We start from the raw sequence: 115,343 nt of genomic DNA on the forward strand, positions 1-115,343 counted from the left end.
TATTAAAATCATTACGTTCCATCAGTGATCTTCAAGTACATGATCACACAATACGTGCCCAATATGTGGGAAATGTGATTAATGGCCAGAACATATCGGGTTATCTGGATGAAGAAGGAGCACAGCGAGGCTCCACTACAGAAACATTTGTTGCAATTAAAGCGTATATTGATAATTGGCGTTGGTCTGGTGTCCCTTTTTATTTACTGACGGGTAAAAGATTATCCAAAAAGCAAAGTGAAGTAGTTATTTATTTTAAGCCGCAACCTTATAATATTTTTAAACAATTAAAACAAAATTTATCGCCTAATCAGCTTATTATTCGTTTGCAACCTGATGAAGGAGTCGAGTTGCGCATGATGAATAAAATTCCAGGTTTGAGTGACTGCATGCAATTACGTGACAGTAAATTGAATTTAAATTTTAATCATTTGTCTAACTCTCAAAGAATTGCGGATGCTTATGAGCGATTATTGCTTGAAGTTATGTTGGGCAATCAATACTTATTTGTTAGTCGCGAAGAAGTAGAGCAGGCTTGGAAATGGATTGACAACATTAAACTGGCTTGGGAAAAACAAGATACCCCACTTTATACTTATCCTTCAGGAACTTGGGGTCCTTTGGAAGTAATTCGTTTATACAATGGTAAAGCACATGTATGGGGTGAGCAAAATGCAGTTACATAGTTTTAGCGAAGCGCATTTATTAACTGAGGATTTGGCGGAACAATTAAAACAGATTCTTTGCAATGCTATTGCCCAGCGTGGCCATGCCTATATGGTGGTTTCAGGAGGAAAAACACCTATTGATTTATTCAAAACTCTGGCAAAGATGGATCTTCCCTGGAGTAAGGTTACTTTAACTTTAGCTGATGAACGTTGTGTCCCTCTGAATAACTCGGATCGAAATGAACGTTTAGTTCGTCATTATTTGCTGCAACATGAAGCGGCGGCTGCCTGTTTTTTAAGTTTATATAATGAAGGGTGCTCTGTAGAAGAAACAGCAAATATTATTGCATCTTTACCTACTTTTGATGCAGTAGTTTTAGGTATGGGTGAAGATGGTCATACCGCATCATTGTTTCCTTGCGCTAATGAGCTTGCTTTGGGGTTAGATGATAATGCTGCAGCAGTAGTGCAAATTACTCCTAAAAAAGCGCCTCATCATCGAGTGAGTTTATCGAAAAGAAGATTATTAAATAGTCGTATGATTTTTTTCCATTTAGTTGGCCATAAAAAACTAGCAGTATTACATCAAGCAATGGCGCAGCATGATCCAACGGTTATGCCTGTTAGCGCTTTTTTAAATAATCTTGATGCACATGTTCAGGTGATGTATGCACCTTAAGGAAAGAGAATGCATCCTGTTGTAGCTGAAGTTACAGAACGTATTCGCAAACGAAGTATGCGAAGCAGAGCCTCCTATTTAAGCCATACGGAGCGAGCACGAAGCAAAGGACCTCAACGTAGTTTACTTCATTGTGGAAATTTAGCCCATGGGTTTGCGGCCTGCCCAAAGCAGGATAAGACTAACCTAAGTGGCATGACAAAAGCGAATATAGCCATTGTTTCCGCATATAACGATATGCTTTCTGCTCATCAGCCATATCATACTTATCCTTCTTTAATTAAAGAAGCTGTTTCTGCTGCGGGTGGTATAGCCCAATTTGCAGCAGGTGTCCCAGCAATGTGCGATGGAATTACTCAAGGTCAACCAGGAATGGAGTTGAGTTTATTAAGCCGCGACGTTATCGCTCTGTCTGCATCAGTTGGTTTATCGCATAATATGTTTGATGGCGGCTTAATGTTAGGAATCTGCGATAAAATTGTTCCTGGTTTATTGATGGCTGCTTTAAGTTTTGGACATTTGCCCTTTATTTTTGTTCCAGCCGGTCCTATGCCTTCAGGAATATCAAATCAGAAAAAAGCACATATTCGTCAGTTGTATGCTGAAGGAAAGGTTGATAAAAGTGCTTTACTGGAAGTTGAGGCTGCTTCGTATCATTCTGCTGGTACTTGTACTTTTTATGGCACAGCCAATTCCAACCAATTAATTATAGAGGTTATGGGATTGCAACTTCCGGGTTCATCATTTATTCATCCAGGTACATTGTTACGTGATGCATTGACCAAGTTTGCAGCACAACAGGTATTGTCTTTAACAGATTTAGGCAAACATTATATGCCCATAGGCCATATGATGGATGTAAAAAACATTGTTAATGGCATTGTAGCCTTGTTGGCCTCTGGTGGCTCCACGAATCACACCATGCATCTCATAGCCATTGCTTCAATGGCGGGTTATTTAGTAAATTGGGATGACTTCGCTCAGTTATCTGCTGTGACCCCTTTGATTGTCAAAATTTATCCTAATGGTTATGCTGATATCAATCATTTTCAACAAGCTGGTGGTATGGCTTATTTTATTCATACTCTTTTAGAAGCCCAGTTATTGCATGAGGATGTTCATACAGTTATGGGTTATGGCTTGCACCAATATACCAAACAGCCTTTGTTGGATAATGAGCAATTAGTATGGGTGGCTGGTTCTCCTATTTCCAATAATGAGCAAGTACTCACTTCAACCAAAACTCCCTTTAAGGCCCAAGGCGGCTTACAAGTATTAAGTGGAAATATAGGGCGTGCGATTATTAAAACTTCGGGGCTTACTGTTGAGAGAACTAGGATTAAAGCGCCCGCAATAGTGTGTTCGAGTCAGGAGGAGTTCAATCAACTTTTCGAAAAAGGAGTATTAGAACAGGATTGTATTGTTGTGGTACGTTATCAAGGTCCAAAAGCATGTGGTATGCCCGAACTCCATCAGTTAACACCTAAACTTGGGGTGCTTATGGATAAAGGATATCAAGTTGCATTGGTGACTGATGGGCGTATGTCGGGTGCTTCCGGTAAAGTTCCTGCAGCAATTCATGTTACTCCTGAGGCACTAGACAATGAAGTTCTTTCACGCATTGAAACTGGAGATATCATTTTGATTGATTCAGAACAAGGTATATTGCAATTACTGGTTAATGAAAGTGAGTTGCAGGAAAGAACCAGAACTGTATTTGATGAGCATGGGCTTTATCAGGGTAGTGGTCGCGAACTATTTGCTAGTTTAAGGTCTCAATTTTCAGGAGCTGAGCAGGGAGCTTGTAGTTTATTTCAGGGAAAAGAGTCTTGTTATGAGTTTTAATTATTCTACTAAGTCATATGCCATTGTTGCGGATATAGGTGGGACTTTTGCGCGCTTTGCTTGTGTCCGTTTAGAAAACTTAGCAATAGATAAAGTCGAAATTTATACATGTGCTGCATTCAGCAGCTTGGAAGCAGTATTGTTAACTTATCAAGAGCAATATAAGTTACAAGAAATAAAGCAAGTAGTCATTGCTATTGCTTGTCCAGTATTTGACGATATGATTTGTATGACCAATACTCATTGGCGTTTCTCTATTAGTGCATTAAAACAAAAACTTAATCTAACCGAGCTCAAGGTTTTAAATGATTTTAATGCTATAGCAATGAGCTTACCTGCTTTATCTGCGCAACAAGTTTTTCAAATAGGAAGAGGTACTGCGAACAAAGACAGTGTTAGGGCAGTATTAGGCGCAGGAACAGGATTAGGGGTAGCCTATTTGATATCCAATGAATTGGGTTACTCTGCTTATGCTGGAGAAGGAGGGCATGTAAGTTGGGGAGCAAAAACGGATCAAGAATGGTTTATTTATTGTTATCTGAAGAAACAGTATGCTCATATATCTTATGAACGTTTATTATCTGGTCATGGCTTGGAAAATTTATACCAAGCATTAGCTGCTTTAAATCAAAAAGACAATGCTCCTATGCCTGCTGCTCAAATCATTGCTATGGCATTAGCAAAGCAATGTGCTATTGCAGAAGCTGCCGTAGCACAATTTTTTGCGATTTTGGGTTCTTATGCAGGAGATTTAGCATTAACATTTGCAGCTTTTGGTGGCATTTATATAGCGGGCGGTATCGTACCACGGTTAATTTCATTGCTTCATCATAGTGACTTTAGAGTTCGTTTTGAAGAAAAGGGTCGTTTTAGCGAATTTAATATACAAATTCCAACCTTTATTATTACTGCCGAACAGCCAGGGATTCTAGGGGCCGCGGTTTACTTAAAACAATCGTTGGCTAGGAGTAGGGAAGCTGAAAGTGGAATGATATAAACCTAAGTTTCGCTTCATTTTGGCTACAGTAGGCTACAAGGAGAAGTTCATGACATTTCCTAATTGGATAGTGCAACCGGAAGCAGTATTTTGTACATCACCTGTAATGCCGGTTGTTATCATTAAAGAATTAGAACATGCAGTGCCTTTGGCAACTGCATTATTTGCAGGCGGCATCCATGTACTTGAAATAGCATTAAGAACATCAGTAGCTTTAGATGCGGTTGAACTACTTACAAAAACGTTTCCAGAAGCATTAATCGGTGTAGGAACCGTAACTATCCCCGAACAATTAAAACAGGCTACTGAGGTAGGAGCTAAGTTTGCGCTAAGCCCAGGAAAAACTCAAACTTTATTAGAGGCTGGACGTTATTCTCATATTCCTTTAATTCCAGGTGTCTCTAGTGTTTCAGAGTTAATGGAAGGATTAACTTTAGGATATACGCATTTTAAGTTTTTCCCCGCAGCTCCAGCTGGAGGAATCAATATGCTTAAGGCAATTCATGGACCTTTCCCACAAGCAAGATTTTGTCCAACAGGGGGTATTAACGAAACAAATTTTGCTGATTATTTGATGCTTCCTAATGTTTCTTGTGTAGGAGGTTCTTGGATTGTCCCGGAGGAAGCAATTAAAAAGGAAAATTGGTCACTTATTACTGATTTATGTTTTTCTGTACGTCAGAGTATAAGGGGATGGGATTAGATGACATAGAGCGTCATCCACTAAGTTTTAGATAAGACGCAAGTGAATGAGGTTAAGGAGTGTACATAAAGTACATTAGCGAACCAAGTGGGCTTGCAACACTGTATAAAACTTAGGGGGTGGCAGTATAGAATTAAAGGAGTTCAAGATGACATGGGTTGTTGCAATTATTGGTTCAATAGCAGGTTTTTTATTTGGATATGATGAAGGAATTATTGCCGGCTCTTTGGAGCTGGTCAAAAATCATTTTGACTTGACGGCAATGAATATTGGCATAATGGCTTCTGCACTGCCTTTTGGTGCCTTATTGGGGGCGATGTTGATTGGGGCAATTACTGCCTCAAAGGCAATAAAGCGTTTTGGTCGTCGCACGTTACTGTCTTTTGCGGGCATTTTGTTCTTTTTTGGTGCAATGGGAGCAGGGTTTGCTGATTCCATTGCGGTACTTATTCTTTCTCGACTGATTCTTGGTTTGGCGATTGGTGTCGCCTCAGTCATGACGCCCTTGTATCTTGCAGAAACAGCAACTTATGAAACAAGAGGTGCTGTTGTTGCTATTTATCAGTTAGCGATGACTGTGGGTATTGTATGTGCTTATGCGGTGAATTATTTGTTTCTTGAAAATCATGATTGGCGTGCTATGTTTGCTTCGAGCGCAATCCCTGCTTTGGTTTTGAGTTTAGGCATTTTATTTATGCCAGAATCACCAAGATGGTTGTGTAGTGTAGGCCGACGTGATGCAGCATCCAAAGCGTTAAGGAGGTTACGCAAAAGTCACTCTATTGAGCATGAATTACTTGATATTGAAGCGACTTTAGCGAATGAACCCAGACGGGGAAGTTGGTTGTTATTATTTAAAAATCCTTTGTTACCAGTATTGTTGTTAGGTACGATTTTATTTTGTTTACAGCAGCTAAGTGGTATTAATGTCATTATTTATTTTGCCCCTGAAATTTTTAAAAACTTAGGTTTAAATAGCACTACAGGACAAATATTAGCGACAATCGGTATTGGTATGGTTAACTTACTGGTTACGATTATTGCAATGCTTAGCGTGGATAAAATAGGTCGTCGCAAGTTGCTGTTATTTGGTTTTTCAGGAATGTTCGTTAGTCTGTTGGCTTTGGGCGTATTTTCATTAAATCAAGTTGTATGGCTTCCCTATTTGTCTGTTGCTTGTTTAATTCTCTATATTTTTTCCTTTGCAGTGAGTGTAGGACCAATACCGCATATCGCTATGGCAGAAATTTTTCCTTTGCATGTGCGGGGTGCTGGAATGGGTTTGTCAGCTATGAGCAACTGGACTTTTAACACAGTAGTTATTTTTAGTTTTCCACTTTTAGAAAAGATGATGGGCATTGAGTATACTTTTGCTTTATATGCAGTGATTTGTCTTTTAGGATTAATCTATTCTTATTTTTACATGCCGGAAACAAAAAATATCAGCTTGGAACAAATTGAAAATTATATAGTATCAGGGAAACCACTACGCTTACTGGGACGTGAAAAAGTGCATACTGTTGAAACGATTAGCAAAACAAAATCTACTTATATTCCTTCGACCTAGGATGGTTGGGGATAATCATCCCCAACGAAACACAGTGGTTTATCAAAATTTTAACTGCTGGTTATGCGACAAGTTTTTTAACTTCACCCGAAATATCAAGAAACCGCTTAAAGAAACCTTTATCGACATACTCAGAAACATTATCTTCTTGCGATATTTTTTTTACTAAACTCTCGGTTTCAGAAAAGATGTCCAATAAAGAATCAACCTCCAATTCATGATGAGATGATTCTGAATGTTCTCGTTTTAGTTCTTTATACTTTTTAATTTTCATCAGCACGAAGGACAGTTCTCCTCGGTTACTCGGAATAGATTTTGATGAAAGAAGAGTTTGATTGATTTCATCAACTATGGAATCAAGTTTTTTTAATAGCACTTGAAGCGGTTCATTATTTTGGTTCATAATTGAATCCTTAATCTGTTTATTTATTTTGGTTAGTCATTGTATAGGTAACACCAGCGACCAGAGCAATGGTGGCAATACCCATAACGAACTTACCTAGTGTGGAGTTAAGACTGCTAAGTAACGATCTATTTCGTTCTGGCTCTCTGACTTCTTCTCTAATAGGCTCTCTAACTTCTTCTCTAACCTCTTCAACCTCTTCAACCTCTTCTCGTCTTTCGTTTTGTCTCTGTAGTAATGCTCCTTGCATGGCTGTCTTTAATAGCGAATCTCCTTGTGTAATATCTATACGCAGATCATCGTCACCTGATTCCGGTAGCGCGGGCCTCTCTGGCCGATTTTGTTGTAGCTCCTCAAGTTCATTTTGCTGTTCGACAATTCTATTTTGAAATTTAAGTACATCTCTTTGCAAGGACTCTATACCTGCACGATTATTTCTGTGAGGGAATTCATCAAGGTGGTCCAGCATATATTGGGTCTCTTGGAGTGCTCTTCTGCTCGAGTTTATTTCGCCTCGCTTTGCCTCAATGACTGAGTTAATGACATTTTCAGGTCGAATATAATTAGTTAGGATATCTACTTGGCCTTTCGTGTAACCAGTTATTGGTACTCTAACAATATTATGAGCATCAACGTCCTCTGCTTCACATCCCGGTTGAAAATCTTCACCATCAACACCAACTCTATCCACCACCACAACTGAATCTCGATTGATAAAGGTATCGATGGTAATACCATGAGTTCGATCTTCTATCCAATAATGGCTTGGAACAATATCGTCATCATTCATAAAGGCGCCACATAAATACATTTCGCCAACTTCGTATTCTGTAGGATCTCTAAGCTCACTGATTCGTCTCATGGCCTCTTGCCTTTGCTCTTGTAGGTTATTTCCTAGATCATTCCTATCCATGCGAATAATTTCCTGAGTTAATTCAGAGAACTCTTCGTGGAGATTTGTAGCTCTAGATTCATCGCCACTTAAAGCCCACGTAGAACAGGCTTGTTCTTCTATAGGATATGGCATAATTTCACTCCTTATAGTTAGATGTTATATAGATGTTACTATTATCCTTGAACAGCAGTTAAACCTAAATTTGGCAGTTGAATCTACCGAGTGCCCACTGCACTGATTTTTATGTCTGTTTTTCTGATTTTCATCATCTCACCGTATGGTTGATATGCTTTCGATAAAAAATGAGAAAAAAGCCATGAAAATCAGCACATTAGCCCCTATTGATGCGACTCAGCTACCAAATTTAGGTTAAAAAATTTAATAAAATCAGGCTGACTCGTTGTCATAGCTTGCGCAATAGGACTCAACTGCTCTTTCTCGAATTATAGCAACAATTAGATTTATTGCTTCACGTAACACTGTTAAGAGATTGATGGTTGTAGGGCTATGGAGATGATGAAGCATCCTTGCTCAAAATTAGTCTAGCCTACCTTTTCGATGGAAAAATCATTCCATAGATAGAGGGGAATGTGATGTAGTTTCTTTCAGTATCTTACTCTTTTACCTATAGTTCTCGATTGTTGGTTAAAGTCGGACATGAACCAACTCGCTAGACTATGCGTGCCGCACGATTTGGTAAAATCGCAGTCTATCGTGATTTCTCGTTTCGGCTTTCCATGATTCGCATATTCATGCCATTAAATAGTATTATTGGGTGTATTTTCATGGCGTTCACTATTTTTTTCTCTGTGCTCTTTATCTCCTGAGAAGAAGCTGGATTTAGACTTTAATAAAGAGGGGTATAGCGCTGCTACTTGCCCGGCTGTATAGCCACTAACTTTTACTCTAAATATCTCATCACCCTCAAAAGGACTTGATTCACATCCAGTTTGAAACGGCTCTCCATCAACACCAACTGCATTAACTTTCACTATAGAACGGTGGATCATCGTATCATAAGTACAATTGTTAGTACGATCTTCTATCCACATGTGTTCAGGTGACACTTGACCTTCTCTAAATCCACCGCACAGATAGAGATCGTCAACTTTTAAATAGGTATCATCACGAAGCGTAGCGATACGTTGCATGGTTTCCTGTCTAACACGGAAAAGTTGTTGCGCATTTAGCCCCTCACCAAAGTTGTATCTATAGCCGATTCGATTGGTGAGATCTTCGAAAAGCTTATTGATATCTCTTTTTCCAGTCACATCGCCACTTAAAGCGAAGGTATGGCAACATTGATCTTTTAAACTTATAGGATTTGGCATAAATAGTCATCACTTTGTTGTTAAATTGGTCTTTCATTATATCACGTTTCCCAATTATTGGAAGCCAGATTGAATGATTGATTTCATGAGCTGGGGGGCGTGGTAAAACCAATTAAACCGATGGTTGCCCTTGGCTTTACCACTCTTTATAGTACCTTTTAGATACAATGTATCTCTGTGGAAGTTTTTACCTCTGACTTACATCTCCCCTTATATAGTGTATTTATTTTTTTCTTCTTGCTTGTCAATAAAGTTGTTAACTTTGTTAAGCATAGTCTCCACAATTTTCGCCAAATTGGGTGTCTCAAGGTCTATCTTCGGTGCATTATCCTTTGCAGAGATTAAGGTCTGTACAGCCTCCAATGTAGCTTGATCCCCCCCATTTGGAAAGTTTGCTCGTTGTTCTAGTGTCAGCTCTTGCATCTTGGTCTCAAGATTTTTGGCCCAAGTAGTGACCTCCTTCGGGAGCTTATCAATTCCTTCAATGCGTTTTGTAAGTGCCAGCACATCAGCATAGGGACCAGCTGCTAGTTGATTTTTTTTAGTAGTCAGGTCCAGAGACAATTCCCCAAGCTTTCCGTCATTATTTGCATAAGAAGCGATCAGTACTTTCACCTGTTGGGCAAGAGTTTTTTGGGCCGGATCTTTATCACTAAACACAGAGTTCTCGATGGCTGTTACTCCATCGTTAACCCCCTTAGCGAGAACTGTTATATTCTCATTTGACATGCTCTTGTTGAACGCGTTTAAAGCAACTGTAGGGTTGGGTGCCGCTAAGATGTTTTCTATTTTCTTTTCCAGCACTTTTTTTATGTAATTCTTAACGTTTTCGTCATGCACCATTGCCAGTGTAGCTTCGATGCGCTTGTTAGCTGTTTCAGTTAATTGTTGTATCTTTATCTGTTCTAAAAAAAATTCGGGACCACGGCCTACTATTTCCCGGGCGACTCTTCTTTGCTCCTTTCCAACCGTTTCTAATTTTTCCCGCCCGCTGTCATAGAGTTGTTTGTCTTTCTCATCTAAATGGTTTACTACATCGTCTATTTCTTTCTGTGTTGTCTTTAGTTCTTGTTCGTTATACACTCGGGTTATCACTTCTTTTTCTTCATGTGTCAGAGCTGCCCTTGGAATTTTTGATAACGCAATTTGTACCTCGTTAACTGCCATTTGTGCCGCTAACACTTGCGGTGCATTCTTTATCCCTGGGGGGAAACCGATACTCTCAGCACCAGAAGCTATAGCAAGAAGTTGCCCCCAAGTGTACCCATCCACTTTAACCCGATTGATTTCGTTGCCTTCAAAATTACTTCCTTCACATCCAGGCATAAACGGCAATCCTTCATCACCAACCCCATCCACAACAGCAATCCCACCCCGGTTAATGAATGTATCATAAGTTATATTGTTTGTGTGGTCCTCAATCCACATATGTTCAGGAGTCACTTTTCCTTCTCTGAAACCTCCGCAAAGGTACATATCATCGACAGGTAATACGACTTCTTGTTCTTTACTTAGAGTTTGAATTTCTTGCATGTTTTGCAAGCGTTCCTGTAGGATTTCCTCTTCTGATGGTTCAGGATACGGTTGAATTTCATAATCTTCACCCTCTAATGCTTTTTGTTCTTTTTTTTCCTCCTCATTGAATTCATGATTAAATCTAGCCTGCAAACGCTCGATCTCTTTTTGAGTGCCTATATCAGAATATTTTGAATTCACTTCATTGGCTTTTTCCCATGAGATTGGACTGGCAATGGCAAATACGTGGCAAGATATACCTTTGTCATATACTGGAGAATTAGTCTCATCTCTCCCAGTTATTGCTCTACCAGGATGAGAGTATTCTTGAAACAGTGAGTTGTATACTGGTTTAGCGTTTGGTTGTTTCATACTTACCCCCTCAAATTATATTACCCATAGAATATTGTTAATTATAATACAAAAAGTAATAGTCACACGGACTTTGTGTTTAATTGTGGAGCAATGACAAAGAATTTCTCATTCACAGAATGATAGAGTGTACGATTGTGTTCTATAATTTTTTTATAAGGAACAAACTATTAGAGAACACAAATGAATCTTGATGATGGAAGTACCATGATCAAAAAATTGGAAATTGTAACACAAGAAATAATGGACAATATCTGCTTTGCAATGGAAGAAGAAATATTGCCTAAAATCGACGCTCATGCATTAAAGGATGGGGACTTAGATATAATTGATTCTAACTTATATAGGGGTAACAACTTCGAGGTGGTAAAACGAAGAATTTCCGCAGCGGTTTGGCCCATCTTATCTTTATTACTCAATAACTCCAATCCGCAACAAGGAAAAGACGCATTTTTTAGAGCGCTTAAAAAAGATCTAACACAAATCATTATCGAGATTAAAAATAATAAAATCAGTCCATCATCATTTGATGAAACAGTGTCCACATCATCCTCAACAACTGCCTCATTATTCTGATCTGGCAGGATCTAAACCTAGCAGTTGAGTCGGTAGCGAGGGAGTGACGGACTCAACTGATTTTTCTAGGTGCACTGCTCTCGCTGTAGCGAGTTTTCGAAGAAGTCTCATATATGGCGCTTAAAATTGTCGTGTCACATGAGGGATCTCAGGTTAAACAGACTTTAATTTATTTCTTAATTTATCTCTATAATCGATAGCGTGTAAAACCGCTACATAACTCCAGGTAAGTGATGAGGCTCCTTGCTGGGTTCCAGTATGTAAGTTAATTTGTTCACTTAATTTCATATCGGGTGCATATTTTTTTATGAGTTTTAAATAATTATCACCTGCTTGAATGTATTCCACTATCTGGGATTGATTTTCTTCAGTCATGGATAAATTATTGGCCAGTGTGTAATAATATTCGGCCATTGTTGCGGTTAAAATGAACCAGGGATTGCCTATACTGTTCGTTTGATATCCATCATAGGTATCTCCTGGATAGCGGCCAAATAAAATAGCGCCAGGATTATTCTTGTTAATAGGGAACATTAAATTGAATTGTTCATGTAAGGCTTGAACTGTATTCTGAACATAGAGGCTGTTAGGTGAGAAGGCCCCACTTTTTTGCGGATTAAATAAAATGCCAAGAATCACAGCAGAATCAAGTTCTAACGTTTTTTGAGGACCAGGATGAGGCAAAAGAGTGGCTTGAATGATTTGATGATCGTGATCTAAGTGGTGACGAAGACGAGTATCTATTTGTTGCGCTTGATATTCATAATAGACTGCTGCACCATTGTCATTAAGACGTCGAGCAAGACCAGCTCCTTCAAGCAACGCTTTTTCTTGTGCCATTGCAGTAAAAAAATGATCTCCATAGACCTCTTCCCAAAGATCATAATTGGGATCTGACCAATGATGAGCGATATATTCCAAATCCATTTTAATAGTGCCCATTGAATGGGGATCCATACTGTTATTATATAAACGAGTCTTAACGTATTCTATCTCATGATTATCTAATAGTTGTTGCGCAAAATGAATCAATACTGAGGCTCTTAAAGCAGGGCCATCATTTTGAGGTCTTCCCCAAGGCTCGTCAAAAGGATGACCATTAATATAAAATTTTGGCTCTCCTAATATATCATGTCCTGAATTGGGGTTATTTTGATGTTGCAGTATTTGGGTCCAATCTACATAGCGAAGTAAACGCTCTTTATACCCATATGCATGAGTTGATTCGTACCATGTTTCAATTAAATTCATAGCAATTGCAGAATCTCTTATCCAATCATAATAATAATTAGGATTTTGTTTTGAAGGAGAGGCTACGATTGCACCATTAGTTTGAATGTTAGAAAAAAAATATTGTTTTAATTTTTGTACTTCTTCTAGACTAAATACAGAGCTCATTGCTTGAGAAACAAAAAAAAATAACATTAAAAAACAGATCCTTTTCAACATAATCTCCTATATTAAAGATAAACTTTTTTCATAGTACATTAAATTAATAGAGGAAAGTAGGCAATTTTAAATTAGCTCATGGTTTAGGAAAGGGATCTATTATCCTAGAAAAAGCAGTGGAGTCCGTAACGAGCAAGTTCAGTACCCTTAGCTTGTGCAGTAGGACTCAACTGCTTTTTCTAGGATTATTGTTATTTTAATTTGGAAAATACTTTGATAGCCCATTGCGAAATCATAAAATAAACAGTAGGAAGAACAAATAGAGTAAATAATGTACCAATGCATAAACCGCCGATGAGTACGATACCTATCGCATGTCTTGCTTCTGCTCCTGCATCATGTGAAAGCACTAAGGGAATGGCTCCAAATACCATAGCGCCAGTGGTCATAAGAATAGGACGCAGTCTTAACGCACACGATTTTTTAATTGCATCCGCTAAGGAAAAACCTTCCTTTTGTAATTGATTCGCGAATTCTACGATCAAAATGCCATGTTTACTGATTAAACCTACTAAAGTGACTAAACCAACTTGAGTATAAATATTTAGGGATTGTCCTGAAAGGTATGCAAATAATAAAGCACCGAAACAGGCTAGAGGTACTGTGAACAGGATAATGAACGGATATATAAAGTTTTCAAATTGAGCAGCTAGAATGGCATAAATAAAAAGTAATGATAAAGTGAACAACACGATCATAGTCTGTGATGATTCATTATATGCTTTTGCGGCGCCTGCCCAACTTAATTTATATGGGCTGGGAAGATTCTCCTTTGCTAATTTTAAAAGTTGATCCATCCCTTTTTTGAAGGATTGCTTTTCAGGTAATTGGACATACAAGGTTGTGGAGCGCATTTGATTCACATGTTCTAATGCAGTAGGTTGGGCACGTCTTTTCATTTGAGCTACAGAGCCTAATGAAATACGTTTTCCCGAAGGAGTAGTCAGATACAGCTCATCTAAAGTCCAAGGCTTAGACATGCCTTGCAATGAGAGATTATAAGAGATGCCATCTTTCTGAAAAGATAAGGACTTATCACCACTGAAAAAAACTTCTATGGTTTTAGCAACTTGAGTGGGGGTTAAGCCTAATTGAGCCAAGGCATTTTTATCTATATTTATAGAATATCCCATGGAGTCGAGTCGTAAATCATAACGAATCGAGGTAAATTTTTTATTTTGATCCAGCACCTTTTTAAAATGCTCTGTGGCTTCAAATAATTGCCGAAAATTTTCAGTAGTAGAAATGACTAGCTCGAGTTCAGAATTATTGCGAGCATCATCGACTCCAGGTAAACCTGAATCCCAGCTCCAAACTGTGGCATCTATAGAAGGCAATTGTTCTACCTTGGGTTTTAATGTATGAACAATTTGATCTGCAGAGCGGTTTCTTTGTTGATGAGATTTTAAAGGCATAACAATACTACTGCCCCAATCACCCAAAAAGGTTAATGTATTTTGAGCTTCAGATAGTGTACCTATGGATTGTTGCACACGTTTAGCATTTGCTTCCATGGTATCTAAGTTATCTCCTGATATAGGTGGGGTATAGACTCCTATTAAACTTCGATCTTCCTTCGGAGCTGTTTCGCCAGGCATTATTTTATAAAGTAATAAGCTTGAGCCAAGTGAAAGCATTAGTACAAAGAAAATAGTTTTCTTTCGATAAATAATTAAATTGAGTAACTTGTAATAAAGTTGCGCTAAATGGGCAAGAGCACTATCGATTATTGGCCATAGCTGTTTTGTATTTTTATGGAGAAACGTTGCACACATTAAGGGGGATAGAGTCAATGCGACTATTCCTGAAATAAAAACACTTCCTGCTAAGGCAACTGCAAATTCAATAAACAATTGACCCAGCATGCCCTCAATAAAGCCAATAGGAGCATAAACACTAGTTAATGTGAGTGTCATTGCAATAATGGCAAAACCTATTTGCTTTGCTCCTTGTAATGCCGCATCCATTGGTGAGAAACCATCTTCGATATAACGCCAAATATTTTCAAGAACAATAATCGCATCATCAACAACCAATCCTACAGCTAATACCATGGCAAGAAGGGTCATTTGATTAATACTAAACCCCGCAATTTTCAGAAATAATAAAGAGCCGAACAGTGAAATTGGGATAGCAATCAACGGAATGATGGTAGCACGTACATTCCTTAGAAAAATGAAAATGATTGCTAAAACCAAAAAAATAGACTCCACAATTGTCGATTGAATGTTTTTAAGAGAAGCCTGGATAAATTCAGATTGATCAATAATGATATTGACTTTTAGATCGTCAGGTAAATTTTTTTGCAAAGTCTCCAATTCTTTGCGTACACTTTGCGAAACATCAATGGGATTTGCATCATTGGAGCGATTAATGGCGAGCACTAAGCCAGAATGACCATTAACTTTAACGCGAAATTGATTGTTGTCCGTTGCTAATTGAACTTGAGCGAGTGATTTAAGAAAAACAGGATGATGATTTTGTGTTTTAATGACTAGATTTTCATAATCTTCTGGAGTTTTCAACTCAAAATCAAGTGTGGTAGGAATTTTATTTTGATAATTTCCCGCAGGTAAAGACAGACGATTAGTGGCAATTGCATGAGCTATCTCATCGACATTAATGCCAAATGCATGCAATTTTTTCTGATCCAGTTTAATAGCATAAGTAAAGGGTTGTCCCCACACTTCCACCGATGAGACGCCTTTAAGACTGCGAAAAGAATTTTTTAAATTCAGGTTTGCATAATGAGTGAGTTCGCCAAAATTTAAAGAAGAAGATTCTAGAGCTATCCCTATGAATGGTAAGCCATCGGATTGTTTTTGGCGTTCAATTACTGGTGCTTTTACAGTTGTGGGAAGCTGGGCTTGGGCTAATCGTGCTGCTTCATGGGTAGCATTAAGTGCTTTTTCCATAGCAGTTCCTGGACGAAACCGTAGTGTAATATAAGAATTGCCTATATTAGAACGCGAGGTTATTGACTCCAGTCCCTCAACACCAGCAAGCTGCTCCTCTAATGGATTGGTTACCACAGACTCAACTAATTCAGGGCTAGCATTAGGATAGTTCGTGCTGATGGTAATTACTGGAAAGCTGATATTAGGATATTCTCTGAGGGGTAAGGAGTGAAAGCAAAGTATTCCTAGAAGAAGAATCATGCAATTAAGAATGATTGCAATAACCGGATGTTTTAGGAAATAACTTGTAAATTTCATAATAGAGTGTTTTAGCCTTTGTAAATTAAGACATCCATTCCGGGATATAATCGCTCTGGACTTTTACTTACTATTTGGTCTCCAGGTCGTAAACCTGAAATAATTTCTACGTTCTCTTTTTCTTGTAAGCCTGTTTTGACCGCAACAAGTTCTATTTTATTATTAATCACTTTATAAATATGTGTTTTACCTTTCTTTAAAAATAGAGCTTGTGTAGGAATAACTAATGTATCTATTTTTTTATTTACCACAAGCTGTCCAGTCACATTGGTTCCTACTAAACAATGAGTGCATTGTATTTCTACATCTGCAGGGCACATGTGCGTTTCATCATCGATCATTTTTTGTACGTGGCTTAAATGATAAAGTTGATTAAATATATAAATGGGTTGATTTTCTTCAATTGAATTATTATTAGTACAAGGGACATCTATTTCGACGATTAAAGAATTAGGGTCATAAATGGTTACTACTGGCGCACCTTCAGTCACTTGAGCTCCTTCTTTGATTTTAAACGCCCCAATCACGCCATTAAATGGAGCATAAAACCGCATATTTTTTAGCTCAATTTTAGTTTTAGCTTTTTCTCTTTGTGCATCAATCCAGATTCTTTTTTTCTCCTCTACTTCTCGTGCACTAACAAAGCCCGTTTTTTGTAAGCTTTTGAGACGTTGATATTGAATATTTTCTAATTGTTCTGTTTCCTTGGAAAGTTGATAACTTTTTTCAATATCTGGATTGGTAATTTTTGCAATTAAGTCACCTTTTCGAACAGTTTGACCTGAAGTCATGAGTGTATCAAGCATTCCAGATCCTTTAGCAATAAGAATAGTTGCATGTCTGGGACGAATAGTTCCTATAAGTTTTATTGTTTTTTCAATAGTAGTTGGAGTCACCGTGGTAACTTCAACTATTTTAGGGGAAGAGGAGTTAAGTTTTGGTCTAGGGTAATAAATGAGAAGGTAAACGCCTAAGAGGATAAGCACCGTGCCTAATAATCCAATAATTATAAATTTTGAAGAGAGAATGTTACGAATTAATCGTGGATTCACAAGGTGCTCCTATGTTGGAATTAGGTTGCATGTGCGTTATTTCAACAATAGCGTTTACCCACATTGGATCAGTATTCATGGATGGTGTAACAATTAACTCTTCACCGCCCAGTGCCATCCATTGTTGTTTCGCTCTGACTCCTATTTCTTCTAAAGTTTCCAAGCAATCAGCCACAAAAGATGGACAAACTATCATGAGTTTTTTAATACCTTTAGCAATTAGTTCAGCTAGAGTTTCATCAGTATAGGGTTTTATCCAAGGAGTTTTTCCTAACCTTGATTGGAATGCTGTACTGTAACGATTGGTCGATAATGCCAATTCTTTGGCCAATAATTGACTGCTCTGATAACAATGCGCTCTATAACATTCTTGAATGTTTTTCCTTGATGTAGGACATGGTTTGCTACAAATTGATTTACAGTTGTTTTTAGTGATTTGTCGTTCAGGAATCCCATGATAGCTAAAAAGAACATGAGTTTGCTCATTAAAATGTGCTTTAATGATTCTCGCTTGAGCTTTGATGTAGGCTGGATGTTGAAAAAAATCACGAATAATTGTAATTGAGGGAATTAGATCCCAGGAGCTGATAATTCGAAAGACTTCCGCAATTGCTGAACCACTAGCTGCTGAGGAGTACTGCGGGTACAAAGGCAAAATTGTAATGGATCCGCAGTCTTTTAATTGGTCTAATGCAACCTTGATAGAGGGCTCTCCGTAGCGCATTCCTAGTACAATTTTACAGTCTGCTCCAACCGCATTTTGTACTTGTGTCATTAAATTTTGACTATGGAATAATAAAGGCGAGCCTTGTTCCGTCCAAATTGATTGATAAGCACGGGCAGATCGTTTTGAGCGAAGTGGTAAGATAAAAGCGTAAACTAACACGTAACGAAGCAAAGGAGGTAGATCGATAACACGCTTATCAGTGAGAAACTCGCATAAATAGCTCCAGACAGATAGAATATCTGTGCTTTTAGGGGTCCCAAGGTTAATAAGTAACAAACCACGCTTCACAATATATCTAGCTTTCAAATAAATTAAGCAATCATACAGGAAGACAGATTTTAATGCATTAATTGTCTAATATTTAACTAAGTTGCGATTTATGGACGCAGCACCATAGGATACTGCGTTAACTTAATCAAGCTATTTCAGCATCAGCGGTTTCATTAAGCACAAGAACATTAGTCGCATGTAAACCTTTATCACCTTGCTCTACATCATAGTTGACCATTTGTCCTGGAGCTAATGTTTTATAACCTATACCATGAATTGATGAAAAATGGACAAAAATATCATCACCACCATTTTCTGGGATAATAAAGCCCCAGCCCTTAGCATTATTAAACCACTTCACTTCACCTCTAGCCATATTTCCTCCTTAACTAGAGCTCTATTTCATAGAGACTCTATGGTTTCTCAATCGCTTCAATTTTTAAATTAGAGCTTTTGCATCAGCTGTATCTTTGCTTGATTACTGCGAAATCTCTGTTTCAGTGTGCGTATTTATCGTGTAAATTCTCTTTATCCTTGAAACAGAGATATCGTGTTCTAAAGCAAAATCTACGGGCTAGGCAAGGGCTCTATTGTTAGTTGAGCAATGCATTCGTCCATAAATGACAATTGAACCTATTTTCTATAGGTTGTTTTAACATAACGAAAATACACAGACTACTCAATAGTATTTTTTATAAATATTTAATTGTCTTAATAATTCCTTAAGTTGTTTATGCTAATTTATAGTTATCAGTGTGATAAGAGGAGTTCAGATGAGTAAAAACAGCACTTCTACAATGTTAGGAAAACTTGCTGTTGGACAAAATGAGCCTCGTTCCGAGGAGGTTTTGGAACAGAAATCAGGAGAGCCAGGAGAAGGTTTTGCTGTACCTCAATTAAAACCATCTAAGAAACCTAAAATGGATGAAGTTCTTACTAATATTTTAGGAGCAACTTTTTCTAAAGGATATTCGCCGATGGATAAGAGCTGAATTCTTAATCATATTATTACGCAGTCATCCATTAAGCAGTCATCATCCGTAAGTAATTCTACCTATCAAAGCCCTTTCTAAAACATTGGAAAGGGCCATAATCTTGATATCAAGTTATCTACAAATAGTACTAAAATAAAGGTGCTAATCCTTTTTTTTGGGTATATACTTTTTCTAAAGGATAACAATTTTTTTGAGGCATTGAGTATGGCAGGGGGCTTTGCTGAGACAGCACATTGGAGAGATTCTGCACGAAGCGCACGTTTTTTTATAGTTGATGCGCGTGCGGCGTTCCCGCTCTTTTTATTTCTAATGCATATTAGAGTATGGACAGGTATATTTGTTTTGGTTTCCGCGGTGTTGTTTGGTATTATTGAACACTACGGCTTCACTGTACCTGTTTTTTTACGATGGATAAGAAGTTTCTTAGCAGGCTCTCTAAAATCTTCACAACCTTGGTGGCGATAATTAGTTATGGAAAAGGATATTAGTAAATGTATGGTTATAATTGCTAAAGGTTTAAATGCTAAATTTTATCTTAATGATCGATTTGTAAGTTTTGAAGAGGTTTTTGCGGATACCGGGCTGTTACCAGCAATTGCGAAGCGGGCTGATCAATTATGTTCTTTATGCTTAGGTTATGGCTTAGGAGCTTCATTTGATGAAGCAGAGGGCGCTTTATTAGGATTGAGAGTTGTTTTTGATGAAGTTACACCGAATGTTTTGCGTTTGTTGTGTATGACTGATGTAGTGAATGAGTTAATTCAAGGTGGGCCGAGTCGTGATTATACCCCGTTAGATGAGTTAATGTATGATTAGGCGTTTTTAGATTTATTGTAAAGAAATCGAAAGAAATTGGAGTATTAAATTTATTTAGATATTTCTTCTGTTAGTCTTAAATAAATTAAGATTTATGTGTTGGGGGGGTAGTACGATGGCATATTCGAAGGGTTTTTTTAGTCCGTCTTCAAATACAGGACATGCGACTGATAATGAAAAGGCGACTACCGAAGATGCCGCATATTTAGCAGGTACTCTTGAAGCGTTGGAGAAAAGAGTTACTCAAATAATGAAAGTGAAAATGCAAAGTCAAAATACTGCAGAAGTTGCTGATTGTGAAAACGCAATTCAACAGTTAGAAAAGTGTCGTCAAGAAGTACTAACCAATGCTCAATTAAGTCAATCTCCACGCCCAATGTAATTTTTGAGTAGCGTTCATCGTTTCCTTTTTTCGTAATAGAAATTTATAAATTTATTACGATTTTCTCTTTTTAAAACAATAAATAATAATTTGCTGTTATAATTTTACAATGATTATAGTTTATAGGGTTACGTTTGATGTATGAAAGATCTACTCAATGATGAGCAAAATAAAGCCATTCTTGAAGCTTTGGATGAGGCCATTAAAAATGGACCTTGGGAGAAGTCTAATTTTTTACGGGCTATTGGTAAGAATTTGAATGAAATTCGGGATAATTTTGCAAAAAAAGCCAGTGCGCGTAGTAGAGAACAAGTCATAACAGATGCTTTTTTAGCACATCGACTCGCTTTAAGAAGTAATCAAAAAGAGATCTTTATTTCTTTATATTCAGCAGATGGTTCCAATATTCAATCTTGGGAAAGAATTATCGTTAATTTACCCCGCCAAATGATTTCTAGGCCAATATATGCAGAAGAAGAACAAGTGCAAGCATTATTAAAAACTAAAGAAAATAAGCAAAATGAAGCTTATGTAGCTATTTATATTAATTCTACGGATATTATTCCCCTCCATCCCGATAAAGCAATTGTTGATAAGCTTGGTAATACTCTATTAACCCTCAAAGACAAAACGTTGCACTTAGAAAATATTAGCCGCTTTGTTCATATAAGTGGTGTTTACCAATACAGCCGTGGTCGTTTGATTAAAGAACATTAATCTTATTTTAATGGTTCAATTCGTAGTTAGAAGAAGCAAATAATCCTCTGCCATCTCTCGCAAAATTAGCCTAGAGCAGTATATACTTAAAATAAGTGAACTTTTAAAATAATTATTAATGGCACAACAAGGTGGTCAACAACAAGGTTCTGATAATTCCATGGCTCCAATTTGGATCATGGTCCTTGTGTTTATAACTGGATATCTAATTTGGAAAACGGGGCATCAGTATATTGTAATTTTTGTTTTCCAAGTGAATATCTGGCAAGCAAAATTGGTTAATCTGTTTGTTCATAACGAGCAGTTGTCTGAGTTGATTTATCTGATGCAAACAGTCGATCCTAATGCTGTGGATTGGGGGCAGTTAGTGGCTACGACGCAGGAAGTTGGTAATTTTATGCGTTATCCTGTAGTTGTTGTGCTTCTTTCTTTAGCTGTTATTCTTTACCGCTCAAATATTACTTTAAAATTCCGAAAAACTTATAATATGAAAAAACTGTGTGAGCAAGAGCAGTTCAATTGGCCTGCAATTATGCCTATTGTTAAAGAGGATTTAGTAAGCCAAGATGTGAATAAAGGCCCTTGGGCGATGGCTATGACTCCAATGGAGTTTGCTCGTAAATACAATTTACTAAAAAAAGAAGATGCTTTATTAGATAATCCGGTACCTGGACAAGAAATGACTGCAGGTATTCGTAGAGGAGATGCAAAACGTGTTTTTACGCTACAATTAGGCCCGTATTGGGATGGTTTTGAGCATTGCTCCCCACAGGCGTATGCATTAGCAGCTGTTTTTATTGCCCGAATAAATCGAGATAGGGATGCTGCCAATAATATTTTAGCAACTATAGACAGAACTTATGTTGCTGGTAAACCTGATTTTTTTGTTGCAAGACCAGTAATCGAAAAATATAAAAACACAGAATTAGTGCAGGAAGTTACTGCAAAACATGCCTATACTTTAAGTGTAATAGCTTCATTACTTGAGAAAGCTCGATTGGATGGAGTAGTGCCTGCTTCAGAGTTTTTATGGTTAAAACCTATAGATAGACGCTTATGGTATATGCTTAATTGTGTTGGTAGACAAACACCCTACGCAGAAGTTGCAGGACCTTTTGCTCATTGGAAAGCAGAGAAAGAAATGGGGCGTCGTTCTTTGGTTCCGATGATAGATGAAGCAATAAAAGCCTTAGAAGTTGCCATAAAAGAAGTTAAGTTAACACCTCGACAAATGGAGGAATTAGAACCATGATGCGCGGTATTGAATCTCGTCATGAGTTAGATCCTACTTTATTACTTAGGGATACTCGTACTCTGACACAACGGCTGTCAGATTTCTTTGGTGATCCTACAAATATTTCGATTGTACTTTTTACCTTATCAGCAATGGCTTATTATTTTTCGGAAGCAGCAACTTTTTTGATGCTTGTTGGAGGCGCTTGTTTTCTTTTCAGCTTTACGCGGAAACAAGGTCTACCCTTTCGTCTTCCCCAGGTTTCTCGCGTAAAAGATTACAACGATATGAAGCCTGGTATTAACCAACCCAATATAGCACGCGGTATAACTTTTTTTGGTAATGACCGTAAAACAGGTCATGAATTATGGTTTGCTAACGATGATATGCGTACACATGCATTAATTTTTGGTTCTACAGGTAGTGGTAAAACAGAATGTTTGGTTTCTATTGCTTTTAATGCTTTGGTACAAGCCAGTGGTTTTATTTATGTGGATGGTAAAGGTGATAACTCACTCTATGCTAAAGTTTTTTCTATGGTCAGAAGTATGGGGCGTGAAGATGATTTATTGTTGATTAATTTCATGACTGGTGCGCGAGATATTATCGGTCCACAAGAAAAAAGACTGTCTAATACGTTTAATCCTTTTTCTCAAGGTTCTTCCAGTATGTTAACCCAACTTGTAGTAAGTTTGATGGGGGATTCCAAAGGAGGGGGAGACGGAGACATGTGGAAGGGCCGTGCGATTGCCTTCGTCGAAGCGTTGATGCGTCTTCTGGTTTATATGCGTGATGAGGGAGCAATACTTCTTGATGCGGATACTATCCGTAACTACTTTGATTTAGTTCGATTAGAAACCATAGTCGTTGATAAAATTTTCCCACGTGATAATCAGGAAAGTGTGAACATTGAGTCGATTCCAAAATTGGTTACAGACCCTTTACGTAACTATTTAGGTACCTTGCCAGGCTATAATAAGGAGAAAAAAGGAAAGCAAGTGTCGCAAGTTTTGGAGCAACATGGTTTTATCACGATGCAGCTGGTAAGGGCGTTTTCATCCTTGGCAGATACCTACGGCCATATTGTTCGTACTAATCTAGCCGAAGTGGATTTTAAAGATGTAGTATTGAATCGAAGAATATTAGTTGTGCTATTACCTGCATTGGAAAAATCTCCTGATGAGTTATCCAACTTAGGTAAAATTATTGTTTCTTCATTAAAGGCAATGATGGCAGCAGGTTTGGGAGAAGATGTTGAGGGAGATTATCGGGATGTAATTTTAAGAAAACCAACAAATGCTCCAACTCCTTACATGTGTATTCTTGATGAGTATGGGTATTATGCGGTTCAAGGTTTTGCAGTAGTACCTGCACAAGCTCGTTCTCTTGGGTTCTCAGCAATTTTTGCAGGACAAGATTTACCAGCATTCCAAAAGGCATCTAAAGAAGAGGCTGCATCAATTGGTGCAAACACAAACATTAAAATATGTATGAAATTGGAAGATCCTACGGAAACATGGGACTTCTTTACAAAGACGGCTGGTGAGGCCTACGTAACTAAAGTAGATTCCTTCCAAGCTAAAGATACGAGTATGGCGAATACTTATATGGACAGCAAAAGCTCTTCATTTGAAAAGAGAGCTCGTGTGGACTTACTGGATTTAAAGGAGCAAACAGAGGGCGAGTCACATATATTTTTCAAATCAAAAATAGTGCGTGCACGAATGTTTTATGCAAATCCAAAGCCGGTTAAGCAATTAAAAATAAATCAATTTTTGAAAGTAGAGTCTCCACCAGATGATTACTTAATGAAATTACAAAAACAATTAACCTCCTTCCAGGAAATTTTGGATAGTGGTGATCTGTCAATTGATAAGCAAGTAGAAAATGAGGAAATAACTCTTATTAGTAAACTATTGCGCGAGTCAGTTGTAGAAGAGCCTATAGAGCGTGGTGTATCTGCTTTAATTGCATTCCATAGCTATAACGAACCTGAGCCTGTTGAAGACTTGATTGAAGAGGAGATCGAAGGAGTATTAACAATCTTTAGTCCTTTGCGAGTAAATCCAAATGACCCACCAATTTTGGTAAGTGATAAGAACGCATTTTCCGAGGCTTTATTACCTATCAATGAAACACGCAATCAGATGATGCATATTGAGCGTTTGGCTGGAGCTAAAGATAAATACGCAGGTACAGTCTCTAATGAACTGATTAAGGATTTCCAATTAGCAACCAGCTATCCACCTGAAGAAAGAGATTTTATTGCACCAGATGAGTTAACTGATATAGTGAAGTCATTAACTGAAAAAATTGTGAGTGAACGCCAAAGAGCAAATCAAAAAGCTGACGAAGAATTAACTTAATGTTCAATCTTTTGTTTATCGCATTTTAGCCATGTTTTCCATGGCTAAATCTATTTTCTTGAAATCAACGATTCTGCTATTACCTAGAAGTATACCTAGAAAAGCAGTTAGTTCTATTATCCTAGAAAAAGCAGTTAAGTCCTACTGCGAGCTAAGAGCACTGAATCTGCTGGATTTTTTTAATTTTTTTTGTTCACCGTAGTGGTGACTACTGCGTTCACAAAAAAATTTAAAAAAATCCACCATCTTCAGCATCCTTAGCTTGCTCGCAACGAACTCAACTGCTTTTTCTAGGATTATTTTTTCTAATAAATAAAATGGTTTTAAAAATGATGTTCTATTTTTCTCATTTTTTTGAAAAAAAACAAAGCACTTGGATCTATTTTTTTTCAAAAAAATGTAAAGCAATAAATAAATTTTTAAAAAAATAGATATTTTATTGAATTCATTGTAACGTAATGATTTATAGACTTTTCTAAAAGAAGAAAATGTAAGAAAACTACAGTCAGAATCTAGGATTATTATTTTGAAATATGAGGATAACGAGTGAGAGTGGTACGTATTAATCTAATCTGGGCTGTTGGATTGACTGCCTTATTAATGGCGACCTCCTGTAGCCGTGATTATTGGGCTCTTGATAAAGAGGAGCCTAAGTACCCATGTAAAGTTTTAGGGGCTTGTGATGCTTCCATTATGAAACTCGCCAAAAACTTAAATAGGAAAGGAGTAAAAGTAATCACCATAGGCCAAGATTACATGGTTAGTATCCCAGCACGTTATTTATTTGAACCAGAAACTCCCCATTTAAAATGGAAGTCCTATGCTTTGTTGAATGAAATAGCTGTCTTCCTAAAGCAATTTCGCAAAATTGCAATTAATATAGCTAGTTACAGTAATAAATATATATCACCACAAAGAGAGCACGCATTAACTCTAGCTCGATCACGCGTAGTTAGTGAATATCTCTGGTCTCAAGGTGTAGATAGCCGTTTTATATTTACACAAGGATTGGGTAGTGATAAACCTATAATTGCATATACCCAAGGTGGTGATAACTCGGTAAATGCTCGAGTAGAAATTACTTTTAGACGAGCTGTAGCATAGGGGATGCGATGAGTCGTGAAACCTGGAATTTGATAAAGAAAAGTAAACGATTTGATGTTAATGTATATAGACGGGGTATAGTTGCATTGATTGTTTCTTTAATATTGAGTTGCGTTTTGTGTTTATCGTTGCTTTATATGTACTTATCAGAACCTGAACGGGATTTTTATGCAACGAGTGGGATAGCGCCACCTATAAAATTAAGTCCGATGCTATCCCCTAATTATTCCGCACAAGCATTACTTCCTCCTGATCCGCCATCGGATAGTGAGGATAAATTGATACCAGAATAAGCGATAAACGAGGATATTATGGCCGAAGATGCCTTGACAACTGTTGCGTTAAGAAATACCTTTTATAAGGATAGCCAACGTAAGGTGGTTCTTGCGTTGCTCATTGCTCTTATAGTCAATATCATACTGGCCTCTATGCTGGTGTATATGATTACTCATCCACCTGCTCCTAAATATTTTGCTACAAGCATTAATGGTCGGATTACGCCACTTTTTCCTTTAAATGAACCTAACCAATCAGATTCTGCGGTATTACAATGGGCAAATCAGGCTGCAATCGCGGCTTTTACCTATAATTTCGTTAATTATAGAGATGAATTGCAGGCTTCTTCTGGATTTTTTACTCCTGAAGGTTGGGACCAATTTCTTAATGCATTGCAACAATCAAATAACTTAGATGCTGTGAAAGCTAAAAAACTTATTGTATCTGCTGTAGCAACGCGCGCTCCTATTATATTGCAAAAAGGTGTGTTAAATGGAAATTATTCTTGGCGGGTACAAATGCCTATATTAGTAACCTACCAAAGCGCTAGTGAATTTACACAGCAAAATAATGTGGTAACTATGTTAATTACCCGTGTTTCAGCTTTAAATTCACCTAGAGGAATTGGTATCTCACAATTTGTAGTCGGGCCTGCCGCAGGTGGGGTATCCTAATGAACAAGCTGAATTGGTTTTTAAAATTTTGTTTACTTTGTGGAACTTTCTCAATGATTGGTTCATCTTTTGCGCAAGATGATAGTGCCCAGCAAGCGTTACAACAGCTACGCTTGTTGCAACAACGCTTGTCACAAAATCAACCAGCGGGACAAAACCAGGCGATGCAAGCAGGTCAAAATACAACACCTACTCCAAACCCTGCGCCTGGACAAAATCAAGATCAAAATAATATTCCTATTCCATTGGCTAATGATCTCTATAAAGCGCCTAAACAAACGCAAAATATAGTGAATCAACCTCAACCACCTGCTGCTAATCAACAGGCTATAAGCCAAAATGATGAAGAGGTAATCAATAATAAAGCATTTAGGGATATGACAAAAAATTTGTATCCGCTGAACACAGAGCAAGTAGTACAATTAAAACAAATGAATGATACTATGGAATACGCCAAGTCTTCACCCGTTGGGACGCCGCCGAAGCCTACAGCAACATCTCAATTTGTTAATTTATCTCCAGGTTCAACGCCACCTGTGATTCGTTTGGCACAAGGATTTGTTACCTCATTAGTTTTTCTTGATTCTTCAGGAGCACCTTGGCCAATTGGAGCATATGATTTAGGCGATCCCAATGCATTCAATATTGTATGGGATAAAACCAGTAATACGTTAATGATTCAGGCAATGAAAGCATACAATTATGGAAATTTAGCTGTTCGATTACGAGGCTTAAATACCCCAGTAATGCTAACACTGATACCGGGACAAAAAGCAGTAGATTATCGAGTTGATTTACGTGTGCAAGGTTATGGGCCCAATGCTAAAACTATGCCTTTAGAGACAGGAATTCCTCCTTCCGCGAGTGAACTGCTTCTCCATGTTTTAGATGGTGTGCCACCTCCCGCAAGCAAGCGTTTGGTGATTACAGGAGGTGATGCACGTGCTTGGTTAGCCAACGACAGAATGTATGTAAGAACCAATCTTACTATATTGTCACCGGGCTGGTTAGCAAGTATGACCAGTGCAGATGGAACGCATGCATATGAAATGCAAAAATCTCCGGTATTATTAGTTTCCTGGCATGGGAAGGTCATGCAGCTCAAGGTAGAAGGGTTATAAATGGCTGGTAAAAAAGAAAATTTAAAATCGCTTTTTTCGAATACGCGTACTCGGGTTATTATTATTTTTACAGTATTTTTATTAATTTTAGCTGTAGTGATAGGGTATGTGAAATTAAGAGGAGCTGGTTCGGGCCCAACAGCAACAGCAACTCTTGGTCATACCCCAGGGTCTATCCAATCAATTCCTGGTGTGCTTAATCCTACAGCTCAATATGCTCGTTTACAGGAAGAGCAAAATATCAGTCAGGCACAAAAAGCAGAAAAATCTGGAGGGAGCGCTATTCCAACAATCATTAGAACTCAAGCATTGGGTGAAGGTGTTGGGGTAATTGGCTCACAAGATGGACAAAGTGGTGGTGTAGGTTTTGTCACTTTAGCGAGAGAGAATGATGAGGGTGCTCAAAAAAGCCTTTGGTTGCAAACATTACAAAACAGTGGATGCTCTAAAAGCGCTATGTCTCAGGTTGTAAGCCAAGGAGCTCAATTAAGTGACTTAAAGGCAGCATGTAGTTGTGCTCAGTTAAAAGATAATGGTTATGGTTTGAAAGATTTGGGTCAAATTTGTCCCTGTAAAGAATTAAGAGCTGCAGGATATAATGCAAGAGAACTTAAAGATGCAGGATTTAGTGCTGCTCGCTTAAAGGATTGTGGTTTTAATGCTTGTGAACTGCGTAATGCAGGATTCACAGCTCAAGAACTTAAAGATGCTGGTTTTTCTGATGATGAACTTAAAGGAGCAGGATATTCTCCAGAAGAAATCGCCAAAGCCAGTGGTTTACCTAATGGAATTACTGCTGCTGATGTTTTAAAAGCGGGTTGTAGTGTTGATGCATTAACTAAATTACGTAAGGCAGGTGTGACTGCTTCTGCGATTCGACGTATTAGTGGATGTAGTGCTGCACAATTAAAAGCAGCGGGTTTTACTGCTAAAGAATTACGAAATGCAGGATTTAGTGCTGCAGATTTGAAAAGAGCAGGTTTTTCTCCAGAAGATTTAAAGGCAGCAGGATTTACTGCGAGAGATTTATTAAATGCTGGATATACGCCACAAGATCTAGCTAACCTAGGTTATTCTCCTGCTGATATTAAAGCAGCAGAGACAGAACTGCCACCTGGAATTACCCCTGACGATATTAAAAAAGCGGGATGTGATGTTGATTCATTAAAAAAAGAAAGGGAAGCTGGGGTTAGTGCTGCGCTTATCAAACAATATGCTGGGTGTAGTGCCGCAGCTTTAAAAGCAGCTGGTTTTACCGCTAGTGATTTAAGAAACGCTGGTTTTAGCCCTAAAGATCTAAAAGATGCAGGTTTTAGTGCTGCAGACTTAAAAGCAGCAGGATTTAGTGCAGCAGATTTAAAAGAAGCGGGATTTAGTCCCGCAGATCTAAAAAACGCAGGATTTACTGCAGCAGAGTTAAGAGCAGCAGGATTCAATGCAAGAGATCTGAGGAATGCAGGTTTTACTCCTGACGAATTACAGGCTGCAGGTTATTCTCCTGCAGATATCAATGCAGCTCAGGGTCTGTTACCACCGGGAATTACTCCTGATGATATAAAGAAAGCAGGATGTGATGTTGAGACCTTAAAAAAGGAAAGGGCAGTAGGGGTTAGTGCAGCACTCATTAGACAATACGCAGGATGTAGCGCAGCGCAGTTAAAAGCAGCAGGATTTAGTGCGGCTGATTTAAAAAATGCAGGATTTAGTGCGGCTGATTTAAAAAATGCAGGGTTTAGTCCAGCTGATTTAAAAGCAGCAGGATTTAGTGCAGCTGATTTAAAAGCGGCAGGGTTTAGTGCGGCTGATTTAAAAAATGCAGGGTTTAGTGCGGCTGATTTAAAAAATGCAGGGTTTAGTGCCACAGATTTAAAAAATGCAGGATTTACTCCAGCTGATTTAAAAGCAGCAGGATTTAGTGCAGCTGATTTAAAAACAGCTGGCTTTAGTCCCACAGACTTAAAAAATGCAGGATTTACTGCCGCAGACTTAAAAAATGCAGGATTAAGTGCGGCCGATTTAAAGGCTTTAGGCTTTACTGCTTCTGACTTAAAAAATGCAGGTTTTAGTGCCAAAGATCTGAAAAACGCAGGATTTACTCCCGCTGATTTAAAAGCAGCAGGATATACTGCTAGAGATTTATTAAATGCGGGGTATACTCCACAAGATCTTACCAATACAGGTTATTCTCCAGCAGACATCAATGCCGCGCAAGGTCAATTACCACCAGGAATTACTCCTGATGATGTAAAGAAGGCAGGATGTGATGTGGATGCCTTAAGAAGAGAAAAGGCAGCAGGAGTTAGTGCGGAACTCATTACACGTTATGCGGGATGTAGTGCAGCGCAGTTAAAAGCAGCAGGCTTTACTGCCGCTGATTTAAAAAATGCAGGATTTAGTGCGACCGACTTAAAAAATGCAGGATTTAGCCCGGCGGACCTAAAAGATGCTGGATTTAGTGCGGCTGATTTAAAAAATGCGGGATTTAGCGCTGCGGATTTAAAAAATGCTGGGTTTACTGTCGCTGATTTAAAAAATGCAGGATTCAATCCCGCGGACTTAAAAAATGCGGGATTCAGTGCAGCAGATTTAAAAAATGCAGGGTTTAGTGCTGCGGATTTAAAAAATGCAGGATTTAGTGTTAAGGATTTGAAAAATGCTGGTTTTACTCCCGCAGCGCTAAAAGCAGCAGGATATAATGCTAGAGATTTATCAGATGCAGGTTTTACGCCACAATCTCTTGCTGGTGCAGGCTATTCTCCAGCAGATATCAATGCAGCACAGGGACAATTACCTTCAGGATTTACTCCTGATGCTATAAAGAATGCAGGTTGCGATGTTGAGACTCTAAAAAGAGAAAGAGCAGCAGGAGTCAGCGCGGCACTGATTAGACAAAATGCAGGATGTAGTGCAGCACAGTTAAAAGCAGCAGGATTTAGTGCAGCAGATTTAAAAGCAGCAGGGTTTAGTGCGGCTGATTTAAAAAATGCAGGGTTTAGTCCAGCTGATTTAAAAGCAGCAGGGTTTAGTGCTGCGGATTTAAAAGCTGCAGGATTCAGTGCCTCAGATTTAAAAAATGCGGGTTTTAGTGCCAAAGATTTGAAAGATGCAGGATTCAGCCCCGCAGATTTAAAGAACGCAGGTTTTGGTGCCCAATCATTGCTTGATGCAGGATTTACACCAACACAATTGCTTTCAAGCGGATTTTCTAATAAGGATCTAGCGAATGCAGGATTGACCCCAGCAGATACAATTGCCGCTGGGCGTATTGCAGATTGCAGTGTTGAATCTTTGAAAAGAGCAAGAGCTGCAGGAGTTAGTGCTCTAGCGATTAAGAAAACTTTAGGATGCTCTGCAAAAGCATTAAAGGACGCTGGATATACAGCTAAAGAACTTAAAGAAGCAGGTTTTACTGCTGCTGAATTAAAAAATGCAGGATTTAGTGCCAAAGATTTGAAAGATGCAGGATTTAGCGCTAAAGAATTAAAAGATGCAGGGTTTAGTGCTAAAGAATTAAAAGACGCAGGGTTTAGTGCTAAAGAATTAAAAGATGCTGGATTTAGTGCTAAAGAATTAAAAGATGCAGGGTTTAGTGCTAAAGAATTAAAAGATGCTGGGTATAGTGCTAAAGAATTAAAAGATGCAGGATTCAGTGCAACAGACTTGAAAAATGCAGGATTTAGCGCTAAAGAATTAAAGGATGCAGGATTTAGTGCAACAGATTTAAAAAATGCAGGATTTAATGCCAAAGAATTAAAAGATGCAGGGTTTAGTGCTAAAGAATTAAGAGATGCAGGTTTTAGTGCAGCACAGCTAAAAGCTGCGGGTTTTGGAGCTAAAGATTTGGTTGATGCTGGGTATAATGCTAACGACTTAAAAAATGCAGGATTTAGTGCTTCTGAAATACAAAACTCTGGGTTGTCTTCACAAGTAGCTGGTTTAGGCACCCCAAATCTGCAGCAAGGCGCATTTGATCTCAGTGGTATACCATCTGTAGGACAAGGAGCTGCAGCAACAACGCCAGGCAGCAATGCCAGCAATCAACAGTTACAGGCGATACTAAATAAACAAAATCAATTGGCAGCAGAGCAAAAGTACCAACAAAAAATTGCACAGAAAAGTAATGATATGTTAAATGCAGCAAATGCATTGTTAAACGATTGGAAAGGTGTGGCTACGCAAGCCTATAGTGAAGGAAATATGGGAGAAAAGGCGGTTGCTGTTGCAGCAGCCTCTGCTGCACCAGGTAGCGTCACTCAGTCTTCAACAACTGTAATATCAAATAATACAGTAAATATGATTAAAACTGGTGATGTGCTCTTTGCAGTGATTGATACTTCGGTCAATAGCGATGAGCCTGGGCCTATTCTTGCCACTATTATTTCAGGACGACTTAAAGGTACTAAGTTAATCGGTAGTTTTAATTTGCCTTCAAATGCTAATAAAATGGTTATTACATTTAATACAATGTCAATTCCTGGGGCACCAAAAACGATTTCAATTTCTGCCTATGCAATTGATCCTAATACAGCAAGAACAGCTCTTTCTAGTAGAACAAATAATCATTACTTATTACGTTATGGTTCTCTATTCGCTTCCTCATTTTTAGAAGGATTTGGAAATGCATTCCAATCTGCGAATACAACAGTGACTATTGGTGGTACAGGTACTGGAAATAATGTGACCATTGCGAATGGTGTTGGTCGCTCTACCTTGGAAAATGCTGTAATTGGGTTGGCAACAGTTGGTAAGACATGGGGGCAACAAGCTCAAGTGTTATTTAATACACCTCCAACCGTCGAGGTTTATTCAGGAACTCCTGTAGGGGTTTTATTTACTCAAGACGTAAAATCTATTTAATGGCGGGTAAAAATGGCAGATAATGATCAAAATGATGAGTATAAATTCGCTGAACTAGATTCTCTAGAAAATGAGTCTATTGAGAATACTGAATACAGTCCCAAAAGTTCTACTCCCACGGGGCAAGGCGGAATGGAGCCAAGGAAAAACATTAAACGCAATGCGTTAATTGCGGTAGGTGTTGTTGTATTTATTATGCTAATGTATAAATTTATCGGTGGGATGTTTTTTGGAAAAACAAATAATGTTCCTACAGATGCGAGCATCACTCCTGCTCCTGTAGCTGAAGTGACTCCTCCTCCTCAGCCTCAACAGCCACCTCAAACTGAAATTCCACAAGAACCAATACAACCAATACAACCCCAAATACAACAACCAGTAGTTCAGGAGAGCAAAGAGTTACAACAAAAGGTAGCCTCTATTGAAGCAACACAACAAACAGTTCAATCTGAGGTTAGCTCAGTGAATCAACAAGTGGGCAATGTAAATAATAATGTTAATGCTCTAAGTGCCCAAATTACCAAACTTAATCAAGTGATTAGTGAGTTAAGCAATCAAGTAGCAAAACAATCTGAAGAAATTAATGTGCTGATGGAACGTACAAAACCTAAATTAATCAAAAGGATAATTCATGTCCAACCAGCAGCACCACAAATAATTTATTATATTAATGCAGTAATTCCTGGTCGGGCTTGGCTAATTGGCACAAATGGTTCTACACTTACAGTAAGAGAAGGATCAAAAATCGAAGGATATGGGGTAGTTAAACTAATCGATTCTTTAGAAGGTCGAGTGTTAACGAGCTCAGGTCGAGTAATTAGGTTTAGTCAAGAAGATAGTTGAGGTTGAGTATGGCTGATACATGTACAGGCGGATCAGTATCTTGTTGGATATCAAGTCAAGTAAATATTTTAGCTAATGTTGCAAATAATTTAATACCTGTAGAGCGTTTAATTACAGGAGGGGCTTATCTAATTGGATGTGCTTTTTTATTTAAGGCTATATATAGTTTAAAAGTATATGGTGAAGCACGAACAATGATGTCGAGTAATACGAGTATCAAGGAACCTGTAATTTATTTGTTCGTTGGCGCATTGTTTATTTATTTTCCATCTGCATTTGAAACAATGATGCAAACTACATTTGGTTATACAAATGTTCTTCAGTATGCACCAACAGGTGGTAGTAATCCAACTTTAGATACACTTTTCGGTACTGGGAGTGCCGTTGGAAAACCACTGACAATTATGATTCAAGTCATTGGCTTAGTTGCCTTTGTAAGGGGGTGGGTGTTGATTGCACGTTCTGCTTCACAGGGACAACCACCAGGGGGAACTGGAAAGGGTTTGATCCATGTTTTTGGAGGAATACTAGCAATTAATATAGTAGGTACTATTCAAATGTTTATTAATACATTGTATGGTTCTTAATTATACAAATTGTATTTAAATTGTTTTTTTGGTTTAAATTTAAAATTGGGGAGAAAAATGGTGAAAAGTAAAGTTATAAGTAAGTCAAGTTATAAATATTGGTTATCCAGTATGGTTTGTTTGGGCATATTGGCTTTCGTCAGCCAAGATGCAGCTGCTATGAGTGTAGGTAATATGGCATCAACAATTACATCATCATTCACAAACTTGACCAAATTAATCACTGCTGGTTCTTATTTAGCTGGTTTGGGATTTTCTATTGGTGCGATTATGAAATTTAAACAGCACAAAGATAACCCAACACAAATTCCAATAGGAACACCAATTGCTTTAGTGTTTATCGCTGCTGCTTTATTGTTCCTGCCTTCTATTTTAGGAATTACAGGAACAACCATGTTCGGCTCAAGTGGCGGTAAAACTTCTGGTCCTCTTGGTACCGTTTATACTAGTGGCTAGAAATGGCTTACTTGTATCATAATGGGATTAATTTCAAAAATCCTCTCTCAAAGTGAGAGAGGATTTTTTAATAAATAGACAGCGAATAATTGCCAATAAAATAGTATATTCATGTGAGCCAAGAATATGGCGGTTAATCAAGAAAAATATAAATTAAAATTAATGGCTACGCCAGGTTCATGGCGTTTGTATTCAGCTCGAAAAGTTGATGAACGATTTAGGGCGTTTGAGCAAAAAATTTTTCAAAGAGATAAATATACCTGTAAGTTTTGTGGATTTCAGGCTCGCTTATTTCAAGAGATAGTAAATCTTGATAATAACTATACGAATAACAAATTAGATAATTTAGTGACCGCATGCTGCTTTTGTGCGCAATGCTTTTTTATTGAATCTGTAGGTGTTGGTGGTTATGGTGGAGGTACTTTAGTATATCTTCCAGAGCTTAATCAAGCTGAATTAAATAGTTTATGTCATGTATTGTTTTGTGCTATTACTAATGACACAGGATATAAATCAAGTGCACAGAATATTTATCGAGGATTCAAATTTAGATCACAAATTGTTGAAGAAAAATTTGGTGAAGGAACAAGTGATCCTGCTATATTCGGTCAACTTATGATTGATGCTGGCATACAAGACGAAGAAAGAAGGGTTAAGTTATTTAAAAACATACTTCTATTGCCTTCCAGAGCGAAATTTCGCAAACAAATTGAAAAATGGGCTGCTAGTGCTTTAGAAGAAATTTCAAGTTAAATGTGAGGAACACAATGGCGCATTGGTCAGAATCTTTTTTCGAGGGAGTGGATACTTTCTTTGCCTGGCTAAGTACTTCGCTCAAGCAAACAACAGAATCATATATCGATTTAGAAACAGCGGATAGTCCGACTGTATTAGTAAATCATGATGGTACTTTATTGTCTGTTTTAAAAATCGAAGGTATATCGGCACTTGCAGGTAATTTGGAATTTGACCATTTGATTTCAGGGTTAACTAATGCATTTCAAGCTGCTATGGGACGCCCGGGGCATGCCTTACAAGTATATTTTAGTCATGATAAACAAAATATAAAAAAATTGATTAATGATACTTATGAGCCAGCATCTGCAACAGCAAAACGACTCGAACTGAATTTATCCGATTTATTCGAAGAGCGAGTTAACTACATGTCGCTGTATTGTGCAGAAGAGCGTACTTATTTTGTCCTAATCACGCGGCCATTTAATTTAACTTCAGAGCAATTAAAAGCAGCAAATAAAGCTAAAACGCAAATGATTAAGGATAAGAAGGCTCCTCCTTTTAAAAATACACAAACTATCTATGCAGCTATACCCGAATTACGTGATACACACGATGCTTACGTTCGTTCGATTATGAATGATCTTGAATCCCTGCATGTTTTTGCCAAATTAATGGAGGTCCATGATGCGATACATGCGATTCGCATGACCGCAGATCCAGATTTTACCGCCGATGACTGGCGAGCTAGTCTACCTGGAGACAAAGTTACAATCAGAGAGATTAATGAATTTGAAGGAGATGCTTCTGATCTATTATGGCCATCATTATCAAAACAGGTTTTCCCTCGAGATGCAGAAGTATTGGATTTGCGGACGGTTAGAGTTGGGGATAAGATTTATTCGTCAACATATATCGATTTATTTCCAAAAGATTTAAGACCTTTTATTCATTTATTTGCACGTATATTGCCTTCACATGTTCCATGGAGAATTTCATTTCTGATTGAAAGTGAAGGTCTTTCGACTATCAAACTAAAAGGCCTCTTAGCTGCAATTTTAAGTTTTAGCTCAGCCCAGAATCGTCTGATTAGTGATTCAGTAAATTTATTAAAGTACATACAGCTTAATACAGATGAATCAATAGTTCGCTTACGAGTTGTTGCCACAACTTGGGCTCCTGAAGATAGATTAGCTTTATTGCGTCAAAGAAGTTCAGAATTAGTTAAAGCGATTGAAGGATGGGGCTCAACCGATGTTTCTGAAATATGTGGCGATCCTTTTGGAGGATTTGTTTCTAGTATGTTAGCTACTACACTCAACAGCACAGCGGTTCCTACTGTTGCTCCTCTTAGTGCAGTAATCTCTATACTACCTATTACACGCCCTGCTTCACCTTGGACAAAAGGAGCATTGCTTTTTAGAACACCTGATGGCAAGCCTTGGCCTTTTCAGCCAGGATCAACGGAGCAAACTACTTGGATCGATTTGGTCTACGCGCGCCCAGGATCTGGTAAATCTGTATTATCAAATGCGATCAACCTTGCTTTATGCTTATCTGGTGGCTTACTGCGTTTACCTCGTATCGCAATTATTGATATTGGTCCATCGAGTAGTGGGCTTATTTCATTATTGAAAGAGGCATTGCCAGCTTCGAAAAGACACTTGGTTGCGTACCATCGCTTAAGAATGACCCCCGAATATTCTATTAACCCCTTTGATACACAGTTAGGTTGCCGGTATCCTACAGCATTAGAGCGTGCATTTTTAGTTAACTTCATGACGTTACTAACAACACCTTTAGGTGCAGAGAAACCTTATGATGGTATGCCTGATCTTGCGGGTATGGTGGTGGATGAATTATACAAAAGCTTAGCTGATGAATATAATCCTGCTCCCTATTCTCCTGGAGTAGAGGAATTTATTGACAGTATTTTAGAAGAAATTGGTTTTGTTCGTGATTCAAAATCAACATGGTGGGAAGTAACAGACTCGCTTTATTCGGCTGGTTTTGCACATGAAGCTATGTTGGCGCAACGATACGCAATGCCTTTATTGGCTGATGCAGCATCAATTTGTAGAACCCCATCTATTGAAGACTTATATGAACGAATAACTGCACCTACTGGAGAATCATTAATCAATGCATTTTCGAGAATGATCTCTGCAGCAGTGCGTGAATACCCTATTTTATCACGAGTCACTAGTTTTGATATTGGAGATGCGCGAGTTGTATCCCTAGACCTTGATGAAGTGGCTAAAAGCGGTGGTGATGCTGCAGACAGACAAACTGCTGTTATGTATATGCTGGCGCGTTATGTTTTGGCAAGGCATTATTATTTAACAGAAGAGAGTTTAAATAATATACCAGAACAATATAAGGAATATCATAAACAAAGAGTACAGGAAATCCGTGAAGATCATAAACGCATTGTTTATGATGAGTTTCATCGCACCTCAAAATCTACTGCTGTTCGTGAGCAGGTCATTATTGATATGCGTGAAGGACGTAAATGGAAAGTACAAATTGCATTGCTTTCACAATCAGTAGATGATTTTGATCCAGTAATGATTGATTTCGCTACTTCTATTTATATTATGGATGCAGGTCCCTCACAAGCGATAGAGAAAACAACTTCAATATTTGGGCTTTCTGACACTGCAAAAACAGCTTTGCGTACTCGAGTCCATGGACCTAGACAAGGAGGAGCAACGTTCTTGGCGCAATATGCGACTAAAACAGGAGTGAATGTACAGTTACTTACTTTGACTTTAGGACCAGTTGAGTTATGGGCCTTTAGTACGACAGCTGAAGATGCTACAGTGAGAAATCATTTATATCGTCACCTTGGTCCTGCTGAGGCAAGACGTCTTTTGGCAGTATTATTTCCTAATGGTTCGGTCGCCAGAGAGATAGAAAACCGATTGAATACTATGAAAGAAAAAATTGGTTTAATTGAAGATGAATTGAAAGAAAGTATTATCGAACAATTAATTAACGATATTCTTGATGCATATTCGAAAAACCCTGATGTTAGAAGTTTACCTGCTAAAATCACTTAATGTTTTTAAATAGGGGCTTTATCGGTAAGTGAATAATTACCTTTAAGCCACCTTGAAGATTATTAGTGAGCGTGATATCACCTTGATGCATTTGAATAATTTCACGAGCTATTGTTAATCCAAGACCAGTACCACCGGTGCTACGTGAACGAGAACTTTCCCCACGATAAAAAGGCAAAAAGACCTGTTCTAGATCAGATTCTGCTAATCCTGGACCTTGATCTGTAATTGTAATTTCTATTTTGTTTTCTAAACAAGAGAGATGAATCATAGCCTTATAACCATAATGTACCGCATTATTTATCAAATTATTAAAAGCTCGTTTGAGTAAATTAACAGTACCGTAATAAACTAATTTGGGGTTGTCACTAATAAAGCGTACATCATAATTAAGTTCGATAGCGTCTTCTTTTAATGATGAAAGTAAAGCAACTAGATCAAACAGCTGGGGTTTTTCTTCAATATTTATATCTCTAAAATAATCGAGTGTTTCCCGAATCATGAGCTCCATTTCGTTAATATCAGCCATTATTTTGCTGTAATTAGGATCATCTGCTAGATATTCTGCGCGTAGTTTTAAACGGGTGAGAGGGGTGCGTAAATCATGAGAAATTGCAGTAACCACGCGAGTACGATTCGCTAAAAGCTTATTTACCTTTTCTTGTAGGTCATTAATTTTTTTAAAAATAGTCCTTTGGTCCTGATTTCCAGTTACTGGAATAGGTAACCAATTCTCTTGATGCTCGCTATAATGAAGACTTTGGATTAAAGTATGTATGGGTTGGTTTAATGTTTTAACGGCCCAGTAGTTAATGAAAAGTAAGGCACCAATTAAGATAAGAAGTAAACTAATTACTGAGTTTGTTTCTCTAGGGAAAGGAGAAATAACACGAATATTAAGCCAATTATTTTCTTTTATAAATGCAGAAAATTCTAATTTATTATTTTGTTTGATTAAATTAAAAAGTATCGAAGCTTTTACAGTTAACAACGCATTTTTATGATATAAAGGTTTAGGAGATAAAGTTATTTCAGCCCAGGAAGTACTTTGGTTACGCAAAATTACTGGCCATAAAGATTGGGGATTTTTTTGTAACAATGTCACTAAATGCACTAAAGATCGAACCGCTTTGGGAGGAAGAGGTGAGCGAATGTTTTCATAATAATATTTTCCCAACTGCATAAAAGAAAAAATAATTAAGAAGTTGCCTAAAACCAATCCAATTAAAGTCTTTTTTGCTGTTTTAGTAAGTTGACTCATACCCAATCAACCTTAGTTTTGAATTGATATCCCCCTCCTCGTATTGTTACTAATAATCGTGGGTTGCGTGGATCAAGTTCTATTTTTTTACGCAAACGACCAATTAGGACATCAATTGTTCTGTCTTGTGAGTCAAAATTTTTATCATATAATAAGTCCATTAACTGATCACGACTTAAAATACGTCCTGGATGCTCTAAAAAAATGATTAATAGTTCGTATTCACGTTGACTTAAAGGGATTGCAACAGAATCTTTATCAATCAAAGAATGTGTATTGCGATCAAGAATCCAATTATCAAAATGTATTTGTTGTAATGGCGTAAGCTTTTTACGATCTCCCTCGAGTTCGCCTTGAGTACGCCTTAATTGAGCTTTGACTCGGGCTAATAACTCACGGGAGCTAAAGGGTTTGGAAATATAGTCGTCTGCACCTAATTCTAATCCAGCAACTTTATCTGCTATGCTGTTAGCAGCACTGAGCATAATAATAGGCACACTGTGTGTTTGACGAATTGTTTGGCATAAATGTAACCCATCAATTCCCGGCAGCATGATATCTAGGATAATCAAATCAAAATTATTCTCTCTTAATAATTGTTTGATGTTCAAACCGTTCAAAGTCCATGTAGTTCGAAAACCATTTTTAATTAAATAATCATTAATCAAATGCGTAATTTCTTGATCATCATCAATAATCAATATATGACTTTTTCTTGCGCTCATGAACCACCAAATGTGAATAGACCTAACTTAGGGCAGCTTATAATTTGAAGAGATAGTGCCATAAACTTCATTTATTATTCGTTTACCTTCATTATATACTAATAAATTCTCTGGTATTTAGCATTGTAACACTGTTGTTACAATAAACAGTTTATTTGTCATATTCCTATTACATTGGTTCATTACACTCAACAATGAAACAAATAGGAGAAAAAATATGAACATTAAGCGTTTTTTATTAATCAATAGTATGGCCTTGAGTTTATTGGGTGCTTCAATTGCATCAGCCCAATCCACTACAAGTAATGTTGCTACGCCCGCGCATCATTCATCTCAATATCGTCAGATGAACAAAATATTGACGCCACAACAGCAGGCAGAATTGGCCAAAATTAAGAAAAATTTGCGAGCTCAAATGCTTCCATTAATTAAAGAAAAGCGTGCACTTAGTTTGCAAATAAGAGGAAAGATAGCTACCCCAAATGCATCATGGAGTGATATATATCGCTTGGTGGAAAAAAAGAATGCGGTTAATCTGAAAATAAGTACTTTATTAGCTAAAACTCAATTACAAACCTATCAAAAATTGGGTATTTTGTTGCCTACTCATCACCGTCATCATGATTGTAACATCCAAAATAAAAATATGGCAAAAAAGTAGATCGTGGGACCTATGGTCAATATTCCCTAATAAATTAACGTGAGTATCGGATAAGGATTATATAAGATCTAGTCTATGTCTAGGTCCGTTTGGGCTGAGGAGCCGATCTCTTTATCCGAATCACGTTAAATAACAAACCATGTGCACTAAAAATAGGATTATTTTAGGTGATTTATCTTGACAAAGCGAATTAATTTTGGCCAGATTGGAGGATAGGAAAAAAAGGAGAATGGAATGAAATTAAAAATTGATAGAAACTCATTTTTTAGCTCCTCTAAAGCTCATACCGTGACTGCAGAGACCCAACAGGAACTTCATTTAAACCGAGCTGCTTGTGTTATCCAACGATGGTGGAAGCAGTTGCATTTGAAACAAACTGCTTTAGAATCATCTCGTTATGTTCACGATATGATTTCACTTGCACAAGCTCGCCAGGATTCTTTCCCTCAATTAGAAAAATTCATTTTGGCACCTGAGACCCTAAAAACAACGCGACAATTATTAATGCATCTGGAACAAGCTAAAGACCTCATTGTACCGTCTCGTATGAGTGTCTCAAATGTATACCAGGCAGAACGTCAATTTTTAGCAGCTTATATGATTGTAAGTAAATCTAAATTTCTCTTTGAAGCCTCTACAGACATTGACGAACTTCTATTATCTCGCGCCGAGGAAATGCTAAAGTCTTTTGAAGACTTATGCGCATTTATGAGTACTGTTTATTTAAAAGAAAAAGCTATTTCCGAATCACCTCTGGCGGAAAGAACTCCTTTTGCAGACAAAGTACTTTCCGGTTTAAATAGTGGACGAGTAAAAAGTGATTATCTTTTTATGACAGTGGGTCGAGATTATTTAGAGTCTTTTCATAATAAGCAAATGGCTTATTATGAAACATTTATTGACTGGGAGGCTAAAAATCTCTATAAACTCGCGAAAATTTTAATCGATAAATATTTAGAAATAGAATCACACCGGTTTAGAGCCCTGCATAGTCTTGATCCAAGGATGTTAGAACTATATGAAGGTTACGGTAATCAACAAGAAACACTAAGAAAAAGGATTTTATCTTTACTTGGTGAAGAAGGCATTCGCATGCTTTCAGAAGAATTAAACAAGTTTCAAGATTCACTTGAAGCAAATAAATGGATAACTTCTCCAAACGATGCTTTAATCCATGAACTTGCATTAAATCCAAAATTAGAGCTTTCTTCTGAGACCTGCATAATACGTCCACAAAAAGATATTAATGCAGCAATAACTGCTTTAGTTCAAGATAACACAAATGTAGATTTGATCCTCGATGTATTGAGTGAAATACGTAATACACTAACGATATTCACTCCTAATAACAGGCAACAATTCATTAAATTGCAGCAAACTTTTAGTAAGGAAGCGATGAAAACTCAAATTGAAACATTGGGTTTGCAAGAAGGACTACAGCTAATCATTACTGCCCTATTAGAGCAAATTCAGCTTCTAGAGTCGCCGGTACACTTACAGGAAACGAAGCTCTTTCTTAAGAGTATGAATCAACGAATGAATGACATTGAAGATGCAGGAATTCTGCTAAAAGAGGCTCTGGATTATATTTATTATAAAATGTCTCAAATTAATTTAGAACTTAATAATTTTCAAATTAATCAATCACGCGGATTAATTGCGAGAAATATCGTTACTTTTGAGCAGAGAAAATTTCAAGAGCGATTATCCGATAAGCAATTTAACCTTGAATTTGTTTTAGGGTGGATTGAGAAATTCGTCAGTGCACCACAGGATTATCGACTTGATCTACCTATTTTATGTTCAAAACATCTTGGATCTTATGTATCTTCTGCATTATTAATTGCGGTTTTGCAGCAACCAGGAAACACCGTATTACACACTATTCCAGAGACTTTCTATCTGGATCGCTTAAGAATAGTAGATTGGCATGCTCAATATCAAAATTTAATTTATACAGCCACTTTCTTAAGTTATTTAGAAGCATTCTGCCACGATTATGGTGTGATGCTTTCTTCTGTGGAGTTATTGCAAGAAAAAAGTAGGTTGTTACATATTTTAGAAACAGGGGCACTTAATCCCCAAGAAAAAGCAGATGATCTTATAACAACCATAAATCGGTTGTTACTAAAGAACAAAAAAGAGTTAACACTTATGGATCAAAATACCCTCAGGGCATTGGTAGAAAAATGCTGCTTAGGTACGAATCAAGTCACCCAAATTATTAATAAACGTTTGGGAGATCAGTTGTCGGTGTATTTTCTAAAAGGATATTTTCCAGAAAAAGCTATTTCTCTAGTGAGCAGGTATGATTTAGAACCTGAATTTAATAAGCTAGGGAAGGAAATATTGCCGGTACTTCGCCTACATACCAAAGTTCATGGTGCATTTTATCAACAACAAATGGAACACTGTTTATGGAAACCGCTGTTTACTGTATTGCGACAACCAGCAATTTCAATCTCACTTCCTAGCTTATTTTCACCTGAACGTGAATCTATTTGTAGTACCCATACTTACATGCATAAACTCGCTTTTGTACTTAGTGGATTGGCATTAATTCAGCAAGCGGTTGTTCATTCCGATATGTGGAATTTGAATCTAACAATAAAAAATACCACTTTAAAAGAGCTTGCTGGTTCATTTGGCTTAATCGACATGATAAAAAATCCAAATATTACTAAAGAGGTCCTTGAACGTAGACTTATGGATCTGATGCAACATGTTGCGAACGAATATGAACTTCCTTATGAAGCATCGGATAAGAAAAAAATGGCACGTATGATGCGTTTAGCAAAAAATGAACAATCGTTGGGTTGTAAAGCATTTCTGGCTGAATTAATCAACCTAACAAAGCAGTATGTAATGGAAAATAAAGCCCCAATTAATCCCAGTAATCTAGTTGGAGAGTTTAAAGAAGAAATAAGTGAAATTGGCATAAAAACAAAAGAGCTGATTCAACAAATCAAAAGTGCTCATCATCCTTATGATATTTTCCCTGAAGCAGCTACTCTTCCTTTGCTTCGCTCAGGAAGAGCAATTGGAGAAATCAAATAATGTGAGTTCGATATAAAAGACATGCCTTTTACGTCGTTAACCGAACGTTAGCTGTATCATTTACCTCAGTTGCAAGATAATCCTAGAAAAAGTTGTAGGAGCCAACTGCTTTGTCTAGGATAATGAATACTAAAGTTTGTTGGATTATTGAGTTCCAAGTCCTGCATCAGAACATTTTTCAACAACAATTTGTTTTACTAATTCGGCAAGTAAATTATAGCTTTGTATTCTGTGAGAAGTGGCTCGCCAGGCGACACCAATTTGTCTATAAGAATGATCATTTTTTAAGGGAACAGCAACCAGATCCGTATTTGCAAGGATACTGCTGTTAATCGCCAAGTTAGGCAAAAAGGTAATGCCTGGTTGATGATTTACCATTTGGATTAAGGTATGCAGACTGGTAGCATAAAACGAATTGATTTTTTCACTTTCTTTAAGTTGACAGGCTTGTAATGTATGTTCCGTAAGACAATGTTCTTTTTCCAAGAGAAAAATGCTGTTTTCTGGCAGCTTTGCCATTTCCACATCAAATCCTTTTCCCAACCAACTTTGAGGTAAAACAAGCTTAAAATAATCCTTGCATAATATTTTTGTTTGGAAGTTTGCGGTTGGATAGGGAAGAGCCAATATAACCATATCCAGTTTTCCTTCACCCAAATAGTTTAATACATTATCTGTTGTATCTTCTCTGATGAATAGAGATAAATCGGGATAACGTTGCTGACACATAACTTGGAGATCACTTAAAATAAATGGAGCAATGGTGGGAATAACGCCGAGATAAAATTTTCCCTGCATTGCTTTTCCCTGATTTTTCGCAAAATCAACTAACTCATTATTTTGTTGAAGTATGAGTCGGCCACGACGTACGATTTCTTCCCCTAAAGCAGTAAACAGAAATGTTTTATGATCTCTTTCTAGCAGCTGAGCGTCTAGAGTTTCTTCAAGATTTGTAATAGCAGCGCTCAACGTGGATTGGCTAATAAAACATGCTGTAGCCGCACGACCAAAATGTTGGTAGTCATGTAGGGTTATCAAATAATGGAGTTGTTTTAAACTAATTAATTTATTCATCGTTTTTTTCGATTAATTAAATCGATTTTATTCACTTTATATAATTATATACCCTATCTATAATTTAATTGAAGTGAATAATGAGAGCTCGACATAAAAGGCATAGAAATACCTTTGATATCGTGAAACTCGCAATAATGAGGAGAAATTTATGTTAACTGTTGGTCAAAAAATCCCTGAATTTTCTATAGTAGCTGTAAAACCAGGGTTTAATAATCATGAAGAACATGGTGTCAGCGCTTTTGAAACTGTTACTGAAAAAAGTTTTCCTGGAAAATGGAAAGTAGTGTTTTTCTATCCTAAAGACTTTACTTTTGTATGCCCAACAGAAATTGTGGAGTTTGCAAAATTAAATGGTGAATTTAATGATAGAGACACAGTAGTCCTGGGGGGAAGTACGGATAATGAGTTTGTGAAATTGGCTTGGCGTAGAGAGCATAAAGAGTTACATCAGCTTAATCAATATAGTTTTGCCGATGTTCAGGGAAAATTAACGGATGGTTTAGGTGTCCGTGATGAAGAAAGTGGTTGTGCATTAAGAGCAACATTTATCATTGATCCAAACAATGTGATTCAGCACGTTAGTGTTAACTCACTCAATGTAGGTCGTAATCCTCAAGAAGTTTTACGTATTTTAGATGCCTTACAGACTGACGAGTTATGTCCTTGCAATCGCCCGATTGGTGGTGAAACATTATAAAACGAGATACTCCTGCTAATGAACCAGGAGTATTTTAAAGGAGCTGATTATGTCTATTGAACAATTGAAACAGACTATACCTGATTTTGCTAAAGACATTCGCCTTAATTTGAGTAATCTATTTGGTAATATTGCTCAGACCGGTTTAACGGATACTCAATTTTATGGTGTTGCATTAGCTGTAGCTTATACCTTGAAAAATAAAAGTATAATCAATGCGATTAAAACAGATGGGGAAATGCATCTTTCGCCTGAATTAGAACACGCTGTAAAAACAGCAACTGCTTTAATGGCTATGAATAATGTGTATTACCGTGCAATTCATTTAGCAGAAAATAAGGAACTTTCAACGTTACCCGCTCATTTACGAATGAATGGTATGTTAAATCCCGGTGTGTCCAAAGTTGATTTTGAGTTATTTGCTTTGGCCGTATCTGTGATTAATGGTTGTGGAATGTGCATTAGTTCGCATGTAAGACAATTACTAGAACATGGATTGGATAAAACCACTGTTCAATCGGTACTGCGTATCGCAGCTGTTTTGAATGCTTCGTCCTTTGTTCTGACACTAGAGGAGTGACCATCCATTAAAGCGTAATCTAAAAAATAGGATACTTGATCTTGATTACGCTTACTTTACCGTATCCCTCGTGGCCGCTTATCTTTTGTTTGGATAGGCTAAGTAATATGATTCATCCTCGACTCATTCTTTTTCTCATGATTAGGCATCCTGCCAGCCTTCGGGTTCTAAAGGAATGATTATCCATAAGATAATGTATGCTATAAATGCAGCTCCTCCAAGTAAGAAAAAAATAACAAAAATTATTCTCATCCATACTGGATCTACACCAAAATAAATGCCTAATCCGCCGCATATTCCAGCAATTTTTCGATCTTTACGGGAGCGCCATAATTTTTTATAAGGTGGATGATTACGCATAACTTACCTTGATGTTGAGTGTGTAAACCATTTTTTTCCCTCCACAAAACGGGCAATCATCATGCAGCTTACACTGTTGCATGTTACATTAAGCATTGTTGCAAGTGGATCAATGATAATACTTATTGCCGCAATGATCATTAAAACCGATGGCGGAAACCCATAAACACTTAAAATAAGTAGTTCTCCAAGCATTCCTCCACTAGGAATGGCCCCCATTACAGTGCCAACCAATAAAGAAATTCCTAATGCAGTGAGTAAAACACTAGGTTCGGAAAAATTTAAATGAAAAATTCCAAACAGAAAAGCAATTTTGAAAACACCGCCGATTACAGAACCATCTTTGTGGATAATAGTACCTAGAGGAATTACGGTTTCATAAATTTCGGGAGCAACTTTCATTTTTTTGACGCTTATTAAATTGGCAGGAATACTTGCGGCACTACTGCATGTTGCAATTGAAGTAACTGCAGGCAAAAAGATATTGCGCCAAAATAACCTTACTCCCTGAGTTTTCCCTGCCAAATAGGCAAAAAATGTATCGATTAGGACAAAATATATTAGTCCAGAAGCGTAATAAAGAATGCCAACCCGAAGATAATTCGTCATTAATTGCGGGCCTAAATCATGAACTAAAACGGCAAAATAAGCAAAAAAACCAATAGGGGCATAGTACATAATTAGTGCAAAAACACGCATGAACACTTCTTCGCCTGCTTGTAAAAAATCAATAAATGGTTTTCCTTTTTCATGAACATGAGATGTAGCAAGCCCAACAAGGATTGAAAAAATGATTAAAGCGAGAATATGTTTATGAGACAGTAAATGATTGAATTCTGAAACAGTAAAAATTTCTGGAATTTGATCCAAAAAACTAAGTGCGGATGTTTTTGCAGAAAAAGACAACGGTAAAACAACGTCTTGGGCAGGTGGAAAGAAGCTAACTATAAAAAGAGCATAAAGTGCTGCTATTACACCAGTAAATAAAAAAATAATCGTCATATAAAAAGCAATTCTGCTTAATTTGCCCATAACGCTAATGCGTGCAATTGCAGAACTGACACTAAAAAAAATCAAGGGCACAATGGTTGTAAAAATTAGATTAAGAAAAATTTCGCCAAGAGGTTTTAGATAGGGTGTTATTTTGCCAAAGAAGTAGCCGGTGAAGCCACCAAGGACAATTGCTGAAATTAAAATCAGCGAAAAAAGATAAGATTCAGAAACTTTTTTTGCCGCAGCCATGGACCAAACATCCTCAACATGTTTTATATTTTTGATAAGAAGTTTTCTATTGTATCCCTTTGCTTATAGATTGCGCCATAGCAGGTTTTTTTTCGATCATTCAGTAAATTTGATTATAAAATACCATCATTGAATTAATAATTTGCAGCATGTATAATGCGTGGCGCTTATAATGTAACCCACGAGGGAGAATCGTTATGCCTTCAGCTAATCCTGTAGTTTATAATCAAGCCAACCTTTATTCTTGGAGGGAGGAATTACCTAGACTTCAGTTACAAATATCGGAAAAAGTGGGCTTAATTGAAGAACAGAAGCAACATCTTCGGCCACTCCAAGGTCACTTGGATACCACAAATAGACTCATTTCAATCGTGCAAAGTCAACTTACCAACGCAGATATCAATGCAACTCAAGATATGATCCATCACATGCACGATCATCACCACCATGGTCATCAGCACGGTCACCATCATGGTCATAGAGATGGAGTACTGCACTATATGGGTGATTTTGCAAGAGAATGGAACCGAAATCAATTACAAAGTGAACTCACACGTTTGCAGGTAGAGCGTCGTTCACTCCAAAGTCAAATGCGCCCCTATGAACGGATAATTAATGAAACAAATGCTGAATTAGTTCAATTACGTTCGCAAGAATCGTTTTTAAAGAAGCATATCCCAGCTGCTGAATCATTTTTACATGCTTTAAATGAAAATCCATTAGAATTAGTGACTGCTTTGGCAAATAGGTTGGAAAAAGCATTTGTTGACTATGAAGATACTCATCTTACAGGACTTTCCCCACAAGTACGTATCAGTTTGATTGCTGCACGTTATGGGTTAAATGAGTTAACTCGTTATGATGGTGGCTATAATCCAGCGGTCTTGCATACTACACATCGAGCTAATTATTTGCGTTTATCTGGCTTTATATGGGATATGTATTCTCGAGTAAAACAAGAAAACCAAGATAGTGCATTTGAAAAGATTTTAGCCGAGCTTGTTGAAAGTACTCATGTTCTTCAACATGGGGATTTACCTGATCATTTGCGAACAAACTTTAGTGCCCAGGCATGGTTTGAGGGATCGAAAAACAAAAATTCAGCCGTTTTTGCGATTCAACCTGCCCAATTAACAAATATAGAAGAACAAATTTTTACTAATGGATTGGCTTTTTTGAAACGAAACAATGGTCCATCTAATGATTTGCAAAAACATATTATGAATGCGGGTGATTTGATTGACGCAGAAGTGACTATGAAAAAACAAAAACAGGAGCCTATTGACTATCATTTTTATGGCCGAACAGTACGCGTTTTAGGGGAAGCGCTAGCGAAGCCTATGGATATGCAAGCTGCAAAACGCTTAGGAGGCATTGCAGAATATGCGTCTGGAAGTGCTTCTGTGGGCAAACAAGTTTTAGGTGGTTTACTTATTGCTTTAGGCGTTTTGCTTGTTGGCGCAAGTGTTGCTGGTTTTGTAGCTTCGTTTGGTTCAAGTTCCGCATTAAGTGCTGTGGGAATGGCTTTGGGATTGAGCTTATTGCAAACACAAGTTGTTTTGGGCGTTACTTCTTCATTAGCTGCTGCTTCTGGAATTGGATTAACCTTTTTTGTGGGGCCTAATACTATGAAGTCAGGGCAGCGTCAGGGGCTATCGCAAGAACTGGTTGATGTTAAAGAAGGCATGGAACATGATGCTTCTCAACCTTACGAAGTTACCTACCATTAATTCATTTTTTGAATGACATCATTTTGCCATACTCTATACTTGAGAGTATGGCATAGAGTTCTGTTTTAAAAGCTCTATATCTTTTTATTCTAGGACGATCATGATGATGCAGCGACATTTTTTCAGACAAAAGACTTCTTCTGATTTACAAGTAGCAGAAGTTCAAGACTGTTGTATTCAAATTCCCTCTGCTACTGATATAGAACAAATGCATGGGATGCCTGCTGGTGCTGAAGAAGATCAGTTCAACCGCTTAAAGCATATGACTCAAGTGATCTTAGAAATTCACGCAATAGATTCTGCTTTATCAATTATCGATACGGATCAAGTGAATTTATCACGTTATTGGAGTCAATTATTTGCCGCAATGCAAAAAGGGGATGAGCAATCCGCATTAGTGTGTTTCACTAAAATTCCTAAAAGAGATACACTTCTCAAAGCATTATTGGCAGTGCATACACCGGAATATCTGCAACAAATTATTATTGATTGTATCCAAGCGCAGCGTAAAGGGCAGAAGCAATTAAACTCAGATGTTGTGATTACGCCCAAAACTCTAGAGGTATTAATTAAAGATATTGCAATGACCTTATTTCATTCTGGAAAGGTTCATTTTTCTTTTGGTTTGCCAACGCATCATGCCTACAGTGATGAAGGCAGTGGTTTTTGTATTTTGAATAAAACGGCTATCCTACTGAAACAGGTGCAAAGTCTACATAGCGAACCACTCAAACACATTATTGTAGGAACAGATGTGAATCGAGATAATGGTTTATGTGATATTTTGATGCAATCTGCTTCAGATATGGATATATGCCATATCGATATTTTTGATTCGCGTGTTTATCCTCAGCAGGATAACTCTTTTATCAATAAATTATTTAAACGAACGGGTAAGGATGTAGGACAAGAAATTCATTCATGGAAGACGGGAAATTTACAGTATTTTGCTGTAGATTTAAGTGCAACAATTCGTAAACCTGGAACTGTTCATCCTGCATTGGTTTTTGCTCTCGAGGAAATCGTGGAACAAGTTGAAAATGCAAAAGCAAAAAATCAGAAAATAGCACTTTTTTTACCAACGGGTTGGGATTCTCATGAGGCTGAAACAGCTTATTGTGGGAAATTTGTTGATGGTCGATTAATGGGTAAAACAGAAGCAAGGAAAACACGCTTTAATGAAACGGATTTAACTTATTTTTATGAGTGTCTTTTTCAGCTCTATCAAGAAAATAAAGAACATATTGAACGAGTATATTGGGGGTTAGAAGGGGGCTATGATCGGCCCATGTATGAGCAACAAATCCGGTTATTAATGTCTCTTATTTTGAACAATCTGGTACATCAGGATCAAATTGAACCTGATAATCCTATGAGAATGAGCGACTAAGGAACCTACGCGTTCCTAAGGTAAATAATAATAGGGATTCGGTAGTTTAAATACTTTTTGAGCATAACCACCTTTTAGATCACTGTTTTGATCGCCTATAGAAGCTACAATTGTATAACCTTTTTCCGTGATTGTTTTTCGTGCATGTGCTTTAAACGGGATAATGGATTTGGATGAATAATTTATGGGACGTAAATAAAGCCCAGACCATTGATTATAACCTGCTTTAATTAAATTTTGTTCTGTGGCTTTACGTTCGGATTCATTTCTACCGGTGACAAAAAATACGTTGACATTATGAGCAAGGGCGTCTTTATATAAAACAAGCATTGGCTTAATGGCTGGGGCATTCGCAGCCATTATATCTTGATGAAATTGTTTCCGATTCCCACCGAAATCACGTTGAATCATTACGTTGTAATTGGATAAGCTAGTTTCGTCAATGTCTAAAACAATGGCGAGTTTTTTATGTAATTGTTCTTTTTTATTGAGTTTGACCTGTTGATCGATATACTTTTGGGCTTTTTGGATGATTTGACTTAACTCTTTTTGATAAGCACCTGAATCATGATACCGTTTGAGCTCATTTTTCACTACAGTCAGATTGGGTGGTTCAGCAAAAATTGGATTTGAAAAAAGAGATACTAATAGTATTGCACTGAGTATTCGAGCGAATAAATTCTTCATTATTTATCCAATTTGTATCAAATAGGATGCAATTATATAAAGATTTTAATTGTTGTCAAATTAAACAGACTCTAGGTTTGATGCGTATATAGATAGCCTGCTCATCCTCAGTTATAATGCATATTTATTTTGTTTAAATTACCATGCATCTGAAACAATTGAAAATAGCGGGTTTTAAATCTTTTGTTGATCCCACAGTAGTGCATTTCCCAAGTCAATTGGTCGCAGTTGTTGGTCCGAATGGTTGTGGAAAATCAAACATTATTGATGCAGTACGCTGGGTAATGGGAGAGAGTTCTGCGCGAAATTTGCGTGGAGAATCGATGACTGATGTCATTTTTAATGGCTCTTCTCATCGTAAATCTGTAGGTCAGGCTTCAGTTGAATTGGTGTTTGATAACAGTCTTGGACGTTTAACCGGTCCATTTGCCAGTTATGGAGAAATCGCAGTCAAACGTGTAGTTACTCGGAATGGTGATTCTACTTATTACTTAAATGGTAGCCGCTGTCGTCGTAAGGATATTACTGACATTTTTCTTGGCACTGGGGCTGGTGCTCGTGGTTATTCAATTATTGGGCAGGGTACTATTTCTCAGCTTATTGAGGCTAAACCTGAGGAACTGAGAGTGTTTCTTGAAGAAGCCGCTGGGGTTTCTAAATATAAAGAACGTCGACGCGAGACTTTGCTGCGTATTGATCATACACGTGAAAATTTGACTCGAGTTGCAGACATACGAGACGAATTAGACAAACAATTACAACGTTTGGAACGACAGGCCAAGGCAGCGGAACGCTATCTCATTCTTAAAGATGAAGAGCAATTATGTCGTGCAGAAATTTTAGCACTTAAATGGTTCGATTTGATAAGTCAACAAGAAGCAAAACAACATCAATTGCATGATCTGGCGGTGCATTATGAGCAGCAACAGAGTGCACTTGTAAAAGTAAATAAAGAGCGTGTTGTTTTAAATGAAAAAATTTATGATGTAGATGAGCAAACACAACAAATTCAAGTCAGTTTTTATCAATTAGGCACTGAAATAGCGCGTTTGGAAGAAACCATCCAGCAACAAGTTCGTGAAAAAAAACGCTTAGAGCAAGATCAACAGCAAATGCAAGCAGATTGGCAGGCTATTGCGGAACAATTGCAACAGGATAAAGTGGAACTGCTTCATTGCCAACAGAATGCTCAAAATTTAGCAGAGAAACTCGATCAATTAAGAGTTCAATTTAGAGAGCACGATGCAACTTGGCAAGACACCCAAAAACAGCAGGCACAATGGGAGCAACATTGGCAAGAGGTGCAAGTGCATGCCAACAATCTGAAAAGAGAATTTCAAGTGGCACAAGTGCAGGGACAGCATTTAGATGAGAAGTATCAGCAAACGATTTTAAGACTAGAAAAGCTTAAATTAGAACACGAATCTATCTCTATAGGTGAGTTACAGCAAACACAAAAAAAATTAGAAGAGCAACGCATGAAGCTCATTGTAGATCACGAATTCGATGAGCGCCAATTAAATCAAAGCCAAGAAAATACAAAACAACTGCGTGCTAAACTCCAAGAAATCGAGCAACAATTACATGAGGCACAAGATGATTTTCATCGAGCTAATACAGAGCATGCTGCATTAACTGCAGCACAACGTGCTGCAAGACAAGGCGCGAAAAGTAAAAATGGTATTCAACAGTGGTCCGAAAAACCAAGATTGATGGATGTTTTGCAAGTCGAGAGTAAATGGCAAACGGCTTGCGAACGAGTACTCAATGAGACATTGCACGCTTATGTTCTAGAAACCTTTGATGAATTGTGGCCGCAACGAGCAAATTGCGAGCGTCAAGGTGTGAGTATTGTTACTTTAAGAAATGTAAGCACTAAGTCTGATTCTTACCCTCGTCTTGTGGATAAAGTACATGGAGCAATACCTGCACATGTATGTCTACTGGAACATATTTATGCCGCTGACCATTTTGATGAAGCATTAAGCTGGTTGCCGGAGATAGCTGAATATCAATCGATCATTACCCCAGATGGTTTTTGGATAGGGCAAGGATGGGTAAAGTTTGTTAATCCTGAGGAGCAAGATGATTTAGGTTTTTTGGCGCGCCAACAAAAAATTGCAGACTTATCTTTGTTGGTTCAAGAGCTGCAACAAAGAATAGATGGGCTAAGAACTGATCGCGATCATACCCATCAACAGGTACAAAAAAACTTAAAGGAAGTTGAGTTACAACAGCTCAATGTTAATGCCAGTAATGAAGCATTAAGAATCAATAGTTCTGCATTGAGTAGTAATGAACAAGCTATTTTTCAGGCAGAAAAACAAGCCATTGTTTTAACTGCTGAATGTGAAGAATTGCAGTTTCTTTTAGAAAACACAGCAGCAGAACAATGTGCTATCAACGAAAAATTGCATTCTTTAGAAGAACAATGTTGTGACTATGAGCAACGACAAGAAGAATGTTTACGTGAAAAGCAAGAATGGTTAGAAACCGTAACATTAAAGAATAAACAAGTAGAGGAGTCTCGACTGCAATTGCATCATGCAGAACTGGAGTATGATAGAGAAAAAAACAAAATACAACAACTCGAAGAGCGTATTCAGAGGGAAAAAGAACGTTCCGATATTTTGCAAGAGCGTCTTGAACATATAGCATTGCTTAGTCTGCAGACTGAAGGGCCGGGAATAGAACTTAAAGATCAACTGACACAACAAGTACAAAAGCATAGTGAGGTAGAGTCACAACTAACATCAAGTAGAGAACAATTATCGCAGTTAAGAATGGAGCTTGAAGGTTGTGAGAAAAATATTTTAAACTGTGATTTTGAGGTCAAACGTATTCAAGAACTCATCGCACAAGTTCGTATGGACGAGCAGGCTTTAGCTGTACGAGCAAGCTCGATACAAGAGTCACTAGATGAATCTGGGTTACACGCTCAAGTTTTGTTAGAACAGATACCTAAAGGTGTAACCCAGAGCTTACGTGAAGATGAGTTAATCGCTCTTGCAGAGAAAATTAAACGTTTAGGGGCGATTAATCTAGCTGCAATCGAAGAATTTGCTTCGGAGCAACAACGTAAAGTATATTTAGATGAACAATATAATGACTTGAGCCAAGCTTTGGCAACTCTGGAATCTGCCATTGAAAAGATGGATAAAGAAACACGAATGCGCTTGGAGAATACCTTTGAGGAAGTAAATACTTCATTTAAAGCACTTTTCCCTCGCCTGTTTGGTGGAGGAAGAGCACAGCTTGAATTGACTTGTGATAATCTGTTGGAAGCTGGTATTGTAGTAATGGCACAACCCCCAGGAAAACGAAATAGTACAATTCATTTGTTATCTGGAGGGGAGAAGGCAATGACTGCAGTGGCTTTGGTATTTGCTATTTTTCAGTTAAATCCTTCACCATTTTGTATGTTAGATGAAGTAGATGCACCTTTAGATGATGTAAATGTAGGGCGTTTTTGCACACTAGTGAAAGAAATGTCACAATTTGTGCAATTTCTTTTTATTACACACAATAAAGTTACAATGGAATTGGCGGATCATTTGATTGGGGTAACTATGCGTGAACCTGGAGTATCTCGCTTGGTTGCGGTTGATGTAACACAAGCTTTGGCGATGGAGTAAATGATGCAGGCAAATTGGAGCTTAATTCTTAACGTCCTGTTGTTAATTAGTGTCATTGTGGCAATTTGGCGCTTAATGAAAGCTCGAAAACAGAGCTTAAGTCCAGAACGTTATCAACCCAATCTGGGGATATCAGAGAAGAATGCAGCGGGTGCACACAATTATAGTGATGACATCATTGCTGTACGTAAAGTTAATGTAACTTCTGGTTTAGAGAATGAAGTAGAAAAGAATGAGGAGTCACAATTATTTAAAAAACCTGCTGAAAAAGTATCATCTCCTCGTTTGTTACCAGAGGATGATGAAAATGAAGTCAAATTAAAAGTTGAACCTAAACCTGTGCCAAGAACAGAAATACAAGCGACCTCAAAAAATGAAGTGCCATCTACGTTAATGATTTTTCTACTTGCAAAAGAAAATAGGCAATTTGCTGGATATGAGTTGTTACAGACGGTTTTAGCTGTTGGTTTACGATTTGGGGAAGGGCATTTATTTCATCGTCACCAGTTCCCTAATGGCCAGGGACCGGTTTTATTTAGTTTAGCAGCAGCAACAGCAACTGGGGTTTTTGACTTACAAAATATTGGTGCTTTTAGTGTACGTGGTTTATGTTTATACATGCATTCTTCAAAGAATTCGAGCATTGATAGAGAACGGTTGGCGGTTATGTTAGAAACTGCACGACAACTAAGCGAAGAGTTAGATGCACACTTGCTTGATGATCAACGTAAGCCTTTAACTGAAGAGCGAATTTCTCGTTATTATCAATCATTACAGATAAATCAGTCTTGTTTGGAGTCTGAGACTGTTGACTCATAGAGCACGAGTAGGCTGACTAAACGAAAGTGCGATTCAGCAATAAAACTTACTCGATCAAGGGTGGGTATTTTTGTTCAACAATTTATACTATTATTTCCCTTGAACTCTAAGCTCAAGTGTTAGTACACTAGGGTTTTAGCCATGTCTTAACTATTATGAACCTAAATACCGTTGCTGCATTACTTGCCCAACCATGTCAGATTAATACTGAACTTACTGGCATTTGTACTGATAGTCGTGAACTTAAATCAGGTAGTTTGTTTATTGCTATCCGTGGAGAACGTTTTGATGGCCATGACTTTATTAAGGAAGCGGAAGCTCGCGGCGCTATAGCTGCAGTAGTGAGTCATAGAGTGGATGGAGTACATATTCCTCAGTTTCTCGTTCCTGATCCCATTCAAGCATTAGCTAAAATAGCAGCTGCGCACCGACAAAATATACACTGTCCTGTTATTGCGCTAACTGGTTCTAATGGGAAAACTACTACAAAAGAAATGATTGCTGCTATTTTGCCTTCCCCTGCGCATTCCACTAAAGGAAATCTCAATAATCATATTGGTGCTCCATTAAGTGTTTTTCAACTAAATAGTCAACATCGTTATGCTGTTTTTGAATTGGGGGCAAATCATCCAGGTGAAATTGCCCATACGGTGGCTATTGTTCATCCCGATGTCACTTTAATTAATAATATCGCTCCAGCACATGTAGAAGGTTTTGGTTCTATAGATGGTGTGGCTCGTGCTAAAGGAGAAATACATAAAGGTCTATCTGCAGCAGGGACTGCAGTGGTCAATGATGATGATGCTTATGCACATTTCTGGGATGAGTTGTTATTGGATAAAAAAGTACTTCGTTTCTCTATAGAACATCCGGTGGATATTTATGCCCAAGATATCCAATTGGATGCTCAAGGCTGTGCACAATTTTCTTTAATAGTTCCTAACGGACGAGCTGATATTCATTTAAAAGTACCTGGCTTACATAATGTTCGTAATGCGTTAGCTGCAGCAGCTTGTTGTCATGCCGTAGGTATTTCCGCTAAAGAGATTCAACAAGGATTGAATCTCTTTAGCGGAGTAAAGGGACGTTTGACTGTTCTTGCTGGAAAAAATCAATCTACAGTAATTGATGATACTTATAATGCAAATTTACGTTCGGTTTTGGTTGCTTTAGAAGTATTAGCCGAACGTCCAGGGAAAAAAATTTTTGTGTTTGGTGACATGGGTGAGTTGGGTGTTTGGGCAACTCAACACCATCAAGAAGTTGGGATTGCAGCGCGTCGTTTGGGTATTGATCAGCTCCTTTGTTGTGGTCCTAATAGTAGATTAGCTGCTGAAGCATTCGGTGTTGGTGGTGAGCATTTTGCTAACCAAGAACAACTTGTGCAAAGCCTGATCGATAACTTGTCAGCTGATACAGTTGTTTTGGTCAAAGGATCTCGTTCTAGTGCCATGGAAAAAATTGTTCACCAGCTTGTATCAATTAAATTGTGAACCCAATTCAGTTCATCACGGAGTGGATTGAATTACGAGTCCGAGAATTTTTTTGAAGAATGCTGAATGGATTGTATGTTTATGGTATGCTTGGCCGCTTTTTGGTCCATTAATCTGTTGGACGTTATTAACAAGAGGAACAACTTATGCTTTACTGGCTAACGCAGTTATTTCAAGGACAATATCATGCGTTACGAGTTTTTCAATACCTGACTTTTAGATCCATTTTAGCTGCGTTAACCGCTCTTATAGTAGGATTGGTGTGCGGCCCTATTATGATTCGTTGGTTACGTGGCTTACAGATAGGCCAAATGGTACGAGATGATGGGCCTCAATCACATTTATCCAAGGCAGGCACCCCAACTATGGGTGGTGTTTTGATTTTATTAGCAGTTACTGTCAGTTGCTTGTTATGGGGCGATCTGCAACAACCCAGTTTGTGGCTTGTCCTGTTAGTGACTTTGGGAAATGGAGTTGTGGGTTGGGTTGATGATTATCGCAAGCTGGTATTAAAAAACAGTAAGGGTTTGCCTGCTCGTTGGAAATATTTTTGGCAATCAATAGTAGCATTAATCGCAGTAATTTATTTGTATATGCATGCAACTTTACCTGTACATACTCAATTAACTGTGCCTTTCTTTAAATCGTTAACTCTAGGTTTAGGTCTATTTTTTCCTATTTTAGGATATTTTGTCATTGTAGGAAGCTCTAATGCGGTGAATTTGACCGATGGGTTAGATGGTTTAGCAATTATGCCTATAGTTATGGTTGCTGGGGCTTTAGGTATATTTGCGTATGCGTCAAGCAATTCAGTCTATGCACCTTATTTAGGTATACCTTATGTTCCTAATACTGGAGAATTAACTATTTTTTGTTCCTCAATCGTTGGTGCAGGCCTTGGTTTTCTTTGGTATAACAGCTATCCCGCGCAAGTATTTATGGGGGATGTAGGCTCTTTAGCTTTAGGAGCTGCATTAGGGATTGTTGCAGTAGTAATTCGAGAAGAGTTGGTTTTATTAATGATGGGTGGATTGTTTGTTATTGAGACAATCTCTGTCATTTTGCAAGTAGGATATTTCAAGTATACTCATGGTAAACGATTATTTAGAATGGCACCTTTACATCACCATTTTGAATTAAAAGGATGGTCGGAACCCAAAATAATTGTCAGATTTTGGATTATTACTGTTGTATTTGTTTTATGTGGATTAGCGACTTTAAAACTTCGATAATAAGGTGCACTCATGAATCCTCCTTTGTATTTAATTGCAGGTTTGGGTAAAACTGGGTTATCAGTAGCACGGTATTTACGTAGAAATAATAAACCATTTATTGCTTTTGATACACGTGAACAAGCCCCAAGTATTGCTGAGTTTACTCAAGAATTTCCCAATGTTTCTCTTTATATCCAGGATATCCCTGATGATATAATCAATCAGCTCTCTGATATCATTGCAAGTCCAGGTTTGTCCTTAGACACACCTTTTTTAAAGAAAGCGATGAAGGCGGGCGTAACTATTTATGGTGATATTGAATGTTTGGCTCGTGAGATTCATGCTCCAGTTATTGCTATTACTGGAACTAATGGAAAATCAACGGTTACTACTTTAGTGGGAGAAATGGCTAAGGCTGCAGGATATAAGGTTGCTGTCGCTGGAAATATTGGAACACCAGTGCTTGATTTACTTGATGATGAGCATCAATATGATCTTTGGGTTTTGGAATTATCAAGCTTTCAATTGGATTTAACTTATTCGTTGGAGCCGATTGTTGCTACTATTTTGAATGTATCTCCTGATCATTTGGATAGGCATCATACTATGGAAGCCTATATCCAAGCGAAACAACGAATTTATCATAAAGCAAAAGTCGCATTATTTAACGCTGATGATCTTTATACTGCTCCCATTGAAGATGTTAATCGCATTTCTTTTGGTAAAAATGTTCCTGAAAAAAACAACTGGGGTTTAATTAACCAAGAGAATAAAATATACTTGGCAAAGGGTCATTCTTGCTTTTTACCCGTTGAGTCTGTATTAATCAAGGGAGTGCATAATTGGCTTAATGCACTTGCTGCATGTGCTTTAGCTGATGCAGCAGGTATTACACAACAATATATCATTGAGATATTAACTACATTTACGGGGTTACCTCATCGTTGTCAATGGGTTCGAACCCTGAATGGCGTAGATTGGATAAATGATTCAAAAGGGACAAATATTGGTGCAACAATCTCTGCAATTAATGGAATAGGAGGTTCTATGCAAGGAAAAATTGTACTTATTGCAGGTGGACAAGGAAAAGGAGCAGATTTTAGGGAACTGGCTCAACCAATTGCCGATTTTGTAAGATCGATTATTCTAATTGGTGAGGATGCGGATAAAATTGAGGCTGCGTTGGCGGATGTAGTTCCAATATCACGCGCCTCCTCATTAGATAACGCTGTCGCTGTTGCTAAGTTACAGGCAAAACCGGGTGATGTAGTTTTATTATCTCCTGCATGCGCTAGCTTGGATATGTTCCGCGATTTTAATCATCGAGGCGAGGCTTTTGCTTCTTTAGTAAACGGGTTATAAATCGATGCGACCAAGACATGTGAATCAAAGAGGCAAACCCGTTAGCAGACCCATTTCGCTTTATGACAAATGGCTGATCAGCGTTGTTATTGGTTTATTGATTATTGGGCTCATGATGGTTGCCTCGAGTTCAGTCATGATTTCTACCAAATATTTTCATCAACCGTTTCATTTTTTGATTCGTCAAGTGTGTTATTTAGCTGCAGGCTTAATAGTTGCTTTCGTGATTGTTAGAACAGATAGCAGTGTTTGGGAGCGTATTAGTATGCCGATGCTGATGATATGCTTGCTCATGTTGCTGATTGTATTGATTCCTGGAGTTGGTCGTTCAGTCAATGGCAGTAGACGGTGGTTAGCATTAGGACCTATAGGGATTCAAGTTTCTGAATTAGCCAAGCTTACTATGATTTTTTATTTGGCTGGTTATTTAGTTCGTCAGCAAAAAGCGGTGAGTAGTAGCATTTTTGGTTTTATTAAGCCTATGGTTATTTTAGGGCTGGTGTCGCTATTGTTACTGCTTGAGCCTGATTTTGGAGCTACAGTCGTGATTTCAGGCACTGTTATGGCTATGCTGTTTTTAGCAGGAGTGAAATTACGTTATTATATAGGTCTGATGTTAGTCGTAATGGGTGCATTAGCCTTTTTGGCGGTTTCATCCCCGTATCGAGTTGCTCGACTGACCGCATTTTTAGATCCTTGGGCAGATCAATATAATAGTGGTTATCAGTTGACGCAGTCTTTAATTGCCTTCGGACGAGGCGGCTGGTTTGGGGCTGGCTTAGGAGAAAGTATCCAAAAATTATTATATCTGCCTGAAGCACATACCGATTTCTTATTTGCTGTTTTGGCAGAAGAATTAGGGTTGGTAGGTATTTTAATGGTTATGACTTTGTACAGTATTTTGGTAATCAGAGGATTAACTATTGCATACAATGCTCATGTACAAGAGCGATTATTTGCTTCTTATACTGCGTATGGATTAACTTTTTGGTTGGGTTTTCAAGCAGCTATTAATATGGGGGTTAACTCAGGTTTGTTACCCACAAAAGGATTAACTTTGCCATTGATGAGTTACGGTGGTGCGAGTATGGTTATCAATTGTGTCGTAATTGCGTTATTATTGCGCATTGATCATGAAAATCGTTGGCAGGCTCTCGGATTGAGACCGCTGTCAACCTAATCCCATCATAAATAGAGCCTATTTGATGGCAAGTTTAGGTCAATATAAGGGGGAGTTGTGAGCAATTCAGGACAATTTATATCTTCACGGATGGGTTGCGTAGAACAAATACATTTTGTTGGGATTGGTGGCGTTGGTATGTGTGGAATTGCTGAGGTTTTGCACAATCAAGGATATCGCATTACAGGCTCAGATTTAGGCGAAGGTAGCACGGTACAAAGATTAAAGTCTTTGGGAATTCCTGTTTATTTAGGGCATAAAGCAGAATATATAAAAGGGGCTAATGTTGTTGTTCGTTCTTCAGCTGTTGAGTTGAATAACCCGGAAATAGTCGCTGCACGCGAACAATTGATTCCGGTGATTCCGCGAGCAGCAATGCTTGCAGAGCTTATGCGATTTCGACATGGTATCGCTGTAGCTGGCACTCATGGTAAAACAACAACTACAAGCTTAGTAAGTAGTGTTCTCGCTGAGGGAGGATTAGATCCAAGCTTCGTAATTGGCGGAAAATTAAATAGCTTGGGAGTTAATGCTCAACTTGGTCAATCTCCTTATTTTGTTGTTGAAGCAGATGAAAGCGATGCATCCTTTTTATTCTTAAAACCGATGATGGCAATAGTGACTAATATTGATGCAGATCATATGGGAACCTATGAAAATAATTTTGAAAAATTAAGAACTACCTTCCTTGAGTTTTTGCATCATTTGCCTTTCTATGGCTTGGCTGTGGTATGTATTGATGATCCTGAAGTACGTAAAATCTTACCGGCTATTGAGAGACCTACATTAACTTATGGATTCACAGAGGATGCTCATTATCGTGCAGTAGATTGGTCGCAGAATGAACTTCTTAGTGCATTCACAGTAATTCGCCCAAGCCCTTATTCTCCATTAAAAATTCAATTTAAATATCCAGGTCGTCATAATGTATTAAACGCTTTAGCTTCAATTGCAATTGCCACACAGCTCGGTGTTGATGATAGTTCTATTATTCGTGCTTTGGAAAAATTCCAGGGTGTTGGGCGTCGTTTCCAAATGTTAGGTGAGAAAAAGTTTGAGAAGGGATCCGCTATTGTTGTTGACGATTATGGGCATCATCCTCAAGAAATTCTATCAACCATAGATGCATTTCGTCATGTATGGCCAAATAGGCGTTTGGTACACGTATTTCAACCACATCGCTATACACGGACTCAATCGTTACATGATCAATTTGTTGATGTGTTAAGTCTTGCTGATGAGTTGTTTTTGTTTGATATCTACTCTGCTGGGGAATCTGAAATTCCGGGTATTAGCAGTGAGAGTTTGGCACAAAGAATAAGAAACAAGGACAAAAAAGTTACTTTAGTAGATGAACACTCTCTTAAAAAAAGATTAGATCAATCAGTTAAAGAGGGTGATGTAATTCTGATGCAAGGTGCTGGAAGTATCGGGCAAATTGCGGTGAACTTGATGAAAGAACTATGAGAATAAAATGAGCACAATAGAAAATAATGATGATCTTTCAGATAAATTACAAGGCACTTTGCTTTATAATGAATCTTTAGCGGGATATACTACCTGGCGAGTAGGAGGACCTGCCGCCAAGCTTTATAAACCCACAAGTATCGCTGATTTGTCGTTATTTCTTCGTCAGATTCCTAAAACGGAGCCTTTATTGTGGTTAGGTCTGGGCTCTAATTCTCTAATTCGAGATGGTGGGTTTTCAGGGACAGTTATTCTTACTCAGGGGTGTTTAAAAGAAATTTCGCTTGTGGATGCTCAGACAGTTAAAGTAGATGCAGGAGTATCTTGCGCCAGCATGGCACGTTTTTGTGCACGCAATGACCTGTCTGGAGGCGAGTTTTGGGCAGGAATTCCTGGAACTATGGGGGGAGCCTTACGGATGAATGCTGGTTGTCATGGTGGTGAAACTTGGCAATTTGTAGTAGAACTAAAAACCATGACACGCAGTGGTGAAATAAAAATCCGTAAACCTGAAGAGTATGAAGTAGCTTACCGTCATGTTTCAGGGCCTTCAGATGAATGGTTTATTTCTGCAACATTTAAGCTTAATCCTGGTAATAAAGAAATTTCTTTGCAAGTGATAAAGGATTTGTTAGCACATCGGGCAAACACACAGCCTACTAATGAATATAACTGCGGGTCGGTGTTTAGAAATCCTCCAGGAAATTATGCAGCTCGACTGATTGAGTCTTGTGGATTGAAAGGATTTAAGATGGGTGGTGCAGTGGTGTCTCAGAAGCATGCCAATTTTATTATCAATCATCAAGGGTCAGCAATCGCAGCTGACATTGAGAAATTGATTCATTTAATACAAACTAAAGTTCGTGAGCAGACAACAATTGAGTTGATGCGCGAAGTACATATTATCGGAGATTATTAATGTCTAAGCTTGTCAACTTAATTTTGCTTTATGGTGGAAAATCTGGAGAACATGAAATCTCATTGATTTCTGCTGCATCTGTTTTAGCACACTTGGATGCTAAAAAATATAATATTATTCCTATTGCAATGGATAAGGATGGATTATTTTATCTGCATCAGTACTATGATTTATTAGCATATAAAGAAAAACTTCCTGTAGTGACGGAGCATTCAAAGCCTTTAGCCGGTTTATTTATCAATGGACGTTTATCTGTTGATGCAGATATCGTTTTTCCAATAGTACATGGGCCTTTATATGAAGATGGCTGTTTACAAGGGATGCTCGAATTATCAGATATTGCCTACGTTGGCTGTGATGTACTTTCTTCTGCCATTGGAATGGACAAGGATATGGCAAGGCGTATCGTATGCATCAATGGCCTAAAATCAGCAAATTATAAACTTTTATCGTGGCATACTTCATCATCTGAACGACAACGCTTTTGCCACGAAGTTGCTGCAGAATTTGGTTGGCCTTTATTTGTTAAGCCTTGTGCAATGGGTTCGAGCGTAGGAATACATAAAGCAAAAAATATGGCTGAATTAATTAATGCTGTGGAGGATGCTTTACGTTATGATGAAGAAATCTTAGTCGAATCATTTGTCGTAGGTAGGGAGATTGAATTATCTGTTCTTGAGGGTGTTCTACCATCAGGGCAGCCAAGGGTTAGTGTTGCAGGTGAAATTCGAGTGAATCATCCTGACGGCTTTTATTCGTACTCAGCAAAATATTTAGAGAGTGGACAAACTGATTTAATAGTGCCTGCTCCTTTAAGTCAAACGTTGTATGACCAACTAAAGCAAGCAGCCGCAGATATCTTTATCCGATTAAAATGTAAGGGAATGGCGCGTGTTGATTTCTTTGTTAATGAAAAAACGGAGACAATTTATTTTAATGAAGTAAACACATTACCAGGATTTACCTCAATTAGTATGTATCCAAAATTATGGCAAGCAAGTGGTTTATCGTATCCTGATTTGCTTGATGAATTGATACGCATTGCGATGGTACATCAGAACTGTCGTCGACATTTAGTAACCGATTATTTATGAATGTCATGGATAAAAATAGGAGTGTTGTTTCTGGGAATTTGCGTTATATTTGTTGGTTATTAGTATTAAGTTTTAGTGCGATATTTTTGACCTATCGTTTAGGTTATTATTATCTGTCTGATGCTGAACGTTTTCCAATTACTACGATTAAAGTTGCTGCGAATTATGAACATGTAACTCATCAGGAGTTGGAAAGTATATTATCAAAGCATTTAATTAATAGCTTTTTTACTTTTCCTGTAAGTGTATTACAGGATGAGTTAAATGCGATAAGTTGGGTGGATTCCGCTAGTGTTGAGCGTATTTGGCCTGATACTTTGAAAATAAAGCTTGTTGAGAAAAAGCCTGTTGCGATTTGGAATACTGCATTAATGACAGCGGACGGCAGATTATTTAATGAAGGTACTGTCCCTGAGGATCTAAATATTCCTCGCTTAAAAGGTCCTATATCTCAACAAGTAGACGTCTTACAAGTTTACGAAAAATTGAGTAAGATATTATCAACGTATAGCTTGACCGCTACTGGGCTGCATTTAAGAGATAACCAATCCTGGGTATTGCTTTTGGACAATGATGTCAAGATATATTTAGGAAAGAAAGAACTAGAAGCACGATTGCTTCGTTTTTGTAAAGCATATCCTGCGGTATTTGCTGAAAAAATAGAGCAGTTGGCAAGCGTGGACCTGCGTTATCCACGTGGTATGGCGGTGCAGTGGAAACAACAAACGGAACGATAATGGCAAAAAAAATAGAAAAAAATATTATCACTGGCTTGGACATTGGAACTTCAAAGGTGATTGCATTAATCGGTGAAGTAACCTCTGATGGTGCAATAGAAATTATCGGAATAGGTCGCCATCCCTCTCGTGGTTTAAAACGCGGTGTTGTCGTTGATATAGAGGCTACTGTAAACTCCATTCAACGTGCCGTTCAGGAAGCTGAACTCATGGCTGGGTGTGAGGTACGAACAGTTTATGCGGGTATTGCGGGAAGCCACATTCGTAGTTTAAATTCACATGGAATAGTGGCTATTCGTGATAAAGAAGTATCGCAGGCTGATGTAGAGCGAGTAATTGATGCTGCAAAGGCAGTGGCAATTCCTGCAGATCAAAAAATTCTCCATGTTTTACCTCAAGAATTCATTATTGATCACCAAAATAGTATTCGGGAACCTATAGGGATGTCAGGGGTACGACTTGAGTCTCGGGTGCATATTGTTACTGGTTCGGTAAGCGCAGCGCAAAATATAGTCAAGTGTGTGCGTCGATGTGGATTAGATGTGAATGATATTATCCTTGAACAGTTGGCTTCAAGTCATGCCGTTCTTACTGAAGATGAGAAAGATTTAGGTGTTTGTCTCATTGATATTGGTGGTGGAACGACAGATATAGCTGTATTTTCTGAAGGGGCAATTCAACATACAGCAGTTATTCCTATTGCGGGAGATCAAGTTACTAATGATATCGCTATGGCTTTACGTACACCCACTAAAGCGGCTGAAACTATTAAATTGAATCATGCTTGCGCCTTATCTGAATTAGCTAATTCAAATCAAATGTTAGAAGTCGCAAGTGTAAATGATAGGCCGGGAAGAAAAATTTCAGCTACGGCTTTATCTGATGTGGTTGCAGCACGGTATGAAGAGTTGTTTACTTTAGTTCGCAATGAATTACGTCGCAGTGGTTTTGAAGATAGAATGGCTGCGGGTATTGTTCTTACTGGTGGTGCTGCAAATGTACGAGGAGGTATTGAGCTTGCAGAGCTTTGTTTTGAAATGCCTGTAAGAAAAGGGTTCGCACATTCTGTATCGGGTTTAGCTGAAGCAACTGAAAACCCTTCTTTTGCTACAGGGGTGGGATTATTGTTACATGGTTATCAGCAGCAGTATGAATCAAACTACAATGTACCGGCGGTGAATGATAGTACTCGAAGTCTCTGGGCACGCATGAAAGAATGGTTCCAAGGTAATTTTTAGGTTACACGTTTTTTAAATTAAACCAGCAGATAATTCCACTATAAGTATTGCTGAGTTTATATTGTAAAGAATAAACATATGAGGGGAGCGGGGTTATGTTTGAATTAATGGAAAGCCAACAGCATACCAATAATGCTGTAATTAAGGTCGTTGGTGTAGGCGGCGGCGGTGGTAATGCTGTTGAACATATGGTTGCAGAGAATATCGATGGCGTTGAGTTTATTTGTGCTAATACTGATGCACAGGCACTAAAAGGTTCTAATGCAAAAATACATATTCAACTTGGTGATGAACTTACTAAAGGTTTAGGTGCCGGAGCTAATCCACAAATTGGACGAGAAGCAGCAGAAGAAGATAGAGATCTTATTCGCGAAATTTTAAGTGGCGCGGATATGGTTTTCATCACTGCAGGAATGGGAGGAGGTACTGGAACAGGTGCCGCACCAGTCTTTGCAGAAATTGCTAAAGAATTGGGAATATTAACTGTTGCTGTAGTGACCAAGCCATTCTCCTTTGAAGGCAAACAACGTGCGTTAGCAGCTGAGGAAGGAATACGTCGTTTGGCAGAACATGTTGATTCGTTAATCACTATTCCTAATAACAAATTACTCAGCGTTCTTGGAAAAAATATCAGTCTTCTTAATGCGTTTAAAGCAGCGAATAATGTGCTACTTGGTGCTGTAAAAGGGATATCCGATTTAATTACTCGCCCAGGTTTAATCAATGTAGATTTTGCAGACGTTCGTACTGTAATGTCAGAAATGGGTATGGCAATGATGGGTACTGGTAGTGCTGTAGGTGAACAAAGAGCACGCCAAGCAGCTGAGGCCGCTATTGCTTCTCCATTACTGGAAGACGTGAATTTTTCTGGGGCTCGTGGCATCCTCGTCAATATCACTGCAGGTCTTGATATGTCAATTGGTGAATTCGAAGAGGTAGGTGATGTGGTTAAGGAGTTTATTTCTGATGATGCAACAGTTGTAGTAGGTACTGTAATTGATCCTGAAATGACTGATGAAATGCGTGTTACTGTTATTGTGACAGGTTTGGGTGATACAAGACAACGTCATCAACAAGCACAACCACAATCTCATCGCGCTCGTTTATTAGAAACCACGCGAAGTGATGGATCATTAGATTACCAGCAGTTTGATAGGCCTGCAGTTGTTCGCAAACAAGCTCAATCAAACTTATCTTCCACTGTAAAACAAAATAATGATAGTGTTCCCGATGTAGATTATTTAGATATCCCTGCATTTTTGCGTCGCCAAGAAGAAGTATGAAATTTAAATTCCTTCTTCTGTTATAGAGTGCCATCCTCACTAAGTTTTAGACAAGGCGCAAGTAAATGAGGCGAGGGCGTATATATAAAGTACAGCCCTGTGCCGAGTGAGCTTGCAACGCTGTATAAAACTTAGTGGTTGGCGATGTACGAGAAGAAAATTTAATTCTTTGATACAAAAATAATTAGACTAAATCGTAAAATGTTGATAGGATCGCGAAACTTTGCGCGCAAAATAAAAAAATCAAAAAACTGATATCATGAGGAACAAGGTGAGCACTGAATGACAAAACAAAGAACTCCTAAAAAGGTGATCCAGGCGACAGGGGTAGGATTGCATTCTGGTGAAAAAGTGCTGTTAACCTTGAGACCGGCTCCAGTGAATACAGGTATCGTTTTTAGACGAGTGGATCTTGAGCCTGTAGTTGAAATTCCAGCATCTTATGAGTATGTTGGAGATACCATGCTCTGTACTACCTTACACCATGGATCAATTAAGATTGCAACTGTAGAACACTTACTTTCTGCCTTAGCCGGTTTAGGTATCGACAATGCTTATATTGATGTGAATGGCCCCGAACTGCCTATTATGGATGGTAGCGCTGCTCCTTTTGTTTTTTTGATTCAATCAGCTGGTATTCGCGAGCAAAATGCACCTAAAAAATACATTCGCATTCTTAAGCCAATTCGTGTGGAAGATAACGAAAAGTTTGTCCAATTCTATCCTTACAATGGGTATAAAATTACTTTTACTATAGGTTTTGATCACCCAGCTTTTAATGATAAGCCGCAAACAGTAAGTTTTGATTTCTCTACAACTTCTTATGTGAAAGAAGTATGTCGTGCACGGACTTTTGGTTTTCTTTCTGATTATGAAAAATTAAGAGAATGCGATTTAGCTAAAGGGGGTAGTTTAGATAATGCCATTGTAGTTGATGACTATCGTGTTCTTAATGATGATGGCCTTCGTTTTGAATCAGAATTTGTTTCTCACAAAGTTTTGGATGCTATTGGTGATCTATACTTGTTAGGTTCTAGTCTAATTGGTGCTTTCGAAGGTTATAAATCAGGTCATGAGCTGAATAACAGATTATTACGTGAATTAATGGTCAGAAAAGATGCTTGGGAATATACTTATTTTGATACAGAGGGGTATCTTCCTGCAGTGCAAGCAGACTTTTATCCTATCGAAGCATAATAGGAGCCATTACAAAGGAGAATCCTGTTGTGAAACTTAATATCAACCTTATTTTTGCTTTGGTATATAGTTCATCGGTTTTTGCTGCGAGTACTGAACCTCAGAAAACTCCTGCTGAAGAAGCGCTCCATATAAATTGGTTAAATACCAATATTTCACCTAGTGTAGACTTTTATTCTTATGCCAATGGCAATTGGCAAAAAAATAATCCTATTCCTCCTGATTATTCAAGCTGGGGAAGCTTTAATATTATCAGCGAAAAAGTCCAGAATATTCTCCATCAAATGCTCATCAAGGCAGCCAAAGATACTCATGCAAAACCAGGTAGTATGGAACAAAAAGTTGGAGATTTTTACTACAGCGGGATGGATGAAGAAAGCATCAATCAACTAGGTATTAAACCGTTACAACCCGAATTTGATCGTATCAATAGTTTGAAAAACCTGACTGATTTGCAAAATGAGATAGCTCATTTGCACCAAATAGGCGTAGATGTCTTTTTTGGTTTTGGAAGTATGCAAGATTTTAAAAACAGTAGTGAAATGATTGGAGCTTTAGTACAAGGAGGTTTAAGCCTGCCAGATCGTGATTATTATTTAAAGGATAATGCCAAATTCAAACAAATTCGTGATGCATATGTGAATCATGTTGCAAAGATGTTTGAATTGTTAGGAGATGCTCCAGATAAAGCTGCAGCTGAGGCCAATACAGTAATGAAACTAGAAACACAGATGGCTAAGGTTTCTATGTCTCAAGTGGAACAGCGTGACCCTCATGCAGTTTATCATATGATGGACATAGCTCAATTAGCACAACTGACACCTAATTTTTCTTGGCCTGCATATTTTACTGCTATGGGGCAGGGTAAGCTTAAGATTGCCAACATGGCCATGCCTGTTTTTTTCAAGGATATGAGTAAACAATTAAATACGGTTTCTTTGGATGACTGGAAAACGTATCTACGGTGGCATTTGATTGATTCTTTTGCTTCCTATTTATCTAAGCCTTTCGTAGAGCAAAATTTTAAAATGGTTTCTGCACTTACTGGTACAGAGAAGATATTACCAAGATGGAAGCGGGTTGTAAGTACAGAAAATGGTGCTTTAGGTTTTGCTATTGGTAAAATGTATGTGGATCAATACTTTTCTCCAGAAGACAAAAAGCGAGCTTTGGATATCCTTAAGAATATTCGTACCGTTTTGCGTGAAGACATTAATACTTTATCTTGGATGACTCCCGCTACTCGTAAAGCTGCTTTGAAAAAACTGGAGTTAATGGAAGAGCGAGTAGGGTATCCTTCTAAGTGGTGGGATTATTCTAAGCTAGAGGTTAATCGAGGACCTTATGTATTAAACGTGATTAGAGCGAATGAGTTTTTAACCAATCGTGATCTTAATAAAATAGGCAAACCTATAGACAGAACGGAATGGGCAATGACGCCACAAACCATTAATGCCTATTATGATCCCTCAATGAATAATCTAAACATTCCAGCAGGAATTCTGCAATCTCCATTTTTTGCTCTCGATGCCCCAGCAGCAGTGAATTATGGAGCGATTGGTTTTGTTATGGGACATGAGATGACCCATGGATTTGATGATCAAGGGGCACAATTTGACGGCCATGGTAATTTAAAAAATTGGTGGACACCTAGTGACTTAGCTAAGTTTCAAGCTGCCACACAATGTATTGTAAATCAATATTCGGGTTATATTGTTGATGACTTACATGTACAAGGGAAGTTAGTTGCTGGAGAGGCTACTGCTGATTTAGGTGGCATTATCTTGGCTTATAAAGCATTCCAACATTCTAAGGAATACAAAAATGCACCTACAATTGCTGGTATGACTCCGGATCAACAATTCTTTTTAGCAACAGCACATGTTTGGGCAACGAATATTAGACTGCAGCAATTACGAAATCAGGTTACTACTGATCCTCATCCTCCGGCACAATATAGAGTTAATGGTAGTTTAGCCAATATTCCACAATTTCAAGAAGCTTTTCATATACCTAATGACAGTCCTATGGTTAATAAAAAGCGTTGTGTGATCTGGTAACCTAAACCTAAAAAGAGCGAATATCTAATGTTCCAATTAAACTGCCGAATTTAGAATTGATTGAATAGTAATTTGAGTTTTTAGGAGATAATAATGACCAAAGAAGAAATGATTTGTCGTATTGTACGATATGTTACTCAAAAACCAAGTACTAAGAAAACATGCTGTGGATAATGAAGTAGGTTTATCGGAAATAGTACAGTATCAAAATCAGGCGGTTGTAGCGTATTTTTGTTCCCGCCACCCTGAGTTTACCGTGCAAGAGGGAAATATATTATTTACCGACTTATTATCTTGGATGTGGTTCAACGCGCAAAGAGCAAAGCTTGGTAAGAAAACCCACCTTTTTGGTCCTTTGCTGCTCCTTGATGAACTGTGGCATGCTTTTATTTTACATACCCGAGATTATGTGAATTTTTCGATGCATTATTTCGGGGGTTATTTTCATCATGATATAGAGCCTATAGGCTCTGAGCACGTTATGGAAGAAGAAGAGTTAACCGATTATTTGCAAGATTGTTTTACTTATCTCGGTACGGAATGGGTATCACGTCGCTTTGAAGTGGCCCTTGTAGAAACAAGTTAAAGGACTTAACTATTTTATATCTTACTCATTAAAGAATGGTATATTTCAGGATGATCAATGAAAAAAAACACATTGTTTAATGTTTTTTATTCAGTAAGACATATAATTGCTCTTCTGTGCGCCATACTTAGTTTTTTTATTATTAAACATGTTGCGTTACTGTTATATGTAAAACCTTATCAGCCGCTAGATACTTTAACGTTCTATAAAATGTTATGGCATTCAAGTAGTTTGTTTTTTCACATAATTTTGATATTTAATATTTTTATTAAGCCATTATTTGTTTATTTCATGGTTCTTTTTTTATTTTTTTATTTTAAAATAAAAAATACTACAAAGTGCTAACCTCTTTACCTTCATCTAATATAATGTTTATTAAGCTCTTTATTAGCTCTATCTTTTGAACAAATACTTTTATCACTTATAGGTAATATTAATCATCATGGTCTGCTAAACGTAATAAAGCCTTTTGTAATGGTTCATAGGTACACTGTTGACTTTCATGAATAATCGTAGCTTTAGCTTTTTCTGATAATTCATTTTTTTGAGATTGAAGAGGTTGTTCCTGTTTAAAAGCGGGTGTACTGACGGTTACTTTAATTGACGACAGTTGATATAGGCCAGTTTCCTTACGTAGACGATCGCGGAGCTCTGGAATAACATAACGCAATTGTGTTGCCCATACAGCATTAGTCGTTGTGAGTACTAAGCAACCTTTATTAAAACTTCCAACGTAACATTCTCCAGCTAAAGTTTCTGGAAGTAATTGTTTTACTTTATGAGTAAGTTCTTCTAACTGAAAAGAGCGTTGACAAATATCGACGAGTTGTTTGTTGAGGCAATGACTGATAGAGCGCATTTTGATTTTGGAAATTTTTAATAAGATAAGTATAGAATAGCAAATTCATGTTAAATGGAATATCATAATTTTTAGCAAAACACTCAGGACCATAGGCGGAAACTAATGTTTGAAAAGCAGAATAATGACAATTCTAATGATATTATCTTTTTTACCCGGATGCATTGGATTATATTTTTTTGGCCTGTACTCAGCTTATGTGTTGCTTTGGCAATTGTCCATAATACTGATCTCGCTTTATTAGAAAAAATTGGTTATGGATTGGCTGCTTTGGCATTACTATGGACCGGTATGACTTGGATGACTTATTATTTTTCCTCACTTACAATTAAGAAAAATCATGTCATTATCCGTACAGGAGTTATAGTCAGGCAAACTATTGATATCCCATTAAGTAAAATAGAAGCAATTGATATACGGCAATCAATCTTAGGAAGCATTTTAAGTTATGGTTTGGTTTGTATTACTGGTACAGGTGGTACTCGTCGCATTATCAACTTTTTACATCATCCACTTACTTGCAGGCGTTACATTGAGCAGCTTATGGGTGAGTTACATCGGATTGATTAACTCATCTTAATAGAAGCGGTTCGATATAAAAATCATGTTGTTTTTATATCGAACTCGATTTCTTAAACTCGTGCAAGCAACTCGGTTTTTGTTTTTGAGTCAACAAAAGCAGCTTCTATAGCCATTCGCGTAATTGCATTCATTGTTTCATCATCATAATTATAGGAGTTTTGTACACGGTGATATTCTTGACCTAGAGTAGTGCTCATGAATGGTGGATCATCCGAGCTGATACTAATCTTAATCCCTGCCTCATAAAATTTAGGAAAAGGATGTTCACTCATATTTTTAAAAAGGCCTAAAAAGATATTGCTTGTAGGGCAAACTTCTAAACAAATCCCTTTATCCTTTACCATTGCCATAGTGTTTGGTGAATAAATCGCATTAACTCCATGTCCTATGCGTTGAATGGGGAGATTCTCCATTGCTTCATCCATTCCACTTGCAGAAGCAAATTCACCAGCATGTACTGTACACTGTAATCCAGCATCAGCAGCAATTTGATAAGCTTTAGTAAACAATTTAGGTGGAAATTTTGCTTCATCACCACCCAAACCAAAACCGGTGACGCATGGAAATTTATCTTTATGAGTTTGCTGCGCAACGCGCTCTACAGCTTCGACACCAAAATGACGGACTGCAGTAACGATGATCCGTCCTACAATATTGAATCGTTCTTTAGCATCATCAATTGCTTGTTGAATTGCTATTAAGTGCTCTGCAGAAGGGATTTTGCTGGAAAGCTCAGCATGATCAGGAGAATACATCATTTCTACGTAGATGGCATTTTCTTGGGCACGGGCTTTTAAATAATCAAAGGTAATATCATAATAATCTTGAGGGTGTTTTATTACTGCAGCCAGGGTATCGTAAACTTTTAAAAAATCCAGAAAATCTTTCGATAAATAGCTTTTCCCATCAGGAGCGACAAGTCCTTCAGGCAGCGTTAATTGATTTCGTTTCGCTAATTTTTTAGCTAATTCAGGAGTAATAGTGCCTTCTAAGTGAACATGTAACTCTGCTTTCTTCAAACTCATATTTTTGCCTCTTGTCTTTTTTGTTTAATTTCTTTAGCCTGCGAGCTAATCTTAATCCTAGAAAAAGCAGTTGGTTCCTACTGTGCGTGCTAAAAGCACTGAACCAGCTGCTTTTTTTAAGGTGAATTGCTTTTTCTAGGGTAATGGTAACTTAGATAAAAAAGCTATAAAATATCTTAATACAATTAAAGTTACTTTGGATTTGTTATGAACTCAAATGATATAGATAAAGCTTATGTTAGTCCTTATGATAAATTTTTATTTGAATTTGATGCAACTCATTCTAAATCAGCATCACAAATAAAAGAAATTAATAAACATAAGCGTATTTTTTTGATGCGAGATAATAAAGATTATAAAGATGAGAAAGGTGAAATTTGGGAAGGGTTTTAACGAAGGAATTCGTTACGCTTATATCTTCCAGATTACGCAGGGTTTCATTCAGACTACAGCGTTCTCTTCAGTTAACGTAAGCTTCGGATAAAGAATTTATTGAGATCCAGAGCATCCCGCTTAAACCGTTCAGGCTGAGGAGGCATTTATGCCATCTTGCAGTCGTAGCACAGAATATGAAAATTCGTGCGAAGGCTTCGAATCAGTGATGTGCTTCTTCAGTCCGAACAGGTCGATGTAAAACTACGTTCTTATACGAAACTCATGTTAAGTTAACTATTTGGATGGGTACTTACCCTTTTGTTGAAACTAAGGGCAACCTACTGAGCTATTACCACAAGTGGAGGATGATACGGATAGTCAGCTTAATAGCTTCTTGCTCGGAAAACGCAATTACAACAGGTGTTTTATCGTGTAGATAAGCAATGTATTTACATGATTTAAATCAATCTATGTACCGCCAACATGTTATTTACCCCAAAAATGCATGCAATAATTTATAAGCTAAGATAGTTAAAATGGATGCTGCGGGTAAGGTCAATATCCAAGACATAAAAATATTACGAATGACAATCAAATTTAAGGCACCAATACCTCGTGCTAATCCTACGCCAAGAACAGCCCCAACTAAAGTTTGTGTTGCTGAAACTGGAATACCAGTACTTGTTGCGACTACAACGGTTGTTGCTGCAGATAGAGTGGCGGCAAATGCGCGACTGGGGGTAAGTGCTGTGATGGCACTGCCTACTGTTTCAATCACTTTTCTTCCATACATGAGTAGTCCAGTTACTACACCCACACATCCTAATAATATAATCCAAGCAGGGTAATTATTGGCATCAAAAACTTGAGGTGAACTCATCACTAGGCTATAGATTATTGAGAGTGGTCCAACGGCGAGTGCAACATCATTTGAACCATGAGCAAAAGCCATAGCACAGGCAGTCATTGCCATAAGCACAGCAAAATATTTTTCCACTTGTATGAAACGCTCTCTACGCCTTATTCGATGATGTTCGGGAATTCGTTTGATAATGATCATGCCCACAAAGGTAATGATGATGCTCGTAGCTAAGGTAACTGCTAGATTTTGTTTAAAATTAAGGTGAATGTTAAAGTGATTCAGACCTTTAAATACGGTAATGAACGACAAAATAGAGCCAATAAGAAAAAGATAAATGGGTATATATAACTTAGCTTTAGTGAGTGGGTTGCTTTTAACAAAAATAGTTTGCTGAATACTGGTAAATAATATGTAAGCAGTAATTCCTGAAATCATTGGCGAAGTAACCCAGCTTATGGCAATACGACTCACTTGGTTCCAATGAATTGCATGAGGCCCTAATACTACAGTACCAAAACCCACCATTGAGCCTACTAAGGCATTAGTGATAGAAACAGGTACTCCAAGATAGCTTGCGAGATTCATCCAGATAGTACAGGCTAATAAAACGCCAAGCATGCCTTCAATAAGGATTAGTGGTTGTCCGGATAATTGGCTGGAATTTATAATTCCATCGCGCATCGTTTCTGTAACACCTGTCCCTCCCAGAAAAGCACCGGCAAATTCAAAAATTATAGCGATCAACATAGCCTGTCTGACAGTGACAGCTTTAGAGCCCATAGTAGTACTCATGACATTAGCTAAGTCATTAGCACCAACTCCCCAAGTCATTAGAAAACATAAAACGACTGCTGTAAGAAGATATATGATTGAATAATCCATAGAATTTGACTACCGGGCTATTAAAATTTGGAGGCGACTACCTACATGTTGGGCATCATCAGCTAAATCATCAATCCACTGGACCAATTTGTATAGAAATATTGTATCAATGGCCGATAAATCTTTTTCGATTTCAAAAATGCGATGTCTTAGTTCCGCAAGTCGTGTATCGCTATCATGCTCAATCTCATAGAGCTTTAAAATCATTTCTTCAACAATTTTAACCTCAGAACCTCTGAAACCTGTTTCTAACAATTCATCTAACTCATTAATTGCCTTGCATGCTTGTTTGGATGCATCAAGGCAGCGGTTTAGAAAAGGCATAAATGCTGGAACTAAAGATTCAGGGATAGTCATTTGTCTGCTGGTGATTAATATGGCGATGTCTTCTGCTTTATTGGCAATAAGATCTTGAGCACTGAGTAGTTCAAGCAGATCAGTACGTGATACAGGGAGGAAAAGTCCTGTAGGTAAATGAAGACGTAAATCACGCTTAATTAAATCCGCTTCTTTTTCCAGGGAAAGTATTTTGTCTTTAATTTTATTCGCGGTTGTCCAATCCTTTTTTAAAATGGCTTCAAAAAAAGGGTAGAGTTGTTTCGCGCATTGATGCACTTTACGCATGTGTTGTTCTATAGGCCTTATCGGCGAGGGACCAAACATATTAAATATGCTGCTCATGGTATTGAGTCTCTTAAGCAAATTTTTGTGAAGTATACCCAAACTTTTTCAGGAACAAAACTGTTGAACTTAAGTTCAAAGATTTTTTTTCGCAACAGGCAATATTTTTTGTGCGAAGTTCACTTTTTAAAAATCATGAATTAAAAACAATCAAATCTGTTTATAGTATATACTTAAAATAAGAGACATAGAACTAAAATTACTTTTCGGGAGGGTTCATGGCAATTATAAGCTCTTTAGCCAATCACTTGCTGATCGCTATGCCTTCTCTTAATGATCCTAATTTTGAAAGAACAGTGATCTATATTTGTGAACATCATGAACAAGGTTCTGTGGGTTTAATTATTAATCGGCCTATGCAATTTCCTTTGGCTATAGTTTTTGAACAGTTACATATTGAATCGGTACGTTCCGAACAAAGTCGTTTACCGTTAATGTTTGGCGGTCCAGTTCAGCCTGAGAGAGGATTTGTTATTCATAAGCAGTTAGGCACATGGCGATCTAGTCTATTTCTGCAAGAAGAGGTGACGGTAACGACATCAAATGATATCATTCGTGCTATTGCAGAAGACAAGGGGCCCAAAGAAGTTTTAATCACCTTAGGCTATGCTGGATGGGTAGAACATCAATTAGAAAAAGAAATTCTAGAGAACACTTGGTTGGTTTGCCCTTATCGTTCAGAGATTCTGTATGAAATACCCTTTGAAGATCGTTGGGATTATGCAGGCTCAACTTTAGGAGTCAAAATGAGTCAACTTAGTTCAAATATTGGCCATGCCTAGTTCTGTTTATTTAGGTTTTGATTTTGGTTATAAACGTATTGGAGTGGCAGTAGGTCAGCAGCTTACATGCAGCGCTTCACCTTTAGCAACGCTTAGTGCTCGTTCCGGTGTTCCTGATTGGAATGCTGTTGCCAAAGTTATTGCTCAGTGGACACCTCGAGCGTTAATTGTTGGTATTCCAACATGTATAGATGGCAGTGAGCTATACACTACTACACCAGCTCGTCGATTTGCTCAAGAATTACATAAGCGTTTTGTTCTACCAGTTCATTTGGTTGACGAACGACTCTCAACGATTGCGGCCAGAGAGCAATTGTTTGCACAGGGAGGATATCGTAAAATCAAACAATCTGAGGTGGATAGTGTAGCGGCTTGTGTTATACTTGAGCAATGGCTACAACATCCGGAATAACTTTCTAGGTGCATCCTAGTAAGATTAGACGCAGTGAGAATTGAAGGCGATTACGCTCGTTAAATCTTGTGATAATGCATCCTAAAGAATCGATTAGGGTTTTATGAATCATTTCCTAGAAATTAGTCAACTGTCACGACAACAAATTGAATCTATTCTGCAACGTTCGATTTATTTTAAGCAAAATAATAATTATCCATGCTATAACACAAATACTGTTGCTCATTTGTTTTATGAAAACAGCACTCGAACTCGAGTGAGTTTTGAGTTAGCTGCGCATCGTTTATCGATGCCTGTTGTTAACTTGAATCTACAAAACTCTTCTGAGACTAAAGGGGAAGTGATTGAAGATACAGTACGCACTCTTGCAGCGATGGGAATTCAATTTTTTGTGATTCGTCATGAGCAAGAAGGATTACCACAAAGTTTGGCTGATAAAATTGGTGATTTTATTCACATAATCAATGCAGGTGATGGTACACATGCACATCCAAGCCAGGCTTTGCTTGATATGATGACGATTATTGAGCGCAAACCGCGATTAGAACAATTAAAGATAGCCATTTTAGGAAATATTAAGCATTCTCGAGTAGCAAACTCATTTCAATGTATTTGTGCACAATTAGGTGTGGGTGAACTTGTTTTAGTTGCACCTGAGCTTTGGCAACCACGCACATTGCATTATGGTCGAGTGACCCAGAGTATACGTGATGGTTTAACTGATGCAGATGTAGTGATTTGTTTACGTGTACAACGTGAACGTTTATTGGAGTCGGAGCATTTAGATTTAGATTCTTTTAGACGTGATTTTGCTTTAACAAAAGACCGATTGGAGTATGCAAAACCTGATGTGATGGTGATGCATCCTGGCCCAATGAATCGTGGCATCGAAATAGACTGCGACGTAGCTGATGGTGTAAACTCCTTTATTTTGCAACAAGTTACTAATGGCGTGTTCGTACGTATGGCGATTTTTGATGCTTTGACTTCATAGTTTAATCAGGAAGATATGGATGATGAGCTCTCGTTATCAGCGAATCTGTTTTAGTACGGCTTTGTTCAGTATTTATTGTGTATTGCTTTATTTTATTTTAACGCATCATCAAAAATTAGATTTTTCCTCTTTTTATTCAACAGTCCATGCATTATTGCAAGGAGAGAATCCTTATAAAAATTTAACTGCTTCTTATTTACCTACAAACAATCAATTATCCGCTAACTTAAATCCACCTATAGTCTTGTGGCTTTTTAATCCATTGGGTTATCTTAGTTATTCTAATGCCTTATTAGTTTGGTCTGTTCTTTCTTTGATTCTGGGGTTTCTAGGCGCTGTTATTGTTTTTCGTTATGCTTTTTCTGCTGCGTTTCTACAAAAAAATTATTTGAATGTATCTCTGCTTTACTTTGCATTTTTTGCCACTCTAATGAATGTTACTACCCTGCAATTAGGTACTTTATTATTTTTTTTAATTATGGTGGGTTATTATTTTTATCTGCATCATAGCGACTATCTTGCTGGAGTTTTCTGGGGCATGATTATTGCAATAAAACTCTTTCCGGCATTGTTATTTTTTTATGCTTTAAAACAAAAGCGATTTAAGGTATTAGGTGTGATGCTTATTACTCTAGTCATCGCATGGTTAATTCCTATGTGGGTTTATGGTGGAACAATTTATAAGCAATATTATGCGATGATGTCTGGGGTATTTTGGTATGGGGATGGTTGGAATGCTTCCATCTATGGTTTTATTTGTCGTTTATTTCATTGTTATGGTACGGAAAAGCATTTATTGCTGATCGACGTGCTTTATCTGAGTTGTTTTTGTATCTTAATTATTTGGTACTTGAAAACACTTGGTCCCAACGAACATGCTCCAGTAAATCATCAACCTTTTTGCCTAACTCTAGCAATAATGTTGTTTTTAAGTCCATTAGGTTGGGTTTATTATTTTCCTTTATTAGTTTTGCCCCTTATTTTAACTTGGTTTGTTGCTTTGCATGATAAAGATACTAAAATGATGTTCCTTTGGCTTTTATGTTTTTTTCTTATTAATTTCCCTATGGATTATGTAAAAACGCAAGATATGCCTAATTTCTGGGGGCGAATGAGTTTTTTTTCGAGCTATTTTTATGGTTTATTACTTTTAATTTATCTTTTAGGAAAAAGAAAAAAAATCTATGGAAATAATGAATTCCAAGTGAATGAGTCAAAGAATCAGTTTATGCCAGTAATTATCATTATCTTGGCTTTTGGATTGTCTATCCCCACGATTTGTTTTGTGATGCGTTTATTAAAAATGGATGTATATTTAGTGACGGGTTAAAGAGCTACTATTTCACTGAATCTCAATAATAAATCACTTCTGAGTTGGTTGCTTATCCCGATCTTTAACTATGTAAATGATCCTAGATTCGGCATTCGTAGTAAATTCAACTGTCGAATTTAGGATTATGTTTAAAAGATACGGCTTGTTGTAAATGGTGGAGACAAACCTGAGGGCTGTCTTCTATATCTGCTATTGTTCGTGCTACTTTGAGTAAACGATGATATCCTCGTGCAGACAGTTTAAGTCGAATCATAGATTGGCTTATGAAATTTTGTTCCTGGGAGCCTATTCTACAGATTTCTTCACATTCTCGTGCATTTAAAAGGGCATTAAGACAATTTTGTCGTTCTAATTGTATTGTTCTTGCTTTGATTACTTTTTCTCTAATTAAATCACTTTGCTTATATGGATTGTTGTTCGGAGCAATTAACTCTTCTTGGGACAGCGCTTGCACAGAAATATGCATGTCAATCCGATCCAATAGAGGTGCTGAAATTTTAGCATGATAACGCTTAATGCGATCTGGGTTACATAAGCAATTCGCTTGAGGATTACCCCATTGCCCACATGGACAAGGATTCATTGCTGCTATGAGCTGGAATTTCGCTGGAAATTCTGTTTGTACAGCAGCCCGTGAAATACATATTGATCCTGATTCTAGAGGTTGTCTCAAGGTTTCTAGAACTTGTCTATTGAATTCCGGTAATTCATCTAGAAATAAGACTCCTTGATGAGCTAAAGAAATTTCTCCTGGCTTGGGTGGATTTCCTCCACCAACTAGGGATACGGTTGAGGCAGTATGATGAGGAGCACGAAAAGGAGGTGAACGCCATTCACGAAAATCAGGTAATTTACCACGTAACGAATTGATAGCCACACATTCAAGTGCTTCTGTTTCTGATAATTGCGGCAATAAAGTAATAAATCGTTTTGCTAACATAGTCTTACCACTTCCAGGAGCACCACTGAGTAGAATGTTATGTCCACCACAAGCAGCGATTTCCAGTGCTTTTTTTGCATGAAATTGTCCTTTAATATCAGACCAATCGAAAGTGTACTGTGTGGAGCAAGACTCTGGTTTCGGAGGTAGGGAACACAAGGAAGTTTTTTGACAAAGGTAGCTGCAAATTTCGCGCAAGTTATTTGCACTATAGATGTTTTGATATCCGGTTAATGAGGCTTCATGGGCATTAGCACTGGCAATGACGAGTAAATTTTTGTCTTTATGTGCAGCAAGGATCGCAGGAATAATGGAAGAAATGCCTCTAAGTTCACCATTTAAGGCAAGTTCAGCAATAAATTCATGGTTACTTAATTGGTTTTGGGGAATTTGATGGGAAGCAGCCAGAATGCCAAGGGCTATAGGTAAATCGAAACCACTTCCCGTTTTAGGTAAATCCGCAGGTCCAAGATTCACTGTGATTTTACGGCAAGGGAATTCGAATTGACTATTAACGATTGCAGATCGGACTCTATCCTTACTTTCTTTTACTGCAGTTTCAGCGAGTCCCACTATAGTAAAGCCAGGCAAGCCATTTGACAAATGGACTTCTACAGATACAGGGTGTGCTCGCATACCAATGGTGCTACGCGCTTTAGTAAATGCAAGATTCATTGCTTATTTCCTATTTATGTTGGACAAATTAACCGACAAAATTTCCTGTTGTCGTTGTAATGTAACGTTCGTTTAGCGAATACAAGACATTTCCACGCCTTGTATGTCGAACTTACGTTATTTTTTTTCTTTATTGAGTTGAGTTATTAAAATATCCACTTGCTTTTGTAGCTGCTCTACTTTATCTCGTGTTCGTGCTAGGACTTTAGTTTGCACATCAAATTCTTCGCGGGTAATCAGGTCCATATGAGCAAATGCAGATTGTAAAACTTCTTTAAATTTTTGTTGAATGTCTTTTTCAATATTTTGTAGACTGGAAGGAAGAGCGGCAAAGAGTTTTTTTGCTAAGTCATCAAATTGTTTGGGGTCGAACATGATTACTCCATCGTTTTTTGCAAAGAGTCTAACAAAAGTATAATACCTTGTCTCTCTTAAAATCGAGGTTTTTTGACGGTATATCACAGCGGAATATATTATGAAAATGATTATGGCAATAATTAAGCCTTTTAAACTCGATGATGTCCATGAAGCTTTAATGGAAATCGGTGTGCCGGGAATAACTATTTCTGAAACCCGAGGATTTGGGAGGCAAAAAGGGCACACAGAGTTATATCGAGGAGCAGAATATGTTGTTGATTTTCTGCCTAAGATAAAAATTGAATTGGCTTTACCCGATAATATGGTGGAGGCCGCAATCGAAGCCATTTGCAAGTCTGCTTATACGGGTAAGATTGGTGATGGAAAAATCTTTGTTTATGAGTTGCAACAGGTAGTGCGTGTGCGCACTGGGGAAATAAATGCGGATGCTTTAACCTAAGGTCAGTTGTCAACAGACCTTAGAAAAAAGGATTAAATGTACCCACCATGCCAATAAATAGCTCGCTGAGTAATTACTGCATTGAGTGGAATATCCCAAGGTTCAGGTTCAACATAATCGACCCGTTGAAATTGATATGCTACTCCAAATAAAGGACAATGCTCTTTGCTTTTAAAAGTACGATCATAATAACCAGCACCCATTCCTATGCGAGTACAGCGTACATCAAACGCAACCACAGGAATTAAGGCCAAATTTAACTCTTCTGGAGGAATAGCTAAAGTATGAGCTACATCGGGCTCATTAATTCCATAGCGATTTTTTTTAAAAGGAGTATCAGGTGTTGCAGGTAAAAAAGAAAGGGTTAAATTATCTTCATTAATGACGGGAAAATAACAGAGCTTACCTTGTGCAGAGGCACTTTTCCATAGTTCATCTAGATCGATTTCTCCGTGAGCCGCAAAATAAAATGCAATTCGTTGAGCATGTCGATATGATTCCAAAGACCGAATTCGGGTGCAGACTTGATTTGAAGCTGTAATACGATACGAAGCAGTAAGCTTAGAGCGTATTTGCTTCATTGTGTCTCTTAAAGTCTTTTTGACTGAATTTGTCATACAAGTTATTCATGTATTTTTAAATTAATGTAAGTTCAACATGAAGGGTAGGGGAAATACCTTTTATGTTGCGAAACTAACGATATCCCATATAGCTTTCGCTAAGCGAAAGCAGAAATGCGTCGCATGATAAAGAAATCGATTCTAACAGACCCTAGTTTAATATAAAAAATCAGGTTATTTTTATAGCAAACTCACCTTAAATTATCGTTTCTTTGTGCCAAAACTTCAAGGTCTTGAAATATTCTTAGAAATTTGTCACTCTCAAATATCAAATGATTGCTAAAAAGTTTTTTAAAAGGGCTAGGCAAGAATATAAAAATAGGGTATATAGCCGTCCTAGTTTTTATAATCCGACTTTGGATAGAATGTCGGTTGTAGTAAAGTTCATTGAGAGAAAGGTATGAGTGATTTGTTTGAAGAAGATGAAGATGATGTTGTGGAAGTTGGCGAGGACTTCGATTTAGATAATGACTTAGATATAGATGTAGAGGTTACGGAAGCAGCTCCTAGTGGTTTGGATGCGCGCAGACGTTTGGAAAATATGTTAGATGAAAAACGTTTACGTGATGAGTTGGATGATTTTGGAGACTATTAATTCAATCGATGACAATAAATAGTCAATGTAACAGATAAATTCTTTTTAAGTACGTTAATGATACGAACACGGGTACTCTCAGACGGTGGGGAAAACAACCTTGCATTTCCTATAAATGATCGCATCTTTTTGGGAGAAGGCTTATTTGAAACTCTTAAAGTAGAGAGTGGCAAGCCCTGCCATGCTTATTTGCACTGGCAGCGGTTGAGCGAGTCTGCTCAAAAGTTGGGGATTCCGTTTGATCTCACTTCTGAACACTGGTTGGAGCATCTGCTTCATAAAATTAAAAGTGATAATTTATATCATGGCGGTATAAAAGCGATTTTAAGCGGGGGGTCGGCGCCTCGAGGGCTAGCGGTACGGGGGCAGATGAGTCAATTGGTCCTACAAACTTTCAATTATACTATGGAAACTCATCCGCTGCGATTAGTGAGTGTTCCTTGGTTACGGGATGCTGCAAATCCTGTATTCCAAGTGAAATCCGTCAATTATTTAGAAGCGATACTTGCTCGTCGTCAGGCAATTGCATTAGGTGCAGATGATGCTTTATTTTTTAATTTACAACATCATGCCACTGAAACTACATGCGCTAATTTATTTATGATTCAAAAACAATGCTTGTTGACGCCTCCTATAACAGATGGCGTGCTTCCTGGTATTACTCGCGCACGAATTTTCAAACTCGCCAAGCAGCTCAATATAAGTTGTATTGAAGCTTCTTTGACAAAATCAATGTTAAAAGATGCTGATGCGGTTTTTTTGGCTAATTCTTTACAGGGAATTCGTTCCGTTTGTTCTTTGGATGATATGATTTTTGCAACAGCTCATCCCTTGCTTGATCAATTAACCTCTTCTTTGAATGTTGGAAGTACAACTTAGAGTTTAAAAAAATCCAGCAGGTTCAGTGCTTTTAGCTCACACAGTAGGAGCCAACTGTTTTTTTAGGATAATTGATTGGGGATAATCCAAAGCGAATTTTTACATGAGAAATAAAACATGGAATATGTTACGTGGAAGGAAAGGCAACGACAGCGAGTTCGTAATTGGGTAAGAGCAATTTTGGTCTGTTGGTTTAAAGTAGAATTGCATGGAAATTATCAACCTGAACCTAACTCGGTGATTATTGCCAATAGAACCTCAAAAATTGATTTACTTTTACTTGCTGCTTTTTTACCGGAACCTTTAACTGTTGCTTTATCGCCAGCTACTCTAAGTAAATTTTGGTGGAAAATGATGCATCTATTTGCAGACGTCATTGCAATTGATGCAACAAATGCTTTTGCCGCTAGAGCTTTAATAAGAGCGATACGAGAAGGGAAGCGTTGTGTTATTTTCCCACAGGGAATTGACGCGGACGAAGAGAGTTTAAAGGTTTTTGATAGCCCAGGCTTGGTGTTGCAAAAAGCAGGTTCATCGGTTATTCCAATTCGCATTGATGGAGCTCAATACAGTATTTTTTCTATGAGTAAGGATAAACATCTTATACGTTTGTTCCCTAAAATTGTTTTGCATGTATTGCCTTCTTTATCCTACATGGAAGACGAAAATAAGCCTATTGATAGAGATACAATGAGTATTCGTTTATTTCGTTTAATTAGTGAGCTTACTTTTGCAAATAGTTTTCAGCCCATGCCTTTATTTAAAGCATTCATTCATGGCGCAGCATTAGGCACCAAGAATGGAGCAAAAATTGAAGACGCTACTCGTACCCCTATAACTTTTAATCAATTTCTGACTCGTTGTTTTATTCTGGGTAAACAGATTAAAAATCAGACACAGGAAGGCGAATATGTGGGGATAATGTTGCCCACAACAATTGCAGGTATGGTAACTTTTTTTGCGCTGCATGCATATCGACGTATTCCTGCCATGCTTAACTTTAGTTTGGGTTTTTATAATTTATTGTCTACCTGTAAGGTTGCGCAAATAAAAACGATCTATACGGCAAGACAATTCGTTGCTACAGCAAAATTAGAGGATTTAGTAAACAATTTACAGAAAGAGGGAGTAATTATTTATTTTTTAGAGGATTTTAAATCTTCCATTAGATTAGGGCATAAGCTTGCTGGGTTGCTTAAGGGGAAATTTCCTTCCTGGGCTTATCAATTAGCTGGTAAGCCTGTTTCACCAGAGGAGCCTGGTGTTATCTTATTTACTTCGGGTTCAGAAGGAGTTTCTAAAGGAGTGGTTTTAACCCATGCAAACTTATTGGCTAATTGCTGTCAGTTAACATCACGTGTCGATTTTTCGTATCGAGATAAATTTTTCGATGCCTTACCTATTTTTCATTGTTTTGGTCTAACTACTGGCGCTATTCTTCCATTAATACAAGGAATCAGTTGTTTTTTTTATCCATCACCATTGCATTATAAAATAATTCCAGGATTAGTTTATCAAACTGGAGCTACCATTATGTTGAGTACGGATACTTTTTTAACAGGTTATGCTCGAGTAGCAGAACAACATGATTTTAGTAGTGTGCGTTATATTTTTGCTGGAGCTGAGAAAGTTAAACCAGAAACAATGCGATATTGGACAGATACTTTTGGAGTGAAAATTTATGAAGGGTATGGTGCAACGGAAGCTGCCCCAGTGATTTCTATGAATTGCCCTTTAGCTTCGATGCAGGGCAGTGTCGGGATGTTACTTCCATCTATGGAAAGTCAAATCAAGTCAGTAGATGGAATTGCTAAAGGAGGACAGTTAATAGTACGCGGTCCTAATATTATGATGGGTTACCTATCCACAGAGGAACCAGGAGTAATTCTTATGTCAGAAAATGGCTGGCATGATACTGGCGATATCGTAACTATAAATGAAGAAAAGTTTATTACTATAGCTGGAAGAGCGAAACGTTTTGCTAAAATTGCTGGTGAAATGGTTTCCCTTACTGCAGTAGAAAGTGTTGCTGCATCAATTTGGCCTGAGTTATTGCATGCTGCGGTAAGGAAAAAGTGTCAACGAAAAGGGGAGCAGATTTTATTATTTAGTGAAGCAGAGAATGCAGATAAAGCCAGCTTCATCAAAAAAATTAAAGAGTTAAGCTATTCTGAATTGTTAATTCCCCAACAGATTTTTCCAGGAAGCAAGATTCCCGTTTTGCCTTCAGGAAAAATAGATTACATAACAATCGAAAAAAAGTTGGAAGAAGAAGTCGTTTAAAAGGCACATAAACTTGCTAGAAACCTCTACCACAGAATACCTGAAATAGACCCCCTGCTTTCGCCAGAGGGTGATCGTTCTCTCAAACGTCAATAGACCCCCTGCTTTCGCAGAGGGTGACGTTCTCTCAAACGTCAATAGACCCCCTGCTTTCGCAGAGGGTGACGTTCTCTCAAATGTCAATAGACCCCCTGCTTTCGCAGAGGGTGACGTTTTCTCAAGCGTCAATAAACCTTTTTGCTTCGCGGATGGGCTAAAAAATAACGAACTTGCTGTTCCCTGATTGCCCCTGCTCTATTCAACAGTGAAATTTAATTTGAGCGGTACCTTATTTTTTCAAAACATAGCTTCCTGGTGCATCAATTAATGGTGTTAATGGTAATTGTTCAAAATTTGGAGCGGATATGAGTTTTCCCGAATGTGATTTTAACCATTGTAACCATTCTGGCCACCAAGAACCTGAGTGTTCTGTTGCATGCTCCAACCATTTTTCTGCTTTGGCAGGAGCATTATTGTTTACTTTATAGCCGTATTTTTGGGCCTCAGGAGCATTAACAATTCCTGCAATATGTCCTGAACCTCCTAGAACAAAACGTTTGGGCCCTTTTATCAGTTGAAAACCTATATAGGTAGTTTTCCATGGTGCTATATGATCTTTTTCTGTTGAGAGAAAAAAGGTTGGAATATCAATTAGGGTAACATCAATTGGCGTATGGTTAAGATGAATTTTACCTGGTTTTGACAAATTATTATGTAAGTACATCCATCTTAAGTATTGTGAATGCATCGTTGCCGGCATATTTGTACAGTCTGAATTCCAATATAATATATCGAAAGGAACTGGATTTTTGCCACGTAAATAATTTTTAATAAAAAAGGACCAAATTAAATCATTCGCACGAAGTGAATTAAAGCTTGATGCCATAAATTTTCCAGCAAGATAGCCCTTAGATTTCATCTCGTCTTCCAGTTTTGTAATTTGTTGCTCATCGATAAATACGGAAATGTCACCTGGATCACTGAAATCAATCATTGATGCTAAAAAAGTTGCACTATGAATAGAGTTATCTTGATGTGCTTTATTATAAGCAAGAAGCATAGAAAGAAGTGTTCCACCAATACAAAAACCCATAGCATTAACTTGAGTTACATTGAGCTGTTTTTGAATGATATTAATCGCTGTTATTGGACCTTCGTTTAAATAATCGTACAAGCTTTTATGAGCAAAACTAGAGTCCGGATTAACCCAAGAAATCATAAATACGGTAATTCCTTGTTTTACTAACCACCGAACGAGAGAATTATGGGGACTTAAATCAAGGATATAATATTTGTTAATCCAGGGAGGAATTATGAGAAGAGGTATTGATTTGACTTTAGCTGATTGCGGTGTGTATTGAATCAGTTCCATCATACTGCTACGAAAAATTACTTTTCCTGGAGTTGTCGCTATATTTTCACCAAGTTTAAAAGCTTCCATATCGGTCATTTTAATCATTAACCGGGAAGAGCCTACTTCTAGATCTGAAAGTAAGTTATGTAATCCGCGCAATAAATTTTTACCACGGCTTTTTAGTGTTTCATCCATAATTTGGGGGTTTGTGTGGAGAAAATTCGAAGGAGACAAAGCATCCAAATATTGTTTGGTAAAAAATTGGAGGCGTTTTGCTGTATTTTTATCAGGATATTCTACTTGTGCAAATAAATTATTCATGTGTTGGCTGGCTAGGAGATAATGCTGGATCATCATGTTAAAAAATGGATTATTTACCCAGTCTTCTTCTCTGAAACGGGGATCATTGATAGGCATAGGTTTGCCTTCTAGCCAATGCTCTAATTGAATTTGTGCCAAATTGAAAGCATCTTGCCAATACGCAAGTTGCATTTCCCAGAGTTTTTCTGGATTTTTTAAAAAAATGGTCATTACACTTTGAAAGTGTTCTGTTAATTCAATGTATTGATTGATGATAATAGAGAGTTGCAAGGGAGTTTTTTGTATGTCTGAAATAATTTGTAAACTTTTTTCAGCTATTGCTTTAAGTAATTCACTAAGTTCCGTGTCGTGGATCATCCTAACTCCTGAGGAGAAAAATTTTTATGTATTATTTTGGTTAGTTTATTCTTATTGATCAAGAGATAAAATGCATTATCCACTTGTATTAATGTTTAAAATGACGAACTCCAGTGAATACCATAATGACTCCATGTTCTTCAGCACAAGCAATCACTTGTGTATCTCTGATTGAACCACCTGGTTGAATAATAGCAGAGATGCCTGCCTTGGCAGCGATTTCAACTGTATCAGGAAAAGGAATGAATGCATCAGAGGCCATTACTGCGTCATGAGTATCAAATCCCATTTGAGTTGCTTGCCAAAGGCCAATTCGAGCACTCATGATTCGACTCGTTTGACCACCTCCTAAGCCTATAGTTGCAGCGTCTTTGGCATAGACAATCGCATTGGATTTCACATGCTTTGCTGCAAGCCATGCAAACATTAAATCATTCAGTTGTTGTTCAGATGGTTTTTTTTGTGTCACAGTTTTTAATTTATAACTTCCTAGAACAAGAGAGTCATGTTCTTGTACTAGTAAACCGCCGTCTACTTTCCTCATATTTAAACTAAAGGTGTTATTCGGTTGCCAAATTCCTGTTACTAGGACGCGAATATTTTCTTTGTGAGCAAGAATTTTTTTTGCTTCATCACTGATATCTGGGGCAATAATTACTTCTACAAATTGTTTTTCCAGGATGGCTTTTGCTGTGTCACCATCTAATGTTTGGTTAAACGCAATAATGCCACCATAAGCTGAGCTTGGATCACATTGATACGCTTTAAGATATGCATTATGAATCGTATCACTTAAGGCAATTCCACAAGGGTTGGCATGTTTTATAATGGCACAAACTGGTTTATCATAGACAAATGATTTAACGCAATCTAAAGCAGCATCGGCATCCAAAATATTATTGTAGGACAGTTGCTTGCCTTGAATTAATTGAGCTGTTCCCAGAGATCCAGATGTAGCATTTTTATCCCCATAAAAAACAGCGCGTTGATGCGGATTTTCACCATATCGTAGATCAGTAATTTTATTGAATTGACAAGTAAGCACTTCAGGAAAGCCGGAGGGGGTATATTGTTCATCTAAAGTTGTTAGATAATTAGCTATTGCTGCATCATAAGCTGCTGTATGTGCAAAAGCTTTTTTAGCTAAGGTAAATCCCCAATCCGCAGGTGCCTTCTTAGCGTCTATGTATTCAATAAGCTCATCATAATCTTCTGGTTTTACTACGACAAAAGTGTGCGCATGATTTTTTGCCGCAGAGCGAATCATAGCTGGGCCACCTATATCAATATTTTCTATTGCCGCATTAAAATTACAATCAGGACGACTAATAGTTTGTTCAAATGGATATAAATTAATAACAAGTAAATCAATAGATTTAATGGAGTGTTCTTTTAATGTTTTCTCATCTTTATTTTTGCGTGCCAACAAACCTGCATGAATTGCGGGATGTAACGTTTTGACTCGACCGTCAAGCATTTCTGGGAAGCCTGTACATTCACTGACATCAGTAACTGGCAATTTGTTCTCTTTGAGTAAGAGAGAAGTATTACCTGTTGCTATAAGTTCTACTCCATGTTGGTGAAGGATTTTGCCAAGCTCAACTATGCCTCTTTTGTCGGAAACACTAAGCAACGCTCTTTTAGGTTTAAAAGTAGAAAATTTGTGTTCTGTGATCATTGGTAGCTACCTTTTTACTTGTCGGATCTGCGTTAAAATCATATTATTTTCGTACAAAAACTAATAATGACCATCCATTAAGTTTTTCTTGATATAGAAGAGTAAACATTGAATCATAGGCCTTTATGATTTCAAATGCTTGCTCTTCGAGTATTCCTGATACAACAAGCATCCCTTCCGTCTTTAAAAGACGATGAAAACGTTCCTTCAAATTGAGTAAAGGTGCTAGTAAGATATTGGCCATAATTAAATCAACTGGATGGTGTAATGCATCAGGCAAATTCACTGATAATGGATGCTTCTCTAATTGATTTGTTAATGCATTATTGTAGGTGGCTTGCAACGCTTGCGGGTCAATATCAACTGCATATACTTCATTTGCTCCTAATTTTAATGCAGCCAAAGAAAGAATTCCTGAACCACAGCCATAATCAATAATGGATTTGTTGCTTAAATGAGCTTGCTCAAGCCAGGTTAAACATAACGCTGTGGTAGGGTGGGTTCCTGTACCAAACGCTAAACCTGGATCGAGCATTAAATTAACTGCATCAGGTTCTGGTGGAGTGGACCAGGTAGGGCAGATCCATAAGCGTTGTCCAAAACGCTGTGGTTTAAAATCATCCATCCATGCTCTTTCCCAATCTCTATCCTCCAAAACTTCTAAAGTACATGCTAACGTAGGATAAATCTGGGTCAACTGATCACGAGTATGTTGAGCCTGAAATGCTTCTGCATATAGGGCATGAATAATGACTTCGGGCCATAAAGGTGTAGTTCCTGGTTCAGGCTCAAGAACAGGATTGTCATTTTTATCAGTAAGCATAATGGATAGTGCGCCAAAATCTTCTAACCGATTACTCAATTGTTCAATCTCTTGGCTGGGACAATGTTCTATTTTTAATTGAAACCACATAGTAATTAGCCCTTGAGCATTTTTTCTAAATAGTGAATATTGGTGCCACCAGCAATGAAAGATTGATCATGAACAATGCGCTGATGTAATTCGATATTTGTTTTTATGCCATCGATGATAATCTCATCAAGAGCATTAGACATTCTTGCAATTGCTTCAGCACGAGTGCTTCCATAACTAATCAGTTTGCCAATCATGGAGTCATAATTGGGGGGTACTGTATAACTGCTGTAGATATGAGAGTCAAAACGAATACCTGGACCACCTGGTTGATGTAATAATTTTATTGTTCCTGGTGAAGGCATAAATGTTTTAGCATCTTCTGCATTGATTCGACATTCAATTGCATGACCCCGTAATTGAATGTTTTCTTGAGTCAGTGTAAAAGGTTGATCGCTTGCAATTTTGATTTGTTCTTTAATTAAATCAATTCCTGTGATCATTTCAGTTACAGGATGCTCAACCTGAATTCGAGTATTCATTTCGATAAAATAAAAGCAACCATCCTGATATAAGAATTCAAAAGTACCAGCACCACGATATTTCAAATCTTGGCACGCCTTGACCACAGAAGCTCCAATTTTATCCCTAAGCTCAGAACTAATTCCCGGCGCAGGTGCTTCTTCTACCACTTTTTGATGGCGTCTTTGCATGGAACAGTCGCGCTCACCTAGATGGATCGCATTACCTTTACCATCTCCAAGAACTTGGAATTCGACATGGCGAGGATTTTCCAAAAATTTTTCCATATAAACGACAGGGTTATTAAATGCAGCTTTAGCCTCACTACGTGTTAGTGCAATCGCATTGAGAAGGTGAGACTCACCATGTACAACACGCATACCACGTCCGCCACCGCCACCTGCTGCTTTAATTATAACTGGATAGCCAATTTTTCGACCTATTTCTAAGTTTTTCTGATCGTTATCCGTTAAGGGACCATCGGATCCTGGAACACAAGGAACTCCTGCAGCTTTCATGGCGTTAATCGCAGAGACTTTATCTCCCATGAGGCGAATTGTATCACCTCTTGGACCAATAAAACGAAATCCACTTTTTTCGACTATGTCTGCGAAATCAGCGTTTTCTGAAAGAAAGCCATAACCAGGATGAATGGCTACAGCATCAGTAATTTCAGCAGCAGAAATAATGGCTGGAATATTCAGGTAGCTTGTTTGGGCTGGAGCAGGACCTATGCAAACCGTCTCATCAGCGAGACGCACATGTAATAAATCCTTATCTACATCTGAATGTACGGCTACAGTCTGAATGCCAAGCTCTTTGCACGCGCGCAAGATGCGAAGAGCAATTTCACCCCTGTTGGCAATAACAATTTTACTGAGCATGGATACACCCTCATTCTATAATAAATAGGACCTGATCATATTCTACAGGCTTTCCATTATCGACTAATATTTCCACGATCTTACCGGCGCGATCCGCTTCAATTTCATTAAACATTTTCATGGCTTCAACAATACATAAAACATCACCTGCTTTGACTGTTTGGCCAAGAGTGACGAAGGGAGGACTTTCTGGTGAAGGTGATGCATACATTGTACCTACCATAGGTGAACGAACTTGATGACCTGTAGTAATTGGTGGTTTCAGCTTACTTTCTTGGTCTGTAGTCAATGCGGTAGAACTAGAAGTGGATTCTGCAGTAAGTGATTCTGTTCGTGGTACAGGTGGAGGAGTAGATACATAATGAACTTGCGGATGCTCGATAACAGGGGCGCTGCTATGGCGACTTAATCTGAGAGATTCTTCACCTTCTTTAATTTCAATTTCTGAAATGCCAGTTTCTTCCAGCAATTCAATTAGTTTTCTGATTTTACGAATGTCCATTATTTGCTTCTCTTTCAATAATTGAGGTTAATGCTAACGAATACCCTTGTACACCTAAGCCGCTAATAACGCCTATGGCTATATCAGAAAAATAAGAATGGTGACGAAAAGTTTCGCGGGAATAAATATTACTTATATGTACTTCAATAAACGGAATTGCAACAGCACACAAAGCATCTCTTAAAGCCACACTGGTATGTGTATACCCTGCGGGATTGAAAATTATATAATCGATTTTATTAGTACTTGCTTGATGGATCGATTGAATTAAATCCGCTTCGGAATTACTTTGGTAATATTGCAGCGCAAACCCTGCCTGCGTTGCTTCTTTAGTTAAACGAATATTGATATGTTCTAGCGTTGTAACCCCATAAATTGAGGGTTCACGTGTTCCTAAGAGATTTAAATTTGGTCCATGTAACACCAGAATTTTTTTCATGTTTTAGTCTGTATCAATGATTTTGGCAGATTTTGCCTGATCTCTATAAAGTTGTCTATATATCTCCGAGGATATCTACATGTTCTCTGCTTTTTCCCTTTGGAAGAGCACAAGCTGCAAATCGCATGAAATAATAATTTCAAAAAATCCAAAATTGTGCTAGTTTGGATAGGTTTTAGATTTGTCAGTTGTATCTGCAGGTGTAACTCCCTGTTGAATTCTTGTTTTTAAGGATATATTTGATTCAGCAGAACATGAGTTACTTTCAATATTTTCAATTAAGTTGCAAAAAGGAGTGGATTTCAATGCATCATAATTACTATTTATCTCCATTAGCTGTTGCTCTAGCCTTAGGAATGGTATCGCCCGCGAAAGCTGCAGACCCCATACTTTTACAAAACGCCTCTTTTTCGGAAGTAAAGCAAAAATTTGCTTTATCAACTCAAGGCGTAGTTGTTGCCAAAGATAGCTTGAGCTTCATAAGTGAGCATACTGATCGAAATCAAGTAACTCACGTCCGTATGCAACAAAAATATGTAGGATTTCCAGTATATGGTGGCTATGCAATCATGCATAGTATGAATACATCAAAATCATTAGCTGCTACTCAATCGAATGTTGAGATGAATGGTGTTGTTTATCAGGGATTGCAAACGGAATTAGGCCAACCCGATGCCTCTTTTGTACAAAATGCGAATACAGTATTACAACAATTCAAGGCTAAGTATTCTGACAATGATATAAGTGATGAAAAAGTTACTCCTATGGTGTATATCGATGCTCAACATAAAGCACATTGGGCTTATAAGGTAAGTGTTTTTATTCGTCATCAGGACAAAATTCCAGAGCGTCCTACCGCGATTATTGATGCTCAAACTAATCAACCTTTCGTTCAATGGAATGATATTAAAACTGCAAGAGACTCTGTAAGAGGCGCCGGTTTTGGAGGAAATAGAAAAATAAATTATTCCCAATTCGGTGTAGATTTACCTTATTTGGAGTTAACTCGTGATGCGGACACTGCAATGTGTTTTATGGAAAACACGAATGTGAAAGTGATTGACATGAAACACAGATACAGTGCACCAAGTACAGCAATGAAATTTGCTTGCCCATCAAATGATGCGAATATTTATCTTACCGGTTATAAGGGAGATGGATATGATAAAGATAATGGCGCAGCTTCTCCAACCAATGACGCATTATATGCAGGTCAAGTGATTAAGCACATGTATGCTGATTGGTATAATGTGGATGCTCTTTCTAATCCCGACGGATCTTCGATGCAATTAGTCATGCGCGTTCATTATGGTGATCATTATGAAAATGCTTATTGGGATGGTGAGCAAATGACCTTTGGTTGTGGTGATATGATGATGTATCCATTGGTTTCTCTTGGCGTAGGTGCTCATGAAATCAGCCATGGTTTTACAGAGCAGCATTCAAGTCTCGAATATTACGGTCAATCAGGTGGAATGAATGAATCTTTTTCTGATATGGCTGCACAAGCAGCTGAGTATTATTCAGTAGGTAAGAGTAGCTGGCAAATCGGCGGTGAAATTATGAAAGAAACTAGTGGCTATGATGCTTTGCGTTATATGGATAAACCAAGCCGTGATGGCGAGTCTATTGATAGTGCAGATGAGTATTATAGTGGCCTTGATGTTCATTATTCGAGCGGCGTATACAACCACTTATTTTATATATTAGCAAATCAGCCTGATTGGAATGCCCGTAAGGCTTTTGATGTTATGGTTAAAGCGAATATGGATTATTGGACACCTTATTCGAACTTTGATGAAGGTGGCTGTGGTGTGTTAAGTGCAGCTAAAGATTTGGGTTATTCTGTAAATGATGTTAAAAGTTCATTGAAAGCTGTTGCTATCAATGTGAACAATTGTCGTTAATTTATATTTATCATAAAATCAGTCAGAAGTTGGCTTACAACTTCTGGCTGTTCCATATGAATATGATGTCCTCCATCTATTTTCTTAAGAGTTAAGTTTCTTACAGTATTAATACGATTGTTAGTGATTTCAGTGTCAAAAGAAAATCCTTGATTTGCTATAAGTAAATAAGTTTTTGCAGTAATTTCTTTTAAGCAAGAAAGAATTTGAGTTTCTGTCATGCGTAAAGGGGAACGAACCAATAAACGTTGATCATGTCGCCAGTAAAATCTTCCTCGTTTTTCTATTAAACTTCGTTCACAGAGCATTTTTGCAATATCTATGGAAACATATCCTTTAAAAGCACGAGCTAACGCAGCACTCTCTAAATGCTCATAACCTTTAGATTTTTTGCTTTTTAGTGCGAGAAAATGGGCATATTCGCTTAATTGCTGACATGCTGTTTCTCCAGGATGAGAAAATGGTCCTAAGCCTTCAATGAGCATGAGCGAAAGAAAGCGCTCGGGAATAACTCCTCCAATTAAACTGGCAAGACAAGCGCCCATAGAGTGGCCTAATAAATGGACTTTATCAAGTTTTAAGGCATTAAGTATTTCAATAACAATAAAAATTCCATCAAAAAAATGGTAGTGGCATCCTTTGGGAAGATGCGAGGAATGGCCATGTCCCGGCAAATCAACTGCAATAAGATAAAAATCATTCTCAAGGTATGAGGCTAAAGGAAGGAAACTGTTTGCATTATCTAACCAGCCATGCAACGCTAAGATAGTCGGTTTTTCTGGATGTCCCCAGGTTTTGCAAGCTATAGAAAAACCTGGAATCTTAAGATTTAGTTTGTTCATATTATTTAATATTTTTATACTTATTAAGTAGTTATTATATCTCTACTAGGAACAGTAGAGCTATAATTCATTATATGATGCAACAGAGATTTTTGCGGCATATTTACTAGGTGTCTCCCATGAATGAGTTGAAAATAGAGTTAAATAGGTCTCTTTTAATCCTAAAGTTAGATAGGATGATTTATATTGATTATATTAGTAATTATGCTAAATAAAGAAACCTGAATAGGGTATAGCATGCAACAAGAAAGACGTAGTATTTCATTAATAACTTATAATATTCATAAAGGATTTGGCGTTGGCGCCATTCGCTTCTTGCTTCCTAAAATGCGTGATGCAATAACGAGTTTAAATCCTGATTTTGTTTTTTTGCAAGAAGTTCAGGGTGAGCATATAAAACGACAAAAACGAATTAACGCATGGCCTACCTCACCACAATCTGAGTACATAGCTGAAAATATATGGCCGCATTATGTTTATGCGAAAAATGCAGTATATCAATCAGGGCATCATGGGAATGCCATTTTAAGTAAGTACGCCTTTGAGCGATTTGAGAATATTAATCTCACAAATATTCGTAGAGCCTCAAGAGGAATATTACATGCACAATTGAAACTGGATAATGTAACGATTCATTTATTGTGTGTGCATTTAGGTCTCTTTAAGGCAGAACGTACCGTGCAGTGTCATACGTTAATGCAACGAATTAAAGATGTTGTTCCTCAAGATGAGCCTTTGCTGATGGCAGGCGATTTCAATGATTGGCGCACTATTATTTCTAAGCCCCTGGCTGACTCTTTAAATATAGAGGAAGCGTTTGTTTCTATTGAGGGTCAGCATGCACGCTCTTTTCCTGCAATTAGACCAGCATTACGTATTGATCGAGTTTATTTTCGAGGTATGAAAGTACAAGAGGTGGCTTGTTTACAGGGTAAGCCTTGGAGGATGCTGTCCGATCATTTACCCCTTTATGCGCGTTTTGAATTGATATAGTTTGAATTAATTTTTTGGATTTTCCGTAACAGATCAACTTCATTCAGGAAACGGCCATATTGGGCCATCTTGCGAGAAAATCGACTCAAATAGCGATCTATGCTGCGTACTTTTCGTGAGATTTTTTCACAGCCTGAGCTCAAATTTGATTGTTTGTTCTATTTTTGGCAATTTGGTGCCTGAGCTATTACTATTTTCCCCCAGGGTAAATGAGCACGTGTTAGCGCGCTCATATAGATATTTCTACTATTCCATAGTGTTATTGTATTCGCCCATACAAGCTAGGCTGTTCAAACGGGCACGCTTGAGTAACGCTTCCTGTGCTTTAGCAATATGAGCATTTTTACCACCCCAGGCAGCTAGACAATCTTCTTGTAAGGCTCTGCCAAAGGAAAAACTAAGCAACCAAGGTTGATGGTCAATGCTGTTTATGGCATTTAAATTCTCTGTAGCTTGTTGCGGTGTTTGACCACCAGATAAGAAATTAATTGTTGGTACCGCAGCAGGAACATTATTACGGAATACACCAATCGTGTAATCAGCAACTTCATCGGGTTCACTAAAAGGTTGATTTTCTTTACCACAAGTTACCATGCTTGGTTTTAAGATGATATGTTCTAATTCAACCTGATGGATAAATAGAGCATGGAATAATTCATGGAGCACAATTTCGCATACTTCAGCACAGTGCTCTATGCTGTGATTTCCATCCATAAGGACTTCAGGCTCAACAATAGGAACTATACCTGCTTCTTGGCAGGCTGCAGCATAACGTGCTAGGTTCTCTGCGCCTGTTTTTACAGCAGTTAAACTAGGAGTATATTCAGAAATAGAATAAACATTACGCCATTTAGCAAATTTTGCTCCTAATTTTTTAAAATGCTGTAAACGCTCCGCTAAGCCATCTAAGCCTTGGGTTACTTTTTCGTTTTCAGTATGAGCTAAATCAACTAACCCTTTGTCTACTTTAATTCCAGGAACTATACCTTTATCTGCAAATAATTTAACAATAGGGACTCCATGTTCATCGGTCTGGTTAAAGGTTTCCTCAAACAAAATAACACCATTGATGTAATTCTCTAAATCAGGTGTTGTGGCGAGTAATAACCTGTAATCCCTGCGGTTTTCTTCGGTATTTTCAATTCCTATGGAGGAAAAGCGCTTACCTATAGTCGTATTACTTTCATCGGCAGCTAAAATTCCTTTACCTACTTGAAGCATGTGCTCCATAGTGCCGGATAATTCTTCATAACTCATAATGTGCTCCTGATCATTATCTAGATATATATTTTTCACGAATAATTTGTTGCATAGCAAAGCCTTGATCTTTTAAAGAATTAAAAGCCTCATCAATCATACCTGGATTTCCACATAAATAAATAATATCTTTTTCGGGATTGAGGCCTAGTGAAGGAAAAGCATGTTGTACATAGCCACTAAATTCATTTTCATTTAATTCCTGTTCGGATTGACGACTTAGGTAAGGTCTGAATGTGGCTTGAGGATATTTTTGAACAAAATCTCGAAACTCCTTTGCATAGAGAATTTCTTCACGTCGTTGTACTCCCTGGAGAATAACAACTTGTAGTTCAGGGTATTGGTCCATGAGCTTTCCTAGATCCTGTAGCATTGATCTGTATGGAGTAATTCCTGTACTGGTAGCAACCAATATGAAACGACCAAAGTGTCCTTCTTTAAGCGTTAATCGGCCATAAGGGCCACTGACTTGAATGGTATCCCCTGGTTTTAAATTGTACAGCAATTCAGTCCCTGGTCCATTTGCAAAATAACCTGCAGCGATTTCAATTTTATTATCGTGTTTTGGGATATTGGCTATACTATAACTACGCTTTAATAGTTTACCTTGATGTTCAAAATGAATGGTAATAAATTGACCAGGAGAATAGTTAAAATATGGAAAAATCTGACAATTAAAAATGAAATGCTTTACTTTAGGAGAGATCATAAAGGACTCTTCTAAAGTGATGGGAAATGTATTTATTTGCATGATGAGTATAAACTTTATTATAAAATTTGAGATTATAACCTTGAAATGAAGTTAATATAAGCAAAAATTATGCATTATAAGATTTAACAGCATATAATTATATTATGAACATTCCAGATCTTGTTACAATGATAGGCAATTTAAGCCGTTCTTTATATCCGGTACAGCATTTAATTACTGGAGGGGCTTATATTTTAGGAATTTTATTTTTTATGACTGCTATTGCCAAACTCAGGAAAATTGCTGATTACAGGGCGCAGTCATCCTCTCAGGAGAAAATGTATGGCCCAATGATGTATTTGCTATTGGGCGCAGCTTTACTTTATTTGCCGTCTGCATTGGATGCTATGGCCAATACAACCTTTGGTGTGGGTAATGTATTAACTTACAGCTCCTACAATCCTTCGAATATATTTAGTTCAATGGGATTACTGATTCAGACCATAGGCGTTTTATGGTTTGTACGCGGTTCTGTTTTAGTGGCGCATTCCAGCCATCCAGGGACAGAGCATGGGCCAAAAGGTTTAGCATTCATTTGCGCTGGAATTTTAGCTATGAATTTTGATAATACCATAGCTGCATTGAATTATCTTGTGAGCAATTTTGTGAGTTGGACACTTTAGTTCTACTCAAAATGAATCATGGGCGTGGGCACCGCTTATATACTTCCTAGTCTTCTCCACATATCCTGAGGTTATTTGCTTTAGCAAAATCAATGATCGACTGGTATAATAATGGGCTTGATTCTTTGAGTTTAGGATCAAGCAAAACGCATTGATACCCTTCACTATTTACACTGGGGCGCAATAAAGGAGAATAGCGAATACGACTATTTTTAAAACTTGCTAGAGAACCACTCATTCGCTCAGCCCAGTCACTGGGTCTGAATGTTTTTCCTTGATCAGTTATTCCTTCAATGATAATAGTTTTTGTTTCCGCGGCAGCCATAACTCTATTCAATTTAAATACAGTGTGATAAGTATAACATCATCCGGTGAGGGCTGTATTGAAATTTATTCATTTTGTTGAAATAAATTTATATTAAATATGATTTGCAAAAGTATTTTTTATCCCTATCATGTCAAGATGTTTTATTTAACGTGTGTTTGATATAAAAAACAGCTTTATTTTTATGCTGAACTCACAGGGTTATTAAAGGTTATTAAGAATGGAAAAAGACAGTCATTCTGGTATTTATTTGTTGCCCAATTTATTTACAACGGCAAGTTTGTTTGCTGCATTTTATTCACTTGTCGCATCAATGAAAGGACAATTTGAAGCATCAATTATTGCAATATTTATTGGCATGATTGCAGATGGGTTAGATGGAAGAATTGCACGTTTAACACATACTCAGACCGCATTTGGTGCCCAATACGATAGTTTATCAGATATGGTCACATTTGGAGTGGCTCCTTCACTTTTAGTATATAATTTAACTTTAAGTCGCTTAGGCAAAGTAGGGTGGTTAGTTGCATTTGTTTATACTGCAGCTGTTGCTTTACGTTTGGCACGTTTTAATACTCAGCTTGAAACAGCGGATAAACGATATTTTCAAGGACTGCCTTGTCCACCTTCTGCAGCGGTAATGGCTTCTTTTGCATGGTTATGTTATCAAAACGAATGGCAAAATATGTTCGTTGCTTTATTAACGGCAGCCTTATCGTTGATTACTTCGGCATTAATGGTTTCTAATATTCGTTATTATAGTTTTAAGGAAGTAGATTTTAAGGGCAAGGTTCCATTTTTGTATGTATTAGTTATGATCATTTTATTTGTAGCTATTGCCGCTGATCCTTCATTAGTTTTATTTGTTGGATTTACTATTTATGCAATATCTGGGTTATTTAAGACTTTAATCGTTTTACAGAAAATGAGAAAACAAAGAAGGAATACGGATAAATAACTCTGGATATAAAACATTTATGTGATACGGTGTGAAGTTGGGTGGTTTCGTTTACTCACCTTCACCAAAGAAATTATTGATTAAATGAGTTAACGCTTCATTCATTTGAATTTCATCAGGGCCATTTATTTCCATAATGATTTCAGCCCCTTGGTTTGCGGCAAGCATCATTACACCCATAATGCTTTTTCCATTAACGGTTTGTGAATTACAGGTTACATCAATTTGGCTTTGAAATTTTGCAGCAGTAGAAACAAATTTCGCCGACGCCCTTGCATGTAAGCCTAATTTATTAATTATTTTAATCTTAGTTTTTATCATAGCGCGTACAATGTACCATGAAGTGTAAAATAAGTGTAGTCCGGGAAGAATGAAAACGGGGATCTAATGAAGCAAGTGTTCATTCCTCATGCACTGAAAGAATTTATTTGGACCATACTGTGCCAAAAAAAACATGAAGCATCGTATGCTAATGTATACGCTAATGGCATTAAGTTAACGTGAGTTTCGGATAAGGATATAGAAACAGGAAGTAGGAATAAATCTTAACTTAGTGCCATTAACAAAATGTTTATTATATCTTAATCATGGTGATTACGAATTTTTTCTTTATGTTTGATCAATTGTCTATCTAATTTGTCGATTAATGTATCAATTGCAGCGTATAAATCATCAGATTCTGAACTTGCATGCACTTCACCCTTGGCTATATAAACAGTTGCCTCAGCAATTTGTCTTAATTTCTCTACACCAAACACTACATTAATGGAAGTGATTTGATCAAAATGACGCTCTAGCTTATCGAATTTTTCTTCGGTAAATGCTCTGAGGGCAGGAGTAACATCCATATGATGTCCTGTGATGTTAATTTGCATAAAAATCTCCTAGTTTCTAATTATTAATGTGAGTCCGATTTAAACAAACAATAGTATTTTTTATATCAAACTGTTTTTATTTAAAATTGGATCCCCGTTTAGCGACATAGAAGGCTTTTTTATTCCTTTTATGTCGAACTCAAGTTAGTTATCAATTATTTTTCGTTCATTAGATGGAGCAATTCCCATTGCTTCACGATATTTTGCTACGGTTCGTCTTGCTACTTGAATACCCTGTTTTTCCAATAACTGGGTAATTTTACTGTCACTTAATGGTTTTTTTCTATTCTCAGCAGCAATTAATTTTTTAATCACCGCACGTATCGCTGTAGAGGAGCATTCATCACCAACATGTGTACTAATATGGCTAGAGAAGAAATATTTAAGTTCAAATACCCCTCGAGGAGTATGAATGAATTTTTGTGTAGTGACACGCGATACAGTTGATTCATGCATATCTAGAATTAAAGCAATATCATTAAGAATTAATGGTTTCATTGCTTCTGCTCCATATTCTAAAAATCCTTGCTGATACTCCATAATGCAGGTAGCTACTTTGAGTAGTGTTTCTTGACGGCTTTGAATGCTCTTCAAAAACCATCGTGCCTCTTGCAGATTATTTTTTAGAAATTGGTTGTCTGCACTATTATCTGCTCGTTGAATAAGAGATGCATATTGATTATTAATGCTCAAGTGAGGGAGTACGCTTTGATTTAATTGGACCTTCCATTGATTGTTGATTTTTTTAACAGTTAAATCGGGAATAATATATTCAGTAATGTCTTCATGAATTAAATTTCCTGGTTTAGGATTTAACTTTTGAATAATTTTTAATACTGAGTCAACAGTTTTTTCGCTAATATGATGATTTTTCATCAGTTGCCTGTAATTATGCTGGCCAAGTAATTCAATGTCTTCGGTAATGATTTTTTTAGTCAAGGCTAAATGTTCTGTATCTTGAGGAAGCTGATCCAGTTGGATCAGTAATGTTTCAGCTAGATTGGTGCACGCACAGCCTACAGGATCAAATAATTGTAGGCGATGACGTACCGCTTCTATTTCCTCTAAATCAAGAGGATGCTCTTCACTTGTAAGGCTTGAATGCAAGTCAGTGATGCCGATACTTAGGAAACCATCGCTATTAATCGCATCAATTAGAGCAGTAGCTATGGCTCTATCTATATCGCTCATCGGGGAAAGATTAAGCTGCCATTTTAAATGGTCTTTTAAGTTAGTCGTAGTACAATGTAAGTTGTCAAAATTATAGTCATTGTCTTCGAATGATGTTCGTTTATCCGAACTTTGGTATAATTCAGACCATTGAAAATCACTTGGATCGTTATCTTGCTGCTTTGTTTCATTGATTTCAAGCTCTTCTTTGTCTTCAGTAGGTGTTGCTTCAAGCATAGGGTTTGATTCAAGAACGAGCTGAATTTCTTGTTGTAAATCAATAGTTGATAATTGCAAAATTCTTATCGCTTGCTGTAGTTGTGGCGTTATAGTTAAATGCTGGCTAACACTTAGTTGCAATGATGGTTTCATGCAAATCCTCTTTGTTTTCTTTCATTGCTGTTAACTATCAGTTTAAACGATTCGTAAGGATTATCCAGTATTTCACAGGGTTATTTGATATAAAGCTTGAGTAATAGAAAAGGTAAAAAACCAGCTCCTGTTAGGTAACGGCCATATTTTTCGTTCAACCTTAGCACAAATTGGTTCGTTTGACCAAGATTCACTATCCCGCATGATCTACTAAGCCCCTAATTGGGGCTTAATGAATTATTTTACTTTTTTCTCTTTGAAGAGCACATGCTTACGTACTTTCGGATCGTACATCATGAGTTCCATTTTTTCAGGATGGTTTCGTGGATTCTTCGTTGTAGTTTTGTAGTATCCAGTTCCTGCTGTGGACTCCATTTTCACTTTAATAGTGACAGCTGCCATGGTTTATCCCCTTAAAATTATATTTTTTCGCCTTTAGCTCTGAGTTTATCCAGAACTGCTTTTATACCTAACTTGTCGATAATACGCATACCTTTAGTACTAAGTTTTAATGTGACAAATCGTTTTTCTTCTTCAACCCAAAAACTATGGTTTTGAATGTTAGGCAGAAAGCGTCTTTTAGTTTTATTGTTAGCGTGCGACACTTTATGGCCGGTCATGGGTCGCTTGCCAGTTACCTGACATACTCTAGACATTATGTTACTCCAAAATAGGTTTTAATGTGCTTGTCTTTGTAAAATTCGGGGCAAATAGCCGGATGTGAAATACAAGAGCGGTTTTATATCAAAAAAATGCATTAGTTGCAAGATTTTTGTAAGAACATATAATTCCTGGCTTTAGGTAAATTGGGTGTGAAGATGCAGCGTCAGATAAAAAGTTATGTTTTACGAGCTGGGCGAATAAGTAGTCGACAGCGCCAAGGTTTAGATCTTTGGTTAAAGGATTATGAACTCACTGTAAGTGAGTATCCTTGGGATTTGAACAACGAATTTGCACGATCAGCGGATACTGTAGTGGAAATAGGATTTGGAATGGGAGCTTCGTTGTTGACCATGGCAAAGAATAATCCTGAAGTTAACTATATAGGAATTGAAGTACATCTTGCGGGGGTGGGGAGTTTGGCTGCTGATTTGCATGAGCATCAATTGTCCAATGTGCGTATTGTAGCTTATGATGCTGTAGAAGTATTCCATACTCAATTATTTAATGATTCACTTGCTGGAGTGCAGATTTTTTTCCCAGACCCATGGCATAAAAAGCGCCACCATAAAAGACGTCTAATTCAGACAGCATTTATTCAATTACTCGTAAAAAAAATTAAACCAGGAGGATTTATTCACTGCGCTACTGACTGGCAAGAATATGCGGAGCATATGCTCCATGTTTTATCCATAGAACCCTCTTTAAGGAATACTCAGAAAGACGGCGGATATTCCCCGAGGCCTTTATCACGTCCGCTTACAAAGTTTGAGAGTCGAGGCGAACGTTTGGGGCACGGAGTTTGGGATTTAATTTTTACTAAATTAGCATGAGTTCCAAATAAAAAAAGTTCGACCTATAAAATTAGTTTATTTTTTAGGTCGAACTCGAGTTAATTCGAGAATTATGAAAAGTAAAGCTGAGTCTGCTACGACTGGATTAAATTTGTAAAAGTATGAAGGGAATTTTAAACTATTCTTTGATCTTCTATTGTCCAATGTGTAATATAAATCCGGAAGTAACTTACAGAGGATGTAATCATGGAATTTATAACGGAAATCAATGCAGCTATAAAATTGGGATTACAAGGGTTTAAACAGTTTATTGAACAAAAGCTACGCGTAGATACGAAGTACTTAGAGCATCCATTTTGGATTGAAAATGGTGAACAAGTGACTGTTTTGAATTATTTAATTCGACAGCATCAAGAAAAAGAAGGAAGGCATATTGATGAGAAGTGTTCTTCTGACTTGATACAGTTTATTGATTTTGTTTTGAGTAGAGTTAAGGATAAAAATATTGGTGAACCGCTACATCAGGCACTGGCTCTTGGAAAAATACCGTTAGCGCTTCATCTCTTTGATACTGCTGCTTTTGATGTGAATCGACGTGACCAAGAAGGCCGTACTTTATTATCTTTGGTCATAGAAACAAAAAATCGTCATTTATTAAAAAAAATATTAAAGAGTCATCCCGATGTAAATGCAACGACACGGATTACTGAGGCTCGTGTTTCGTTTCAGCCATTACATCAAGCCATAGCATTGGATTTTGCTTTTGGAGTTAGGACATTAGCAAACGCTGGAGCAGACTTAGCTAATCCTTTAGGCGTTATGAAAGATACGCCAATATTATTGGCTGCAGGCCAAGGTAAAATAAAAGCACTTGAAGCTTTATTAGAGTTTCCAGTAGAAAAACTCGATCTTGAAGCGGAAAATAATAAAGTATCTGCAGATAAAATGACCGATAACGCGATTGAGTCACTGTGCAAACTGTTAGCGCGCGATAAAAATAATAAAGACTTGATTCGTGGTGTAGCTATGTTGCTTTGTCGTGGAGCTGAACCGCCACGAAAAGAATCAATGTGTCAATTATTAGCGGATAAACGCTCTGATTTACTTAAAGAAATTGACCGTTATATGGATACTCGACCCGAGTTAGTTGACCCTTTTGTGAATCGGTGTCATTTGACAGGTAGTGCGTTATATAAAATAATTTATGTGGATCATTCTTGGGGTAGTACCTTACGTCAGTTATTTGGTAGGCCCAGCGAGGCTGCTTTTGTTATCGAGCGATTAGTTACCCGCAAATACAGCCGTCGCCAAGAAGGAAGTTCCGAAGTTCCGGCGTTATCAACTGTTGCTGCAGTACCATTAAAAGGAGATGAGCCTCCACTTAAACTCTATGCGGAATTTGTTCGACGCTATAATGAAGCTTATCAGAATCAGCGAATTACAAATCCCTGGAGTACTATGCGATGGATGATTGCTGAAGGAAAATGCAATTGGGAAATGGTGAAGCAATATGCGCGGACCCATCCGGGAACTAGAACACAGATTATCTACGATGATATGTTTAAGACTTTACCTAAAATGGAGATGCATGAGTCAATTGAAAATGCAACCGGAACACTTCATTGTAATGTCAGACTTTAAATGAGAGATGCCTTTGACCTGGGGGTGGTACTGTTTCCACACTCAGGATTGAATTAATGTAATGTTATGTTATTGAGCTTGTTGTTTGGATGTACATTATGCACATTAGTTTATTGCTTTTAATCTTAGTTTGTTTTATTGGGATGATTAGTCCAGGACCTGATTTTTTACTGGTTACAAAAAATGCACTCTTGTACCCCAAACGCCAAGCATTGGCAACAGCTTTTGGCATCGTTTCAGGATGTCTTTTTCACGCCAGTTATTGTATTTTGGGTTTGGCGTTCATTATGACTCAAAGTATTGTGATTTATACAATTGTAAAATACGCAGGAGCTTGTTATTTAATTTATCTTGGAATAAAGGGCTTAAGTTCCAAACAAATGAAGAAAACACGTTCAGATAGTTCTTCTCTGCAAAATATAACTGTTTTAAGAGCTTATGCAGAGGGTGCTTTATGTAATGCATTAAACCCTAAGCTGGCTTTTTTTCTATTAAGTTTGTTTACTCAGTTTATTTCAATTCATGCATCATTTAATGATAAAGCTTTAGTTGCGGGGGTATTCGTGACTGAATCAGCCCTTTATTGGCCACTCTTGGTTTTATTTTTGCAATCACATCAGGTCCGGAAGTTATTTACTCATTTTCAAGCTTTCTTAAGTCGTCTATTCGGCGGTTTGTTGGTTTATTTAGGAATTCGAGTGATGCTTAGTACGGACTTGTAGTACCCATTGCGATCCAACCATTAATCTATTTGATCAATTTTTTATTACTGAAAATGATGTTGTGGTGGATGTTTGGGAGATTGATCTTAGAGGAAAATCTCAGTAGGAAGCTTGCTTAAACTTCATATACCCCCTAGAATTCTAGTTTTCTTAAAATTGGCCGGGAGAATAATTACATGGGGTGGAATGAGCCAGATAAAGGCAAAGAGCCTTGGAAGGGTAAAAATCAGCCTCCAGATTTGGATGAAGCGCTTAAACGCATTCATGATAAAATGAAGAAGATTCTTTTTGGCGGCAACGGAAAATCAAACAACGAGCCCTCTAAAAAATCAACTAATGGCTTAGTTGCTACACTGATTATTTTGATTGCTTTTCTTCTTTGGTCACTATCTGGTATTTTTATTGTTGATCCCGCAGAACAAGCAGTTATTCTTCGTTTTGGTAAATATGTAGAAACAGTCGGGCCTGGGCCACATTGGATACCACGAATTATTTCTTCCAAAATTATCATGAATGCGGATAGAGTATTGGATTATTCTTATTCTGCACAAATGCTTACTAGGGATGAAAATTTAGTGGCTGTCTCTTTAGCGGTGCAATATCGTATTGGTGATTTAAAAGAGTACTTATTTAACGTAGCTAATCCCGAAGAAAGCTTGCAACAAGCAACTTCAAGTGCTTTAAGACAAGTTGTAGGAACGACTACTTTAGATCAAATGATTACCGAAGGGCGTGAAATTTGGGGAAGCAAAGTCCAGGATACTCTGATAAAAACACTAAGTCTTTACAAAACGGGTATTGTTATTGTGAATGTAGCTCCACAACCTGCTCGTGCCCCTGAAAGTGTACAAGATGCATTTGATGATGCTATTAAAGCACAAGAAGATGAAAAACGTTTTAAAGAACAAGCATATGCTTATGTGGCCAAGGTAGTACCTATTGCTGAAGGTAAGGCAAGCCGCATTCAGCAAGAAGCCGAAGCTTATTCCAAAAAGGTTGTTTTAAATGCTCAAGGTGAGGTTGCTGAGTTTTTGGCCTTACTTCCTCAATATGATAATGCACCTCAAATTATGGCTGAACGCATGTATTTAGAAACGATGCAAAGGATATTAAACAAAAGCAGTAAGATTATTGTTGATAGTAAATCAAGTAATTTATTGTATTTGCCTTTAGATAAGTTATTCACGAAATCATCAGGATTTTCTCTTGAAACTGCAAAAAATAGTAAAATAGGCAATGATGAATTCAATGAAGCAGAGAGCGCAGTTGATGAGCGTGAATTCACAAGACCTGTTTATCGACAAGGGAGAGAATAACCATGAAGAACACCGGTAGAGCCCTTGGGTTATTAGTTTTAATACTTCTACTTTTGCTGACCACTGTATTTACAGTAACTCAAGGACAGCAAGGTATTCTTTTGCGTTTAGGACGTCTAGTCAATGATGAAGCAACTAATAAAGTTAAAGTATTAAATCCAGGATTGCATTTTAAGGTGCCATTCATTGAAAATGTACGTATTTTTGATACCCGAATTCAAACCATGGATATTAAATCAACCCGTATTGTAACTCGAGAAAAAAAGGATGTTATGGTTGATTATTATGTTAAATGGCAAATTGATGATTTAGCACAATATTTTAAATCAACCGGGGGTAATGAATTTAAAGCAGAAACATTGTTGGAGCAACAATTAAATACTTTATTACGTGCACAATTTGGTAAACGTACTATTTCTGAGGTAGTATCGGGTGGGCGTGATGATGTGATGGAGTTACTGCGTAAAGCTGCTGAAAAGCAAGCAGGTGAATTAGGCATTAATGTCGTGGATGTACGAATCAAAGGCATAGAGTTGCCAGCAAGTACGAGTAACGCTATTTATCAACGTATGCGTGCAGACATGCAAAAAATTGCGAACAAACATCGTGCGGACGGCCAGGCAGCTGCTGAGCAAATACAAGCAAAAGCAGATGCTGATGTTATCGTTTTATTAGCAAAAACCCGTAGCGAGGCGCAAAAGGTCAGATCGATTGGGCAGGCAAAAGCTGCGGCAATCTATGCAGATGCATACGGTAAAAATAAAGAGTTTTTTGCTTTATACCGTAGCTTATTGGCTTATGAAGGTAGTTTTAAAAGCAAAAAGGATATTTTGGTTTTGGATCAAAGTAGTGCATTTTTTGATTATTTTAAACAAGCTACTCCAAAAAATGATGGTGTACCTGTTAAAAAATAACTATAATGCCCAATTTTATTGAAATTGGGTTCAGAACTTTTTCGCTTGCGAGCAGTGAAGAGCATTTTGCAAATTAAGAGTGGATCATGGGTAAAAACGTTGTTGTTTTAGGAACACAGTGGGGCGATGAAGGCAAAGGTAAAATTGTCGATTTATTAACGCAAGACGCGCAAGTTGTTGTGCGCTATCAAGGCGGACATAATGCGGGTCACACTTTAAAAATTAATGGGGTTAAAACTGTTTTACGTCTTATCCCTTCTGGTATGCTAAGACCCCATGTGACTTGCTATATTGCAAATGGAGTTGTGCTTTCACCAGATGCTTTATTAGGTGAAATAAAAGAATTGGAAAGTACGGGGATTGATGTTCGTTCTCGCTTGCGTATTAGTAAGGCTTGCCCCTTAATACTTCCTTGTCATGTTGCTATGGATAAAGCGCGCGAAGCACATATGGGAAGTTCTGCTATCGGTACTACTGGAAGAGGTATAGGCCCAGCTTATGAAGATAAAGTGGCGCGTCGCGCCTTAAAGGTAAGTGATCTCTTTCATCCAGAACGGTTTGCTACGAAATTAGAAGGACTTCTAGACTATTACAATTTTATTTTGACCCAATATTTCAAGCAACCCACTGTAGCGTTTCAACCTTTATTGGATGCAACGTTACAGTGGGCTGAAGAATTACGTCCTATGGTTTGTGATGTTTCAGCGTGTTTGCATGAGCATAGAGAGCGAGGGGATAATATTTTATTTGAAGGCGCCCAAGGAGTATACCTAGATATTGACCATGGAACATATCCTTTTGTAACTTCTTCAAATACTTGTGTGGGTTCTGTGATTAATGGCGCGGGCTTTGGTCCGAAATATATTGATTATGTTTTAGGTATTACAAAAGCTTATACTACTCGAGTAGGTGGCGGTCCTTTTCCAACAGAACTTTTTAATGAAGTAGGAAAGCAAATCGCTGAGCGTGGTCAAGAGTTTGGTGCAGTGACTGGTAGACCACGACGGTGTGGTTGGTTTGATGCAGTTTTATTAAAGCGATCAATTGAGTTGAATAGTATTACAGGCCTGTGCATTACGAAGTTAGATGTTTTAGATAACTTGGATGTATTGTGTATTGCTGTCGCTTATAAAGACAGTAAAGGCAATTTAATTTCGCGACCTCCTCAAGCTGCTGCAGATTTTGAAGATTTAGAGCCCGTTTACGAGGAGATGTCTGGTTGGAAAGAATCTACCGCCGATATCAAAAATATGAAGGATTTGCCTGATAATGCGATTGCTTATCTAAAGCGAATTGAATCACTGCTGAATATTCCTATTGATATATTATCAACAGGTCCTGAACGTGACTCGACAATTATTTTGCGTGATCCCTTCAAAATCTAAACTTTTAGTGTATTAGAAATGATCTTTACCCTCCGCGAGGCTGATACATCAGTTCGCGGAGGGCGACGTTCTTTCGAAACTAAGATTTCTCGAAACCTCATCTTATCCTTCATTTGACGCCATTATCCGTTCGGGGGATTCCGATGAAATTAATCAAACCAAGATGAAGCGTAACAGGTCAGCTCTCCTATCAGAGAACGGTCATTTTGGGCTTATCTTGAACGAAAAACATCTCATAAAATGCTCACACAGCGCCCCAGCCCCTGCTGGGACAAACATCGTAAAAGAACTTTATTTTTTATAAAATCGCAGCGTAACTAGAACCGTTAGTTAAAATTTATTCTCAAATTCATTTAATTTCTGCTCTAAATTCCACTGTATTTGAGCTTTTTCACTTGTTTTGATAAATTGCTTGCAGTTTTTACTGTTTAAATCTTGGCAATCTTGAATAAGCTGAGCATTATTGGCATTCGCCCAGATGCTTTTTCCAGGTAGAAATGCATAGGTTATTGCGTTTCTATTGATTTGTTTTATGGTTTTATAATCTAAACCATGATGTAATACGGCTTCTACATATTGCTGGCTTAAGTTAGTTCTTAATATCCCTTCATCATCCGTAGATAAAACAACTGGAACATGGTGTTTTAGGTAGTAATTAAGTGGGTGTTCTCGACCCGAAATATTTAATATTCTAAGATTGCTTATTAAATTAATTTCCACGGCCTTATGCTGGGTTGCCATATGGTCCAAAGTATCTTTGGCATGACTCTCATAGGCGATATCTACACCATGTCCAATTCTTTGGGCTTGGCCAGTAAATAGAGCATCGTGTATGTGATATTCTAAATCTTTAGGAGTAACAATTTCTTGGGTTAATTCGCCCGCATGTAATGAGATATTCACTTGCGGATAAATTTGATGTAGGTACTGATACATCTGCATTTGTTGATGATAGTCCCGTAAGGAAATAATTCCATCTTCAGGTTGTACTAAGTTAACTCCAACTAAAACTCCTTTATTTTTCATGGATTGTGCTACGGCTTCAAAAGCATTAAGTGTTTGTGCAAAAAGGCTATCTGGCGGTTGTTCTCTAAGTGAATAATATAAAAACTTTACTTGTATTTGGCAGTCTTTCTTTTCTGGATGAGCTGTACATCCCAATTCCTGACGGGCTTTTTGAATGATATGCTCTGCCTCAGTGGCAGTATGGTTGATATTATTTTGAAAGTCTTTATTTGCCAATAAAAGAGCTCTTTTGTCATTAAAGGTAGTTGTATTTTTAAGTAAATCACCAAAGCTTAGTGAATGGGCATTATCAGGTAAAAGCATTAATTCCATATATTGCTCATTTTGTTGTGCCGCAACTTTGAGTACATCCGCTAATAACTCGGGCTGATGGTCTTCTACTATGGCATTGAATTTATCAAATGAATTAAAGAAATGATCGTGTCCAGATTCTTTTCCGGGAACAAAATCTTTCATGGACCAACTTTTCACTGTATTTGCATAAATATCGGGTTGATTGAGTAAGCTTTTAGTATCTATTTCATTACATCCAGTAGAATTATGACTGACTTTTAATGTTGCTGTATCCAAGCAGTAATCCTCTTTAGATGCGAGTTCTAACATTGTTTCCGGATAGGCACCTCCAGCTAAATGATAATGAAGCTCACCTCCTTTGGGCATGTCTTTAAAAAATGCATATAAAGAATTAGGCTCATTTTTAATTTGATCAAAGTGAGACTGGACATTTGCTTGAGCAATAGAAAATAAAGCGAGGCCGATGAAGCACATCGATGACTTTAAATAGTTCATGATGACCTTATAGTTGTCAATTTGTGGGTGAATTATTACATAATTATTATTAATTCCCAACCATTGTATTTAAGTGCTATTCATAGCAAAATAATTTTTGTCATAGTTTTGCTCTCCGTTTGGGTGCAAATGGATTAGAGATGATCTCATCAATCGATTGCTATGAAGTCTAATCAATTAGGAAAATGAATATGAAACATTGTTTATCAACATTTATGGTTTTGAGTGCTTTTTTTATCTTTTTGATGACAGGCTTCGATGTAGCCGCATCTGACTCAACGGATACTGCAAAGAGAATGACGATTAATGTTGGCATCTATGCTCCTTTTTCCCATGAATCCGCGTTTATTGGTAGAAACATGCTAGGGGCAATGGAAATCGCACGTGATCAATTAAAATCCTCTAACGTCACGTATGAGTTCTATACTTTAGATAAGATGTCAAATAATGCCAAGGCAACAAAAACATTACAAAAATTTATTGATGCACATCATATTAATGTATTATTGACTGAAGGAACCGCTAGTGGTGCTTTAGTGGCACCATTAGCAAAGAGAAATAATATCATTCATTTTTGCCTAACAAACGATTCGGTAATTACTGATGGAAAAAATAATTTTTTAGCGCAAGGTGCTCATCATCAGAATTCGACTGCTTTAACTCAAACAACGAAGCCAGAGTTTATTGCGCAGTTCCAACAAGAATATTTTAGTCATCCTATCACTCAAGCAGGTTATGCTTATGATATATTCCATATCATTCATAATAGCGCTGTGCTTGCCATGAAAACCAACGCTGATTTTTCCAGCCAAGCAGTTGCTACACACCTCTTAGCTCTTAAACCTGGAGTTGGTGTTATGGGGACATTTAATGTGGATAAACAAGGTGTTTCTTATAAAAAGCCCGTACTGACTGCATAAACTGGTATGGAGTTCTTGCTGGATGGCTGGATGAATTTAAGTCACCGCAAGCCGTTAAGCACCGCTTTATCTCTTGCATAACGGCTTGTTGCTTTTAGTGCTTACGTGTAATAACTGAGGCAGCCTCCGATGAATTAGCATAAACGGCCAAATTTGAGATTAGGTTGTGAGAAAATCTCGCGAAAACTACCCAGTATAGATTAGGAAAGGGCTATAATCTCAAAGTTATGAATGTTGGCAATAATTCCCTTTTCCCATCCATTTACAATGAAACGATCAGCATTATTTTTCAATTGTGCAGCTACTTTTCCAGAAAAA

General features: G+C 37.6%; 105 protein-coding genes and 1 pseudogene (2 of these 106 only partly in view). 67 read left to right on the forward strand and 39 right to left on the reverse strand.

Going from position 1 to position 115,343, the window contains the following annotated elements:
* The 6 genes from zwf to Lgra_RS13525 all read left to right on the forward strand — a co-directional run.
* Nucleotides 1-686, forward strand: partial view of a glucose-6-phosphate dehydrogenase gene (zwf, locus tag Lgra_RS13500; protein WP_058499794.1) — the end only. The gene continues 802 nt to the left of window position 1, outside the view; 686 of the gene's 1,488 nt are visible here — the last part of the coding sequence; its start codon lies beyond the left edge, outside the window; it ends in the stop codon at nt 684-686.
* Entirely contained in the window at nt 673-1,347 is a 675-nt protein-coding gene (gene pgl, locus Lgra_RS13505; protein ID WP_058499795.1) for a 6-phosphogluconolactonase, read from the forward strand. The genes zwf and pgl overlap by 14 nt, the downstream gene beginning before the upstream one ends.
* 9 nt (nt 1,348-1,356) lie before the next feature.
* Nucleotides 1,357-3,192 carry a phosphogluconate dehydratase gene (gene edd, locus Lgra_RS13510; protein WP_058499796.1) on the forward strand — a complete coding sequence of 612 codons (1,836 nt, stop codon included), beginning with the start codon at nt 1,357-1,359 and terminating at the stop codon, nt 3,190-3,192.
* A complete protein-coding gene (glk, locus tag Lgra_RS13515; RefSeq protein ID WP_058499797.1) occupies nt 3,182-4,189 on the forward strand; it encodes a glucokinase in 1,008 nt (335 codons plus the stop codon). The genes edd and glk overlap by 11 nt, the downstream gene beginning before the upstream one ends.
* A 49-nt stretch (nt 4,190-4,238) precedes the next feature.
* A complete protein-coding gene (locus Lgra_RS13520; protein ID WP_058499798.1) occupies nt 4,239-4,892 on the forward strand; it encodes a bifunctional 4-hydroxy-2-oxoglutarate aldolase/2-dehydro-3-deoxy-phosphogluconate aldolase in 654 nt (217 codons plus the stop codon).
* Nucleotides 4,893-5,040: 148 nt separating this feature from the next.
* Nucleotides 5,041-6,459 (forward strand): sugar porter family MFS transporter, encoded by a 1,419-nt coding sequence (locus Lgra_RS13525; RefSeq protein ID WP_058499799.1) that lies wholly within the window; start codon nt 5,041-5,043, stop codon nt 6,457-6,459.
* Between the two features lie 61 nt (nt 6,460-6,520).
* On the opposite strand, the gene Lgra_RS13530 is transcribed toward Lgra_RS13525, so the two are convergent.
* From Lgra_RS13530 to Lgra_RS13545, 4 genes are all read right to left on the reverse strand, one after another.
* Nucleotides 6,521-6,862 carry a hypothetical protein gene (locus Lgra_RS13530; protein ID WP_058499800.1) on the reverse strand — a complete coding sequence of 114 codons (342 nt, stop codon included), beginning with the start codon at nt 6,860-6,862 and terminating at the stop codon, nt 6,521-6,523.
* Nucleotides 6,863-6,881: 19 nt separating this feature from the next.
* Nucleotides 6,882-7,889, reverse strand: coding sequence for a hypothetical protein (locus Lgra_RS13535; protein ID WP_058499801.1), 1,008 nt, complete (start codon nt 7,887-7,889; stop codon nt 6,882-6,884).
* A 626-nt stretch (nt 7,890-8,515) separates the two neighbouring features.
* Entirely contained in the window at nt 8,516-9,088 is a 573-nt protein-coding gene (locus tag Lgra_RS13540) for a hypothetical protein (protein WP_058499802.1), read from the reverse strand.
* A 210-nt stretch (nt 9,089-9,298) separates the two neighbouring features.
* On the reverse strand, nt 9,299-10,975 hold the full coding sequence (locus Lgra_RS13545; protein WP_058499803.1) for a hypothetical protein: 1,677 nt from the start codon (nt 10,973-10,975) through the stop codon (nt 9,299-9,301).
* 207 nt (nt 10,976-11,182) lie between these two features.
* On the opposite strand from Lgra_RS13545, the gene Lgra_RS13550 reads away from it, so the two are divergent.
* Nucleotides 11,183-11,551, forward strand: coding sequence for a hypothetical protein (locus Lgra_RS13550; protein ID WP_131743509.1), 369 nt, complete (start codon nt 11,183-11,185; stop codon nt 11,549-11,551).
* Nucleotides 11,552-11,704: 153 nt separating this feature from the next.
* Here the strand turns inward: Lgra_RS13550 and Lgra_RS13555 are convergent, their stop codons facing one another.
* The 5 genes from Lgra_RS13555 to Lgra_RS13575 form a co-directional block, all read right to left on the reverse strand.
* Entirely contained in the window at nt 11,705-13,000 is a 1,296-nt protein-coding gene (locus Lgra_RS13555; RefSeq protein ID WP_058499805.1) for a glycoside hydrolase family 15 protein, read from the reverse strand.
* Between the two features lie 191 nt (nt 13,001-13,191).
* Entirely contained in the window at nt 13,192-16,215 is a 3,024-nt protein-coding gene (locus Lgra_RS13560) for an efflux RND transporter permease subunit (RefSeq protein WP_058499806.1), read from the reverse strand.
* A gap of 11 nt (nt 16,216-16,226) precedes the next feature.
* Nucleotides 16,227-17,267, reverse strand: coding sequence for an efflux RND transporter periplasmic adaptor subunit (locus Lgra_RS13565; protein ID WP_058499807.1), 1,041 nt, complete (start codon nt 17,265-17,267; stop codon nt 16,227-16,229).
* A complete protein-coding gene (hemH, locus tag Lgra_RS13570) occupies nt 17,245-18,282 on the reverse strand; it encodes a ferrochelatase (RefSeq protein ID WP_058499808.1) in 1,038 nt (345 codons plus the stop codon). The genes Lgra_RS13565 and hemH overlap by 23 nt, the downstream gene beginning before the upstream one ends.
* A gap of 127 nt (nt 18,283-18,409) precedes the next feature.
* Nucleotides 18,410-18,640 carry a cold-shock protein gene (locus Lgra_RS13575; RefSeq protein ID WP_058499809.1) on the reverse strand — a complete coding sequence of 77 codons (231 nt, stop codon included), beginning with the start codon at nt 18,638-18,640 and terminating at the stop codon, nt 18,410-18,412.
* A 397-nt stretch (nt 18,641-19,037) separates the two neighbouring features.
* Between Lgra_RS13575 and Lgra_RS13580 the strand changes: the two genes are divergently transcribed.
* The 17 genes from Lgra_RS13580 to Lgra_RS13660 all read left to right on the forward strand — a co-directional run bounded on the left by Lgra_RS13580 (nt 19,038) and on the right by Lgra_RS13660 (nt 38,489).
* On the forward strand, nt 19,038-19,256 hold the full coding sequence (locus Lgra_RS13580; RefSeq protein ID WP_058499810.1) for a hypothetical protein: 219 nt from the start codon (nt 19,038-19,040) through the stop codon (nt 19,254-19,256).
* A gap of 207 nt (nt 19,257-19,463) precedes the next feature.
* Nucleotides 19,464-19,724 (forward strand): IcmT/TraK family protein, encoded by a 261-nt coding sequence (gene icmT, locus Lgra_RS13585; RefSeq protein WP_058465177.1) that lies wholly within the window; start codon nt 19,464-19,466, stop codon nt 19,722-19,724.
* 6 nt (nt 19,725-19,730) lie between these two features.
* Nucleotides 19,731-20,075 carry a type IV secretion IcmS family protein gene (locus Lgra_RS13590; RefSeq protein ID WP_058499811.1) on the forward strand — a complete coding sequence of 115 codons (345 nt, stop codon included), beginning with the start codon at nt 19,731-19,733 and terminating at the stop codon, nt 20,073-20,075.
* A 115-nt stretch (nt 20,076-20,190) separates the two neighbouring features.
* Nucleotides 20,191-20,457, forward strand: a complete 267-nt coding sequence (locus tag Lgra_RS13595) for a hypothetical protein (RefSeq protein ID WP_058499812.1) — start codon at nt 20,191-20,193, stop codon at nt 20,455-20,457.
* Nucleotides 20,458-20,598: 141 nt separating this feature from the next.
* The gene (gene icmQ, locus Lgra_RS13600) at nt 20,599-21,174 is read left to right on the forward strand and encodes a Dot/Icm secretion system protein IcmQ (protein ID WP_058499813.1); all 576 of its coding nucleotides are present in this window, start codon (nt 20,599-20,601) and stop codon (nt 21,172-21,174) included.
* 118 nt (nt 21,175-21,292) lie between these two features.
* The gene (icmP, locus tag Lgra_RS13605) at nt 21,293-22,426 is read left to right on the forward strand and encodes a type IVB secretion system coupling complex protein DotM/IcmP (protein WP_058499814.1); all 1,134 of its coding nucleotides are present in this window, start codon (nt 21,293-21,295) and stop codon (nt 22,424-22,426) included.
* Entirely contained in the window at nt 22,423-24,774 is a 2,352-nt protein-coding gene (locus Lgra_RS13610; RefSeq protein WP_058499815.1) for a TraM recognition domain-containing protein, read from the forward strand. Before icmP ends, Lgra_RS13610 begins: the two co-directional genes overlap by 4 nt.
* Nucleotides 24,775-25,320: 546 nt before the next feature.
* Nucleotides 25,321-25,878 (forward strand): type IVB secretion system protein IcmN/DotK, encoded by a 558-nt coding sequence (gene icmN, locus Lgra_RS13615; protein ID WP_058499816.1) that lies wholly within the window; start codon nt 25,321-25,323, stop codon nt 25,876-25,878.
* 8 nt (nt 25,879-25,886) lie between these two features.
* Nucleotides 25,887-26,171 (forward strand): type IVB secretion system protein IcmM/DotJ, encoded by a 285-nt coding sequence (gene icmM / locus Lgra_RS13620; RefSeq protein ID WP_058499817.1) that lies wholly within the window; start codon nt 25,887-25,889, stop codon nt 26,169-26,171.
* A gap of 18 nt (nt 26,172-26,189) precedes the next feature.
* Nucleotides 26,190-26,828 (forward strand): type IVB secretion system apparatus protein IcmL/DotI, encoded by a 639-nt coding sequence (locus Lgra_RS13625; protein WP_058499818.1) that lies wholly within the window; start codon nt 26,190-26,192, stop codon nt 26,826-26,828.
* The gene (locus Lgra_RS13630; RefSeq protein WP_058499819.1) at nt 26,828-27,949 is read left to right on the forward strand and encodes a DotH/IcmK family type IV secretion protein; all 1,122 of its coding nucleotides are present in this window, start codon (nt 26,828-26,830) and stop codon (nt 27,947-27,949) included. The genes Lgra_RS13625 and Lgra_RS13630 overlap by 1 nt, the downstream gene beginning before the upstream one ends.
* Entirely contained in the window at nt 27,950-32,806 is a 4,857-nt protein-coding gene (gene dotG / locus Lgra_RS13635) for a type IVB secretion system protein DotG/IcmE (RefSeq protein ID WP_058499820.1), read from the forward strand.
* 12 nt (nt 32,807-32,818) lie between these two features.
* A complete protein-coding gene (icmG, locus tag Lgra_RS13640) occupies nt 32,819-33,649 on the forward strand; it encodes a type IVB secretion system protein IcmG/DotF (protein ID WP_058499821.1) in 831 nt (276 codons plus the stop codon).
* An 8-nt stretch (nt 33,650-33,657) separates the two neighbouring features.
* Nucleotides 33,658-34,236, forward strand: coding sequence for a hypothetical protein (locus Lgra_RS13645; protein ID WP_058499822.1), 579 nt, complete (start codon nt 33,658-33,660; stop codon nt 34,234-34,236).
* Nucleotides 34,237-34,296: 60 nt separating this feature from the next.
* Entirely contained in the window at nt 34,297-34,692 is a 396-nt protein-coding gene (locus Lgra_RS13650) for a type IV secretion protein IcmD (protein WP_115385474.1), read from the forward strand.
* A gap of 126 nt (nt 34,693-34,818) precedes the next feature.
* Complete coding sequence (gene icmJ / locus Lgra_RS13655) at nt 34,819-35,445, forward strand: type IVB secretion system protein IcmJDotN (protein ID WP_058499824.1); 627 nt, start codon at nt 34,819-34,821, stop codon at nt 35,443-35,445.
* A 14-nt stretch (nt 35,446-35,459) separates the two neighbouring features.
* Nucleotides 35,460-38,489: a type IV secretion protein IcmB gene (locus tag Lgra_RS13660; RefSeq protein ID WP_058499825.1), complete on the forward strand. Its 3,030-nt coding sequence runs from the start codon at nt 35,460-35,462 to the stop codon at nt 38,487-38,489.
* Here Lgra_RS13660 and Lgra_RS13665 read toward each other — a convergent pair.
* Both Lgra_RS13665 and Lgra_RS13670 read right to left on the reverse strand, forming a co-directional pair.
* Nucleotides 38,482-39,750, reverse strand: coding sequence for a sensor histidine kinase (locus tag Lgra_RS13665; RefSeq protein WP_058499826.1), 1,269 nt, complete (start codon nt 39,748-39,750; stop codon nt 38,482-38,484). The genes Lgra_RS13660 and Lgra_RS13665 overlap by 8 nt on opposite strands.
* Complete coding sequence (locus Lgra_RS13670) at nt 39,747-40,475, reverse strand: response regulator transcription factor (RefSeq protein WP_058499827.1); 729 nt, start codon at nt 40,473-40,475, stop codon at nt 39,747-39,749. The genes Lgra_RS13665 and Lgra_RS13670 overlap by 4 nt, the downstream gene beginning before the upstream one ends.
* A 217-nt stretch (nt 40,476-40,692) precedes the next feature.
* Here Lgra_RS13670 and Lgra_RS13675 point away from each other — a divergent pair, with 217 nt between their 5' ends.
* Together Lgra_RS13675 and Lgra_RS17955 are read left to right on the forward strand one after the other, a co-directional pair.
* Nucleotides 40,693-41,136 (forward strand): hypothetical protein, encoded by a 444-nt coding sequence (locus tag Lgra_RS13675; RefSeq protein ID WP_058499828.1) that lies wholly within the window; start codon nt 40,693-40,695, stop codon nt 41,134-41,136.
* A 234-nt stretch (nt 41,137-41,370) separates the two neighbouring features.
* Complete coding sequence (locus Lgra_RS17955; RefSeq protein WP_162264327.1) at nt 41,371-44,193, forward strand: TCP11-related protein; 2,823 nt, start codon at nt 41,371-41,373, stop codon at nt 44,191-44,193.
* A gap of 144 nt (nt 44,194-44,337) precedes the next feature.
* Here Lgra_RS17955 and Lgra_RS13695 read toward each other — a convergent pair whose 3' ends face one another.
* A complete protein-coding gene (locus Lgra_RS13695; protein WP_058499830.1) occupies nt 44,338-45,267 on the reverse strand; it encodes a hydrogen peroxide-inducible genes activator in 930 nt (309 codons plus the stop codon).
* A 151-nt stretch (nt 45,268-45,418) separates the two neighbouring features.
* Here Lgra_RS13695 and Lgra_RS13700 point away from each other — a divergent pair, with 151 nt between their 5' ends.
* Both Lgra_RS13700 and Lgra_RS13705 read left to right on the forward strand, forming a co-directional pair.
* On the forward strand, nt 45,419-45,967 hold the full coding sequence (locus Lgra_RS13700; RefSeq protein WP_058499831.1) for a peroxiredoxin: 549 nt from the start codon (nt 45,419-45,421) through the stop codon (nt 45,965-45,967).
* A gap of 49 nt (nt 45,968-46,016) precedes the next feature.
* Nucleotides 46,017-46,547: a carboxymuconolactone decarboxylase family protein gene (locus Lgra_RS13705; RefSeq protein WP_058499832.1), complete on the forward strand. Its 531-nt coding sequence runs from the start codon at nt 46,017-46,019 to the stop codon at nt 46,545-46,547.
* Between the two features lie 141 nt (nt 46,548-46,688).
* On the opposite strand, the gene Lgra_RS13710 is transcribed toward Lgra_RS13705, so the two are convergent.
* Together Lgra_RS13710 and Lgra_RS13715 are read right to left on the reverse strand one after the other, a co-directional pair.
* Complete coding sequence (locus tag Lgra_RS13710) at nt 46,689-46,907, reverse strand: PspC domain-containing protein (protein ID WP_058499833.1); 219 nt, start codon at nt 46,905-46,907, stop codon at nt 46,689-46,691.
* Nucleotides 46,908-46,910: 3 nt separating this feature from the next.
* On the reverse strand, nt 46,911-48,149 hold the full coding sequence (locus Lgra_RS13715) for a dicarboxylate/amino acid:cation symporter (protein ID WP_058499834.1): 1,239 nt from the start codon (nt 48,147-48,149) through the stop codon (nt 46,911-46,913).
* Between the two features lie 197 nt (nt 48,150-48,346).
* Here Lgra_RS13715 and Lgra_RS13720 point away from each other — a divergent pair, with 197 nt between their 5' ends.
* Nucleotides 48,347-49,879, forward strand: coding sequence for a hypothetical protein (locus Lgra_RS13720; RefSeq protein ID WP_058499835.1), 1,533 nt, complete (start codon nt 48,347-48,349; stop codon nt 49,877-49,879).
* A 100-nt stretch (nt 49,880-49,979) separates the two neighbouring features.
* Entirely contained in the window at nt 49,980-51,269 is a 1,290-nt protein-coding gene (locus tag Lgra_RS13725; RefSeq protein WP_172468386.1) for an arginase family protein, read from the forward strand.
* Nucleotides 51,270-51,284: 15 nt separating this feature from the next.
* Here the strand turns inward: Lgra_RS13725 and Lgra_RS13730 are convergent, their stop codons facing one another.
* Nucleotides 51,285-51,956: an HAD family acid phosphatase gene (locus Lgra_RS13730; protein WP_058499837.1), complete on the reverse strand. Its 672-nt coding sequence runs from the start codon at nt 51,954-51,956 to the stop codon at nt 51,285-51,287.
* A 143-nt stretch (nt 51,957-52,099) separates the two neighbouring features.
* Here Lgra_RS13730 and smc point away from each other — a divergent pair, with 143 nt between their 5' ends.
* From smc to Lgra_RS13805, 15 genes are all read left to right on the forward strand, one after another.
* Nucleotides 52,100-55,591: a chromosome segregation protein SMC gene (smc, locus tag Lgra_RS13735; protein WP_058499838.1), complete on the forward strand. Its 3,492-nt coding sequence runs from the start codon at nt 52,100-52,102 to the stop codon at nt 55,589-55,591.
* Nucleotides 55,592-55,594: 3 nt separating this feature from the next.
* Nucleotides 55,595-56,410 carry a cell division protein ZipA C-terminal FtsZ-binding domain-containing protein gene (locus Lgra_RS13740; RefSeq protein WP_058499839.1) on the forward strand — a complete coding sequence of 272 codons (816 nt, stop codon included), beginning with the start codon at nt 55,595-55,597 and terminating at the stop codon, nt 56,408-56,410.
* 155 nt (nt 56,411-56,565) lie between these two features.
* Nucleotides 56,566-57,903 (forward strand): UDP-N-acetylmuramoyl-tripeptide--D-alanyl-D-alanine ligase, encoded by a 1,338-nt coding sequence (locus Lgra_RS13745; RefSeq protein ID WP_058499840.1) that lies wholly within the window; start codon nt 56,566-56,568, stop codon nt 57,901-57,903.
* A gap of 146 nt (nt 57,904-58,049) precedes the next feature.
* The gene (gene mraY / locus Lgra_RS13750) at nt 58,050-59,135 is read left to right on the forward strand and encodes a phospho-N-acetylmuramoyl-pentapeptide-transferase (RefSeq protein WP_058499841.1); all 1,086 of its coding nucleotides are present in this window, start codon (nt 58,050-58,052) and stop codon (nt 59,133-59,135) included.
* A 12-nt stretch (nt 59,136-59,147) separates the two neighbouring features.
* Nucleotides 59,148-60,479 (forward strand): UDP-N-acetylmuramoyl-L-alanine--D-glutamate ligase, encoded by a 1,332-nt coding sequence (murD, locus tag Lgra_RS13755; protein ID WP_058499842.1) that lies wholly within the window; start codon nt 59,148-59,150, stop codon nt 60,477-60,479.
* A gap of 4 nt (nt 60,480-60,483) precedes the next feature.
* Complete coding sequence (ftsW, locus tag Lgra_RS13760; RefSeq protein WP_058499843.1) at nt 60,484-61,659, forward strand: putative lipid II flippase FtsW; 1,176 nt, start codon at nt 60,484-60,486, stop codon at nt 61,657-61,659.
* A gap of 57 nt (nt 61,660-61,716) precedes the next feature.
* Entirely contained in the window at nt 61,717-63,126 is a 1,410-nt protein-coding gene (gene murC, locus Lgra_RS13765) for a UDP-N-acetylmuramate--L-alanine ligase (protein ID WP_058499844.1), read from the forward strand.
* A 7-nt stretch (nt 63,127-63,133) separates the two neighbouring features.
* The gene (gene murB, locus Lgra_RS13770) at nt 63,134-64,045 is read left to right on the forward strand and encodes a UDP-N-acetylmuramate dehydrogenase (protein ID WP_058499845.1); all 912 of its coding nucleotides are present in this window, start codon (nt 63,134-63,136) and stop codon (nt 64,043-64,045) included.
* A complete protein-coding gene (locus Lgra_RS13775; protein ID WP_058499846.1) occupies nt 64,045-65,139 on the forward strand; it encodes a D-alanine--D-alanine ligase family protein in 1,095 nt (364 codons plus the stop codon). The genes murB and Lgra_RS13775 overlap by 1 nt, the downstream gene beginning before the upstream one ends.
* A gap of 5 nt (nt 65,140-65,144) precedes the next feature.
* The gene (locus tag Lgra_RS13780; RefSeq protein ID WP_058499847.1) at nt 65,145-65,876 is read left to right on the forward strand and encodes a cell division protein FtsQ/DivIB; all 732 of its coding nucleotides are present in this window, start codon (nt 65,145-65,147) and stop codon (nt 65,874-65,876) included.
* Nucleotides 65,876-67,114: a cell division protein FtsA gene (gene ftsA, locus Lgra_RS13785; protein ID WP_058499848.1), complete on the forward strand. Its 1,239-nt coding sequence runs from the start codon at nt 65,876-65,878 to the stop codon at nt 67,112-67,114. Before Lgra_RS13780 ends, ftsA begins: the two co-directional genes overlap by 1 nt.
* Nucleotides 67,115-67,209: 95 nt before the next feature.
* On the forward strand, nt 67,210-68,397 hold the full coding sequence (gene ftsZ / locus Lgra_RS13790; protein ID WP_058499849.1) for a cell division protein FtsZ: 1,188 nt from the start codon (nt 67,210-67,212) through the stop codon (nt 68,395-68,397).
* A gap of 282 nt (nt 68,398-68,679) precedes the next feature.
* The gene (lpxC, locus tag Lgra_RS13795; protein ID WP_058499850.1) at nt 68,680-69,594 is read left to right on the forward strand and encodes a UDP-3-O-acyl-N-acetylglucosamine deacetylase; all 915 of its coding nucleotides are present in this window, start codon (nt 68,680-68,682) and stop codon (nt 69,592-69,594) included.
* A gap of 29 nt (nt 69,595-69,623) precedes the next feature.
* Entirely contained in the window at nt 69,624-71,654 is a 2,031-nt protein-coding gene (locus tag Lgra_RS13800) for a M13 family metallopeptidase (RefSeq protein WP_058499851.1), read from the forward strand.
* A gap of 130 nt (nt 71,655-71,784) precedes the next feature.
* Nucleotides 71,785-72,240 (forward strand): glycine-rich domain-containing protein, encoded by a 456-nt coding sequence (locus Lgra_RS13805; protein ID WP_058499852.1) that lies wholly within the window; start codon nt 71,785-71,787, stop codon nt 72,238-72,240.
* A 433-nt stretch (nt 72,241-72,673) separates the two neighbouring features.
* On the opposite strand, the gene Lgra_RS13815 is transcribed toward Lgra_RS13805, so the two are convergent.
* Entirely contained in the window at nt 72,674-73,099 is a 426-nt protein-coding gene (locus tag Lgra_RS13815; RefSeq protein ID WP_058499854.1) for a DUF721 domain-containing protein, read from the reverse strand.
* 105 nt (nt 73,100-73,204) lie between these two features.
* Here Lgra_RS13815 and Lgra_RS13820 point away from each other — a divergent pair, with 105 nt between their 5' ends.
* A complete protein-coding gene (locus tag Lgra_RS13820) occupies nt 73,205-73,669 on the forward strand; it encodes a PH domain-containing protein (protein WP_058499855.1) in 465 nt (154 codons plus the stop codon).
* 62 nt (nt 73,670-73,731) lie between these two features.
* Here Lgra_RS13820 and Lgra_RS13825 read toward each other — a convergent pair whose 3' ends face one another.
* Nucleotides 73,732-74,706: an adenosine deaminase gene (locus tag Lgra_RS13825; RefSeq protein ID WP_058499856.1), complete on the reverse strand. Its 975-nt coding sequence runs from the start codon at nt 74,704-74,706 to the stop codon at nt 73,732-73,734.
* Nucleotides 74,707-74,913: 207 nt separating this feature from the next.
* On the opposite strand from Lgra_RS13825, the gene Lgra_RS13830 reads away from it, so the two are divergent.
* Nucleotides 74,914-75,099 (forward strand): CBU_0585 family protein, encoded by a 186-nt coding sequence (locus tag Lgra_RS13830; RefSeq protein WP_058499857.1) that lies wholly within the window; start codon nt 74,914-74,916, stop codon nt 75,097-75,099.
* Nucleotides 75,100-75,571: 472 nt separating this feature from the next.
* Here the strand turns inward: Lgra_RS13830 and Lgra_RS13835 are convergent, their stop codons facing one another.
* On the reverse strand, nt 75,572-76,825 hold the full coding sequence (locus Lgra_RS13835; RefSeq protein WP_058499858.1) for an inorganic phosphate transporter: 1,254 nt from the start codon (nt 76,823-76,825) through the stop codon (nt 75,572-75,574).
* Nucleotides 76,826-76,834: 9 nt separating this feature from the next.
* Complete coding sequence (locus Lgra_RS13840) at nt 76,835-77,506, reverse strand: TIGR00153 family protein (RefSeq protein WP_058499859.1); 672 nt, start codon at nt 77,504-77,506, stop codon at nt 76,835-76,837.
* Nucleotides 77,507-77,724: 218 nt separating this feature from the next.
* On the opposite strand from Lgra_RS13840, the gene Lgra_RS13845 reads away from it, so the two are divergent.
* The 4 genes from Lgra_RS13845 (at nt 77,725) to Lgra_RS13860 (ending at nt 81,024) form a co-directional block, all read left to right on the forward strand.
* Nucleotides 77,725-78,288 (forward strand): YqgE/AlgH family protein, encoded by a 564-nt coding sequence (locus tag Lgra_RS13845; protein ID WP_058499860.1) that lies wholly within the window; start codon nt 77,725-77,727, stop codon nt 78,286-78,288.
* A complete protein-coding gene (gene ruvX / locus Lgra_RS13850; protein WP_058499861.1) occupies nt 78,281-78,700 on the forward strand; it encodes a Holliday junction resolvase RuvX in 420 nt (139 codons plus the stop codon). Before Lgra_RS13845 ends, ruvX begins: the two co-directional genes overlap by 8 nt.
* A gap of 103 nt (nt 78,701-78,803) precedes the next feature.
* A complete protein-coding gene (locus tag Lgra_RS13855) occupies nt 78,804-79,694 on the forward strand; it encodes an aspartate carbamoyltransferase catalytic subunit (protein WP_058499862.1) in 891 nt (296 codons plus the stop codon).
* 19 nt (nt 79,695-79,713) lie between these two features.
* Nucleotides 79,714-81,024, forward strand: a complete 1,311-nt coding sequence (locus tag Lgra_RS13860) for a glycosyltransferase family 87 protein (protein WP_058499863.1) — start codon at nt 79,714-79,716, stop codon at nt 81,022-81,024.
* Between the two features lie 106 nt (nt 81,025-81,130).
* On the opposite strand, the gene Lgra_RS13865 is transcribed toward Lgra_RS13860, so the two are convergent.
* A complete protein-coding gene (locus Lgra_RS13865) occupies nt 81,131-82,642 on the reverse strand; it encodes a YifB family Mg chelatase-like AAA ATPase (protein WP_058499864.1) in 1,512 nt (503 codons plus the stop codon).
* Between the two features lie 117 nt (nt 82,643-82,759).
* The gene (ubiK, locus tag Lgra_RS13870; RefSeq protein ID WP_058499865.1) at nt 82,760-83,017 is read right to left on the reverse strand and encodes a ubiquinone biosynthesis accessory factor UbiK; all 258 of its coding nucleotides are present in this window, start codon (nt 83,015-83,017) and stop codon (nt 82,760-82,762) included.
* 100 nt (nt 83,018-83,117) lie between these two features.
* Between ubiK and Lgra_RS13875 the strand changes: the two genes are divergently transcribed.
* A complete protein-coding gene (locus Lgra_RS13875; RefSeq protein WP_058499866.1) occupies nt 83,118-83,459 on the forward strand; it encodes a P-II family nitrogen regulator in 342 nt (113 codons plus the stop codon).
* A 32-nt stretch (nt 83,460-83,491) separates the two neighbouring features.
* Here Lgra_RS13875 and Lgra_RS13880 read toward each other — a convergent pair whose 3' ends face one another.
* Nucleotides 83,492-84,076 carry a 5-formyltetrahydrofolate cyclo-ligase gene (locus Lgra_RS13880; protein WP_058499867.1) on the reverse strand — a complete coding sequence of 195 codons (585 nt, stop codon included), beginning with the start codon at nt 84,074-84,076 and terminating at the stop codon, nt 83,492-83,494.
* 403 nt (nt 84,077-84,479) lie between these two features.
* On the opposite strand from Lgra_RS13880, the gene Lgra_RS13885 reads away from it, so the two are divergent.
* The 3 genes from Lgra_RS13885 to Lgra_RS13895 all read left to right on the forward strand — a co-directional run bounded on the left by Lgra_RS13885 (nt 84,480) and on the right by Lgra_RS13895 (nt 87,836).
* Entirely contained in the window at nt 84,480-84,674 is a 195-nt protein-coding gene (locus Lgra_RS13885) for a PA3496 family putative envelope integrity protein (protein WP_058499868.1), read from the forward strand.
* A gap of 57 nt (nt 84,675-84,731) precedes the next feature.
* A complete protein-coding gene (locus tag Lgra_RS13890) occupies nt 84,732-85,553 on the forward strand; it encodes an aminotransferase class IV (RefSeq protein WP_058499869.1) in 822 nt (273 codons plus the stop codon).
* A 117-nt stretch (nt 85,554-85,670) separates the two neighbouring features.
* Nucleotides 85,671-87,836 carry an AMP-binding protein gene (locus tag Lgra_RS13895; RefSeq protein ID WP_058499870.1) on the forward strand — a complete coding sequence of 722 codons (2,166 nt, stop codon included), beginning with the start codon at nt 85,671-85,673 and terminating at the stop codon, nt 87,834-87,836.
* Between the two features lie 328 nt (nt 87,837-88,164).
* Here the strand turns inward: Lgra_RS13895 and Lgra_RS13900 are convergent, their stop codons facing one another.
* The 6 genes from Lgra_RS13900 to aroQ all read right to left on the reverse strand — a co-directional run bounded on the left by Lgra_RS13900 (nt 88,165) and on the right by aroQ (nt 94,785).
* Complete coding sequence (locus tag Lgra_RS13900) at nt 88,165-89,907, reverse strand: PHA/PHB synthase family protein (RefSeq protein WP_058499871.1); 1,743 nt, start codon at nt 89,905-89,907, stop codon at nt 88,165-88,167.
* Nucleotides 89,908-89,995: 88 nt separating this feature from the next.
* Nucleotides 89,996-91,585 (reverse strand): bifunctional phosphoribosylaminoimidazolecarboxamide formyltransferase/IMP cyclohydrolase, encoded by a 1,590-nt coding sequence (gene purH, locus Lgra_RS13905; protein ID WP_058499872.1) that lies wholly within the window; start codon nt 91,583-91,585, stop codon nt 89,996-89,998.
* Nucleotides 91,586-91,628: 43 nt separating this feature from the next.
* On the reverse strand, nt 91,629-92,498 hold the full coding sequence (prmA, locus tag Lgra_RS13910) for a 50S ribosomal protein L11 methyltransferase (RefSeq protein WP_058499873.1): 870 nt from the start codon (nt 92,496-92,498) through the stop codon (nt 91,629-91,631).
* Nucleotides 92,499-92,503: 5 nt separating this feature from the next.
* Nucleotides 92,504-93,844, reverse strand: coding sequence for an acetyl-CoA carboxylase biotin carboxylase subunit (gene accC / locus Lgra_RS13915; protein WP_058499874.1), 1,341 nt, complete (start codon nt 93,842-93,844; stop codon nt 92,504-92,506).
* Between the two features lie 10 nt (nt 93,845-93,854).
* Nucleotides 93,855-94,346: an acetyl-CoA carboxylase biotin carboxyl carrier protein gene (gene accB, locus Lgra_RS13920; protein ID WP_058499875.1), complete on the reverse strand. Its 492-nt coding sequence runs from the start codon at nt 94,344-94,346 to the stop codon at nt 93,855-93,857.
* The gene (gene aroQ, locus Lgra_RS13925) at nt 94,333-94,785 is read right to left on the reverse strand and encodes a type II 3-dehydroquinate dehydratase (RefSeq protein ID WP_058499876.1); all 453 of its coding nucleotides are present in this window, start codon (nt 94,783-94,785) and stop codon (nt 94,333-94,335) included. Before aroQ ends, accB begins: the two co-directional genes overlap by 14 nt.
* 305 nt (nt 94,786-95,090) lie before the next feature.
* Here aroQ and proA point away from each other — a divergent pair, with 305 nt between their 5' ends.
* A complete protein-coding gene (proA, locus tag Lgra_RS13930) occupies nt 95,091-96,692 on the forward strand; it encodes a zinc metalloprotease ProA (RefSeq protein WP_058499877.1) in 1,602 nt (533 codons plus the stop codon).
* On the opposite strand, the gene Lgra_RS13935 is transcribed toward proA, so the two are convergent.
* Nucleotides 96,689-97,534 carry an alpha/beta fold hydrolase gene (locus Lgra_RS13935; RefSeq protein WP_058499878.1) on the reverse strand — a complete coding sequence of 282 codons (846 nt, stop codon included), beginning with the start codon at nt 97,532-97,534 and terminating at the stop codon, nt 96,689-96,691. The two genes, proA and Lgra_RS13935, sit on opposite strands and share 4 nt — an antisense overlap.
* 237 nt (nt 97,535-97,771) lie before the next feature.
* Here Lgra_RS13935 and Lgra_RS13940 point away from each other — a divergent pair, with 237 nt between their 5' ends.
* Nucleotides 97,772-98,527, forward strand: coding sequence for an endonuclease/exonuclease/phosphatase family protein (locus tag Lgra_RS13940; protein ID WP_058499879.1), 756 nt, complete (start codon nt 97,772-97,774; stop codon nt 98,525-98,527).
* Between the two features lie 246 nt (nt 98,528-98,773).
* On the opposite strand, the gene Lgra_RS13945 is transcribed toward Lgra_RS13940, so the two are convergent.
* Complete coding sequence (locus Lgra_RS13945) at nt 98,774-99,784, reverse strand: class I fructose-bisphosphate aldolase (protein ID WP_058499880.1); 1,011 nt, start codon at nt 99,782-99,784, stop codon at nt 98,774-98,776.
* A 16-nt stretch (nt 99,785-99,800) separates the two neighbouring features.
* On the reverse strand, nt 99,801-100,535 hold the full coding sequence (locus Lgra_RS13950; RefSeq protein ID WP_058499881.1) for a ferredoxin--NADP reductase: 735 nt from the start codon (nt 100,533-100,535) through the stop codon (nt 99,801-99,803).
* 104 nt (nt 100,536-100,639) lie between these two features.
* On the opposite strand from Lgra_RS13950, the gene Lgra_RS13955 reads away from it, so the two are divergent.
* A complete protein-coding gene (locus tag Lgra_RS13955; RefSeq protein WP_058499882.1) occupies nt 100,640-101,158 on the forward strand; it encodes a hypothetical protein in 519 nt (172 codons plus the stop codon).
* Nucleotides 101,159-101,204: 46 nt separating this feature from the next.
* Here the strand turns inward: Lgra_RS13955 and Lgra_RS13960 are convergent, their stop codons facing one another.
* Nucleotides 101,205-101,483, reverse strand: a complete 279-nt coding sequence (locus Lgra_RS13960) for a DUF3579 domain-containing protein (protein ID WP_058499883.1) — start codon at nt 101,481-101,483, stop codon at nt 101,205-101,207.
* A 220-nt stretch (nt 101,484-101,703) separates the two neighbouring features.
* Here Lgra_RS13960 and pssA point away from each other — a divergent pair, with 220 nt between their 5' ends.
* Nucleotides 101,704-102,441, forward strand: a complete 738-nt coding sequence (gene pssA / locus Lgra_RS13965) for a CDP-diacylglycerol--serine O-phosphatidyltransferase (protein WP_058499884.1) — start codon at nt 101,704-101,706, stop codon at nt 102,439-102,441.
* Nucleotides 102,442-102,492: 51 nt separating this feature from the next.
* On the opposite strand, the gene Lgra_RS13970 is transcribed toward pssA, so the two are convergent.
* From Lgra_RS13970 to rpmB, 5 genes are all read right to left on the reverse strand, one after another.
* Nucleotides 102,493-102,762, reverse strand: a complete 270-nt coding sequence (locus Lgra_RS13970) for an HPr family phosphocarrier protein (RefSeq protein ID WP_058499885.1) — start codon at nt 102,760-102,762, stop codon at nt 102,493-102,495.
* Nucleotides 102,763-103,022: 260 nt separating this feature from the next.
* Nucleotides 103,023-103,316, reverse strand: a complete 294-nt coding sequence (gene hpf, locus Lgra_RS13975; RefSeq protein WP_058499886.1) for a ribosome hibernation promoting factor — start codon at nt 103,314-103,316, stop codon at nt 103,023-103,025.
* Between the two features lie 144 nt (nt 103,317-103,460).
* Nucleotides 103,461-104,858: an RNA polymerase factor sigma-54 gene (locus Lgra_RS13980; protein ID WP_058499887.1), complete on the reverse strand. Its 1,398-nt coding sequence runs from the start codon at nt 104,856-104,858 to the stop codon at nt 103,461-103,463.
* 237 nt (nt 104,859-105,095) lie between these two features.
* Complete coding sequence (gene rpmG, locus Lgra_RS13985; protein WP_003635328.1) at nt 105,096-105,260, reverse strand: 50S ribosomal protein L33; 165 nt, start codon at nt 105,258-105,260, stop codon at nt 105,096-105,098.
* Nucleotides 105,261-105,277: 17 nt separating this feature from the next.
* Entirely contained in the window at nt 105,278-105,514 is a 237-nt protein-coding gene (gene rpmB, locus Lgra_RS13990) for a 50S ribosomal protein L28 (RefSeq protein ID WP_003635329.1), read from the reverse strand.
* 162 nt (nt 105,515-105,676) lie between these two features.
* On the opposite strand from rpmB, the gene trmB reads away from it, so the two are divergent.
* From trmB to Lgra_RS14020, 7 genes and pseudogenes are all read left to right on the forward strand, one after another.
* On the forward strand, nt 105,677-106,351 hold the full coding sequence (trmB, locus tag Lgra_RS13995) for a tRNA (guanosine(46)-N7)-methyltransferase TrmB (RefSeq protein ID WP_058499888.1): 675 nt from the start codon (nt 105,677-105,679) through the stop codon (nt 106,349-106,351).
* Between the two features lie 207 nt (nt 106,352-106,558).
* A complete protein-coding gene (gene ankC, locus Lgra_RS14000; RefSeq protein WP_058499889.1) occupies nt 106,559-107,953 on the forward strand; it encodes a Dot/Icm T4SS effector AnkC/LegA12 in 1,395 nt (464 codons plus the stop codon).
* 98 nt (nt 107,954-108,051) lie between these two features.
* The gene (locus Lgra_RS14005) at nt 108,052-108,675 is read left to right on the forward strand and encodes a LysE family translocator (protein ID WP_058499890.1); all 624 of its coding nucleotides are present in this window, start codon (nt 108,052-108,054) and stop codon (nt 108,673-108,675) included.
* Between the two features lie 4 nt (nt 108,676-108,679).
* Nucleotides 108,680-108,781: pseudogene (locus Lgra_RS18660) on the forward strand (alanine racemase); the annotation flags it as partial.
* Between the two features lie 70 nt (nt 108,782-108,851).
* Complete coding sequence (hflK, locus tag Lgra_RS14010; protein WP_058499891.1) at nt 108,852-109,991, forward strand: FtsH protease activity modulator HflK; 1,140 nt, start codon at nt 108,852-108,854, stop codon at nt 109,989-109,991.
* 2 nt (nt 109,992-109,993) lie between these two features.
* Nucleotides 109,994-110,905 (forward strand): protease modulator HflC, encoded by a 912-nt coding sequence (gene hflC, locus Lgra_RS14015; protein WP_058499892.1) that lies wholly within the window; start codon nt 109,994-109,996, stop codon nt 110,903-110,905.
* Nucleotides 110,906-110,991: 86 nt separating this feature from the next.
* Nucleotides 110,992-112,290, forward strand: coding sequence for an adenylosuccinate synthase (locus Lgra_RS14020; RefSeq protein WP_058499893.1), 1,299 nt, complete (start codon nt 110,992-110,994; stop codon nt 112,288-112,290).
* Between the two features lie 330 nt (nt 112,291-112,620).
* Here the strand turns inward: Lgra_RS14020 and Lgra_RS14025 are convergent, their stop codons facing one another.
* Nucleotides 112,621-114,105 carry an adenosine deaminase family protein gene (locus Lgra_RS14025; RefSeq protein WP_058499894.1) on the reverse strand — a complete coding sequence of 495 codons (1,485 nt, stop codon included), beginning with the start codon at nt 114,103-114,105 and terminating at the stop codon, nt 112,621-112,623.
* A gap of 191 nt (nt 114,106-114,296) precedes the next feature.
* On the opposite strand from Lgra_RS14025, the gene Lgra_RS14030 reads away from it, so the two are divergent.
* Entirely contained in the window at nt 114,297-115,025 is a 729-nt protein-coding gene (locus Lgra_RS14030) for an ABC transporter substrate-binding protein (RefSeq protein WP_058499895.1), read from the forward strand.
* Between the two features lie 200 nt (nt 115,026-115,225).
* Here Lgra_RS14030 and Lgra_RS14035 read toward each other — a convergent pair whose 3' ends face one another.
* Nucleotides 115,226-115,343 carry the 3' portion of a putative quinol monooxygenase gene (locus Lgra_RS14035; protein WP_238584456.1) on the reverse strand. Its footprint extends 626 nt past the window's final position, so only the last 118 of its 744 coding nucleotides appear in the window; the start codon falls outside the window, past its right edge — the gene reads right to left on this strand; the stop codon is at nt 115,226-115,228.

The organism is Legionella gratiana (assembly GCF_001467695.1).
Lineage (GTDB): Bacteria > Pseudomonadota > Gammaproteobacteria > Legionellales > Legionellaceae > Legionella > Legionella gratiana.

Bases quoted from the DNA above. Each gene is read 5' to 3' on its own strand.
- pgl (WP_058499795.1), top strand. From the start codon at position 673: ATGCAGTTACATAGTTTTAGCGAAGCGCATTTATTAACTGAGGATTTG.
- edd (WP_058499796.1), top strand. From the start codon at position 1,357: ATGCATCCTGTTGTAGCTGAAGTTACAGAACGTATTCGCAAACGAAGT.
- glk (WP_058499797.1), top strand. From the start codon at position 3,182: ATGAGTTTTAATTATTCTACTAAGTCATATGCCATTGTTGCGGATATA.
- Lgra_RS13520 (WP_058499798.1), top strand. From the start codon at position 4,239: ATGACATTTCCTAATTGGATAGTGCAACCGGAAGCAGTATTTTGTACA.
- Lgra_RS13525 (WP_058499799.1), top strand. From the start codon at position 5,041: ATGACATGGGTTGTTGCAATTATTGGTTCAATAGCAGGTTTTTTATTT.
- Lgra_RS13530 (WP_058499800.1), bottom strand. From the start codon at position 6,862: ATGAACCAAAATAATGAACCGCTTCAAGTGCTATTAAAAAAACTTGAT.
- Lgra_RS13535 (WP_058499801.1), bottom strand. From the start codon at position 7,889: ATGCCATATCCTATAGAAGAACAAGCCTGTTCTACGTGGGCTTTAAGT.
- Lgra_RS13540 (WP_058499802.1), bottom strand. From the start codon at position 9,088: ATGCCAAATCCTATAAGTTTAAAAGATCAATGTTGCCATACCTTCGCT.
- Lgra_RS13545 (WP_058499803.1), bottom strand. From the start codon at position 10,975: ATGAAACAACCAAACGCTAAACCAGTATACAACTCACTGTTTCAAGAA.
- Lgra_RS13550 (WP_131743509.1), top strand. From the start codon at position 11,183: ATGATCAAAAAATTGGAAATTGTAACACAAGAAATAATGGACAATATC.
- Lgra_RS13555 (WP_058499805.1), bottom strand. From the start codon at position 13,000: ATGTTGAAAAGGATCTGTTTTTTAATGTTATTTTTTTTTGTTTCTCAA.
- Lgra_RS13560 (WP_058499806.1), bottom strand. From the start codon at position 16,215: ATGAAATTTACAAGTTATTTCCTAAAACATCCGGTTATTGCAATCATT.
- Lgra_RS13575 (WP_058499809.1), bottom strand. From the start codon at position 18,640: ATGGCTAGAGGTGAAGTGAAGTGGTTTAATAATGCTAAGGGCTGGGGC.
- Lgra_RS13580 (WP_058499810.1), top strand. From the start codon at position 19,038: ATGAGTAAAAACAGCACTTCTACAATGTTAGGAAAACTTGCTGTTGGA.
- icmT (WP_058465177.1), top strand. From the start codon at position 19,464: ATGGCAGGGGGCTTTGCTGAGACAGCACATTGGAGAGATTCTGCACGA.
- Lgra_RS13590 (WP_058499811.1), top strand. From the start codon at position 19,731: ATGGAAAAGGATATTAGTAAATGTATGGTTATAATTGCTAAAGGTTTA.
- Lgra_RS13595 (WP_058499812.1), top strand. From the start codon at position 20,191: ATGGCATATTCGAAGGGTTTTTTTAGTCCGTCTTCAAATACAGGACAT.
- icmQ (WP_058499813.1), top strand. From the start codon at position 20,599: ATGAAAGATCTACTCAATGATGAGCAAAATAAAGCCATTCTTGAAGCT.
- icmP (WP_058499814.1), top strand. From the start codon at position 21,293: ATGGCACAACAAGGTGGTCAACAACAAGGTTCTGATAATTCCATGGCT.
- Lgra_RS13610 (WP_058499815.1), top strand. From the start codon at position 22,423: ATGATGCGCGGTATTGAATCTCGTCATGAGTTAGATCCTACTTTATTA.
- icmM (WP_058499817.1), top strand. From the start codon at position 25,887: ATGAGTCGTGAAACCTGGAATTTGATAAAGAAAAGTAAACGATTTGAT.
- Lgra_RS13625 (WP_058499818.1), top strand. From the start codon at position 26,190: ATGGCCGAAGATGCCTTGACAACTGTTGCGTTAAGAAATACCTTTTAT.
- Lgra_RS13630 (WP_058499819.1), top strand. From the start codon at position 26,828: ATGAACAAGCTGAATTGGTTTTTAAAATTTTGTTTACTTTGTGGAACT.
- dotG (WP_058499820.1), top strand. From the start codon at position 27,950: ATGGCTGGTAAAAAAGAAAATTTAAAATCGCTTTTTTCGAATACGCGT.
- icmG (WP_058499821.1), top strand. From the start codon at position 32,819: ATGGCAGATAATGATCAAAATGATGAGTATAAATTCGCTGAACTAGAT.
- Lgra_RS13645 (WP_058499822.1), top strand. From the start codon at position 33,658: ATGGCTGATACATGTACAGGCGGATCAGTATCTTGTTGGATATCAAGT.
- icmJ (WP_058499824.1), top strand. From the start codon at position 34,819: ATGGCGGTTAATCAAGAAAAATATAAATTAAAATTAATGGCTACGCCA.
- Lgra_RS13660 (WP_058499825.1), top strand. From the start codon at position 35,460: ATGGCGCATTGGTCAGAATCTTTTTTCGAGGGAGTGGATACTTTCTTT.
- Lgra_RS13665 (WP_058499826.1), bottom strand. From the start codon at position 39,750: ATGAGTCAACTTACTAAAACAGCAAAAAAGACTTTAATTGGATTGGTT.
- Lgra_RS13670 (WP_058499827.1), bottom strand. From the start codon at position 40,475: ATGAGCGCAAGAAAAAGTCATATATTGATTATTGATGATGATCAAGAA.
- Lgra_RS13675 (WP_058499828.1), top strand. From the start codon at position 40,693: ATGAACATTAAGCGTTTTTTATTAATCAATAGTATGGCCTTGAGTTTA.
- Lgra_RS17955 (WP_162264327.1), top strand. From the start codon at position 41,371: ATGAAATTAAAAATTGATAGAAACTCATTTTTTAGCTCCTCTAAAGCT.
- Lgra_RS13695 (WP_058499830.1), bottom strand. From the start codon at position 45,267: ATGAATAAATTAATTAGTTTAAAACAACTCCATTATTTGATAACCCTA.
- Lgra_RS13700 (WP_058499831.1), top strand. From the start codon at position 45,419: ATGTTAACTGTTGGTCAAAAAATCCCTGAATTTTCTATAGTAGCTGTA.
- Lgra_RS13705 (WP_058499832.1), top strand. From the start codon at position 46,017: ATGTCTATTGAACAATTGAAACAGACTATACCTGATTTTGCTAAAGAC.
- Lgra_RS13710 (WP_058499833.1), bottom strand. From the start codon at position 46,907: ATGCGTAATCATCCACCTTATAAAAAATTATGGCGCTCCCGTAAAGAT.
- Lgra_RS13715 (WP_058499834.1), bottom strand. From the start codon at position 48,149: ATGGCTGCGGCAAAAAAAGTTTCTGAATCTTATCTTTTTTCGCTGATT.
- Lgra_RS13720 (WP_058499835.1), top strand. From the start codon at position 48,347: ATGCCTTCAGCTAATCCTGTAGTTTATAATCAAGCCAACCTTTATTCT.
- Lgra_RS13725 (WP_172468386.1), top strand. From the start codon at position 49,980: ATGATGATGCAGCGACATTTTTTCAGACAAAAGACTTCTTCTGATTTA.
- Lgra_RS13730 (WP_058499837.1), bottom strand. From the start codon at position 51,956: ATGAAGAATTTATTCGCTCGAATACTCAGTGCAATACTATTAGTATCT.
- smc (WP_058499838.1), top strand. From the start codon at position 52,100: ATGCATCTGAAACAATTGAAAATAGCGGGTTTTAAATCTTTTGTTGAT.
- Lgra_RS13740 (WP_058499839.1), top strand. From the start codon at position 55,595: ATGCAGGCAAATTGGAGCTTAATTCTTAACGTCCTGTTGTTAATTAGT.
- Lgra_RS13745 (WP_058499840.1), top strand. From the start codon at position 56,566: ATGAACCTAAATACCGTTGCTGCATTACTTGCCCAACCATGTCAGATT.
- mraY (WP_058499841.1), top strand. From the start codon at position 58,050: ATGCTTTACTGGCTAACGCAGTTATTTCAAGGACAATATCATGCGTTA.
- murD (WP_058499842.1), top strand. From the start codon at position 59,148: ATGAATCCTCCTTTGTATTTAATTGCAGGTTTGGGTAAAACTGGGTTA.
- ftsW (WP_058499843.1), top strand. From the start codon at position 60,484: ATGCGACCAAGACATGTGAATCAAAGAGGCAAACCCGTTAGCAGACCC.
- murB (WP_058499845.1), top strand. From the start codon at position 63,134: ATGAGCACAATAGAAAATAATGATGATCTTTCAGATAAATTACAAGGC.
- Lgra_RS13775 (WP_058499846.1), top strand. From the start codon at position 64,045: ATGTCTAAGCTTGTCAACTTAATTTTGCTTTATGGTGGAAAATCTGGA.
- Lgra_RS13780 (WP_058499847.1), top strand. From the start codon at position 65,145: ATGGATAAAAATAGGAGTGTTGTTTCTGGGAATTTGCGTTATATTTGT.
- ftsA (WP_058499848.1), top strand. From the start codon at position 65,876: ATGGCAAAAAAAATAGAAAAAAATATTATCACTGGCTTGGACATTGGA.
- ftsZ (WP_058499849.1), top strand. From the start codon at position 67,210: ATGTTTGAATTAATGGAAAGCCAACAGCATACCAATAATGCTGTAATT.
- lpxC (WP_058499850.1), top strand. From the start codon at position 68,680: ATGACAAAACAAAGAACTCCTAAAAAGGTGATCCAGGCGACAGGGGTA.
- Lgra_RS13805 (WP_058499852.1), top strand. From the start codon at position 71,785: ATGTTACTCAAAAACCAAGTACTAAGAAAACATGCTGTGGATAATGAA.
- Lgra_RS13815 (WP_058499854.1), bottom strand. From the start codon at position 73,099: ATGCGCTCTATCAGTCATTGCCTCAACAAACAACTCGTCGATATTTGT.
- Lgra_RS13820 (WP_058499855.1), top strand. From the start codon at position 73,205: ATGTTTGAAAAGCAGAATAATGACAATTCTAATGATATTATCTTTTTT.
- Lgra_RS13825 (WP_058499856.1), bottom strand. From the start codon at position 74,706: ATGAGTTTGAAGAAAGCAGAGTTACATGTTCACTTAGAAGGCACTATT.
- Lgra_RS13830 (WP_058499857.1), top strand. From the start codon at position 74,914: ATGAACTCAAATGATATAGATAAAGCTTATGTTAGTCCTTATGATAAA.
- Lgra_RS13835 (WP_058499858.1), bottom strand. From the start codon at position 76,825: ATGGATTATTCAATCATATATCTTCTTACAGCAGTCGTTTTATGTTTT.
- Lgra_RS13840 (WP_058499859.1), bottom strand. From the start codon at position 77,506: ATGAGCAGCATATTTAATATGTTTGGTCCCTCGCCGATAAGGCCTATA.
- Lgra_RS13845 (WP_058499860.1), top strand. From the start codon at position 77,725: ATGGCAATTATAAGCTCTTTAGCCAATCACTTGCTGATCGCTATGCCT.
- ruvX (WP_058499861.1), top strand. From the start codon at position 78,281: ATGCCTAGTTCTGTTTATTTAGGTTTTGATTTTGGTTATAAACGTATT.
- Lgra_RS13855 (WP_058499862.1), top strand. From the start codon at position 78,804: ATGAATCATTTCCTAGAAATTAGTCAACTGTCACGACAACAAATTGAA.
- Lgra_RS13860 (WP_058499863.1), top strand. From the start codon at position 79,714: ATGATGAGCTCTCGTTATCAGCGAATCTGTTTTAGTACGGCTTTGTTC.
- Lgra_RS13865 (WP_058499864.1), bottom strand. From the start codon at position 82,642: ATGAATCTTGCATTTACTAAAGCGCGTAGCACCATTGGTATGCGAGCA.
- ubiK (WP_058499865.1), bottom strand. From the start codon at position 83,017: ATGTTCGACCCCAAACAATTTGATGACTTAGCAAAAAAACTCTTTGCC.
- Lgra_RS13875 (WP_058499866.1), top strand. From the start codon at position 83,118: ATGAAAATGATTATGGCAATAATTAAGCCTTTTAAACTCGATGATGTC.
- Lgra_RS13880 (WP_058499867.1), bottom strand. From the start codon at position 84,076: ATGACAAATTCAGTCAAAAAGACTTTAAGAGACACAATGAAGCAAATA.
- Lgra_RS13885 (WP_058499868.1), top strand. From the start codon at position 84,480: ATGAGTGATTTGTTTGAAGAAGATGAAGATGATGTTGTGGAAGTTGGC.
- Lgra_RS13890 (WP_058499869.1), top strand. From the start codon at position 84,732: ATGATACGAACACGGGTACTCTCAGACGGTGGGGAAAACAACCTTGCA.
- Lgra_RS13895 (WP_058499870.1), top strand. From the start codon at position 85,671: ATGGAATATGTTACGTGGAAGGAAAGGCAACGACAGCGAGTTCGTAAT.
- Lgra_RS13900 (WP_058499871.1), bottom strand. From the start codon at position 89,907: ATGATCCACGACACGGAACTTAGTGAATTACTTAAAGCAATAGCTGAA.
- purH (WP_058499872.1), bottom strand. From the start codon at position 91,585: ATGATCACAGAACACAAATTTTCTACTTTTAAACCTAAAAGAGCGTTG.
- prmA (WP_058499873.1), bottom strand. From the start codon at position 92,498: ATGTGGTTTCAATTAAAAATAGAACATTGTCCCAGCCAAGAGATTGAA.
- accC (WP_058499874.1), bottom strand. From the start codon at position 93,844: ATGCTCAGTAAAATTGTTATTGCCAACAGGGGTGAAATTGCTCTTCGC.
- accB (WP_058499875.1), bottom strand. From the start codon at position 94,346: ATGGACATTCGTAAAATCAGAAAACTAATTGAATTGCTGGAAGAAACT.
- aroQ (WP_058499876.1), bottom strand. From the start codon at position 94,785: ATGAAAAAAATTCTGGTGTTACATGGACCAAATTTAAATCTCTTAGGA.
- proA (WP_058499877.1), top strand. From the start codon at position 95,091: ATGCATCATAATTACTATTTATCTCCATTAGCTGTTGCTCTAGCCTTA.
- Lgra_RS13935 (WP_058499878.1), bottom strand. From the start codon at position 97,534: ATGAACAAACTAAATCTTAAGATTCCAGGTTTTTCTATAGCTTGCAAA.
- Lgra_RS13940 (WP_058499879.1), top strand. From the start codon at position 97,772: ATGCAACAAGAAAGACGTAGTATTTCATTAATAACTTATAATATTCAT.
- Lgra_RS13945 (WP_058499880.1), bottom strand. From the start codon at position 99,784: ATGAGTTATGAAGAATTATCCGGCACTATGGAGCACATGCTTCAAGTA.
- Lgra_RS13950 (WP_058499881.1), bottom strand. From the start codon at position 100,535: ATGCAAATAAATACATTTCCCATCACTTTAGAAGAGTCCTTTATGATC.
- Lgra_RS13955 (WP_058499882.1), top strand. From the start codon at position 100,640: ATGAACATTCCAGATCTTGTTACAATGATAGGCAATTTAAGCCGTTCT.
- Lgra_RS13960 (WP_058499883.1), bottom strand. From the start codon at position 101,483: ATGGCTGCCGCGGAAACAAAAACTATTATCATTGAAGGAATAACTGAT.
- pssA (WP_058499884.1), top strand. From the start codon at position 101,704: ATGGAAAAAGACAGTCATTCTGGTATTTATTTGTTGCCCAATTTATTT.
- Lgra_RS13970 (WP_058499885.1), bottom strand. From the start codon at position 102,762: ATGATAAAAACTAAGATTAAAATAATTAATAAATTAGGCTTACATGCA.
- hpf (WP_058499886.1), bottom strand. From the start codon at position 103,316: ATGCAAATTAACATCACAGGACATCATATGGATGTTACTCCTGCCCTC.
- Lgra_RS13980 (WP_058499887.1), bottom strand. From the start codon at position 104,858: ATGAAACCATCATTGCAACTAAGTGTTAGCCAGCATTTAACTATAACG.
- rpmG (WP_003635328.1), bottom strand. From the start codon at position 105,260: ATGGCAGCTGTCACTATTAAAGTGAAAATGGAGTCCACAGCAGGAACT.
- rpmB (WP_003635329.1), bottom strand. From the start codon at position 105,514: ATGTCTAGAGTATGTCAGGTAACTGGCAAGCGACCCATGACCGGCCAT.
- trmB (WP_058499888.1), top strand. From the start codon at position 105,677: ATGCAGCGTCAGATAAAAAGTTATGTTTTACGAGCTGGGCGAATAAGT.
- ankC (WP_058499889.1), top strand. From the start codon at position 106,559: ATGGAATTTATAACGGAAATCAATGCAGCTATAAAATTGGGATTACAA.
- Lgra_RS14005 (WP_058499890.1), top strand. From the start codon at position 108,052: ATGCACATTAGTTTATTGCTTTTAATCTTAGTTTGTTTTATTGGGATG.
- hflK (WP_058499891.1), top strand. From the start codon at position 108,852: ATGGGGTGGAATGAGCCAGATAAAGGCAAAGAGCCTTGGAAGGGTAAA.
- hflC (WP_058499892.1), top strand. From the start codon at position 109,994: ATGAAGAACACCGGTAGAGCCCTTGGGTTATTAGTTTTAATACTTCTA.
- Lgra_RS14020 (WP_058499893.1), top strand. From the start codon at position 110,992: ATGGGTAAAAACGTTGTTGTTTTAGGAACACAGTGGGGCGATGAAGGC.
- Lgra_RS14025 (WP_058499894.1), bottom strand. From the start codon at position 114,105: ATGAACTATTTAAAGTCATCGATGTGCTTCATCGGCCTCGCTTTATTT.
- Lgra_RS14030 (WP_058499895.1), top strand. From the start codon at position 114,297: ATGAAACATTGTTTATCAACATTTATGGTTTTGAGTGCTTTTTTTATC.